A 114,442-nucleotide genomic window follows, 5' to 3' on the forward strand; every position below is an offset into this window, starting at 1 on the left:
TCCGCTCTCCGGTTCTCCGTCGCGATCGGTGCCGTCGAGGTGATGCAGTGGGCCGACATCCAGGATGACGGCTCGATCGTCGTCGTCGACGAGCCCCGTATCGGGGCTTGGTGCGTCGTCGCCCTGGACGAGCTCTCGCTGTCCGGCGCCGCACAGGTGGGTGCAGACCTCGCCCGCGCTCAGCAGTGGGTCCTGGCCGCGACAGGGCAGCCGTACGACGCCATGAAGCTGACGCTGGGCGACATCTCCCGTCTCCGTCAGCGGACCGAGCTTGCGCGTGCGGAGGTGACGGCGTGACCCCCGCGGCTGCCGCCAAGCTCGTGCCGGTGCCCCCCTGGGCGAAGCAGCCCGATTATGACCGTGTCGCGGTGCCGAACGGGAACCGCGGCGACGTGCTGGTGTTCGACCGGGCCGTGATCATCGAGGACCCGTTCGTTACGGTCGGCGTCGAGTGGCAGACCGACGTTGCCGCTGACGGGACGGTGGGCGCACCCCTCGAGTCACTGAAGGTCGTCACCGGCGACGAGACAACATTCATCGAATCGGCTCAGTTGAGTCACGTCGTCTTCGTGATCTGCCACGCAGCGATCAAGGCGGGGGTCAGGCTGTGATCCTCACACTCACCGTTCCTGAGCCCGATCCGTTCGACCGGGAGTTCGCCGAGGACTACGTCCACGTCTCGCGTGACCTCGCGAGCGGAGAGGTCGACTCGATCTACGTCGAACAGTTCGACGACCCTCACCTCAGCCGCAGCAACGCAAGGGCGGTGGGTCTCCGCCTCCTGGCTCTCGCCGACGAGTGGGACCGCGTCGAGGCGCGGCCGATGCTGCGTCGGCTCCCGGACGTTGACGAGCGCTTGCGAAACCGAGACGTCTGACCCGATACACCTGGGGCCCGTAGGGCACGACGGGCCCCAGGTCCCACGAAAGGCACACACATGACGGGACGCACCGTCGCAGACGACGAGCTCGTCTGGTGGGCGCTCACCGTGCCCATCCCAGAAACCAGCCACCGCATCGGCGAAGACCGAATGAATCGCGTGCTCGCGGCGCTCGCGATGCACGCCAACCCCGACCGGATCGCATGGCCTTCCTCGGAGAGCCTCGGCAAGAGCCTGTCTCTGAACCGTCGCACCGTGCGCAACGTCTTCGACGCCCTCGTCGAGGCGAAGTTGATCGAACGGACGCCCTCCCGTTCACGCTCCACCGCATGGCGGATTCTCGCGCCGGTGGCGCGCATCCTCGCCACTTCACGAACCGACGACATGGCGAGGATGCTCGCCACCGGACCTGTGGATAACTCCCCACGACCTGGCGAGCCAACTGGCGAGCCAACTGGCGAGCTAACTGGCGAGGATGCTCGCCACGAAGAGAAGAGAAGAGAAAAGAACAGGGATTCGGGTCGACAAGGTGTTGCGCCGATCGCGCCGCTTCACCTTCCAGCTCGGAACCTCGTGACCACCCGGCCCGGCGAGTACTGCCCACCCGACCGCCACCGCTTCCTCGCCGACGGCACCTGCATGAACTGCGAGATCAGACCCGAGAGGGGAACCGCATGAACAGCGAGACCTATGCCGACCTCGGCGGGGTGTCGGCGCGATCGACACCCCTCGTCGTGAACGGCCACCGACACCGGTACGACCCGCTCTCGGGATGGTGCGGGTGCGGCACCCGCGACGACGGCATGCTCGCCGAGGGCTCGCCGGCGTGGCACGACGCGCGAGACGGAGCGGCCGCATGATCCCCCTGGGCAAGTTTGTTCGCGAAGACACCGGCGAGGAAGACGAGATCATCCCGGTGCCTGGCCGACCCGGCGAGGTCATGCTCCGCAGCGACTTCGAGCGCGCCATGCGACAGGAGCAGGTCCGCGACCCGTACGACCGTCACGACACTGCGGTCCCCGAGTACGAAGCGCTCGGCCGTGCCATGGAAAGCACGACGCCACCGTGCGACGGCGACCTGCGCTTCCTCGGGGACGGCATCACCCACAGCGACCGCGTCGAGCTACAGGACACGTGCCTGACCCGCTGCGCCATCCGCTCGATGTGCCGGGCCTACGCAGAGAAGGCCCGACCCGCTGGCGGGATCTGGGCCGGAATGATCTGGGCCCTCAGCCCGCCCGCCTGACTCGCCGGGGTACGTCGCCAGCGCGTACCCCCTTCCCCCCTCGTAGCTCAGCGGAAGAGCGACCGGCTTCTAACCGGATGGCCGCAGGTTCGATCCCTGCCGAGGGGACAGCACGACCACCAGACCGAAAGGACACACCATGACCGACCAGGACCGCGACGACGTCGCAGCCGCGACCGGCGTCCCCGCCACCCTCCTCCGCGGCGACACCCGCGCCGAACTCGAACACCACGCATCCCAGCTCAAGGACGCCGGCTACGGCGCCGACCTCACCGCCACCCAGATCGTCGACATCGCCACAGGCCGAGCGGACCGCGACCCCAACATCGAAGCCCACATCACGCAGGCCCTCGGCCGCTGACAGACAGGACACCCCATGGCCTACCTCGCGAATGAACAGAAGCACCTCGACCTCATCGAGTGGCTCGACACCCTCGAACAGCTCGGCATCCGAACCGCCGACACCTTCCCCGCCGTCAACGCAGCGAACGAACGCGCCGACCGCATCCTCAAGATCCGGGACGAAGCACGACAGGGAACCCGCCCCCTCCGCCAGGTGCTCGCCACCATCGACCTCGACGACACCGCGGCCGTCATCGCCGCCGTCGACCGCGCAGCACACGCCAAGAACGAAGAGCACACCCAGCGCGTCGCCGACATGTACAACCAGGCCGCCGACGACACCCAAGGCGACGCCATCCGCCTCTTCCGCCGCACCGACCTCCTGAAGGTCATCCGCCCCGTCTTCGACGAGACCACCGCCCGCATCCTCACCGCCGTCGAGACCATCCCCTACGGGGTGATGAGCATCGGTGACGCCGCCCGCCTGGGCCACGGGGACCTGTACACCCAGCTCGAGCGGGACGTGCAGCGGTGGAAGGACATCAGCGAGCTGCTGACCAGCCTCAGCGCCGCCGGCGTCGTCGACCTCGACGAGCACTACCCGCTCGAGGCAATGGTCGAAGACGTGCAGGCGTACTGGGACACCGTCGCATCTTCGGGTCGGCCGATGCGAGTGGGCCGAGCCATCGCGGCCGCACGGCCCAACCTGCACATCCCTACCGAACCGCACATCGAGCGCGTCATCAGTCCCGATCAAGAGCGATGGGCGTCAGAGGACGCGAACACCGCTGAGAAGACAGCGCGAGCAGCACTCGGTCTCACCGACTACTGAGTAGCTCGCCACCATGCGTCGCGTCAACGTCACCCCAGCATCCACCTCACCGGTGCACCTCCTGGCTGACACGGGAACGAAGGACACTCGCCACGGAGTGCCCTGCGCGACAACACCGGCGCCGCGGCCACCACACCGCGGCGCCGGCCCCAACCCGGGGAGCCCCCACCCCCACCCCCAGAAGCGCGGAGAGGCGCTGGTGTCAGCAGTCTGGACGAGTCTGGGGATTTTTACCCGTACACAGCAGAAGGGCATCCACATGCACATCTTGACCCCGCGGCAGCTCGCTCGCATGAACCGCAAATGCGCCGGATGCGGCGTTGCGCTGAGTCACGGCCCGCGCGAGCGCAACCCGCGGAAATGGTGCTCGGAGGCATGCCGCGTCCGTACTTACCGATCGAAAAAAACGAACTAGGAGAAGGAACATGACCACAACCGACCGGGGCCCGATTACTGACGAACCCGACCAGGTCGTCACCAACGCCCGCGCGAGGGAGGCGTTCGAACCCGCCTTCGCGCCGACCTCCATCACGTACGACAGCGCCGGCAGGATCTTGTCCGCCACGCGGGACGGCATCACGACCACCTACACGTACAACGCCAACGGGACAGTCGCGACCGACACCCGCCTCGGCATCACCCGCACCTACACCTACGACGACGCAGGCCACCTCGTCGAGATCGGAGAGAACTGATGGACCCCGTCACCCTTGGAATGGCGAAGGCGTACACCGACCGCAAGACCCTCGGGATGGTCCTCGCGGACACCGAGACGGGTGCATTCAGCGGGAAGCCCGCCGAATGGATCGACGCGCGCGTCGACGAAGTGGGAGGCGCTCAGTTCGCGTCCCAGATCACCATCGACTCGACGACCACAGCCGTGCAGATCAACGCCTGGCTCGCGACGGCGTCCGCGCTCGGCGTGAAGCGGTCGATCGGGCAGACCACGATCACCGATCCGATCACGCTCCCCTCGAACGTGAACTGGGACGCCACCGGCACCACGCTCGTGCTCGGTGCGACCACGGCGAAGTCGATGCTGGTGAACGACTGGACCGCCGGGAACAAGAACGTCAAGGTCATCGGGCTCACCCTCGACGGCAATCGGAAGACGGAGAACGACCCGCGCCCGCCGGCGAGCTGGCACGCGATCTACCTCAAGAAGATCGACGGGCTGACCCTCGACAACGTCACCGTCTTGTGGCCGCTCGCGTTCGGCGGGCTCATCACCGACTCCCGCGATATCTACCTCACGAACTATCGCACCCACTCCGAGCACATCAACCAGGACGGCATCCACTTCTTCGACTGCGAAGACGTCACCATCGACGGCATCCACGGTGTCGCCGGTGACGACCTGCTCGGCATCTCAGCCCAGTACGCCGACGTCCGCAACTTCACCGTCGCCAACGTCATCGGCACCTCCAAGCACGCATCCCTCGTCCGGGTGAACCAGACCGACCGATCCGTCGCCGCCGGCGAGTCCCGCACGATCGAGAACCTCACCTTCACCGGCCTCATCGGCTACGACTGCGCGAATAAGGGCATCTCGTTCAACGACTTGCACTCCTCATCCACACTGCGCGGGATCCGTGTCGTCGACTCGACCTTCGTTCGCGCCGCCCGCAGCGGCGTCGACATCGTCCGCGCGCAGGACTCCGAATTCGACGTCACCCTCATCGGATGCGGCACGGGCATCGGGGTCACGTCCGGGCTCACCCTGCACCCGTTCTACGCCGTCACCCTCATCCGCTCCCGAGTGCACGCCCGCGTCATCGGCGTCACCGACGGGTACAACGGCATCCACATCGCCGGCGGCAACTCCCTCACCATCAACCCCGAGGTGCAGTACCCCACCAGCGGGTTCACCAACGCGCAAAACTGCATCTTCGTCGGCAGCATCACCGACTCCCTCATCGCCGACGGATTCACCGACGGCGGCGGCCGTGCCGTCCAGCTCGGCAGCAGCACCCTTTCCACCGTCCGGACCCGCGTCCGCGGCCTCGTCATCCGTAACAACACCGGCTTCAGCATCGCCGAAGGCACCGGCTCCGACAGCAACCTCATCGAGGGCAACCTGATCCGCAACGGCGGCATCAGCAAGGCCGGCGCCAACACCAAGATCCGCCGCAACGACGGCGTCTACGTCACCGAGAACTACGGCGTCGCCACCATCGCCAGCGGCGGCACCAGCATCACCGTCAACCACGGCATGAACGCCACCCCGACGGTGATCAACCTCACCGGCCGACACGCGGAGACCGCCGACGCGATCGTCAATACGATCAGCACCTCGCAATTCCAGATCGTCGTCCCGGGCGCCGTGACGGCGGACCGTCAGATCATGTGGGAGGCACGTGTTTGATCAGTAGGGAATGTGCAGCGGCTGGCTTTCGCGAGCTTCCAGGACTGACACCGCCCGCTCGAGCAGGTGGATCTTCTCTGCGTAACTTTGTTCCAGCAGGGCGGCTGCCTCGATGTGGGAGATGATCCCGTCGCCGGTAGAATCCGCCGGTTCATGGTCGCGCAGAGCAGCCAAGGAGGACTGCAGCGTGGTGATCGCGCCTCTGAGCTCGTCGACGCTTGGGTTCAGGGCGTAGATCTCGCACAGCGCGTAGTCGACAGCGGCCGGGCTGTCAGCGTGCGTTTCCGCGAGGATGCCTCGAATCAGGGCAGTGTTCGACGGGCGAGATTTGTGGTCGTCCATAGGCCGAAATCTAGCGCCTGCGGCCGGAACTCCGCCTCACAAACTCCGTGTGTGAAAGTCGCAATGCCGAGGGATCGACTGGGGGTCGGGGGGAGGGGGTGGGGCCCTGGTCACCGCGAAGACTGACGCCCGCCTGTGTCCCCACCGTCAGAAAGGGGGGCGGTGAATGCCTGACGGTGGGGACCAGATGACGCTAGGGCAATGTCCTCCGAATGGTGGACATGGGCGCCCCACTTGAACTCGCCACGGATCTGTGCAGTGGGCCGAGGTTTGTCCCACGGGTGAGCGTTAGCCCGTCACCGAAGCGCGCTCCAAGCTTGCGCCGCGGCCACTCTCGCGCAGCTTCGCGAGGATCTCTTTCGTCATGCCCGGGACCATCTCGCACACCATCTCCGGCGACAGGAACCGATCCCCACTGATCCACGCGCGAACCACAGCATCAGGCTATCGCTCGCGCGTCTCGACGCGGCTCGCATCCACCCACGCGTGGATTTCGGACTCGCGGTACAGCACTGTGTTCCCGCTGGGCTTGTAGTACGGAGGCGATAGCCGCTGCCGCCGGCGGGCACTGAGGACGTCGATCGTCATGCCGGGAACGAGCTCGCACACCATCGCGGGCGACAGGTACCGGTCGCCGCTGATCCACGCGCGTGCCACGTCAGTACGCCCGGCCCCGCCGACGCGATCGCGGCGGCTGCGCCCAGACGTCGATCGCCGGAGCCGGCGGTTCGGGGATTAGCGGAAGCGTAGAGTCCCGCGGTTCGGTGAACCGTGCTCCGTGCCGAGCGAGCGCGTGCAGCTCGCCGAGCGTGAGGTCGAGCATCCTCAGCACGGTCTCCATCTCTTCATCCCTGAATGGGTAGACGCCTTGCATCCGCAAACGCACGGTGGCGGTTGTGAGACCGAGCTCATCGGCCAGCGCCTTCGGGTGTATGTCTCGTCGCGCGAGCTCGGCCCTGACGGCGGCCCCGAGCACGGCGGGGGTCGGTGGGTCGGGCACCTGGGGTGCCGGCAGGGTCTCTCCCTCGAGGTATCGGCGGAGAATATCGCTGACGATCAGCTCGAGTTCTCTTCGGTCGATCGACATCATCACGCGGGCAAGGCTACGGAGATCCAGATGAGCTCCCAACCCTCCATCCATACGTCCAGGTCTTCTCGGAAGATGACGATGTCCTTGCCGTTGCGGCGCGCGGGGAATGCGTTGTCACGGATCGCAGCACGCTCCTCCCAACGCGAAGAGCGTGAAGGAATTCATCCAACACGGCCAGTCGCGACCTTGTAGACGCTCACACCGCAGTAGTCAGCCGCCTCATCACGACTGAACCCGCGCTTCCTATTGTATGGCTCACCGACGTCTCCGCTCATGGCTCGCACCGTACCCGTCGGGCACCGTGCTCGAACGCAGGACCCAACGCCTTTCCCCAGACTGGGCAGCCCGCATCTGATCCATACGGGCATTGCGGGCAGCGATCGGGGTCATTCACAGTGAACACCATGACGGGCTTTCACGACGCGCGGCGCATCTCTGACATGACCCCCGATGAGCGGCTCACCGCGGCCGCCATCATCATGCGCGACGGCATCGAAAAATCACTCTACGAGAGAGCATTGCGTGAGGCCGCCGAGCGCGACGCCATTGAGAAGCACGACGCCGAGGTAGCCCTCAGGTCCGCGGAAAGTCCGCGAAACTCCCAACAGACGACCTGATCCGGCACCACTGGACAGCGCTGAAACCGCGTAATCACGCGTTCCCCAGCAGATCTCAACATATGCCCTCAGCCCCGGTTTCGTTCGAGCTGTACTTCGGGGTCTGATCGCCCGATCATCCACGTCGACGCCCGTCCCCGCCGTTTCGCGGGGGCGGGCGTCCTCGTTTCTCCGCCGGACCGTCCGCGCCATCGCGGAGACATCCGCGCGGGGTGATGGTCAGCCATATCGCTTTCCGGACAGCGGAGCCCGGCTGCGACTCCCGCTCCGAGCCGTCAGCGGTTGAGGGCGTTCACGAGGTGAGTCGCTCGGCCCGCTTCTGCTCCTGGAACACCCGGATCGCCTCGTAACGCTCGGCGGAGCGCGCCTGCCGCTTTGCCGCCTCCACCTCGCGCACCTTCGGCGGTGCGCTCGTGACGAGGTCGTCGAGCAGGTGACGCACGGATGCCGCGATCTCGGTGACGGCGCGATCGAAGACCGCCTGATTGGCCCGCGACGGCGTCGTGGTGCCCACGATCTTGCGGACGAACTGCAGCGCGGCGTCTTGGCATTCGGCATCCGTCGCCGGGGGCGTGAAGTTGTGCAGGGGGACGATGTTGCGGCACATGCCCGACAGGGTAGGCCGATCGGCCGACGTACGCGAGGGGTGCCGAGGAGGCACCGACGCGTCGGAGTGCGTGAAGCCGAGACCGACGGCGACCTCGTCAACCGTCAGCGCGATGTCGGAGGCTGTTGCCAGGATGGATTCATGCCGGAGTCCCCCTACGCTTCTCGCCCCTGGTCGACGTCGTACGCCGAGGGAGTGCCTCTCGAGATCGATGCACCCTCGCAGACTCTTCCGGAGATGCTGGCGGCCTCGGTGCAGACGTACCGGAAGAAGGTCGCCCTGGAATTCTTCGGTGCGGCGACGACCTACGCACAGCTCGGTGATGAGGTTTCCCGCGTTGCGGAGGGACTCCGCCACCTCGGTGTGGGCGCCGGGGACCGTGTCGCGCTCGTGCTGCCCAACTGCCCGCAGCATGTCGTCGCGTTCTACGCGGTGCTCCGACTGGGCGCCATTGTGATCGAGCACAACCCGCTCTACACCGCTCGCGAACTGCGCCACCAGTTCGAAGACCACGGCGCACGCTTCGCCATCGTGTGGGACAAGAGCGCCGACACCGTCGCGGCCTTCCCGTCGGATCTCGCGCTCGAGCACATCGTGAGCGTCGACATCACGAGGGCGCTGCCGCTCGGCAAGCGTCTCGCCCTCCGCCTGCCGATCTCGAAGGCGCGCCGCGCGCGCGAGCAGCTGACCGCCGCACCGCGGTCGAAGCGGCCCATCGCGTGGGAGAGGCTGGCGACGCGCGGCCGTTTGTCGCGGAAGCACCCCGGTCCCAAGCTCGAAGACATCGCTCTCCTGCAGTACACCAGCGGGACGACGGGAACCCCGAAGGGCGCCATCCTGACCCACGCGAACCTGCGGGCGAATGCGATGCAGGGGCGAGCGTGGGTCCCCGGCCTGCGCGACGGGGAGGAGACGTTCTACGGCGTGCTGCCGCTGTTCCACGCGTACGGACTCACGCTGTGCCTGACGTTCGCCATGAGCATCGGGGCGAAGCTCGTGCTCTTTCCCAAGTACGACCTCGACCTCGTCACCGTGGCGGCCAAGAAGAGCCCGCCGACGTTCCTGCCGGCGGTGCCCCCCATCTACGACCAGCTCGCACGCGCGGCGGCCCGAGGCACGATCGATCTGACGACGGTGCGCTTCGCGATCTCGGGGGCGATGAGCCTCCCCGTCGCGACCGTCGACCGGTGGGAGCAGGCCACGGGCGGCTTGCTCGTCGAGGGCTACGGGATGACGGAGTCCTCCCCCGTCGCCCTGGGCAACCCCATCGGACCCTCCCGGCGGCCCGGCACGGTCGGGGTGCCGTTCCCCAGCACTGACATCCGTGTCGTCGATCCCGAGAACCCCGCCGTCGACCGCCCGCTCGGCGAGGCGGGAGAACTCCTCCTGCGCGGCCCCCAGGTGTTCCAGGGGTACTGGCAGCGACCGGCCGACACCGCCGACACCCTCCTCCCCGGCGGCTGGCTGCGCACCGGTGACATCGCGACCGTCTCGTCCGACGGCTTCGTCACGATCGTCGACCGCCTGAAAGAGATCATCATCACCGGCGGCTTCAACGTCGCACCCAGCGAGGTCGAAGACGTCCTCACCTCGCATCCCGACATCGAGAGCGCCGCGGTCGTGGCGCTACCCAAACGCGGCGGCGAAGAAGTCGCCGCGGCCATCGTCGTCCGTGACGGCGTCGACATCTCGCCGGAGGCCGTGCGCGACTACTGCAAGACGCGGTTGGCCGGCTACAAGGTGCCCCGCCGCATCGTCGTGGTCGACGATCTCCCGCGCTCGCTCATCGGCAAGGTGTTGCGCCGCGAGGTGCGGGAGCGTCTGATGTCGTGACGGCGATACCCGCCCTTCGGGGCCGCCGCCATGCACCGCGCGGGTGCGGAGACGGGATGCCTCGGCGCCGAGCCGACGGCATCCCCACCGGCGCCCGAAGCGTCGGTCGCAGCGCCGCTCAGCCGTAGAACAGCTTCTCGAACACGCGCCGAGACCTGCGCGTCGCGCCGAGATAGTCGTCCTCGACACGCGTGGCCGAGCGCGGCGGGTACTCGAGGATGCGGCCGATCCCGTCGAGCCGCAGACGATCCGCCGGCAGCACGTCACTCGTCTGCCCCGACAGCAGGGTGTTGGCCGAGCGCAGGCGACTCGCGAGGTGCCACGCTGCGGCGAGCTTCTGCGCCGCGTCCGCGTCGACGATCCCCGCCTCCACGGCCGCGCTCAGGGCGGCCAGGGTGGACGTCGTCCGCATGGCGGGCACCGACCGCGCGTGCTGCAACTGCAGCAACTGCACGAGCCACTCGACGTCGCTGAGCGATCCGGGGCCGAGCTTGAGGTGCCGCGCCGGGTCGGCGCCCTGCGGGAGCCGCTCGCTCTCGACGCGGGCCTTGATGCGGCGGATCTCACGGAGTCCGTTCTGATCGGCCGCCTCGGGGTAGCGCACCTCGTCGGCGAGCTCCATGAACGCGCGGATGAGCTTGACGCTGCCCGCGACGCCGCGGGCGCGCAGCAACGCCTGCGCCTCCCACGAGAGAGACCACCGCCGGTAGTACTCTCCGTACGCCTCGATCGACCGGGCGAGAGGGCCGCTTCGACCCTCCGGCCGCAGTTCGGCGTCGAGTTCCAGGGGCAGGCGGTGATCTTCTGAGTGCTCGCGGATCCCGGCCACCAGCTTGAGCGCCAGCTGGCTCGCACGCTGAGGATCGACGCCGTTCGCACGGTAGACGTACATGACGTCGGCATCCGATCCGAAGCCCATCTCCCGTCCGCCGAAGCGGCCCATCGCGATCACCGCGAAGTCGAGTTCGTCGTCTTCGGGAGGCACCACGACCCGTCGAACCGCACGCAGCGTCGCCTGGATCGTCACTTCGGTGATGGTCGACAAGGCTTCGGCGAGCTCTTCGAGCGACACGGTGCCGAGCACCGCGGCCATCGCGACGCGCAGCATCTCGCGGCGGCGCAGCGCCCGCACCGAGCGCATCGCATCCTCGATGTTCTGCCAGCGCGTCTGGATCGCCCGCGCCTCCTCCTCGAGGGCCTTGCCGGAGCGGGGCCGCAGCAGCGCGTCATCGTCGAGCCACGCGACGGACTCGGGGATCCACTCCATCAGCTCGCCGATGTACCGCGAGCCCGACAGCACGCGGGTCAGGCTCTCGGCCGCGCCCGCGGAGTCGCGCAGCATGCGCAGGAACCACGGGGTGTTGCCGAGCCGCTCGCTGATGCGCCGGAAGACGAGGAGGCCGTAGTCGGGGTCGACGCCGTCGGCGAACCACCGGATCATCACCGGCATGAGGTGGCGCTGGATCGTCGCCTTGCGGCTCAACCCGCTGGTCAGCGCCGCGATGTGGCGCAGCGCACCCGCGGGATCGCGGAAGCCGATGGCGGCGAGCCGGTCGCGCGCCTGCTCGGTCGACAGCGTCCGCTCCCCCTCGGGCAGGGCGGCGACGGCCGACAGCAGCGGACGGTAGAACAGGCGCACGTGGATGTCGCGCACCTCGCGCTTGATGCTCTCCCAGGCCTCCTGGACACCGGATGCCGAATCCGCCAGGCGTGTCGCCCGTGCGAGGACCCGCAGGTCGCTTTCTTTCTCCGGGAGGAGCGCCGTACGTCGCAGTCCGCGCAGTTGCAGCCGGTGCTCGAGCAAGCGGAGCAGTCGGTAGTTGCGCGCGAACGACTCTGCCTCGGTGCGTCCGATGTACCCCTCCGCCACGAGGGCGTCCAGGGCCTCCAGGCTGCCGCGCTGGCGGATGCGTTCGTCGGTCAGACCGTGCACGAGCTGGAGCAGCTGCACGGTGAACTCGACGTCGCGGATGCCACCGGGCCCCAGCTTCAGCTGACGATTCACCTCGCCCGCGGGGATGTGCTCGGTGACACGTTCGCGCATGCGCTGGACACCCTCGACGAAGTTCTCCCGCGCGGAGCTGTGCCAGACGAGAGGCTGCACCGCGGCGACGTACTCGGCACCGAGCTGCGGATCGCCCGCGATCGCCCGCGCCTTGAGCAGCGCCTGGAACTCCCAGCTCTTCGCCCAACGGTCGTAGTACTGCCGGTGCGAGGCGAGCGTGCGTACGAGCGCGCCCTGTTTGCCCTCGGGGCGCAGATTGGGATCGACCTCCCACAGGGGCGGTTCGATCTCGGGACCGGAGATGCCGCGCATGGTCTGCACGGCCAGGCGCGTGCCGATGTCGATGGCTCGCGCCTCCGAGACGACGTCCTCGTCGGCTGTGCCGCCGACGAAGATGACGTCGACGTCGCTCACGTAGTTGAGTTCACGGGCGCCCGTCTTGCCCATGGCGATGATGGCGAAGCGCGTCGCCTCGACCTGGGCCCGGGGGAAAGAGCCGGGTCCGGCCGCGGAGACCCGTGCTCGGGCGACGCTCAGCGATGCCTCGAGGGCGGCACCGGCGATGTCGGCGAGCGCCGCGGAGACGACGTCGATGACGGCGGCGGGGTCGTCCTGACCGAGGTCGAACGCCGCGATGCGGGCCAGCAGGCGGCGGTAGCGGACGCGGAGAGCCACCCACGCGGCATCCGAGGCGTCCGAGGCGAAGCCGTCGACGTCACCGACGGATGCCAGCAGCTCAGCGCGCATGGTCTGCTCGTCGGGCAGCGTGAGTCCCGCACCCGACAGATGGACCAACTCGCCGGGGTGCCGCAGGTAGAACTCGGCGAAACCGTCGGATGCCCCCACCAGATCCCAGAGCGCACGCCATGCTCCCGCATCGGCTGACGCCGCGCGGACGGCGGCGGCATCGCGCCGGGCCACCTGCAGCACCGCGCGCAGCGCACCGTCGGGGTCGGCGACGCGCTGCGCCACCCGCATGGCATCCGCTCGGTCGACGCCCACGGTCTCCTCGAGCTCGCCGAGCAGGGTGTCTGCTTCGGTGAGCCGCGAGAATCCGGTGCGGGCGAGAGCGGTGAGCGCCGTCGATCGATCGCTCGAGGTCATGAGCTCTCCGTCAGAGGGCTTCGAGGTTGCTCTCGAGCTCGAACGGGGTGACCTGGGCGCGGTACTGCCGCCACTCGCGACGCTTGTTGAGCAGCACGTACTTGAAGACCTGCTCCCCCAGCGTCTCGGCGACCAGCTCCGATTCCTCGAGGTATTCGAGCGCATGGTCGAGGCTGCCCGGCAGGGGCGCGTACCCCAGCGCACGACGCTCGGCGTCGGTCAGCGACCACACGTTGTCTTCGGCCTCGGCGGGCAGCTCGTACTCCTCTTCGATGCCCTTGAGGCCCGCGGCGAGCATGAGCGCGTACGACAGGTAGGGGTTGGCGGCCGAGTCGAGCGCGCGGTACTCCACGCGCGTCGACTGCCCCTTGTTGGGCTTGTAGAGCGGCACGCGCACGAGGGCGGAGCGGTTGTTGTGGCCCCAGCAGATGAAGCTGGGGGCCTCGTCGCCGCCCCACAGGCGCTTGTACGAGTTGACGAACTGGTTGGTGACGGCGGAGATCTCGTTCGCGTGGCGCAGGAGCCCGGCGATGAAGTGTCGGCCGACCTTCGACAACTGGTACTGACCGCCCTCTTCGTAGAAGGCGTTCATGTCGCCCTCGAAGAGCGAGAGGTGCGTGTGCATGCCGCTGCCGGGCTGACCACTGATGGGCTTCGGCATGAACGTGGCGTACACGCCCTGCTCGATCGCGACCTCCTTGACGACCGTGCGGAACGTCATGATGTTGTCGGCGGTCGTGAGGGCGTCGGCGTACCGCAGGTCGATCTCGTTCTGACCGGGTCCGCCTTCGTGGTGGCTGAACTCGACCGAGATGCCGAGGTCTTCGAGCATGCGCACCGACCGGCGGCGGAAGTCGTGCGCCGTGCCGCCGGGGACGTTGTCGAAGTAGCCCGCGGAATCGACCGGCTGCGGGCGTCCGTCGGGTCCGAGCTGCGAGGATTTCAGCAGGTAGAACTCGATCTCGGGGTGCGTGTAGAACGTGAATCCCGCGTCGGCGGCCTTGGCCAGCGTGCGCTTGAGCACGTGACGGGGATCGGCGACGGCCGGCTGTCCGTCGGGCGTGGTGATGTCGCAGAACATGCGCGCCGTCGGATCGATCTCGCCGCGCCACGGCAGGATCTGGAACGTCGTGGGGTCGGGGTGGGCGAGGAGGTCGGACTCGTACGACCGCGTCAGCCCCTCGATCGCCGAGCCGTCGAACCCGAGACCCTCGGTGAAGGCACCCTCGACCTCGGCCGGGGCGATCGCCACCGACTTGAGCGTGCCCACCACGTCGGTGAACCACAGGCGCACGAACTTGACGCCGCGCTCCTCGATCGTGCGCAGGACGAAATCACGCTGCTTGTCCATCGTCATCCCTCGTATCGGTGCGGTCAGCGAGCGGAGCCCGAGCCCCAGTCGTCGTTCGCTTCATCTTCGGCCCATTTCTTCGCGCGCTCCTTGAAGAGCTGCGGCGCGTTGGCCGCCTCTTCGGCGGTGTCGAAGGGGCCGGCGCGATCGACCGCGGGCGACTCGTACCCCTGCTCGACCTGGCCGGTCGCGAGGTTGTACCAGTACTTCTTGCTGTCGTCGCTCACGATGCTCCTCACGTGGGTCTCGCGTGTCGGCGTGAACCGCCGGTGCTCTCCCGATCCTACTGATGACGACCGTACGCCTGGATAGGCTGGGGGGTATGGCAACGAATGCGTCGCGTGCGGTCGGAGTGGACATCGGTGGAACCGGCATCAAGGCCGGAATCGTCGACCTGGATGCCGGCGAGCTCGTCAGCGACCGGGTGAAGGTCGCCACCCCCGCCGGCGCCGAGCCCGCCGACGTCCTCGCCGCCGTCCGCAAGGTGCTCGAGACGCTCGAGGCCCCCGCCGACCTGCCGCTGGGTGTCGCCTTCCCCGCCATCGTGAAGAGCGGCAAGACCCTGTCTGCGGCGAACGTGTCGAAGACGTGGATCGGGTTCGAGGCCGAGAAGTTCTTCGAAGACGGTCTGTCGCGCGGCATCCATTTCGCCAACGACGCCGATGTCGCCGGCATCGCCGAGGTGCGTTACGGCGCGGCTAAGGGCGTCGAGGGGCTCGTCATCCTGACGACCCTCGGCACCGGCATCGGGTCGGCCATGATCTACGACGGCGTGCTGGTTCCCAACAGCGAGCTCGGGCACCTGCAGCGCGCCGGCCACAAGAAGGATGCCGAGCACTTCGCCGCCTACTCCGCGATGGAGCGCGAGGAGCTGTCGTGGGACAAGTGGGCCAAGCGCCTGCAGTGGTACTACGACTACGTCGAGTTCCTCTTCAGCCCCGACCTGATCGTCGTCGGCGGCGGCGTGTCGAAGCACTCCGAGCACTTCTTGCCGTTGCTCAAGCTGCGTGCGCCCATCGTCCCGGCGAAGCACCGCAACAACGCGGGCATCATCGGCGCGGCGTCGCTCGCCGTTCCCGTGCCCGAGGCGCTTCCTGCGGTCAAGTGAGCGTGCGCGCGGCGTCATGACCGCGCTCACGACGCCACCGACGCCGTCCGGGTCGCGCCCGCTTCTCAAAGTGGAGGCGGAGCGCCCGTCGGGGCGAAGGCGGCGGTCGGAACAGGGTGACCGCCGCGGGCGCGGTGAGGTGTCAGGCTGACGGCTCGACGCGGCGCACGCTGACGGCGTTGCGCCACACCACCGGCGCCCAATGGCCGCCCTCGCATGCCACCTCGAGCATGACCACGCGGTCGTTGCCGCCCGTCGCCCACGCGGGCTCCCGCGTGGCGGCACGGTTCGGCCAGGTCACCCACGCCCACACCGCACGCTTCTGCGCGTACCACTCGATCGGAGCGGCGCCCCACGTCTCGGGCTGCAACGTGCACGGAGCGATGGATGCCAGCACCCGCGCGACCATCTCGTCGCTGACTCTCGTCGATCCCATGCACCGGACCCCTTCCCCGGCCGAGGTCGATGGTAGAACATATGTACGACATCGGCGGGGGGCTGGACGCGACGCGCAGACCGTCCGCCGACACGCGAAGACCCTCCCGAGGCAGGGGGCCAACGGGAGGGTCGCCTCTTGTTCGGTCCCGGCCCGGAAACGGATTGGATGCGCGCCACGGGGCGGCGCGACCGGCTGCGGTCAGGGGCGAATGGGCCGGCCTGTACGCCGGGTTCTGTCCGGGGGCGTCCCTTCGACAAGCTCAGGGGCCCCGTGGACGGTCATCTCTCTCGGCGACACGTTGCCGCGCCGCTCCAGCGGTCTACCCGGGGACTCGGCGAGCCGCGTCGTCATCCCCTGTCTGACCTTGCTCCGGACGAGGTTTACCTCGCGGGTCGTGTCACCACGACCCCGGTGGTCTCTTACACCACCCTTTCACCCTTACTCCGGCCCTCACGGGCCGGGGCGGTCTGCTCTCTGTGGCACTGTCTCGCGGATTGCTCCGGGTGGGCGTTACCCACCGTCCTGCCCTGTGGAGCCCGGACGTTCCTCGGCACGGGCGAACCCGTGACGCGACCGTCCAGCCGACCCATTCGCATCCGCCAGTCTACTCGGGCGGCGCCGATGGCATCCGTCAGCTCCTCCTGCGTCCTCACCCTTTCTCGGCGGTGTCCCCGATGCGCAGGTCGAGGGGGAAGTCGATCGGAAACGTGCCGAACAACAGCCGACCCGCGGATGCCGCGGACTCCCGCACCGCCTCGGCGACCGCTTCCGCGTAGGCGACCGGCGTGTGCACGACGATCTCGTCGTGCAGGAAGAACGCCAGGTGCGGCCTGCGTTCGAACACCGGCCCCGACGCGGGCGCCGCGCGGGTGGCATCCACCTCAGGGAGGGCGGCCAAGCGGGTCCGCAGGTCGGCGAGCCACGCGAGGGCCCACTCGGCCGCCGTGCCCTGCACGACGAAGTTGCGGGTGAACCGGCCGCGGTCACGGGCCGATCGCCTCGCGCGGGTCTCGTCGGCCCCGGATGCCGCGGCGTCGCTCGCCCGCGACTGCAGGTGCCGCCATGCCTCGCCGGCGGACGGGGACGTGCGGCCGAGCCAGGTGTGGACCACTCCCCCGTCTTCACCGGTGCGGGCCGCGTCATCGACGAGCTGCATGGCGCGGGGAAACGTGCGGCGAAGGCGAGGAAGCAGGCGGCCGCTCTCGCCGGTGGTGGCGCCGTACATCGCGCCGAGCATCGCGAGCTTGGCCTCGGCGCGACTTCCGACCGCACCGCGCTCGACGATGCCGGCGTAGAGGTCTCGACCGGATGCCGCCTCGGCGAGCGCGGTGTCGCGAGCCATCGCCGCGAGCACGCGCGGTTCGAGCTGGGCGACGTCGGCGGTGACGAGCGTCCAGCCCGGGTCGGCGCGCACGGCCGTCCGCAGCGACCGCGGAATCTGAAGCGCTCCCCCGCCTGACGATGCCCATCGGCCGGTCACGACGCCGGCGGGGACGTAGACGGGGCGGAAGCGGTCGTCACGCACCCATTCGTCGAGCCAGGCCCAGCCGTTCGCGGTGTAGAGCCGCATGAGCTTCTTGTAGGCGATGAGCGGGGCGACGGCGGGGTGGTCGTGCTCGGCGAGCTCCCATCGGCCGGTGGATTCGACCATGAGCCCCGCCCGATGAAGCGCGCGCAGAAGACGAGGCTGCGAGTCGAGCGAGGCCGTCGGGTCGCCGAGAGCGGAACGGACGGCCGTGGCGGTCTGCTCGATCCGGGTGGGCAGTCCACCGGCGCGCCGTGGACCCAGCTCGCGTTCCAGCAGAGTCTCGTGGGTGCGACGACTCCACGGCACGCCCGCGGCGTGGAGCTCGACCGCGATGAGCGCCCCCGCGGATTCCGCCGCGCACAGCAGTCGCAGTGCGCCCGGGGTCGTGGACGCCGCGATCGCCGCTGTCTGCCGGCGATACTCCTCGATCGCCGCGTCGAGGGTGTCGGGCACGCCGGGTGCCGCGTCGCCCAGGTCGAAGAGGGTGTCGCCGACTGACGGCACCGAGGGATCGGCATCCCAGTGGGTGGCGGCACGGAGGCCGTGATCGTCCGTGACCGCGTGCGCGGAACGCAAGATGCCGTGGACGAGGCGCAGGTCCCACGCGCGGGCGACGCGGATACCCGCGGCGAGCAGCGACGGGTAAGTCGCGGCGGTGTCGGCCCAGACCCACCGGGTCTCCCCCGCGTTCTCGTGTTCCGCGACGGCCGCGGCGAGGGCGTCGGGACCGATCTCGAGGGTGTCAACGGTCGCGGAATTTGGTGCCAGGCGGGCGAGGCCGAACCGCCCACCGCGCGTGCGCCCGACGGCGACCGTGTCAGTGGCCACGGCCGCCGGGGCGGATCATCGGGATTCTTCGGTGCGCACGAGGATCGCGCCGCACTCGGGGCAGAACACCACCTCGTCGGTCTGCGCCCGGCGCACCGAGGCGAGGTCGCTGGGCGGCAGCACCATGCGGCACGCTTCGCACGCACCAGCACGGAGGAGTCCGGCGCCGTTCCCCCGCGAGGCGAGGCGCTCGTACAGCGCGAGCAGGTCGGTCGGGACCGATGCGGCGACGGCGTCGCGGTCGCGGCGCGCCGCCTCCAGGCGAGCGGTGGCGTCGGCGACCGTGGTCTTGGCCTCGGCGCTGAGCTGCGCGCCCTGAGCATTGGTCTCGGCGATCAATGCCTCCTGCTCGGCGACGGCGGCATCCGCTGCCTCCAGGCGCTCCATGAGGGCGATCTCGGTGTCTTCGAGGTCGCTCTTGCGGCGCTGCAGCGAGGCGAGCTCGCTCTCGAACCCCTGCGCCTGCTTGGCGTTCGAGGAGGCCGCGAGCCGTTCGGTGTCGCGCGTGATGCGCGCGTCGACGACGGCGACGTCGGACTCGAGGCGCTTCAGCTCGGCCGTGATGTCGTCGCGCGCGTTCGCGCGGGTGCCGAGTTCTTGCGACAGGGTGCCCCGCTGGGCGAGAAGTTCGCGCACGCGCTCCGCCTGCGGAGGGTTCGCGGCGACCTTCTGGTCGCGCTGGATCCGCGCGTCGAGGTCGGCGAGGTCGAGCAGTTTGCGCTGGTCGGCGGGGTCGGCGTTCACAGGTTCCACGCTACCCCGGGGGTGGGACATCGGCGGTGCTGGGTCGCCTGGATGCCCGGACCCCCGAGGAAGGAACGTCGGCCGTGCCTGATCCATTCGCGTCCGTCCACAGCCGATGACCGGCGGCATCCTCGGAAGCGTCGTCTTCCTCCTTCTCGGCACGCTCGCCTACTCCGGTCGCTGGAAAGGCTGGATCAGCGTCCGTCACGGGTACGGCTCGACGATGGGTTTCGCCTGGCTGTGGCTCGGTCTCGCATTCGCCGCCGCCACCGTCGGTGTGCTCGCCCAGCCGTACTCGCGTCTCGCCTTCCTCATCCTGTGCGGGGTCGCGGCGGCCCTGCTCGTCGTCAGTGTCGTCGCGATGTTCTGGCTCCCGCGTTTCCTGCTCCCCGCGTGGTTCCGGGTGCTGCGCGGAGACCGGCCGGCGGCCGGGCGTTCGCGTGATGCCCGGTAGACTCGACGCATCCAGGGCCTTTAGCTCAGCTGGTAGAGCGCCACGTTTACACCGTGGATGTCGTCGGTTCGATCCCGGCAGGGCCCACCCCTCATTCGTGGTCGTCTCAGCCGAAGGCCCCACGTCGGCTGCCCACTGTCACCCATCTGGTGGGCGGTCCGCTGCAACCGCGACAGCCTCATCGTCGGTCTCGCCCACGGCGACGGCATCGAGGTCTGACGTCGACTGCCGGTCGAAGTACCGCAGTGCAAGAGCCGCACCGCCCACGAGACGCACTCGAGTGCTTTTCCCGTCTGCCCGGAGCTCGTCGACCAAGTCGCGAAGCGCCGCGACGATATCGGCGCGTTCGAGGGCCACCACGTCAGACGCTCGCGAGTGTGTCCGACCAGATCAGAACACCGCGGTCGAAGAACTCCGCGGGCACGTCATCCTGTGCCGGGAGAGGATCAGCAGCATCCAGGGCGAGCGTGCGGGGTGGGCTCAACCGCCGTGAGTCAGCGTCCACCCAGTGCGGTCGGGGCAGCCGCTCCTCGTTCAGTCGGAGGGCGACCAGCGCCGCGAGTGCCGCATCCCACGCGGGATCGCCGGTGGGTTCGGGCTCGGCGAGACAGAGCACCCCACGTACCAGTCCCTGCTCCGCCGCGAGGTCGTCGCTCAATTGAATGAAGGTCCGGAGGGCACGCTGTCGATCGCCGTTGCGAAGATGAGCTCGAAGAGCGGCCCCTGCGGAGGCGACGTCGTCGCGGCGCGTCGGCGCGGAGTAGAGCCGGTGGCCGGATGCGGCGAGAAGGCGCTCGATCGTGCTGTACTCCAATTCTCTGGCGGCTTCCGCCTTCGACACCCGGCCCTGGTCGATGCGAAGCCGCCCGGCCACCTCGCGCTGAGTCAGGTTCCGACTTCTCCGGGCCGCACGAAGGAGTGAACCGATCCTGCTCATCACACCTCCCGGATATGTATCAGGACACATAATACGCGGTGAAGACGGGGCGTGCGGTGACAGCCTTCGCGAGGACCCACCCTGAAGTCAGGATGTTCACGCTTCGCGCGATCACCAGCGCCGCGTCGCGGTCGGAGTCTCGGAGAACCGGAAGGCCGGGGTCGCGGCGGCATCCGTGCTCACACGCTCTGACGAGACCCGCGACGGCGGCGTCCCCCGCCGTTCGGCCGGTCCCGGCATCCCTCGTTCCCGGCATGCGGATGCCGCGAACCTCTCGACGTCGAACGGTCGCCGTGACCGTACGGCGAGGCGCGTCGTCACCGCGCATCCGATGTCGGCGCGACTCGCTAGGGTGGACTCTGGTTGATTGTGCGGAGCAGACAAGGGTTGCCGCACTCGTATGGCGATTCTCTGGCATGACCTGCCAGACGACGAAAGGTCTTCCGTGACTGTTCACGACCAGGATCCGTATTCGCAGGGGCCGCAGGACAGCGACCCGGAAGAGACCGGGGAGTGGCAGGAATCCCTGCGCCAACTGGTCCAGGCCAAGGGCCCCGCCCGTGCGCGCGAGATCATGCTGAGCCTGCTGAAGGGCTCGAAGGAACTGCACCTCAACGTGCCGATGGTTCCGACGACGGATTACATCAACACCATCTCGCAGAAGAACGAGCCCGAGTTCCCCGGTGATGAGGAGCTCGAGCGCCGCTACCGCAAGTGGATCCGCTGGAACGCCGCGGTCACCGTGCACCGCGCGCAGCGCCCCGGCATCGGTGTCGGCGGCCACATCTCGACCTACGCCTCGTCGGCGGCGCTGTACGAGGTCGGCTTCAACCACTTCTTCCGCGGCCTCGACGACCCCTCCGGCGGCGACCAGATCTTCATCCAGGGCCACGCCTCCCCCGGCGCCTATGCTCGCGCATTCCTCGAAGGCCGACTCACCGAGGCGCAGCTCGACGGCTTCCGCCAGGAGAAGTCCGCCGCGCCCAACGGCATCCCGTCGTACCCCCACCCCCGTCTCATGCCGGAGTTCTGGCAGTTCCCGACGGTGTCGATGGGTCTCGGTCCGATCAACGCCATCTACCAGGCGATGTCGAACAAGTACCTCGCCAACCGCGGCATCAAAGACGTCGGCGACTCGCAGGTCTGGGCCTACCTCGGCGACGGCGAGATGGACGAGGTCGAGAGCCGTGGTCAGCTGCAGGTCGCGGCCAACGAGGGTCTCGACAACCTGAACTTCATCATCAACTGCAACCTCCAGCGCCTCGACGGCCCGGTCCGCGGCAACGGCAAGATCATCCAGGAGCTCGAGAGCTTCTTCCGTGGCGCCGGCTGGAACGTCATCAAGGTCGTCTGGGGCCGCGAGTGGGACGACCTGCTCGCCCGCGACACCGAGGGTGCGCTGCTCAACCTGATGAACACCACGCCCGACGGCGACTACCAGACCTACAAGGCCGAGAACGGCGCTTACGTGCGCGAGAACTTCTTCGGCCGCGACCCCCGCGCCCTCGAGCTGGTCAAGGACTACACCGACGAGCAGGTCTGGGGTCTGAAGCGCGGTGGCCACGACTACCGCAAGGTCTACGCGGCGTTCAAGGCGGCGGCCGAGCACAAGGGCCAGCCGACCGTCATCCTCGCCAAGACCATCAAGGGCTACGGCCTCGGCCCCCACTTCGAGGGTCGCAACGCCACGCACCAGATGAAGAAGCTGACGCTCGACGACCTCAAGTCGTTCCGCGACGCGATGGAGATCCCGGTCACCGACGCGCAGCTCGAAGAGAACCCGTATCAGCCGCCGTACTACACCCCCGGTGAGAAGGACGAGACGATCCAGTACATGCTGGAGCGTCGTCGTTCGCTCGGTGGCTTCCTGCCCGAGCGCCGCACCACCCACGTCGGTCTCGATCTGCCCGGGGATGCCGCGTACGCGCTGCCCAAGAAGGGCTCGGGCACGCAGGAGATCGCCACGACCATGGCGTTCGTGCGTCTGCTGAAGGACCTGCTGCGGGTCAAGGACTTCGGTCACCGCATCGTGCCGATCATCCCCGACGAAGCCCGCACGTTCGGTATGGACGCGTACTTCCCGACGGCGAAGATCTACAACCCCAAGGGTCAGCACTACACCTCGGTCGACCGCGAACTGCTGCTCGCCTACAAGGAGAGCCCGCAGGGCCAGATCGTGCACGTCGGCATCAACGAGGCGGGCGCCCTCGCGGCATTCACCGCGGCCGGAACGGCGTACTCGACCCACGGCCAGCCGCTCATCCCGGTGTACGTCTTCTACTCGATGTTCGGCTTCCAGCGCACGGGCGACGCCCAGTGGGCGGCCGGTGACCAGATGGCGCGCGGCTTCATCATCGGCGCGACCGCCGGCCGCACGACGCTGACCGGTGAGGGTCTGCAGCACGCCGACGGCCACTCGCAGCTGCTGGCATCGACCAACCCGGCGACCGTGTCGTACGACCCGGCCTACGGCTACGAGATCTCGCACATCGTGCGCTCGGGCATCGAGCGCATGTACGGCGGCAACCACCCCGACCCCAACGTCATGTACTACATGACGGTCTACAACGAGCCGTACGTGCAGCCCGCCGAGCCCGAGGGGGTCGACGTCGACGGCATCGTCCGCGGCATCCACCACATCTCGTCGGGTGAGGGCGACGGCCCCCGCACGCAGCTGCTCGCCTCGGGCGTCGGTGTGCCGTGGGCGTTCGAGGCTCAGCGCCTGCTCAAGGACGACTGGGGCGTCGTCGCCGACGTGTGGTCGGTCACCTCGTGGAGCGAGCTGCGCCGCGACGGTCTGGCCGCCGACGAGCACAACTTCCTGCACCCCGATGAGGAGCGCCGCGTGCCCTACCTCACCGACAAGCTGAAGGAAGCCCAGGGACCGGTCATCGCCGTCAGCGACTGGATGCACGCCGTCCAGGACCAGATCCGCCAGTGGGTCCCGCAGAACTACTGGACGCTCGGCGCCGACGGCTTCGGCTTCTCCGACACCCGCGCCGCGGCCCGTCGCTTCTTCAAGATCGACGGTCCCTCGCTCGCCGTCCGCGCCCTCCAGGCGCTGGCGGAGGAGGGCAAGGTCGACCGCGCGGTCGTCGGGCAGGCCATCGAGAAGTACCGCCTGCACGACGTCAACGCCGGCACCAGCGGCAACGCGGGCGGCGAGGCCTGATCCACGTGACGGATTCCACCGTCGGACCCGGTTCCCCCTCCACGGGCGGGACCGGGTCCGACCGGTCTTCGGGCGAGAACGTGCGCGCCGAGGCGGCCGTCGAGAAGGCCGAGACGCTGGCGTGGCTCCGCCGTATCTCGGGCGACCTCGCCACCGCCACCATCCAGCGCCTCGAAGAGACCCTGCCCTGGTATGCCGAGATGCCGCCGGCGCGGCGCTCGGCCGTCGGACTCGTCGCACAGGCCGGCATCACGTCGTTCCTGCAGTGGTTCGAGGAGCCGGCATCCACCCCGGCGATCGCGGCGGACATCTTCGCCGCCGCGCCCCGTGAACTTTTGCGCAGCGTGAGCCTCACCCAGACGCTGCAGCTGGTGCGGGTGACCGTCGAGGTGATGGAGGAGCGGGTCGCCGGCCGCAGCGAGAAGGTGCGCGAGGCGATGCTGTCGTACTCGCGCGAGGTGGCGTTCGCCGCCGCCGACGTCTACGCCCGCGCGGCCGAAGCCAGAGGCCTCTGGGACGCCCGCCTCGAGGCCCTCGTCGTCGACTCGATCCTGACCGGAGAGGCCGACGACGAACTGCCCAGCCGCATCGCCGCGCTCGGGTGGCACGGGCACGGGGAGGTCTCCGTGCTCGTGGGTACCACTCCCCCGCAGCTCGACGTCGACCAGGTCCGCCGGACCGCCCGCAAGCTGGGCGTCGACGTGCTCATCGGCGTGCAGGGACTGCGCCTCGTCCTCGTCCTCGGTCGCGCCGACCTCCCCTCCCGCGGTGGAGCGGAGACCGCGGAGCTCCCCTTCACCGACATCGCCAAGCGTCTCGAGCCCAGCTTTGGGTCGGGTCACCTCGTGCTCGGACCCGCGGTCCCCGCCCTGGTCGATGCGGGCCAGAGCGCTCGTGCGGCGCTCGCGGGCTTCGCCGTCGCGCGCGCGTGGCGGCACGCCCCGCGGCCGGTCGAGGCCGACGACCTGCTGCCCGAGCGGGCCCTCGCCGGCGACCCGGTGGCCAAGCAGACCCTGGTCGAGCGGGTGTACCGCCCGCTGCACGCGCACAGTGCCGACCTCGTCGCCACGCTCTGGAGCTACCTCGACAACGGCCGGTCGCTGGAGGCGACGGCCCGCGAGCTGTACGTGCACCCGAACACCGTGCGCTACCGCCTCAAGCGGGTGTCGGAGGTCATCGGCTGGGATGCCACGGGCCCGCGCGAAGCGCTCATCCTGCAGACGGCCCTCATCCTCGGCTCGATCGGAACCGATGCCACGCGCCGGCGCGGGGTCGGAAAACGGCGGCCGCCACAGCCCCACTGATGCACGGCACGCACAAAGACACGCCGCATATCTGTGTCGATATCTCCAGAAGTGGTCGCCGGATGCCTGTCAGGATGGATTCGTGATCATCGCCGTCTTCCCGGGTCAGGGTTCGCAGACCCCGGGCTTCCTCACCCCCTGGCTCGAGTTCGACGGGGCGCGCGAGCGCCTCGAGGTCTTCTCCGAGCAGTCGGGCGTCGACCTCGTCGCCGCCGGAACCGAGTGGGATGCCGATCGCATCCGCGACACCAGCGTCGCCCAGCCCCTGATCGTTGCGGCGAGCCTGCTGTCGTGGGCCGCGCTGAACGAGCGGGCCGGTCAGCCGGTCGACGGCATCGCGGGGCACTCCGTCGGCGAGATCGCGGCCCTGGCCGCGGCCGGGGTCGTCGGCGACGACGACGCGATGCGCCTCGTGGGTCTGCGCGGACGCGCCATGGCCGAGGCGGCGGCGACCGTCGACACCGGCATGAGCGCTGTGGTCGGCGGCGATGAGACGGCCGTTCTCGAGCGCCTCGAGACTCTGGGCCTCACTCCCGCGAACTACAACGGCGGCGGCCAGATCGTCGCCGCGGGAGAACTGCCCGCCCTGGCCGAGCTCGCCGCCGAGGCGCCGCGCGGTGCGCGCGTCATCCCTCTGCAGGTCGCCGGCGCATTCCACACCCGTTTCATGGAGCCCGCCGTCGAGGTACTGCGTTCCGCCGCGACCGACGTCCGCGCCGCCGAGCCGACCACGACGTTGTGGACCAACTCCGACGGCTCCGTCGTCACCGACGGACGCCGTGCGCTCGACCTCGTCGTCGCGCAGGTCGCCTCGCCCGTCCGCTGGGACCGCTGCATGGCATCCTTCGCCGAACACGGCGTGACCGGCATCATCGAACTCTCCCCCGCGGGCGCCCTCACCGGGCTCGCCAAGCGCGCCCTGCGCGGCACGCCGACCGTGGCGGTGAAGACCCCCGACGACCTCGACGCGGCCGTCTCACTCCTGAAGGAAGACCAGGCATGAGCACCCCCACCCTCCGTCAACTGCAGGGCCCGGCCCACACGCGGATCTACTCGTACGGCGCTGCCCGCGGCGAGAACTTCGTGCCCAACGACGACCTCGTCGGGCCCATCGACTCCAGCGACGAGTGGATCCGTCAACGCACCGGCATCGTCACGCGCGTCCGCGCGAACAAAGAGACGGATGCCATCGACCTGGCCTCCGAAGCCGCCCGCGAGGCCGTCGAGAAGTCGGGCGTCGCGCCCGAAGACATCGACGCCGTGATCGTGGCGACCATCAGCAACCCGAAGCAGACGCCGTCGGCATCCGCCATCGTCGCCGACCGCATCGGCGCCAACCCCGCCGCAGCCTACGACGTCAACGCCGCGTGCGCCGGGTTCGCGTACGGCGTGGGTCAGGCCGACGCGCTCATCCGCGGCGGGCTCGCAAAGCACGTCGTCGTCGTGGGCGCCGAGAAGCTCAGCGACATCGTCGACCCGACGGACCGCAGCATCTCGTTCCTCCTGGGCGATGGTGCCGGCGCAGTCGTGGTCGGGCCCAGCGACACCCCGGGTATCGGACCCACCGTCTGGGGCTCCGACGGCTCGAAGGCCGACGCCGTGAGCATGAACGCCCCCCTCACCGACTTCCGCGACGGCACGGCACCGTGGCCGACGCTGCGCCAGGAAGGCCCGACGGTCTTCCGCTGGGCCGTGTGGGAGATGGTCAAGGTCGCACGCCAGGCGATCGAGGCCGCCGGCATCGAGCCCGCCGACCTCGCCGCCTTCGTGCCGCACCAGGCGAACATGCGCATCATCGACGAGTTCGCCAAGCAGCTGGCTCTCCCGGAGACGGTCGTCATCGGTCGCGACATCGAGACCACGGGTAACACCTCCGCGGCATCCATCCCGCTCGCCACCCACCGCCTGCTCGAGGAGCACCCCGAACTCAGCGGCGGACTCGCGCTGCAGATCGGCTTCGGCGCGGGACTCGTCTTCGGCGCGCAGGTCGTCGTCCTCCCGTGACGCACGGTCGTCGAACCCTAAACTGATCCCGGCTCGTTCGGGCCGCCCCCAAGAAACAGGAGACATCATGGCATTCACCAACGACGAGGTTCTCGCCGGCCTTGCCGAGCTCATCACCGACGAGACCGGCATCTCGGCCGACGAGGTCGCCCTCGAGAAGTCGTTCACGGACGACCTCGACATCGACTCGATTTCGATGATGACGATCGTCGTCAACGCCGAGGAGAAGTTCGGCGTCACCATCCCCGACGACGAGGTCAAGAACCTCAAGACCGTCGGCGACGCCGTGACCTTCATCACGTCGAACCAGTCCTGACACCTTCCGGTGGGGGCTTCGGCCCCCACCGGTCACGACCCATTGGCCGCACCAAGGATTCTTCGCTCATGAGCACACCCCGCATCGTCGTCACCGGTATCGGTGCCACCTCGCCCATCGGCGGCACCGCCCCCGAGAGCTGGTCGGCGCTGCTCGCCGGCACCTCGGGTGCGCGCACCCTCGAGCACGAATGGGTCGAGAAGTACAACCTGCCCGTCACTTTCGCCGCCGAAGCGGTCGTGCGGCCTGAGACGGTGCTCGATCGTCCCGTGGCCAAGCGCCTCGATCCCTCCTCGCAGCTGGCCATGGTCGCCGCGAAGGAGGCCTGGGAGGACGCGGGTGCGCCCGACGTCGATCCCGACCGACTCGGCGTCGACTTCGCCACCGGCATCGGAGGCGTCTGGACGCTGCTCGATGCCTGGGACGTCTTGCGCGAGAAGGGCCCCCGTCGCGTCATGCCGATGACGGTGCCGATGCTCATGCCCAACGCCGCAGCCGGCAACCTCTCGCTGCACTTCAACGCGCGCGCGTTCGCGCGTACCGTTGCCTCGGCGTGCGCCTCGAGCACCGAGTCGATCGTCAACGCCGTGCAGCACATCCGCGACGGACTGGCGGATGTCGTCATCGCCGGAGGAACCGAGTCGGCGATCCACCCGATCACCATCGCCTCGTTCGCGTCGATGCAGGCGCTGTCGAAGCGCAATGACAGCCCCGAGACCGCGTCGCGTCCGGGCAGCATCGACCGTGACGGCTTCGTCATGGGCGAGGGCGCCGGCGTGCTGATCCTCGAGACCGAGGAGCACGCCAAGGCGCGCGGGGCGAAGATCTACGCGTCGATCGTGGGCGGGGGCGTCACGGCCGACTCGTACCACATCACCGCCAACGACCCCGAGGGAACGGGCGCCGCCCGCGCCGTGCGCATGGCCCTCGACATGGCCGGCGCGTCTGCCGACGACGTGACGCACATCAACGCACACGCCACCTCCACGCCCGTCGGCGACCCCAACGAGTACAAGGCCCTGCACACGGTCTTCGGTGACCGGATCGACGAGATCCCCGTGTCCGCGACGAAGGCCTCCACGGGGCATCTGCTCGGCGGAACCGGTGCGCTCGAAGCCATCTTCACCGTGCTGGCGCTGCAGAACCGCGTCGCGCCGCCGACGATCAACCTCACCGAGCAGGACCCCGACGTCCCGTTCGCCCTCTCCGGGTCGCCGGTCGAGCTGGGGGCGGGCGACCAGCTCGCGATCAGCAACTCGTTCGGCTTCGGCGGTCACAACGCCGTCGTCGCGATCGCCTCGGTCTGATCCCGCACGAACGCCCCCTGGCATCCCCCCGACGAAGATCGGGGATGCCAGGGGGCGTTCGCCGTGTCGGGCGTGGGATACGCGGTCCCGGTGCCGGGGGTGGTCACCGACCTCCGATAGTGGCGCCTCCCCCGCCGACGGTTCAGCCGACCTTGTGCAGCCAGATGATCTGCTGGTCGTCGCCGGCGTGGCGGAAGGGCTCGAGCTCTTCGTCCCAGGCGGAGCCGAGAGCGACGTCGAGCTCCCGCTGCAACTCGAACGGGTCACCGGCCGCGACCTCCATCGCGTAGCGGACCCGGTCCTCGCCGATGACCACGTTGCCGGACGCATCGGTCTGGGCATAGTGGATGCCGAGCCCCGGCGTGTGCATCCAGCGTCCGCCGTCGCTGCGGGGAGTGGGATCTTCGCTCACCTCGAAGCGAAGGTGTTCCCAGCCGCGGATGGCACTCGCGAGAGCGGCGCCGGACCCGACCGGGCCCTCCCAGTAAAACTCCGCGCGGCGGCTCCCCATGAGCACGGGCTGATCGGCCCAGTCGAAGTTCACGGCGCGGCCGAGGGCGCGTCCTACCGCCCACTCGAGGTGGGGGCACAACGCGCGGGGCGCGGAGTGGATCAGGATCACTCCGCGCGAAGACGTGGTCGCCATGGTCTCTCCTTCGTCAGGTACGTCTTCCCCTACGACCTGAGATGGAGTGCGGCAGATGTTCGGTTGTCCCGGCCATTATCGCCCGCGCATAACGAAATCACAACACTGTGATTTCTCGGTGGCGGTGCGGGGCGTGCACAAGGTCAGCGATGTGCACAGGGTCAGTGGCATCCGGTCGCTCCGGACTGAGGTTGTGCGCATCGCGGAGGTTGTGGCGCGGGCGGGCGGCGAACAGAAGAGCCGAGCGGCCGAGGGCCGGTGACCAGAGGAGGCTGAGCTGTCGACGTCTCCGGGGACGGGTCCGACGGTCAGGCGAACCACAATGCCCAGTACAGGGCGAAGTTGCGGTTGCCGTACGCGGAGCAGCCGTCGCCGGTGCCCCAGCGGGCCGCGAGGGCGGCGGGGTTCGGCTGATACGGCGTGTAGTTGTACAGCGCGGCGGTCGCCTCGTTCGTGATCGTCACATCGGTGCCGCCGCACGCCGGGTCGGGCGAGTAGGCGATGTAGTGGGTGCCCGGTTGCCGCATGAAGTCCGATGCGCTGTACGACTTGAGGTCGGTGGCACCCTGGGCGACCTGGTCGGCGAAGCCCGCGGCGCCGGGATCGCACGGGGCGTCGTCGGGACAGCGGGCTCCCATCGCCGCACCGAGCTCCTCCGCACCCGGAGCGCGGGCGACGCGGCCCGAGATCAGACTCTGCTCCTTCTGCAGGGTGACCAGCAGCACCTTCGCCGAGATGCCGCACGCACGCTGCACGCGGTCGATGATCTCGGCCGCGGTGAGGTCGCCGCCGTCGAATCCCTCGCAGACGGTTTCGCCCGTCGCCTCCGAGATGACCGGCCCGCGGCTCTCGACCGGCATCCGGAGACGGGCGAGGCAGGAATCGTTGGCGCACCGCCCCACCTGCTCGTCGAGGAATCGCTGGATGTCGTCGGCGGTCATCGCATCGGCGTCGTAGAAGTCCTCGTCGGAGATGAGCGTGCCGGGGTCGAAGCCCGTCAGATCGACGCTCTCACGGCGTGCGTCGGAGTTCCACGCGGCGTTCCACCCCGAGACGAGCGAGACCAGTGGTACGACGGTCAGGACGACGAGGGTGACGAGCACGGCCGCCAGCACGCCGAAGACGATCCGGCGACGACGGAGCACGCGTGCCCGGGTCGTGCGGCGCCGCCGCGTGGGTGTTCTCGCCACCCCTCGATCGTGCCGCACCGCGCTGACCGCGCGCTGCACATCTCACGATGTGGCGCGTCGGCCAGCGCGGTCGCGGGCGAACCGATCACCGGTGGCGTGCCGCGCTCAGCTGCCGGGTTGGGCCGGCGGAGTGGGGGCGCTGCCGTCGGCGGGCGCGGAGGGGGCCGTCCCGTCAGCCGGGGGCGCGGGCGGAGTGGGAGCGGTGCCGTCGGCGGGCGGAGTGGGAGCGGTGCCGTCAGCGGGCGGAGTGGGCTTTTCGCCCTCGCCCTTCGGTCCGTGGCCGGGACCGGCGGGGCCGCCGCCGGGACCGCACTCACCGGGGCCGCCGCCCTCGCCCGGTGCGGGAGGCGTCGGCGCCGTGCCGTCGGCGGGCGGGGTGGGGGCGGTGCCGTCGGCAGGGGTTCCGGTCGGTGCGGAGCCGGGCGTGCCCGCCGAGCCCGGGGTCGGCGCGGTGCCGGGACCTGTGGACCCGCCGTCGGCGCTGGGCGCCGAGGTGGCCGCGGAGAGGGTCGATCCGCCGTTGGTCTGCGCGGCGAGGGCGGCACTTCCGCCCGTGAGACCCGCGGCCACGATGACCGCGCCGGCGATCAGCGCGGGGCGTCGCCACGACCGGCGGCGGGGCTCGGTGGCGTCGTCCAGTCGCGGCAGCGGCGTGGTGGGGTTGTCGTCGTTCATGTCATCCTCCCGGCCGGTGGCGTTCACCGGCTCTGAGACCAGACTTGGAGCCGGGACTGAAGCGAACCTGAAGTCGGATGCGGGCGGGCGTGCGCATACGCAAGCCATATCCGTCGTTCAGCAACCGCCCCTATCGTCGGCCGAATGTCCGCTGCCGCCCGCGTGCTCGTCGTCGACGATGACGAGACCATCCGCCTCGCCGTCTCGACGGCTCTGCGCGCCGAGGGATTCGTCACCGACGCCGCGGCCGACGGCGTCGATCTGGCGGAGCGTCTCGCGGCGTTCCGCCCCGACCTTGTGGTGCTGGACTGGATGATGCCGGGGCCCAGTGGCATCCGGTTACTCCCTCTCGTGCGCGGCGCGGGCGACGCCGCCGTCATCATGCTCACCGCGCGCGACGAGGTGGACGACCGCCTGCGCGGTTTCGCCGAAGGAGCCGACGACTATGTCGTGAAGCCTTTCACGATGGCCGAGCTCGTCGCGCGCGCGGGCGCCGTGCTGCGCCGTCGGGGGCGGCTCCCTCAGACGATCTCGGTCGGCGACCTCGTTGTGGACCCGGATGCCGCGACCGCCCACCGTGCGGGAGCCGCACTGGATCTGACGGCGACGGAGTTCCGGCTGCTGCACCTGCTCGCCGACGGTCGTGGCCGGACGCTGTCGAAGGCGCAGATCCTCACCCAGGTGTGGGGGTACGAGGACTACGACCCCAATCTCGTCGAGGTGCATCTCAGCGCCCTGCGACGCAAGATGGAGCAGCACGGCCCTCGCCTGATCCACACCGTGCGCGGCCTCGGCTACCGCTTGAGCGCGGCGACATGAGCTCCACACCTCCGCTGCGGTCGGGGTCGCTGCGTCGCCGCACGATCCTGGCCGTGCTTGCGCTCGTCGCGCTGCTGCTCGTGGTGCTGGCCGTGGTGGTCGACCTCGCTCTGGGCGCCCGGCTGCGGGGACAGATCGAGGAGCGGCTGCGCGACCGGGCCGCGGCGGCCGCGTCGCTCGTCGGAACCGTCGACGACGCCGACCTCGCCGAGCGCCTGTCGTTCCAGGGACTCGCGGTGCGGATCGACGGCGCGGGTGGCGACTCGGTCGTCGCGGGACCGAGTCCCGAGCAGTTGCGCGATGCTCCCCCGGGACCGGGCGGTGGACCCGGGCCGGATGAGCGATCGGCGCCGCAGCCCTCCGCCTCCAGCGACGTGCAGGTCGTGGCATCCGCGGTGTCGGGCGACGATCAGCTCGTGACGCTGCGCTCGACGCTCAGCGACGGGTCGACCCTGAGTCTCACCGCGTCCGCGGTCGGCGTCGGCGACACCCTCGTGCAGGTGCGGTGGATCATGGCTGTCGCCTCGGTCGGCGTGCTCGTGCTGGCCGCCGGGGCGGTCACGGTCGTCGTGCGCCGGAGTCTGCGGCCCCTCGACCAGGTGTCGCAGGTCGCGCGGGCCATCGGCTCCGGCGAGCGCGAACGACGTCTGCGTCCGACCCGACCCGACACCGAGATCGGACGCGTCGCCACCGCCCTCGACGACATGCTCGACGACGTCGTCGGCGCCGAGCAGGCGGCGCGCGATGCCGAGGGGCGACTACGGGCCTTCCTCTCCGACGCCGCGCACGAGCTGCGGACGCCCGTCGCCGGCATCCGTGCGGCCGCCGACACCCTCGTACGCGCCGATCTCGACGCGCCCGAGCGCGAGCTGCTTGCCGCGCACGTCGCCCGCGAGGCGACCCGGGCCTCACGCCTCGTCGACGACCTGCTGACGATGGCCCGTGTCGACCGGGGCCTCGAGCTGGACCCGGTCGATACGGACCTGCGGGCCGTGGTCGAGGCCGAGGTGCGCCGTGCACCGCTCGTGCACCCGTCGCTGCGCGTTCGTGCGGAGATCCCGGATGCCGCGGTGCCCGTGCGCATCGATGTCGACCGTATCGCTCAGGTGTTGTCGAACCTGGTGGAGAATGCCGCGCGCGCGACGGCCGGGCGGGGGTCGGTCGTGTTGTCGGTGCGGGTCGAGAGCGGCACGGCCCGCGTGGTCGTCGACGACGACGGACCGGGCGTTGCGGCCGCCGATCGTGAGCGCATCTTCGAGCGACTCGTACGGCTCGATGAGGGGCGGGCGGCCTCCGGCGGCGTGGGCCTCGGCCTGCCCATCGCTCGCGGCATCGCCCGGGCGCACGGCGGGGACGTGCGCTGCGTCCCGGCGGCGAGCGGGGCGCGGTTCGAGATGACGGTGCCGCTCAGCTGATTCGCGCGACGGCGCGGCATCCGTCGTCTTCGAGAGAGTCGGATGCCGCGTCGACGGCCCCTGCGCATGGACACGCCCCGCTGCGAGGCGGCAGTCGACGGGGGCGTGCACGGCGGACCGCTGCGGTGATCGGCGCCGCGGGCCCAAAGGGCGGTCAGGGGCGCGCGCGGACTCCGACGGGCTGGCGGGGCGGTGTGGGCGGCGGGGCGATGCCGGCGGCGGTCAGGGTGAGGCCGTCGGCGCCGCTCGCGTCGTGCATCATCTGGTCGACCAGGTTGCGGTCGATCGCCGGTTCACGGCCGCCGTAGAACTGCATGACGAGGGCGTTCGAGGCGTGGATCCACAGGCTCGCCTGGCGGACACCCTCGTTGACGGGCAGCTGGAGCATGAAGCCCTCGTTGCGTCGGAGCTTGTTCATCACGACGATGCGAAGGTGGGCGAGGATGCGGTCGTCGATGTCGAACGATGCGCGGTCTCGGTAGATGAGGCGTCCCACGGCTGGTCCTTTTCTGGCGCGCCGAAGCGTTCCGGTTGAGCAAGGGGCGGGACCACGCCGGGAAGCGAGGCAATGCGGGGACTTCAGTATTTCACTTCGCGAGACATATCGCTCGCGTTCGGCCGATATATCGCGGACCGCCCGTCGAGGCCCTCGCGTAGACGAATCAAGCGTCGGTCGACCGACCACTTGACATCCTTCGGCGGGCTGTTGCATGGTTACCTAGTCAACTAATGAACCAGTACACGGAGGTCGCATGATCGACGACGGCAGAGCGCTGTTCCTCCAGATCGCCGAGAGCGTGGAGGACCAGATCGTCGACGGTTCCCTCCTCGAAGAGACTCGCGCGCCCTCGACCAACGAGCTGGCCGCCTTCCACCGCATCAACCCCGCCACCGCAGCGAAAGGAATCGCCATGCTCGTCGATAAGGGAGTGCTCTACAAACGCCGTGGGATCGGGATGTTCGTCGCATCCGGGGCGCGCGATCAGCTGCTCGGCGAGCGGCGGTCCACTTTCGCCGACCGTTTCGTCGATCCCCTCCTCTCCGAGGCGCGCACGCTGGGACTCGGACCCGACGACCTGACCGAACTGATCCGCCAGCGCGCGGCGCTCGCCGCGTCGTCCGATCGTCCGGAGCGCTCGACCGCAGGGACCGCACGATGACCGCCGTCATCCAGGTCGAGGGTCTTCATAAGCGCTACCGCGACGCCGATGCCCTGGCCGATGTGTCGTTCTCCCTTGAGCGGAACGCGATTCACGGGCTTCTCGGCCGCAACGGCGCCGGTAAGACGACCCTGATGTCCATCCTCACCGCCCAGAATTTCGCGACCAGCGGCAGGGTCCGGGTGTTCGGCGAGGACCCCTATGAGAATCCGCGCGTGCTGTCGCGCATGTGCTTCGTGCGTGAGAGTCAGAAGTACCCCGACGACGCGAAGCCTCGCCATGCTTTCGCGGCCGCGCGCCTGTTCTTCCCGAACTGGGACGAAGCCGTCGCCGGCGAGCTGATCACGGCGTTCCAGATCCCGGTCGAACGCCCGATCAAGAAGCTCTCGCGTGGACAGCTCTCTGCGGTCGGTGTCGTCATCGGAATCGCTTCCCGTGCAGAGGTCACGTTCTTCGACGAGCCGTACCTCGGCCTCGACGCCGTCGCTCGCCAGACCTTCTACGACCGTCTGCTGCGGGACTACTCGCTGCATCCGCGAACGATCGTCCTCTCCAGCCATCTGATCGACGAGGTCGCCAATCTTCTCGAACGCGTCATCGTGCTCGACGGCGGGCGCGTGGTGATGGACGAAGACACGGATGCCGTGCGTGATCGCGCGGCGACCATCGTCGGCGACGCCGCCGCCGTCGACGCCTTCTGTGCGGATCGCGACGTGCTGCACCGTGAATCGTTGGGGCGCGTCGCGTCGGCCACGGTCCTCGGCCCCTTGGCATCCGAGGACCGCCGCGCCCTGGCGGACGCTCGCCTGGAGGTGTCCCCGGTCTCCTTGCAGGAGTACATCGTCCGATCCACCCAACGGGCGGCGCACGTGCCGGCCGGTGTCGCGCAGGAAGGAGCGCTGCGATGAACCGCGCGCTGAACGTCGTCCGGCTGCAACTGATCAATCGCCAGACCTTCGTCTGGATCCCGCTCATCATCCTGTTCGGGTCGCTCGCGATCAGCCTTCTGATCTACGGCATCATCCAGTCTTCGGGGGCTCGAGGCGTCATGATCAGCGGTGGCGTGCAGGCGCCGCTGTGGTACTTCGGCGTCATCGGCGCGCAGGCTCTGACCCGGACGTTCCCGTTCTCGCAGGCCATGAGCATCACCCGACGGGACTTCTTCATCGGGACGCTGCTGACGGCCGTCCTCACCGCGGGCCTGCTCGCGGTGGTGTTCGTCGTCGGGGGGCTCATCGAGCACGCGACGAACGGGTACGGCATGAACGGGTGGTTCTTCTACATCCCTTGGGTGTGGGAGGCCGGTCCTCTCGCTGCCGGTGTCGCCTACTTCGCCCTTGCGATGCTCGCGTTCGTCATCGGTTTCTGGGCGGCGACCGTCTTCAAACGCTTCGGGTCCTTGGCGACGGTCGTCACGCTCGTGGGGGTGGGCCTCGTGGCGGTCGCGGTGGCGTGGCTCGTCACAGCGACGCGATCGTGGCCGGCGGTCGTCGACACGGTCGTGACGCTGGGGGCGTTCGGCCTCGCCGTGTGCGGCATCCTCGTCACCCTCGTTCTCTCAACGTCGTCGTTCGCGACGTTGCGTCGCGCGGTCCCCTGACACCGGATACCGGGGCCGGGCCGCGCGTGCGGCCCGGCCCTTCGTCGTTCGGAGGGTGAAGCGACGACAGGCGTCTTGCACGCCACGGCCGCGTGGACCGAGCCGGCCCGTCAGGCACATGGCGACCGCGGGGCACGCCCGCGCGGCGGCGCGTCGGGAGCCGGGGTCGGGGCGAATCCCCAGCCACCACGGCGGCGATGTCGATATCGTCGAAGGGATCTGCGATCATCCGACCCACGAGAGAGAAAACCCGTGAGCCATCACCGCACCTCCCCCGACCAGGAGGGCCGATCTTCGAGCCCCCTCTTTCCGAGAGGGGGTGAGATCTGATGCTGGCTGCGGCCCTGACGCTCCTGGTGGGCGTCATCGTGACACTCGCGATCATCGTCGCCTGCGGCTTCTTCGTCGCGCAGGAGTTCGCGTACATGTCGGTGGACCGTTCGCGCATGGCGGCGCTGGCTGAGAAGGGCGACGCCCAGGCCAAACGCGTGCTCGCCATCACCAAGCGCACGTCGTTCATGCTGTCCGGCGCCCAACTGGGCATCACCGTGACCGGACTGCTGATCGGTTATGTGGCGGAACCGCTGATCGGCGAGTCGATCGGCACGCTGCTCGGCGGTGTGGGCATCGACCCCGCCGTGTCGATCCTCATCGGCACCGTCGGTGCGCTGCTGCTGGCGACGGTCGTGACGATGATCTTCGGCGAGCTGTACCCGAAGAACCTCGCCATCGCGAGCCCCGAGCCCCTCGCCCGTGCGCTGGCCGTGCCGACGCGCATCTACCTGATGCTCTTCGGCTGGCTCATCACCGTCTTCGACGTCGCTGCCAACGCCCTGCTGCGCCTGCTGCGTATCGAGCCGCTGGAGGACGTCGACGAGAGCGCCACCGCCCGCGATCTCGAGGCGATCATCGAGGAGTCGCGCCAGAGCGGCGACCTCCCCGACGACCTGTCGATGATCATCGACCGCATCCTCGACTTCCCGCAGCGCGACGTCGAACACGCCATGGTGCCGCGCTCCCAGATCGACTCCGTCACCCCCGACACCACCGTCGGCGAGGTGCGCGCGCTCATGGCCACCGGCCACACGCGCTACCCGGTCATCGGCGACGAGGACTCCCCCGTCGGCGTCGTCGAGCTCATCGACCTGCTCCGCGAGCAGCCCGCAGACGACGCACCCGTGGCATCCGTCATGCGTGCGGCGGTCGTCATCCCCACCTCGATGCTGCTGCCCGTCGCCCTCGACCGCATGCGCCAGTCGCGCAACGAGCTGGCCTGCGTCGTCGACGAGTACGGCAACTTCGACGGCATCCTGACCATCGAAGACCTCACCGAGGAGGTGATTGGCGAGCTCTCCGACGAGCACGACGTCGAGATCGCCGAGGCGGCGTCGGTCGGTGAGGACGCCTGGAGCGTGCCGGGCGACCTGCACCTCGACGAGCTCGAGCGTCTCATCGGGCACGATCTCGCCGAGAGCGATGTCGAGACCGTGGCGGGCCTCGTCATCGAGACGCACGGCGACCTGCCGCCGGTCGGCGCCGTCGTGCGCATCGACCTGCCCGAGCGGGCGAGCGAGACCGTGCAGGGAATCGACATGGAGCGCTGGCTGGCCGTCGAGGTCGCCGAGGTCGACCGCCACGTGCCGTCGCAGCTGCGCGTGCAGTTGCACGAGATCGATCGGGATGCCGAGCCCGCCGACGAAGCGTCCGCGTCGAACGAGGAGGTGGCCCGATGAACGGCTGGACCGTCGCCCTCGTCACGACCGCACTCATCGTCGCGAGCGCGTTCTTCGTCATCGTCGAATTCGCGTTGCTCGCTGCCCGCCGCCACCGCCTGGAGGAGGAGGCTGCGACCAGCGCCTCCGCCCGCGCGGCGCTGCGCGGTGTGAACGAGCTGACCGTCATGCTGGCGTTCGCGCAGCTCGGTATCACCGCGTGCACCTTCCTGCTCGGCGCGATCACCAAACCCGCCATCGATTACGCCCTCGCGCCGGTGTTCGAGATGTGGGGCCTGCCGTACGTGCTGGCCGACATCATCGCGTTCATGCTGGCGCTGATCGTGGTGACCTTCCTGCATCTCGTCATCGGCGAGATGGCGCCGAAGTCGTGGGCGATCGCACACCCCGAGACCGCGGCGAAGGCCACCGGCATCCTGGCCCGGGCGCTGACGTGGCCGCTGCGTCCGTTCCTGCTGTGGATCAACCACATCGCGAACCGCCTCGTGAAGGCCTCGGGCGTGGAGCCGGTCGACAAGGCCGCTGCGGGTGGGCAGGACGCCGACACGATCCGTGAGCTCGTCGCGCACTCGCGGCAGGCGGGCACGCTCGAGCAGCAGTACTCCGAGCCGATCGCGCAGGCGATCGCCCTGGGCACGCTGACCGTCGGCGACATCGTCCGAACGGATCGCTCCCCCACCGCGGTGCCGATGGATGCCACGGTCGCCGACATCCAGGCGGTCGCCGCCTCGTCGACGCACCTGCGCATCCTCGTCGGTTCGGGTGCGGCATCCCGCGTGGCGCACGTGCGCGACACGCTCGCCGTCGACCCGGCGACGCCGGCGCTCGACATCGCGCGCGAGCCCCTGCGCCTGGAGCCGGATGCCTCGGCGTACGACGCCCTCGCGCGCATGCGCCGCGGGCGCGTGCAGCTCGCGACGGTGGTCGAGGGCGAGCGCCTGCTCGGCGTCGTGACGCTCGACGACCTGCTGCGCGAGATCCTGCCCGGGCCGGGCGAGCTGGCGGCGGTTGCGGCGCGGTAGGCGCGGTTTCGGGTTCGGGGCGGGTTCTGCGCTTCGGGGCGGGTTTTCTCCGCCCCGAGCGGCGGGATCCGCCCCGAACTGTGTGGGACGGGGTGCGATGGCGCCGAACCGCGCGAGGCGGCTGCGCGATGGCCTCGAACCGCGCGAGGCGGCCACGCTGGGCCCGAACCGCGCACCGCTTCGAACCTCGGGGGCCGTGGGCCTATCGCTCGCGCACGGGGTGTCAAGCCGTCACGGGCGCGGGGCGTTGCGGCGTACCGTCGCCCGCGTTCATCTCTCCCCTCTTCGCAAGGACTCCCATGAGCAAGATCTGGTTCATCACCGGCGCATCCAAGGGCTTCGGCCGCGAGTGGGCCGAAGCGGCCCTCGAGCGCGGCGACAGCGTCGCGGGCACGGCGCGCAACCTCGACGACGTCACCGAGCTCGTCGACGCCTACCCCGACACCTTCCTTCCGCTGCAGCTCGACGTCACCGATCACGCCGCCGACACGGCCGCCGTGCAGGCGGCGCACGAGCGGTTCGGGCGTCTGGACGTCGTCGTCAACAACGCCGGATTCGGGCACTTCGGAATGGTGGAGGAACTCGCCGAGGACGAGGTGCGCGCGCAACTCGAGACGAATTTCTTCGGTGCCCTGTGGGTGACGCAGGCGGCGTTGCCGATCATGCGTGCGCAAGGATCCGGACACATCATTCAGGTCTCGAGCATCGGCGGGATCAGCGCCTTCCCGACGGTGGGCGTCTACCACGCGTCGAAGTGGGCGCTGGAGGGGCTGTCGCAGTCGCTCGCGCAGGAGGTCGCCGGCTTCGGCATCCACGTGACCCTCATCGAGCCCGGGGGCTACTCCACCGACTGGTCGGGTGCGTCGGCGAAGCGCAGCGAGGAGATCGCGGCGTACGCCGAGGTGCGCGAGCAGGCGGCGAAGCGCCCGTCGGCCGCCGACCCCGGAAAGCCCGAGGCCACGCGTTCCGCGATTCTGAAGGTCGTTGATGCCGAGAACCCGCCGCTGCGCATCTTCTTCGGCAAGGCGCCCCTGGGTATCGCCGAGAAGGACTACGCGTCGCGCCTCGAGACGTGGCGCGAGTGGCAGCCGGTGTCGGAGGAGGCGCACGGGTCCTGAGGCGACGTGTGGCATGGGGCGATGGGTCAACGCAGGTAGGAGTCGACGACGAGCGGACCGCGGATGCCGCGGAGCACGTCGATGAGCTTCGCGAGGCCTGCCGTGTTCCAGTTCGACAGTTGCAGGTCGTGGGGTCCGAGCGCTTCGAGCCGCCCGACCCGGACGCGCACGACCTCCCACCCGGCTGAGCGCAGCGTTCGATCCTTGCGTCGGTCGGCCTCCTCTCGGCGTCCGACGTGTTCGAGACCGTGGCGGCCGATCGTGTCGTACTCGACGGCGATCCGGAGCTCAGGGAAGACGATGTCGGGCCAGACTTCGAGGTGGTCGAAGAACGGGCGGGCGACCCGGACGGCGTTGAAGCCCTCGGCGAGTGCCAGCCGGTCGCGCAGGTCGGCGCGCACGCGGTCTTCGACCGCCGAGGCGGGCTTCGGCGCGCAGACCGAGACGAAGGCATCGCCGACGGCGACCGGCGGCGTCTTGCGGCAGAGCGTCGACGGCGGCCGTGGGCGGCGGGGCCGCAGCACCGCATTCGCCGTGATGGCCGGTGCCTCGACCGCCTCGCGCATCGGCAGAGCGACGACCCGTGAGGGATCGGCCAGCTCAGCGCACTCTGGACACCACGCGCTGCGCCGGCGCTCCCGGCCCGGCCGGTGCCGCTGCTCCTGAGGCGTCGCGGCGAAGCGGTGACCCGCATCGCACTGCCAGAGCAGGAGCACCTCCGCCGCGGGCGGGACCTGACTGAGGGCGATCCCCGCGTTCAGGTCGGGGTGGTACTGCCGGATCAACGCGGGGTAAGCCGCCCACGCCTCACGGTACGTGCCCACCGCATAGGGCACATCGAGCCCCTTCGACCACTGCCGTCGGGCCCACCAGGCCTGTACTCTCTCCGCCACGCGAGGGAGATTAGCGATGACCTCCGACACTGCCTGTCAGCGGAGCAGCTGCGCCCTGGGCCGCCGCCGCAGCGCGGTCTGGGTAGCCGGTCGTGGCCGGCATGAGAAGAGCCCTCCGACCAGCGTGATCCTGGTGGAGGGCATCGGTAGGGCGGGTGGGACTTGAACCCACGATCGTCGGGTTATGAGCCCGCTGCCTTGACCAGCTTGGCCACCGCCCCCAGCGACGACGAGCCTACCGGCATCCGTCCCGTCCCGCCGACAGCGATCGCGTCGCCGCCGCGTCGGGCGGTCGCGGTTCGAACTCGTCGCGATCCGCGTGAGCATGCGTGGCAGCGCGCCGCGCGGCCCCCGGAGGTCTTCGCGGAAGCCAATGAGGCCGCACGCGTTCGTCGAGGCCGCACGCGATCGGCGTCCAACGGGTGCGTCCTCGGCGAACCCCTGCGGTCTCGGCGAAACCGGCGCCTCACCGGGACATGCGCCGCATCCGCCTCGGGCCGAGCGGGTCGAGGCCCCGCAGGCGCGTCAGTGCACGCGCGGCTTCTTCGGTTTGCCGTCGGCGGTGATCTGGGGGTGGTGCTTGGTCAGCTGGATGACGCCCCATGTCGCGATCGCGCCGGCGATGACGAAGCCGATCAGCGCCCAGGCGGGGGCTGTCGACGCCTCACCGAGCACGAGCAGGCCGATCAGCACGGCGACGATCGGGTCGATCACGGTGAGGCCGGCGATGACGAGGTCGGGCGGGCCGACGGAGTACGCGGTCTGCACGAAGTACGCGCCGACGGCGACGGCGGCCAGCAGCGCCACGAGGCAGAGCAGGGTGAGCCACTCGAAGTCGCCGGCCTGCGCGCGGCTGATGACGACCTTGGCGAGGGTCGCGACGAATCCGTAGATGACGCCCGCGGCCATGATGTAGAACAGCGCCTGCGCGCGGCGGCGCACGAGCACCCAGAAGACGCCGAACACGATGACGACCACGGCCAGGATGCCGAGGATGATCAGCAGCTCCCGCTCGGTGATCAGCTTCTCGGTGGCGAAGAAGGCCGCGATGGTGACGAAGATGAAGATGCCGCCCACGCACAGCGCGATGGCGATGAGCGACTGTCGCGTCGGCTTGTGCCGCGAGACACGTGCGTTGAGGACGGTGGTGATCACCAGGGCGATCGCGCCGAGAGGCTGCACGAGGATCAGCGGGGCGACCGACAGCGCCGCCAGCTGACACACGATCGCCAGGCCCAGCATCACGGTGCCCGCCACCCACGACGGCCGGGTCAACAACGAGGTCAGCTGCGAGCGCGAGAGGCCGCCGGTGGTCTTGCCGCCCGAGAGGCGCTCGACCTTCTGCACGCCGCGGTGCTGGTACTGCGCGCCGAACGACATGAACACCGCGCCCAGCAGGGCGAGCGGGATGCCGAGCAGGATGCGCGGGTCGCGGAAGACACCGACGAGTTGGTCGATTCCATCGGTGAGGGTGGTATCGAGCGGAATCACCCCTCGACAGTAGCCGCCGCTCCCCTGGTTAGGCTGGAGACGTGGCCGTACTCCCGATCCGCATCATGGGCGACCCCGTGCTGCACGCCCCCGCCGCCCGCGTCGACGTGATCGACGACGAGGTGCGCCAGCTCGTCGCCGACATGTTCGAGACCATGGATGCCGCGCCCGGCGTCGGGCTCGCCGCTCCCCAGGTGGGCGTGGGGCTGCGCATCTTCACGTACACCTACGAGGATGACGAGGGACTGCCCTGGCGTGGTGTCGTGATCAACCCGGAGCTGTGGATCCGCCCGCTCGAGCCCGGCTACCCCGACCCCGATGACGAGAGCGAGGGGTGCCTGTCGTTCCCCGGCGAGCGTTTCCCGCTGCGTCGCTCCGAGGCGGCGTTGCTGACCGGCACCGACCTGGAGGGTCAGGCGGTCCGTATCGAGGTCACCGGCTGGCGCGCGCGCATCCTGCAGCACGAGTTCGATCATCTCGACGGCATCCTGTACGTCGACCGCCTCGATGAGGAGGACAGCCGGGTCGTCGCCAAGATCGCGAAGAAGCGCAAGTGGGGCAAGCCCGGTGCGTCGTGGATGCCGGGAGTCGACGACATCGACGCGTGAGCGCGCGTGGCGCGGGGTCGCGGCATCCTGGATCACCGCGCGCGCGAGCGCTGAGGCCGTGACGGCGGATTCGCGGCGCCGGGTCGCGGCATCCTGGATCACCGCACTCGAACGAGCGCCGAGGCGGTGAGAACGGGTCGGCGGCACCGGGTGCGCGGCATCCGGGATCAGGGTTCGATGATGTTCGGCACGAACCGGCAGAAGTAGTCGGTGATGGGGCCGTCGGACTCGCGGATGCCCACGCCGTACGCCTCGTCGTCCACGACCCATGAGCCGAGCACCGGGTGATTGCTGCCGTTCGAGCCGCGGAAGTCGGGCAGCTCGTGGTACTGCTGCCAGACGCGTTCGCGGCCGGTGCCCTCGCGGCGGTACTCCTTGCCGTTCGAGGTGACCGTGCCGTCGGCGCGGTGGACGTGGATGCCGTCGCCCTCACGGCCGAAGACCGGTTTGACGACGTAGTCCGTGAGGCCGTTCGGGCCGTCGGCGTATGCGGGGAGCAGGTTGGGGTGGCCGGGGAACAGCCGCCAGAGGGCGACGAGCAGCAGCTTGTTGGAGAGGAACATCTTCCACGCCGGCTCGTACCACCGGCCGAACAGTCCGCGCCCGGCGATGAGCAGTGCGCCGAACTCCTGGTCGCCGACGACGCGGTCGTCGCCCGAGACGAGGTCCTCCCACGGGTACAGTTTGAAGAGGTTCCGGATGACGGGGTACTGCGTGCCGGGCTCGTCGCCCGGCAGCGCGGCGATGCTGCGCGAGGATCCCCACGGCTCGGGGACGCCGACGAACTGGCGGGCGCCGTGGTGCCAGCCGATGTCCTTCATCTCGATGCCGGTGTGCTCCCACCCGGCCTCGCCGGCGAGGTCGCGCATGTCGGCGACGGTGTCCCAGTCCTCGCCGTAGATGTCGGCATCCGAGTGGGCGACGAAGAGGCGTCCGCCCTCGCCCTCTCTGAGCGAGCGGTGCAGGAGCGCGCGCCAGCGGTCGACGAGGGCTTCGTGCAGGCCGTTCCACTGGTCGGTGTCGGCGGCGACGGCGCCGGATTTGAGCCGATCCTGCAGCCAGAACCACTGCGTGACCGAGGCCTCGATGAGTCCCGTCGGGGTGTCGGCGTTGTACTCCAGCATCTTCGCGGGGCTGCCATCGCCGGCATAGGCGAGGTCGAACCGCGCGTAGACGTCGGGTTCGTCCTGCTCGAGCGACCATTGCGCGAACTCGAACGCTTTCGGGTCGAGCCCCAGATGACCGAGTTCTCCGGATGCCAGGTAGCGCGCGGCCTCGCGGCTCATGCGGTGCAGCTCTTCGGTCTGCTTCTCGAGCTGTTCCACCTCGGGCAGGGTGAAGACGTAGGCGGCGCCGTCGTTCCAGTAATCGACAGCGGTGCCGTCGTCGCGCACGGAGTGCGAGTAGATGAGGCCGGACTGCTTGATCGTGCGTTCCCAGTCGGGGCGCGGGGTCAGTTCGATGCGGCGCATCAGCTGCCGTGGCTGCCGTCGGAGCCGGAACCGCCGAAGCCGCCGCGCGAGACGCTCGCTCCGTCACCGGAGATCCCGCGCGCGGCGGTCTTGCCCGCGGGCAGGGTGTCGGTACCGCCGGTGGCCGGCTGCCCCACGGCGGGGACCGTGCGGCTGTTCGAGCCGAGCGCGTAGTAGTACCAGCCGGCGCTGCCGCCGTGGTTGTTGCAGTCGTCGTCGGGCAGGCGCTTCTCGGTGGAGTTGTCGCGGCAGATCTGCGCGTAGTCCTCCGACACGTTGCTGCCCTGCCCGCAGCCGGTGAGGGAGGCGGCGAGCGCGGCGACGACGCCGACGGTGACGGTTCGCGAGGCGCGGCGGCGCGCGACGGGATGCATGCGCCGATGCTCTCACATCGTCGTTGCCTTCTCGTTCACTCGCGCCCTTCATGGCGGTGCGGGAACGACGACCTCGCGGCGGCTGCGCTGTCGGACGAGCTGGTGGTCCCAGATCAGAACAGGAACCGCCCCCGCAGACGTCCACCACTCCATCGCTCGCTACTCGTCAGCGCGCGGCGAAGCTGTGCAGGTGGAGGTCGTCGCTCAGCGCTTCGCTCGCGAGCCGGCCGCGCACGCTGGTGCCCTGGGCGTCGAGGGGCGGGCTCACCACCGCCGCGCCGAGGCGTCCGGGAGCGGCGAGCACGATGGCGCCCGACACGCTCGATTTCGCCGGGATGCCGACCGCTCGCATCCACCGCCCCGACCCGTCGTAGACGCCGCAGGTCGCCATGACCGACACGACATCGCGGGCCACGCGCTCGGGCACCACACGTCGACCCGTGCGCGGGTTCACGCCGCCGCATGCGAGCGTCGCGCCCATGACGGCGAGGGTCTCGGCATCCACCAGGGTCGCGCAGGCGCGCGCATAGACGGCCACGGCGTCGTCGGCGCCGACCCGCATCGTCCCTTCGGCGCGCATGAGGTGCGCGAGGGCGTGATTGCGGTCGCCGAGCAGGTGCTCGTTGTGCGCGACGTCTTCGTCGACGGCGAGGTCGCGTCCGGCGAAGGCGGCGAGCCCCTCGGCGATGCGCGCGTCGCGCTCGGCCGCGTCGCATCCGCGGACGAGGGATGCCGTGAGCAGGGCGCCCGCGTTGACCATCGGGTTGGGCGGACGCCCGGTGCCGCTCTCGAGCTTGATGGCGTCGAAAGCCTCCCCCGTCGGTTCGATCCCGACCCGGTCGAGGGCGGCGCCGTCGGTGTCGAGCAGGGCGAGGGCGAAGAGGAACGGTTTGACGGCGGACTGCACGCTGAAGGCGACGTCGGCGTCGACGCTGGTGCGGGTGGTGCCGTCGGGCAGCACGAGGGCGATCGCGCACAAAGCGGGGTCGGCGGTGGCGAGCTGGGGGATGCTGTCATCGACCTCGCCTTCGCTTCCGCCGTCGTCTTCGCCGTGGTCGAGGAGGCGCGAGCGCAGCGCGTCGAGGTCGTAATGATGGGGATCGGGGGTCACTCCCCCACCTTCGTCCACCGACGCTGCCACACCGACCGGGTTGCACGGGTTGACGTCGTGCGGCAGAACCCCGCATTATGCGCGCCGCGTCTCAGCGCCGCCAGCCCCCGTGGCATCCCTTCGCCCGCGCAATAGTGTGCGTGCAGACGGCGATCCCGCGCCGTCGTCCCGCAGCATCGCGAAGGATCCGATGAGTCACGCTCCTGACCTCTCGCTGGCGCACACGGGCGACATCCTCGGGGGGCGCTACATTTTGCGCGAGCGCCTCGGTGCCGGCGGAATGGGGCGCGTCTTCCGTGCCCGCGACGAAGTGCTGGCGCGAGATGTCGCGATCAAGATCTTCCACGCTGACGGCGCCGGCGGACCCGAGCCGTTGCGGCGCATGTCGGAGGCGCGCGCACTGGCGGCCCTCGACCACCCCTCGCTGGTCACCCTCTTCGACGCGCGGCTGGTGGGCGAGGACCACGTCTACCTCGTGATGGAGCTGATCACCGGTCCATCGCTGCAGCGTCGGATCGAGCAGGAGGCCGTTCCGTCGCGGGAGCTGGCCGGCATCCTGGGCGATCTCGCCGGGGCACTCGCGGTCGTGCACGGCGCGGGGATCGTGCACCGTGACGTCAAACCCTCCAACGTGCTGCTGCGTCCGCTCCACGGGGCGCCTCGAGAGGCCGAGGCCGTGCTCGCCGACTTCGGTGTCGCCCACCTCATCGACGCCACGCGGCTGACCACCCCCGGCACCGTCATCGGCACGGCCGCGTACCTCGCGCCCGAGCAGGTGCGGGGCGAGGCGCCGCAGGCGGCGTCCGACATCTACGCTCTCGGGCTGCTGGCCATCGAGGCGCTGACGCGTCTGCACCCGTTCGGCGGCGGATCGCTGCAGGAGACCCTGCTCGCACGCCTGGCCCGTCAGCCCGACGTTCCGGGGTTGCTGAGCCCACGGTGGCGATCCCTGCTGACCGCCATGACAGCCACGGATGCCGCGGCGCGACCGTCGGCGGCAGAGGTCGCGCGGCGCGCGGAGGCGCTCGCGGAAGAGGAACCGGCGCTCGTTCCGGATGCCACGCAGTATCTCGCGGGGTGGATGATGCCGACCGCACCTATTCCCGCGTCCACGGTGGCCGCCGGGGCTCTGGACGCGGGCGCGTCGACGGCGGCCACCGGGGCCATGCCTACGGGCGGGTCGACGGTCGCCGCCGAGGCCGCACCCGCGGACGCGGGGAGGGTCACCGCGGGGGACGTGCCCATGGGCGGGTCGACGGTCGCCGACGGGGCCGTGCTCCCGGGCGGGTCGACGGCCGCCGCCGAGGCCCTTGTCACGCGGGCGTCGGAAGACACCGCGTCCGGGCAGATCGTTCTTGCGCCCGGCGATCAGGCGGCGGCGCACACTGCGGCGTCGCGTCGCGCGTCCGCCCGGCGTCCCCGTCGCCGCGGCTGGGCGTGGGTGGCCGCGAGCGCCGGCGCGGCGCTCATCGTCGGCGGACACCTCGCGGCCTTCTCGCTCGGGGCGGCGCATGATGTGACGACGGATCGCGCACCGGCGTCGACCCCCTCTCCGGCGCGCAGCGATTCGCCGCCGGTGGCCGACGACACCCCCGCCGCCACGCCCGCCCCTGTCGCGACGTCGGCACCCGTCTCGACGTCGGCACCCGTCGCATCGCCGTCGCCCGTGGTCGAGACCGACGCCACGGTACAGCCGAGCCCCGATGCGTCGACGCCGGCGCAACCAGCGCCGCCCGCGCCCGTCGTGGTCGAGTCGGTCGTCTCCCGGGCGACCGGTCCGAGCGGTGGCGGCGAGACGACCGGCGCCGCCGCGAACCCGGCGCCGCCCGTCCCCTCCGCGGAAGCGACCCGCTCTCCCGGCCGGGGAGCGCCGGAGGGCACAGGACGGCCCGACTCCCCCGGGAAGTCGGAGGACGCCGGCCCTGGCCGCGGCGTCGGCCCTTCGGGCAAGAACTGACCGCTGTCAACGGTGATGACCGACGCGGCGGCGCCGTGGTGGCATCCCGTTCATGAGCGATCCTGACCGTCTCCCCGTGCCCGACCCCGCCGCCCAGAAGACCGACCGCGACGACACCTCGATCGTGCCCGATATGGAGGCCGATCCGGTCGAGCGCGAGCGACAGCGAACCGAACAGGGCGACGGAGGCCATGACGTTCCTGCCTGAAACCGTCGGCGGTTCTCGGGGCGACGGGAGCGAAAGCCCTGTCGCCGCGGTCATCGGCGCGCAGCGGGTGAGAAGACTGGTGGCACGTCCGCCACGGTCCGATGAAGAGCTCCCCGTCGTGATCGGTCGACCCGGGAACGACGAAGGCCCGCCTCTGACGAGACGGGCCTTTCGCCTGCTCCCCGGCTTGGACTCGAACCAAGAACCTATCGGTTAACAGCCGATTGCTCTGCCAATTGAGCTACCGAGGATCGTGTCCGCCTTGCGGTGGACAACCCCACGATACTAACAGCACGCGGGGGCGCCGAGAAAATCAGGGGGCCGAAAGGCGTCGCTCGGGCGTGCCGTCGGGCGTCCACTGCACGTCCTGGTCGCCGTGGCCGAGGCCGACCGCGTGACCGGCGTGCAGCACGAGCACGTCGGCATCCAATTCCCTCGGTGCGTCGGCGTCGTTCGTGACGATCAGCGAGGCCATCCCCCGCTCATCGCGACGGCGCGTCAGCGCCTCACGGGCGGCCGCCCGCACCTCGAGGTCGAGGTTGGCGTAGAGATCGTCGGCGACGAATAGGCGCGGTTCGAGCACCAGCGCCCGGGCCAGGGCGACGCGCTGCCGCATGCCCGCGCTGAGTTCGTACGGATATTTCGGGGCCGTGCCGAGCGGCAATTCCATCTCATCGAGCAGCGTCGCCACGCGCACCGCGAGCGCCCGGGTGTTGACCCGCCGGTCGCGACTGGTGATCGGCTCCGAGATCACGTCGTGCACGGTCAGTCGCGAGGGCAGTGCGGCCCCCGCCCCCTGCGGCAGATACCCGGTGTGGAACACCCACTCGCGTCGCGCCCGGCCCGGATGCCGCGCCGAGATGCCGTGCACGCGCGCATCGCCGCCGACCACGGCGAGACCGTCGTCGGGAGCGCCGGCGAGCAGAGACACGAGGGAGGTCTTGCCGGCGCCCGTCGCCCCCCTCACCACGAGCGTGCGTCCGGGCAGCAGAGTGAACGTGATCCCGTCGATCACGCGAACGCCGTTGCGGGCGAGGGACAGATCGTCGGCGCGGAGGACGACGTCGGTGTCGAGGGTCCGGGGCATTCCTTCATCCTCGCCCACCGGTGGGACGGATGCCAGCGGCGCGCCCGGGGAGTCGGAGCGAGTGTTCACCTGACGAGCGCGCACGACACCGTCATCCGGGGCGCGATCGCGGACACGGAGCGGGGTCTCCGTGAATCTCTCGATCCGGGACCGCGGCCGGTCCACCGACCTCGCCGCACGCGGGCTCCCCGGCGTGCATTGGCGCGTCACGACGCGATGAGACGCTGCCGGTCGGCATCCAGTTCCCGCAGCCGCAGGCGCAGCCGGCGCCCTTCCTCGGAGTCGGGCGGCACGCGCTGGATCCCCCTCAGCAGCTCGTCCTTCTCGCGTTGCAGCTCGCGTACGAGCAGCCCGCGGGCGAGGTCGTTCGCCGACGCGACGGCGTCCTCCTCTGTGCGAGCGGGGAACTCCGCGGTCAACAGCTCGGCCGCGAGCGACCGGAACGGCTCGCGCACGGCCTCCACGGCCGCCACCGCCCAGCCGGGCTGCGACAGATCGGTGGATGCCAGGGAGCTGCGCACCGCCTCGAGGGCGGGGTGTCCGAAGGGCAGCTGCAGCGCGCGCAGGAACACGTCGGGGTCGATCCGGTGACCGTACTGCAGGAACGCCATCATCGCGCCGCGCTCGAGGGCGACGTCGCGGGTGTTGGGAAGGGACGCCATCGTGACCGAGACCGCGATCGGGGCGGGCTCGGCGACGCGGGCGTTCTCGCGCTGCTCAGCGCGGTCGGCTCCGCGCGCGGCGCGCTCCACCGCGGCCTGCACCTCGGGCATGTCGAGGCCCAGACGGCGGGCGAGCACGCGCACGTATCCAGGGCGAAGTGAGGGATCGCGGATGTCGGCGACGATGGGTGCCGCCGCGCGCAACGCTCCCGCGCGGCCCTCCACACTGCCCAGGTCGAAGTCTTTCAGTCGCTGGTCGATGACGAACTCGAACATGGGGTTCTTGTTCTCCATCAACGCGCGCACCGCCCCGTCGCCGCGCTGGAGCCGCAGGTCGCAAGGATCGAGTCCCTCGGGGGCGACGGCGACATAGGTCTGGGCGGCGAAGCGCTTCTCGTCGGCGAAGGCGCGCAGCGCCGCCTTCTGCCCCGCGGCATCCGGGTCGAAGGTGAAGACGACCTCGCCCGACGAGCTGTCATCGCCCATCACCCGACGGAGCACGGTGATGTGGTCGCTGCCGAACGCCGTACCGCACGAGGCGATCGCGGTGGTGACACCCGGCGAGGTGACAGGCCATCACGTCGGTGTACCCCTCGACCACGACCACCCGGTGCGAGCGCGAGATGTCGCGTTTGGCGAGGTCGAGGCCGTAGAGCACCTGCGCCTTCTTGTAGATCGGCGTCTCGGGCGTGTTGAGGTACTTCGGGCCCTGGTCGTCGTCGAAGAGCTTGCGCGCGCCGAAACCGATGACCTGACCGGTGACGTCGCGGATCGGCCACACCAGTCGCCCGCGGAAGCGGTCGTAGACGCCGCGCTGACCCTGCGACACCAGCCCCGCCTGCACGAGCTCGTCGCGGCTGAACTTCTGCGCCGACAGGTGGTCGAGCAGGTTCGACCACCCCTTCGGGGCATAGCCCACGCCGAAGTGCGCCGCCGCCCCGGCGTCGAAACCGCGCTCGCCGAGGAACCGGCGTCCGGTCTCGGCTTCGGGGCTCATCAGCTGCGCGCGGAAGTACTCCGCCGCCGCCGCGTTCGCGGCGTACAACCGCGAACGGCCGGTCGTCTCGGGGGCCGCTCCCCCGTCTTCGTAGTGCAGGGTGTAGCCGACGCGCGCGGCCATGCGTTCGACCGCCTCGGTGAACGACACGTGGTCCATCGCGCGCAGGAACGAGTACACGTCGCCCGACTCGCCGCAGCCGAAGCAGTGGTAGTACCCGACCTGGGGGCGCACGTTGAAGCTCGGCGAGCGTTCGTCGTGGAAGGGGCAGAGTCCCTTCATCGAGCCGACGCCGGCAGGCTTCAAGGCGACGCGTTCCCCGATGACGTCGGCGATGTTGACCCGCGCCTTCACCTCATCGACGTCGGCTTGGCGGATGCGGGCCATCAGGCATCCGCTCCCCGGGCGGCGCGGGCGCCGGGCGCCCACACGCCGAGCTCGGCGGCATCCACTTCTCCGACGAGCCGGCCGTGCCACGCGATGGCGAGCTGGTCGGTCAGGCTCGCGACCTGGTCGACGACCACGCGGCGCCGCGCGGTGTCGTCGGTGGCCGCGGCGAAGTCGGGGGCGTGCAGGGCGTCGAGCGCGCCCGGGTTCTCCCACAGGGCGGATGCCAGGCGCTTGAGCACGTTGCGCTGCTCGCGGTACAGCACCTTGCGGCCGTCGATCGAGACCACGGTGGCACCGATGATGCCCTTGAGCACCGCCATCTCGACTTCGACGTCGGCGGGCACGACGACGTGCGCCCGGTAGCGCGTGAGCTGATCGGTCGGGTACGCCTCGCGGGTGGCCGAGGTCGCGGCGCGCGCGAAGCGGCCGATGAGGTCGGACGTGAGGTTCTTCAGACGCGCGAGGGCGGGACGCGTGCCATCGAACGAGGGGATCCACTCCGGCATCGCCATCAGGCGCTCGAGGCCGGCGTCGAGGTCGTCGCGCACGAAGTCGTAGCCGACCCAGCGCTGGATCGCGTCGAGCAGACCCTCGCGGCCGACCCGGGATGCCAGGCGCGCGGGGTCGACGTAGCGGTTGACGACCGCGTCTTCGAAGTCGTGCACCGAGTAGGCGATGTCGTCGGAGAGGTCCATGACCTCGGCTTCGATGCAGCGCCGGCGGGCGGGGGCTTCCCCGCGCATCCAGTGGAACACCGGCTCGTCGTCGGGGTACACGCCGAACTTCAGGCGCCCGCCCGGGTCGGGGACCGGCTCATCGGCGGTCCACGGGTACTTGCACGTGGCGTCGAGGCTCGAGCGCGTCAGGTTGAGCCCGAACGGCTCGCCCTCGGCTCCGAACACCTTCGGCTCGAGGCGGGTCAGGATGCGCAGCGTCTGCGCATTGCCCTCGAAGCCGCCGATGCCCTCGGCCCACTCGTTCAGCGCCCGCTCGCCGTTGTGGCCGAACGGGGGGTGGCCCAGGTCGTGGCTGAGGCACGCGGTGTCGACGACGTCGGGTGACAGCTGAAGTGCGGTCGCCAGCTCGCGCCCCACCTGCGCGACTTCGAGCGAGTGCGTGAGGCGGTTGCGGGCGAAGTCGGCGGGGCTCGCCGGGCTGAGCACCTGGGTCTTGGCGGCGAGACGGCGAAGGGCCGCCGAGTGCAGCACGCGCGCGCGGTCGCGGGCGAAATCATCGCGCTGCGAGCGGTGCTTCTCGACGTGGAACCGCGCGGCATCCGCGTCGTCGTAACCGAGGGGGCGGGCGGCGGTCACCGCCACCTCACCCGCCACTGTGGTGCAGTTCTGCTGCGGCGAGCTCGCGGCCGGCCTCGTCGCCGATCTCGTGCGAGTCGAGCCAGCGATCGGGAAGCGCCGGACGCTTCGGGGTGCCCGCGCGACCACGCTGGCCTTCGGCCGCGGCCCCGGGGTAGGGCGCGTCGAGCTCCATCGTGGCGAGCAGCTCGTCGATCTCGTCCAGTGTCGAGGCCGTCGCCAGCGCTGCGCGTAGTTCGCCCCCGACCGGATACCCCTTGAAGTACCAGGCGACGTGCTTGCGGATGTCGCGGCATCCTCGCCCCTCGTCGTCGAAGAACTCCACGAGCAGCTCGGCGTGGCGGCGGAACGCGCGCGCAACGAAGCCGAGGGTCGCGTCGACGGGTTCGCCGTGCGCAGCACCGGGCCCGCCCAGGGCACGCGCCAGATCGCCGAAGAGCCAGGGGCGCCCGAGGCAGCCGCGACCGACGACCACGCCGTCGCAGCCGGTCTCGTCCATCATGCGCACGGCGTCGTCGGCCGACCAGATGTCGCCGTTGCCGAGCACGGGCACGCTCGTGACCGTCTCTTTCAGCTTCGCGATCGCCGACCAGTCGGCGTGGCCCGAGTAGAACTCGCTGGCCGTGCGGGCGTGCAGGGCGATGGATGCCACCCCCGCCCCCTCGGCGATACGGCCGGCCTCGAGGTAGGTGAGGTGATCGGCGTCGATGCCCTTGCGCATCTTGATGGTCAGCGGCTTGTCGCCGGCGGCGCGTACCGCTCGCTCGACGATCTCGCTGAACAGCGTCGTCTTCCAGGGAAGGGCGGCGCCGCCGCCACGGCGGGTGACCTTGGGGACTGGGCAGCCGAAGTTGAGGTCGATGTGGTCGGCGTGGTCTTCGTCGACGATCATCGTCACCGCCGCCTCGACGGTGGCCGGATCGACGCCGTAGAGCTGGATCGAGCGCGGCGTCTCCGACTCGTGGTGACGGATGAGTCGCATCGTGGTGTCGTTGCGCTCGACGAGCGCGCGCGTCGTGATCATCTCGCTGACGTACAGACCGGCACCGTACTCGCGGCACAGCCGGCGGAACGCGGTGTTCGTGATGCCGGCCATGGGCGCGAGCACGACCGGAGCGTCGAGCTCGATGTTGCCGATGCGGAGGGTCCGCGCCGGAGCCAATGCCGTGGTCATCGTTCCATTCTCCCAGACGGTAACCGACGGCGGACCTCATCCACAGGTGGTTCGCTCAGACTTTACTTCACCCACGAACGGCGAAACCGGTGTTGCGCGAAGGTGAATCGTCCCCGGTTCTCCGCCGTTCCTCTGCGGGTGTCAGCGCCGGGTGGGCTCGTGTTTTGGAGTCAGCGTGGTTCGCGGTCTCGAATTCCTCGGGTGGGACGTCGCCGAGGGTGCGGTGTAGGCGCTGGTTGTACCAGTCGACCCGGGCGAGCGTGACCCACTCAACATCGGCGAGCTGACGGAGCGGGCCGTCGAGAAATGGGGAGTCGTCGCGGATCGCTTCGTGTGAGAACAGCCCGATGGTAGGGTCCGCGAGAGCGTTGTCGTAGGCGTCGCCGGCGGATCCGATGGACGCGGCGATGCCTTCCAACGCGGGCGTCTCGGCGAAGCTGACCGAGGTGAACTGGCTGCCGGTGTCGCTGTGGTGTGCGAGTCCGTCGCCCGCGGGGCGGCTGGCCCGATCACGGCGCCAGAGCCCCATCCGCAGCGCCGTGGTGAGATCAGGAGCCCGCGCCGCATTCCGATCCGGGATCGTGGTGCGGACTCCCTGCCCGCGAACACGTCCGTTCAAGTCGAGGTGGCGCATCAGCCGGTCGACCTGCCGCGCGAAGACGTCGTGGCGTCGGCGACGGAGGAGCGCGACCATCTTCCGTCGCCCATACATCGCCTTCGCCGTCCCGAAGGTCGCCAGCAGCGCGTCGATGATGACCGCGTCCGCCAGGTCACGGTTGCTGGGGTGGGCTCGGGTCCGTGCCCGGCAGGTTTGCGCGGCGACCTGCACGCCCTGCTCGTGCAGAACCCGGCAGATCGACTCGACCGCGCGACCTCTGGCTCGTTGTTCGTCGATCAACGCGACGATCAGCGGCGTCGGGGGTCGAGTTTCCCGGCGTAGGATCCGCCGCATCCCTCAAGATCGCGTTGGCCCCACGCAGCTCCCGGCGCAACGCTCGAACTTCCTGGTTCTCCATGGAGGTCACCCGCCCCGGCCGGGCACCCTCGTCGACCTGCGCCTGACGCACCCACCGGCGCAACGACTCAGCCCCAACCCGAGGCGCTTGGAGATCGTCTCGCACGCAGCCGTGATGTTCGGGTACTCATCGAGGTGATCCGACACGAGCCGAATCGCTCGCTGCTGCTGCTGCTGCTCCTCCTCGGGAATCCTCTTCGGCATTATCAACATCTTCCTTCCAGGCCCGAAAGGAAACGGCATCAAACCGGAGACGGTTCAGGTCATGGGTTGTCCCGATCGGTATCGGTCCGCCCACCGCTTGGCCGTCGCCGGCGCGCACTGAAAGCGCTCAACAGCCCTCCGCAGCGACCAGTCGTCCTCCATGATCAAGACAGCCAGACGACGACGCCCCTCGGGCGCCATGGGCGCGTCACCGTGAGGCACGAAGACCTCCGTGGAACGAGTGTGCGGCTGTTACCCACATCGTCCCGGAGGTCTTTGCCTTACCTCGGCTGTTCACAACGTGTCGGGGAAGCACACCCGGGTCTTGCGGAAGCTTCGGATGGCTGGCACTGTCTGGGTGACTGACCGCGCCGCTGCGATACAACAACGACGCTTCCAACCGGCGCTCTTCCATCGGGAATGGAGTTCCACTGTGTACAACATGCCTCAGAAGGCTCTTGCCGCCGGAATTGCAGCAGTGCTGGCGCTCGGCATCGGTGCGGTCGCCCCGGCTCAGGCGGATACTAGGAGCTACGGGGGCGCACAAGATCGGACCATCCCGACCGCTGCCTCTCCGGGCGTGACGGACCTACCGTTGGACGCCTTCCGGAGGACGCCTTGAGTCCGGTCCCGCTGGCGGTTCACTCAGTATTGGCTGGTAACGCCTTCGGTGCAGTCGCTCCCGTGGTTCACGGCGTCGCTTGGGATCATGGTGCCGGTGTCGCTCGTGTGTATGCAGACAGGGATGCGCTCGACAGCGTGGCCGCTGCTCTCCAACCTCACTCGTCGCTCTTCGCCGTGACTCCGACACTTTTCACGAACCGGGAGCTGAGTGATGCGACCTATTTGGCCATCGAGCGATGGCGCCTCATCGCCGGCGGCAATGATTCCTTCTCGGTCATCCCGGCCCTCGATGGCAGCTCTCTTCATCTCGAGATTGAGGATGGGCCACGAGAGTCTGACCTTCTCGATCGGGCTCCCGGGCTTTCTGAGGAGTCATTCGGTAACCTCGGTGTTCCTTACGAGGTCAGCAAGTCATCTGCCGAAGCGGCAACTCGCTATCAGACGCAACCGCCTTACGCGGCCGGTAGTTCGGCGCTGTACCGAGTCTCGAATGGGGAATGGCGCAGCTGCACTAACGGCTTCTATGTGATCGACACCGGAACTCGTGCCACGTACAACCTCACTGCTGATCATTGCTCTGATGCGATCGGACAGATGTGGTGGATCGCGAACAATGAGGCAGGAGTCACCCCGTCGCTCACTGCCGGTACGCGTCTTGGCCAATCTCTCGGCCAAGCGAATGGCGGCAACAATAATACGGATCATGAACTTCTCCGGGCCTTTAATTCTCAGGAGCCGTATGTGCTGACTGGCGGCCCGGACAACCCCGGGCCCAAATCGCCGATCCGGGGCTGGACGGCGCCTGTCGTTAATGATGTCGTCTGTTACTCAGGATCGCCGTCCGGTCTTCGTTGTGGAAACATTGTGGGAGGTACCGAGATAACCACTTGTTACAATGGCATCCCATATTGCTATTACGGTTTGACGCGCACGTACCAGCAGAATGGCCTACCGGCAGCAGGTCAGGGAGACAGTGGCGGCCCGGTCATTCAAGTGTTCGCGGGTTCTGGTGGCACGGCGCGGGTTTTCGCAACCGGTGTTGTGAGCGGCATCTATGACTACGCAGGCAAGCCTTGCGCGGGCAAACAGGGCCGGTCTTGCTCTGACCTCGTGTCGTACGCACCACTCAGTCGATTCTTCCCGAACAACCAGCAGTATGGTCTCGCGATTGTCCCTTAGCCGCCGTGGGGTTCCCGGTCGAGGAGGCGCAGCTGCTCTTGGAGCAGCGTTCCTCGCCCTACATCTCACGGGCTGTGCCGGCGTCGAGGCATGCCCACCAATCGGTTTGCTCGCGACGCTTGAGGTGCAGACAGATGCGTCAGCCCATTTGCTGTCCGCGTGCGCAGACGAGTGTCCCGGTGAGGTTTCCGCAAGTGTTCAGCGTGTAGATGACACGTCTTGGATCGTGTCGTTTGACCAGGCGCAGGAGACTGTTGAACTCGTCGTTACCGATGTAGTGGGTGGGGAAGAAGTCAGTGTGGTGGTCAGGCCCGACTGGGGCGGGACTCAAGCCGCAGGTTGCGGCAATCCGGTGCATGCTGAAGTAGATATCGGCGGTCGCGGAGTCATGTGACCAGCGCTTGATCCGATAGACGGAGCGGCAGAGACTGTTCAAGAAGGACAGCGTGAGCATCCGACGTGTCTTCGTCCTTCTCTTTCCGACGCTTCCACGGCGTTGCTGACGCCCGAATAATCGTACCCACTACGAGCAGGGGCACGCTGAGCCACGGAACACACAGAACAACGAGGCCGCCCGCCAAGAGCAACCCGAGACGGTCAGCGTGACAGACGCGAAACGGTGGGCGTAGTGTCTCAGCCACCGCCACAAGCCGACCAACGGGTCCGCGGGCGGGCTCTCGGGCAATCCGGGAAGCGTAGCGTCTGGCCGGGGTCGAACCGGAGGCGGACACCGCTGTGGAGGAAGAGTCAGGCGTCGGCAGTCGCGGATGCCTTGCGGCGCTCGCCCCACACCTGACGGGCGATCTGGCTGAACGCCTCGACCGGCTGCGCTCCACTCACCCCGTACTTGCCGTCGATCACGAAGAACGGCACGCCCGTGATCCCGAACTGCTGCGCCTGCTCTTGATCGGCACGGACCGCGGCACGGTAGCGCTGCGATGCGAGCGCCTCGCGGGCGGCATCCTGGTCGAGACCGACCTCGACCGCCAGGGCGACGAGGTCGTCGTCGCGACCCACGTGCTTGCCCTCGAGGAAGTACGCCGACATGAGCACCTCGGCCAGCTCCAGCTGCTTGCCGTTCTGCTTCGCGAAGTGCAGCAGCTCGTGCGCTTTGACGGTGTTGGTGTGCTGGAGGATGTCGAAGCGGTAGGCGAGACCGGCCTCGGCGGCGACGCCGGTCACGCGATCCAGCATCTCCCGCGCCTGTTCGGGCGAGACGCCCTTGTGCTGCGAGAGGTAGTCGACCTCACCGCCGTGGAAGTCCTCGGGGGTGTCGGGCGAGAGCTCGAACGAGTGGTACTCGATCTCGACGACCGGAGCGTCGTCATCGGCAGCCGTGGCGGCCAGGCCGTTCTCGAGGTTCCGCTTGCCGATGTAGCACCAGGGGCAGGCGATGTCGCTCCACACGTCGATCTTGATGGCATCCGTCATATCGCCTGCAACCTTTCCTGTCGTCGTTCTATTCCGTTCGCGGCATCCGCTCAGGCGGGCCCGAGGGGCACCGAGGACTCCGCGGTCGGCGCGTCCACGGCCCCGCCGAACCGCCGGTCGCGCGAGAGGTACAACCCGATGGCATCCCACAGGTGGGTTCGGCGGAAGTCGGGCCACAGCGTGTCGAGGAACACCATCTCGGCGTACGCCGACTCCCAGAGCAGGAAGTTCGAGGTGCGCTGCTCGCCGCTGGAGCGCACGAAGAGGTCGACGTCGGGCATGTCGGGCTGGTAGAGGTGCTTGCGGATCAGCTTCTCGGTCACGGCCGACGGCTTCAGCTTTCCCGCGGCGATGTCGTCGCCGATGCGGCGCATGGCATCCACGATCTCCACGCGCCCGCCGTAATTGACGCACATCGTCAGGGTGAGGGTGGAGTTGCCCTCGGTGAGACGCTCGGCGTGCTGCAGTTCTTTGATGACCGAGCCCCACAGGCGCGGCTTACGGCCCGACCACCGGATGCGAACGTCCCACTCGTTCAATTGGTCGCGGCGGCGGTGCAGCACCTCGCGGTTGAAACCCATGAGAAAACGCACCTCATCGGGTGAGCGCGACCAGTTCTCGGTCGAGAAGGCGTACACCGACAGGTGCTTCACGCCCGCCTGGATCGCCCCGGCGACGACGTCGAGCAGAGCCGCCTCACCCGCGCGGTGCCCCTCGATGCGCGTGAGGCCCTGGCGGTTTGCCCAGCGGCCGTTGCCGTCCATCACGATCGCGACGTGCTCGGGCACCGACCCCATCGGGTACGCCGGTGGGTACTCCCCCGTCCAGTCGAGGGGGCGGTAGGGCACGGCGTCGCGGTGCGTGAACGGCTTCGGTGTCATCGATGCGACTCCAGGTGCGTGAGGGAACGGATGCCGCGTTCCAGGTGGAACTGCGCGTAGGCGGCCACGAGGCCCGAGGCGGCCGCGACCGTGCGGCCGGGGGCGTCGTCGATGGTCTCCCACTCCCCCGCCATGAGGGCGCGGAGCATGTCGACCGTGTCACGGGCCACCCGCGGGGAGCCCGCCGGCGCGCAGGTCGAGCAGACCACACCGCCGAGCTGGGCGAGGAAGTACGGGTGATCGCCGACCGTGCCGCACCGCGCGCACTCGGTGAGCCCGGGCGCCCACCCCGAGAGGGCCATGGCGCGCAGCAGATACGAATCGAGCACGCTGCGCTCGGAATGATCGCCGCGCGCGAGCGAGCGCAGCCCGCCGACGAGCAGCAGATACTGCTGGGGCGTGGCCTCGGCCTCGTTCAGCCGGTCAGCGGTTTCGACCATGGCGCTGGCGGTGGTGTACCGGTCGTAGTTCACGACGATGTCGGCGCCGTACGACCCCAGCGACTCGGCCTGCTGAACGATGTCGAGGTTGCGTCCCTTGAACAGCTGCACGTCGGCGACCATGAACGGCTCCAGACGCGACCCGAAGCGCGACGAGGTGCGCCGCACGCCCTTCGCGACGGCGCGGATCTTGCCGTTGCGCCGGCTGAGGAGGGTGAGGATGCGGTCCGCCTCCCCGAGTTTGTGGGTACGCAGGACCACGACTTCGTCGCGGTAGGTGGGCACAGTCCATTATCGTTCCGCGATGCCGTGAGCGGCCTGCGCGGCGCGCTCGCAGTTGCTTCGCAGTACCTCGAGCCGGGCCTCCTGCCGTAAGAGGCCCCGTCCCTGGATGACGCGGGTGCGCCCTCCCCGGGAACGCCCGCGACCACCGGAGAATGGATGCCGTGAACCCGCCCGTCTTCATCATCCCCCTGTGGGCCGACCTCACCGCCGTCGCGCTTGGCGGTGTGCAGGGCGCGCTCTTCGCCTCCGGCTTCCAGGGGCAGCGGCGCCTCGATCTGCTGGGGGTGGCGATCATCGGCATCCTGCTCGGGATGGGCGGCGGGCTCATCCGCGACCTGCTTCTGGGCCTCACCCCGGCGACGCTGCAGAACAACTGGTACCTGCTGACCGCCACCGGGGCAGCGCTGGTGGGGATGCTGCTGTCGGGGCTGTTCCAGCGCCTCAACCGTGCGATCGTCATGCTCGATGCGGTGGTGATCGGGCTGTTCGGCGCGTTCGGCACCTCCAAGGCGATCGCCCTCGGCCTGCCGCCCGTGCCCGCCGTCTTCGTCGGCATGCTGGCCGCCGTCGGCGGCAGTGTGCTGCGCGACGTGCTGATGGGTCTCCCGGTCGCCATCATGCACGTCGGTTCGCTCTACGCCGTGGCGGCGGGCGGCGGCTGCGCGGTGCTCGCCACCGTCGCCGCGTTCGGGGTGCCCCTGCCGCTCGCCGCGGTCATCGGCGTCGTGGTCACCACCGTCATCCGGGTGCTCGCGGTGCTGTTCGACCTGTCTCTGCCCGAGCAGCGCAAGCTCTATCGCCGCAAGGTCGCGGTCGAGACCACCGGCATCCCGATCATCCGCCCCGACGACGCATGACGCGTGAGGGGTCAAAAAGTGTCGCCCCGGCGGAGCCCAGGCGACACTTTCTGACCCCTCACGCGAGGAGGGCGACCTCAGCGCCGGGCGAGAACCCGGGCGTAAGCCACGGTCGTCGTCCTGACGGTGTCGGTCAGACGCCGGCCAGAGCGCCGGAACGCTCGCGCGTGCGGATCGCGCGGTTGACGCCCGACACGATCGCCTTGAGTGACGCGGTCGAGATGTCGTTGTCGATCCCGACGCCCCACAGGCGCTGGTCGTCGACCTGCAGCTCGATGTAGGCGGCCGCCTGGGCGTCGCCGCCCGAGCTGAGCGCGTGCTCGACGTAGTCGTACAGCGTGACATCGAAGCCCTGCGCGCGCACGATCTCGAGGAAGGCGGCCACGGGCCCGTTGCCGACGGCGGAGGCGCGGTGCGTCTCGTCGCCGTCACGCAGCGCGACCTCGAGCGAGACGTCGCCCGACATGTCGCTCGACGAGCGCGTGGACAGCAGCTCGAAGCGTCCCCAGCGCTCATCGTCGTTCTTCGTCGGCAGGTACTCGTCGGTGAAGATGTCCCAGATCTGGGTGCTCGACACCTCGCCGCCCTCGGCGTCCGTGCGGGCCTGCACGACACCCGAGAACTCGATCTGCAGCTTGCGGGGCAGATCGATCGCGTGGTCGGCCTTCAGCAGGTAGGCGACGCCGCCCTTACCCGACTGCGAGTTGACGCGGATGACGGCCTCGTACGAACGGCCCAGGTCCTTCGGGTCGATGGGCAGGTACGGCACGGCCCATTCGATGTCGTCGATGCCCTTGCCCTCGGCGGCAGCACGGGCCTCCATCGCCTCGAAGCCCTTCTTGATGGCATCCTGATGCGAACCGCTGAACGCGGTGAACACCAGGTCGCCGGCCCACGGGCTGCGTTCGGGGACGGGCAGCTGGTTGCAGTACTCGACGGTGCGCTTGACCTGGTCGATGTCGCTGAAGTCGATCTGCGGGTCGATGCCCTGCGTCAGCAGGTTGACGCCCAGGGCGACCAGGTCGACGTTGCCGGTGCGCTCACCGTTGCCGAACAGGCATCCCTCGATGCGGTCGGCGCCGGCCAGGTACCCCAGCTCCGCCGCGGCGACGGCGGTGCCGCGGTCGTTGTGCGGGTGCAGCGACAGGATGACGTTCTCGCGGTGGTTCAGATTGCGCGACATCCACTCGATCGAGTCGGCGTAGACGTTGGGCGTGGCCATCTCGACGGTGGCGGGCAGGTTCAGGATGACCTTGCGCTCGGGCGTCGGCTGGAAGACCTCGAGCACCTCGTTGCAGATGCGCAGGGCGAACTCAAGCTCGGTGCCGGTGTAGCTCTCGGGCGAGTACTCGTAGTACACCTCGGTCTGAGGAATGGTCGCCTCGTACTTCTTGCACAGGCGCGCGCCCTCGAGCGCGATGTCGACGATGCCCTGCTGGTCGGTGCGGAAGACGACCTCGCGCTGCAGCACGCTGGTCGAGTTGTACAGGTGCACGATCGCCTGCTTCGCGCCGGCGATGGCCTCGTACGTGCGGGCGATGAGGTGCTCACGGGCCTGCGTCAGCACCTGGATGGTCACGTCGTCGGGGATCAGGCCGTCGTCGATCAGCTGACGGACGAAGTCGAAATCGGTCTGGCTCGCCGAGGGGAAGCCGACCTCGATCTCCTTGTAGCCCATCTTCACGAGCAGGTCGAACATGACGCGCTTGCGCTCGGGGCTCATCGGATCGATGAGGGCCTGGTTCCCGTCACGCAGGTCGACGGCGCACCAGCGCGGCGCCACCTCGATGCGCTTGGAGGGCCACGTGCGATCGGGCAGGTCGACCCGGATCTGCTCGTGGAAGGGACGGTACTTGTGCACCGGAGCGGACGTGGGCTTCTGGGTGTTCTTCATGATGTGTCGCTTCTTTAGATTCGTTCGGTGGGGCCGACGACGATCTCCGCGACGAGGAAGGCCCTTAGATCGAGGACTCGTCGCGGCAGCTAAGAAGAAGCAGGCCACCGAAGCGCATCCTGCGATCGTAGCAGTCCCGCGGGAGTCGGTTCACTCCCCCGCTGTCGACGTCCCGGCGTCGGAGCCGTGAGACACGGTCCACTCGCGGGCGAGGAGGGCGTAGTCGAGCTCGTCGCTCCACCGGCCCTTGAACCACTCGTTCTCGACGAGGTGGGCTTCGAGACGCATGCCCAGGCGTTCGGCCAGGGCGCGCGATCGCCCGTTGTCGGCGTCGATCCGTGCGACCAGCCGGCGGAGCCCGTAGGTCGAGAACGCCGTGTCGACGAGCGCGCGCACCGCTTCGGTGGCGAGACCCCGACCGGCCGCGGCCGGGCTCATCACCCAGCCCATCTCCGCGGACCCGCCGCCGTCGAGGTGGAAGAGGACCACGTCGCCGATGACGGTTCCATCGCTCACGCGCTCGATCACCAGGACGATCCCGCCGCGCTCACCCTCGAGCGACGTGCGTCCGAACAGATGGCCGATGCGTCCGCGGATGTCATCCGGGGTCTGCGGATCGAACGGCAGGTACCGGCACACCTCGGCATCGCCGCGGTAGGCGGCCATCGCCTCGAGATCGCGTTCTTCGAACGGGCGCAGACGCACCCGATCGCGCGTCAGCTCGAGGGTCTCGGGCGCCGGGGGGAGGACGAACGGCGACCCGCTCACGGGACCAGAGCCACCTTGCCGCCCGGGTGCCCCGTCATGACGAACTGCACCGCCTCGACGGCATCCGCCAGGGCGAAGGTCCGGGCGACGGGCACGTCGAGGGCTCCGGATGCCGCGAGCTCCAGGATGCGGGCACGGGCGATGTCGCGGAAACGGGCGCTCTCCGGAAGGGCTCCGGCGATCCAAAGCACGCCGTCCTTCTTCGCACGCTGCGGGTCGACGATCGTCACGATGCGGTCGCGCTCGGGGACGAGGGCGAGCGAGACGTCGAACGCCTCGTCGGTTCCGACCGCGTCCCAGGCGGCCGCGATGGGCTTCCCCCCGGCGGCGTCGAGAACGCGCTCGCGCAGGCCCTCGCCGTAGGCCACCGGGATGCCGCCGTAGCGGCGCACCCGCGCGGCCGAGTCCTCGGCATCCGGACCCACCGTTCCGATCACGCGCACGCCGAGGGCGCGCGCCTGCTGCAGGAGGCTGACGCCGACAGCGCCCGAGGCCGCGTGCAGGAGCACGGTGTCGCCCTCGGCCACCCGGGTGACCTGAATCATCTCGGCCGCGGTGGTGCCGGCGAGCAGGAGGTTCGCCGCTTCCGGGTGGGAAAGGGTGGCCGGCTTCGGGAACACATCGCGGGCGGGCACGGTGAGGTGCGTGGCGTATGCGCCCTGGACGCGGAATGCCACGACCTCATCGCCGACGCTGAGCTCTCCGAGCCCGCCGACGGCGTCGGGTCCGACCGCGGTGATCTCACCCGACAGCTCGTAACCGATGGGGACCGGGTAGGTGGTTCCCGGGCGGGCGGCGGCGACGTGCTTGGCGTCCGCGGGATTGACTCCCGCGGCGTGAATGCGCACCGTCACCTCGTGCGGGCCGGGAGGGGCGAGCTCGATCTCTTCGAAGCTCCACGTCTCCACGGGCCCGGGGGCCGGGGCCGTCCACCTCATCGCCATGGTCGGGCCTTTCGCTGGTGTCGTGCGGTCGGGTCGGTGGGTCAGAAGCCGAGGCGGCCGAGCTGCTTGGGGTCGCGTTGCCATTCCTTCGCGACGCGCACGTGCAGCGACAGGTAGACGCGGCCGCCGACGAGCGGTTCGATGCCTTGGCGCGAGCGGGCGCCCACATCGGCCAGGCGCGAGCCCTTCTTGCCGATGATGATGGCCTTCTGGCTGTCGCGCTCGACCACGATGTTCGCGTACACGTCGGTCAGGTCGCTGTCCTCGCGCTTCGCGACGTCGTCGACCGTCACGGCGATGGAGTGCGGCAACTCATCGCGCACGCCGTGCAGCGCGGCCTCGCGGATGATCTCGGCGATGCGATCCTCGAGCGTCTCGTCGGTGACCACGTCGTCGGCGTACAGCGCGGGTCCCTCGGGCATGAGCGCGAGCAACTCGTCGCTCAGCACGTCGAGCTGGTCGTTCGTGTCGGCCGACAGCGGGATCACGGCCGCCCAGTCCTCGCGCAGGGAGTCGACTTCGACCAGGCGTTCGGTGATCTGGTCGCGCGTCGCGGCATCCGTCTTGGTCACCAAAGCGACCTTCTTCGCCCGCGGGTACCCCGACAGCGATTCGGCGATCCGTCGATCTCCGGGACCGACCTTCTCGGTCGCCGGGGCGCAGAACGCGATCACGTCGACGTCGCCCAGCACCTGCTCGACGAGGTCGTTAAGGCGCTGACCGAGCAGCGTGCGCGGACGATGGATGCCGGGGGTGTCTACCACCACGAGCTGACCGCCGGGACGGTTGACGATCCCACGGATCGCGCGACGGGTGGTCTGCGGTTTCTCGCTCGTGATGGCGACCTTCTCGCCGACGAGGGCGTTGGTCAGCGTGGACTTGCCGACGTTCGGCCGGCCCACGAAGGTCACGAAACCGGATCGGGTGTCGGTCATCTGTCGTTCCTTTCGCGCGACGAGGCGTCGGCCTCGGCGTCTTCGTCGGTGGGGATCTCGGCGCGCTCCACGATGACGGTGGCGATGCCGCGGTTCCGGCCGCGCGAGGCGCCACCGGTGAGGACCAGGCCGGAGTGCTCGGCGGTGGCGCCGGGCTGCGGGATGCGCCCGAGGGCCTTGCCCAGGAGACCGCCGACGGAGTCCACGTCGTCGTCGTCGAGCTCGAGGCCGAACAGGTCGCCCACCTCGTCGAGGCCCAGGCGGGCGTTGACGCGGTAGCGGCCGTCGCCCAGCTCGACGACCTCGGTGGAGGGGGCGTCGTATTCGTCGGCGATCTCCCCCACCAGCTCCTCGATGAGGTCCTCCATCGTGACCAGACCCGCGACGCCGCCGTACTCGTCGACCACGAGACAGACGTGCACGGCATCCTTCTTCATCTGCTGCAGCAGGGTCTCGGCCTTCATCGACTCGGGAACGAAGACCGCGGGCCGGGCGATGCGGCGGATGGGGGCGTCGCGCCAGCCGGCCTCGTCGCGGAAGCCGAACTGGACGAGATCCTTCAGGTACAGCATGCCGACGAAATCGTCGGCATCGTCGTCGGCGAGCGGAACCCGCGACACGCCCTTGTCGAGGAAGAGCGCGAGGGCCTCGCGGGAAGTCGCCGCGGCATCCACGCTCACCATGTCGGTGCGCGGCACCATGACCTCGCGCACGTACCGGTCGGTGAAGTCGAACACGGAGTGGATGAGCTCGCGGTCGTCTTCTTCGATGAGCTCGTTCTCGGCGGCCTCGTCGATGATGCTCAGCAGCTGCTCCTCGGACGCGAAGGACGTCGAGTGCGCGATCCCGGGCGTGACGCGATTGCCGACGGCGACGAGACCGTGCGCGAGGGGGCCGAGCAGGATGCGCATGCCGCGCACGATCGGTGCTCCACCGGTCAGCAGTCCGCGCGCGTGCTGCCGCCCGACGGACCGCGGGCTCGCTCCCACCGCGACGAAGGAGATCCCGGTCATCAGCACGGCGGCGGCGATCACGGCGAGCAGGATGTTGTCGAACATCAGCATGAACGCTGCCGCCACGAGCACCGCGGCCGTGGTCTCGGAGAGTACGCGGATGAAGGTCACGGCCGTGACGTGGGCGCTGGTGTCCTCGGCGATACGCTGCAGCGCGCCGGCATTGCGGCCGGAGACGCCGAGGTCGATCAGGTCGGCGCGGGACGTCACGCCGAGGGCCGCTTCGAAAGCCGCCATCAAGCCGCCGAAGGCGACGAGCAGGAAGGCGGCGACGAGGAGCAGCGCCTCGGTCATGCGCGGCGCTGGCGCTCGACGGCCTGGAACCCCGTGATCAGCTCGCGCTGCAGACCGAACATCTCGCGCTCCTCCTCGGGCTCGGCGTGGTCGAACCCGAGCAGGTGCAAGAGGCCGTGCGTGGTGAGCAGGATCAGCTCGTCCTGGGTGGAGTGCTTGGCGGCGACGGCCTGCGTCTCGGCGACCGCGGGGCACAGCACGATGTCACCCAGCAGACCCGCAGGGGTCGGCGAGTCCTCGGAACCGGGGCGCAGCTCGTCCATCGGGAAGCTCAGGACGTCCGTCGGGCCGGGCTCGTCCATCCACTGCACGTGGAGGGACTCCATGGCGCCCTCGTCGACCAGGACGATCGCGACATCGGCGTCGGCGCTGACGTGCAGCTCCGCCAGGTTGTACTCCATCAGTCGCAGGAGCACCTGCTCGTCGATCTGGTGGCCGGATTCGTTGTTGATCTCGATGGTCATGAACGGCTTCGTCTCGGGAGGTGATCGCGGGGACCGGCAGCGCTCTGGCCGCGTCGCTCCGCACGGGTGGCGAACTCGGATGCCTCGTCGCGCTCTCGACGCGCGGCGAGGCGCTTCTCGTCGTACTCGCTGTAGGCGTCGACGATGCGGCCGACCAGGGAGTGACGCACGACGTCGTCGCTGGTCAGGCGCGAGAAGTGGATGTCGTCGATGTCGCTCAGCACACGGGTGACCAGGCGCAGACCCGAGGCTCCCTGAGGGAGGTCGACCTGCGTGATGTCGCCGGTCACGACCATGCGCGTGCCGAAGCCGAGACGTGTGAGGAACATCTTCATCTGCTCGGGCGTGGTGTTCTGCGCCTCGTCGAGCACGACGAAGGAGTCGTTCAGCGTGCGTCCGCGCATGTAGGCGAGAGGAGCGACCTCGATCGTGCCCGTCGCCATGAGCTTCGGCACGATGTCGGGATCCATCATCTCGTTCAGCGCATCGTAGAGCGGTCGCAGGTACGGGTCGATCTTGTCGGTGAGCGTGCCGGGCAGGAAGCCGAGCCGCTCGCCCGCCTCGACGGCCGGACGCGTGAGGATGATGCGGTTGACCTCTTTGCGCTGCAGCGCCTGCACGGCCTTGGCCATGGCGAGGTATGTCTTGCCCGTACCGGCGGGGCCGATGCCGAAGACGATCGTGTTGTCGTCGATCGCGTCGACGTACTCCTTCTGCCCGGCGGTCTTCGGGCGGATGACCTTGCCGCGCGACGAGAGGATCGCCTCGCCCATGACCTCGGACGGACGCGGTCCGCCGTCGGTGCGCAGCATCCGATTGGAGCTCGTCACGTCGGAGGGGTCGAGCCCCTGGCCGGAGCGCGTCATCGACAGGAGTTCGTCGACGAGTCCGCGCGCCGCGCGGACCTTGTCGGCGGCACCCGAGAGCGTGATCTCGTTGCCCCGGACATGGACGTCGACGTCGGGGTGCTCCTTCTCGACGACGCGCAGCAGGCGGTCCTGCGGGCCGAGCAGCTGCACCATAGCCACGCCGTCGACGGCGACCTGCTCGACGACGGTCTCTTCGGGGGAATCAGCCACCCAGGCTCTTTTCGTTCAGGCCACCCGCGAGGACGTGGGCATGCACATGGAAGACGGTCTGACCGGCGCCCTCGCCGGTGTTGAAGATCAGACGGAAATCGCCGTCGGCGTGTTCGGCGGCGACGGAGTTCGCGAGGCCGACGAGCTCGGTGAGGAGATCGGGGTCGCCCGCGGCGAGTTCGACGACGTTGCGGTACTGCTCGGTTTTCGGAATGACCAGCAGGTGCACCGGCGCCTGCGGGGCGATGTCGCGGATCGCGAAGGCGTTCTCGGTCTCGGCGACGATCTCCGCGGGGATCTCGCCCTGCAGGATGCGCGTGAAGATCGACGGTTCGCTCATGGCATCCAGTCTAGTGACGGCCTCCGACACGGCGGGTCGGGCAGGTCTGCGGGGCCGCGCTCGGCGTGGGACGGGTCCGCACGCGGGTTCGGGTCGGACTACCAGCGCCCGTGCGCCGCCGAGAGCACGGCGATCGCCGCCGCACCCGCCGTCGAGGTGCGCAGCACGGTGTCGCCCAGACGGACGATCCGGGCTCCCGCGTCGGACAGCGCCGTCAGCTCCTCCGGCGCGATGCCGCCCTCGGGGCCGACCACCAGCACGACGTCGCGTCCGTCGGAGGCTTCCGCTGCGATGGTGACGAGGCGATCGGATGCCGACGGCTCCAGCACGAGCACGCTGGCCGTCCGCGCAAGCCGCACGAGATCGGCTGTCCGCACGACACCTTCCACCTCGGGGATCCACGCGCGGTGCGCCTGCTTCGCGGCCTCGCGGACGATGGTGCGCCAGCGCGCCAGACCCTTGTCGGCCTTCGCGTCCCAGCGCGACACGCTGCGCGCGGCCTGCCACGGCAGGATCGCGTCGACGCCGAGTTCGGTCGCCGCCTGCACGGCCAGCTCGTCGCGGTCACCCTTCGCGAGTGCCTGCACGAGCACGAAGCGGGGCGCGGGAGGCGCGACGTCGTCACGCGCGGTGACGGTGACATCCACCTGCTTCGGAGTGACGGCCGTCACGATCCCGGCGAGCCAGGCGCCCCGCCCGTCGCCGAGCGTGACGTGTTCGTCGACGCGCACCCGCCGCACGGCCGCGGCGTGATGCGCCTCGGCGCCGGTCAGCACGACGGCATCACCCGGTTCGGCGTGGCCGGCGTCGTCGGTGACGAAGTGTAGCGCCACGGTCAGTGCCGGAAGCGGTCGCGGAACTTGCTGAACCTGCCCTGCTGGTGCTCGGCGAGACGCGGCTTGGGAGCCTTCGTGCGCTGGGCGAACTCCTCGATGAGAGCGCGTTCCTTGTGGTCGAGTCGCGTGGGGGTGACCACGTGCACGCCGACCTTGAGGTCACCGCGCTGGCTGCCGCGCAGCGGCGTGATGCCGCGGCCCTTGATGGTCAGCACGTCGCCGGACTGCACGCCCGGACGCACCTCGAGGTCGACGCTGCCGTCGAGGGAGTCGATCGTCGTGGTGGCGCCGAGGATGGCATCCGGCATCGACACCTCGAGGGTGGCGACGAGGTCGTCGCCCTCGCGGCTGAACGCGTCGTGCGCCTCGACGGTGACCTCAAGGTACAGGTCGCCGTTCGGGCCGCCGGCGGGGCCGACCTCGCCGGAGCCGGGCAGCTGCAGGCGCAGACCCGACTCGACACCGGCGGGGATGTCGACCGAGACGGTGCGCCGCGCGCGCACACGACCCTGACCCTGGCAGGTGCCGCAGGGGTAGGGGATGGTGGTGCCGTGCCCCTGGCAGACGGTGCAGGGGGCGCTGGTGACGACATTGCCGAGCAGGCTGCGGACGGTGCGCTGCACGTGGCCCGAGCCATGGCAGATGTCGCACGTGACCTCGCTCGTACCCGGCTGCGTGCACGCGCCGTGACAGGTCTCGCAGAGGACCGCGGTGTCGACCTCGAGGTCGCGGTGGGTCCCGAAGACGACGTCGCCGAGCTGCAGCGTGACCCGCACGAGGGCGTCCTGGCCGCGCTCCCGACGTGACCGGGGTCGGGGTCCGCGACCTCCCCCGCCCTGGGCTCCGCCGAAGAACGTCTCGAAGATGTCGCTGAATCCGCCGAAGCCGCCCGCTCCCCCGCCGCCGAACGGGTTCTGGTCGCCGCCCATGTCGTAGCGGCGGCGCTGCTCGGGGTCGCTGAGCACGTCGTAGGCGTGCGTGACGAGCTTGAAACGCTCCGACGCGTCGGCGCCGGGGTTCACATCGGGGTGCAGCTGGCGGGCCAGGCGTCGGTACGCCTTCTTGATGTCGTCGGCGCTGGCGTCGCGCTCGACGCCCAGGACCTCGTAGTGGTCAGCCACAGTCGCCTTCCTGCCCGCTCGCGCGGGGTCGTTCGGGTGAAGATACGCGTCAGCGTGCGCTGTCGTCGTCTTCGAGCATGCGGGTCAGATAGTGCGCGACGGCACGGACCGCCGCGAGATTGGAGGAATAGTCCATGCGGGTGGGGCCGAGCAGGCCCACGCGCGCTCCCCCGGTGGAGCCGTCGTAGCGGCTGGCCAGCACCGAGGCCTCGACGAGCCCGAAGGGTTCGTTCTCGCGTCCGATGCTCGCGGACAGGCCCTTCTCATCGGCCACCATCTCGGTCATGAGCCGCAGCAGGGTGACCTGCTCCTCGATGGCCTCGAGCAGGGGATAGATGCTGCCGCGGAAATCCTGCTCGCGCTTGGCGAGGGTGGCGGCCCCGGCCATGACGAGGCGGTCCTGGCGGAACTCCTCGAGCTCCTCGCCCACGATCCGCAGCACGGCGTCGGCGATCGCGTCGAGGATGATCCCCGGGCGGGGACCGTCGGCGACGGCATCGGCCACGCGCTGTACGCACTCGGCGATGCCGTGGCCCACGAGGACGGCGCCGACGCGTGCGCGCAGCTGCACGACATCGGCCTCGGTGGGCTGAGCGGGGACCAGTGCGATGCGCTGCGACACCCGCCCGGTGTCGGTGACGAGGATGACGAGCACGCGGGGGCCGCCGAGCGCGACGAGTTCGACGTGCGTCACGTTGGCGCGCGCGAACGAGGGGTACTGCACGATCGCGACCTGGCCGGTGAGTTGCGTCAGGGCGCGGACGGTGCGGGCCAGAAGGTCGTCGAGGTCGCCGGCTTCGTCGAGGAAGGACGTGATCGCGCTGCGCTGGGCGCTCGAAAGCGGGCGCAGCTCGGCGAGATGGTCGACGAAGACTCGGTAGCCCTTGTCGGTGGGCACGCGTCCCGACGACGTGTGCGGGGCGACGATGAGATCTTCGTCTTCGAGCAGAGCCATGTCGTTGCGGATCGTGGCGGCGGACACGCCGAAGGCGTGCCGCTCGACGATCGCCTTACTGCCGACGGGCTCACGCGTGTCGACGTAGTCCTGCACGATCGCGCGGAGCACCTGAAGGCCGCGTTCCGACACCATGAGCTGCTCCTTCCGTCTGGCACTCGACTCGACTGAGTGCCAATTCTACGGGATCGACGCGGAGGGTTGCCGGGGACGCGCGGATGCCGAGTCGTGCCTCGAAGGCGGGGCCGCGCCCGACGCCGGGTCGCGTGACGAACGGCTCGACCGGGCGTTCCGCGCGCGCGACGGCGTACGGCGACGATCCGTCGCGGCGTCCGCGCCACGCCGACGCGTCCCCCCGGATGTCGGCCGCCGCATCACGCGGTCAGCGCCCGCACCACCGCGCCCGCGCGCGACCCCGACGCGTCCCGCGGACGGTCGCCGCCGCATCACGCGGTCAGCGCCCGCACCACCGCGTCCGCCAGGAGGCGTCCTCGGCGCGTGAGCACGATGCGCCCGCGCACGGCATCCGCCCCCTCGATGAGCCCGTCGGCGATGAGGGATGCCACGGCCTTGCGGCCTTCGCCGAGGATCTCCGACACCGCCAGGCCCTCGCGGATGCGGCTGCGCAGCAGCACCGATTCGAGCCGCCGGGCGCTCTCGTCGGGGCGTTCACGCCCGGCCGCCGGGGACTCCCCGCCGGCCAGCCGCTGCGCATAGGCGGCGGGGTGCTTCACGTTCCACCAGCGGAGGCCGGCGACGTGGCTGTGCGCGCCGGGGCCGAAGCCCCACCAGTCGGTGCCACGCCAGTAGGCGAGGTTGTGCCGCGAGCGGTGATCCGCTCCGCGCGAGAAGTTCGAGACCTCGTACCAGTCGTACCCGGCCGCCGCGAGCAGCTCGTCGGCCAGCTCGTACATGTCGGCCTGCAGATCGTCGTCCGGGAGCGCGACGGCGCCCGATCGGATCTGCCGGGCCAGCTTCGTGCCGTCCTCGACGATCAGCGCGTACGCCGACACGTGATCGGGTGCGAGCGCGATCGCCGTCTCCAGCGAGGATCGCCAGTCGTCCAGCGACTCCCCCGGCGCGCCGTAGATCAGATCCACCGACACGTCGAGCCCGGCTCGGCGGGCGGCGGCGACGGCCGTGGCGACGTTGGCGGGGTCGTGGGTGCGGTCGAGCGCGGCGAGCACGTGCGGACGCGAGGACTGCATGCCGATCGACACGCGCGTGACGCCGGCGGCGGCGAGGGTGTCCATGACGATGTCGTCGACCGTGTCGGGGTTCGCCTCCACGGTGATCTCCGCGCCCTCGGCGATGCCGAACTCGGTGCGCACCGCATCCAGCATCCTGGCCAGGTCGCCGGGCGGAAGGAGGGTGGGTGTGCCGCCCCCGAAGAAGACCGTGGATGCCGCGCGGCGTCCGCCCGCGGCATCCATCACACCGCCGGCCAGGCGCACCTCGGCCGCGAGGGTGTCGGCGAAGTCGTCCTGACGTGCCCCGCGCAGTTCGCTCGCGGTGTAGGTGTTGAAGTCGCAGTACCCGCACCGCACGCGGCAGAAGGGCACGTGCAGGTACACGCCGAAGTCGGTGGCGGGGTCGAGGACGAGGTCGCCGGGGAGTCGGCCGTCGGCCGGAGCGGGGTCGCCGAGGGGAAGCGGTCCGCCCATCAGGACGTGTACAGCGGCGAGATCGCGCGCAGATACCGCGCGAACAGCGCCTTGCGGCGGCGGCGCACGCGGCTGGTGAAGAGCTTGTACGTGGGGGCGGTCGGGCGATCGAACGCGCGCACCACGAACCAGACCTCGTCGTTGTCCCGCCATTCGAGCGAGAACAGTTCCTCGCCGCTGACGATCGAGTGCCCCACGGTGCCGAGGATGAAGCCCACGCGACGGGGCTCCTCGAACACCGAGATCACCCGAAGCTCGGCGTCGGCACGGTGTCCGTCGACCTTCCCGTGCAGGCGCACGCCGGCACCCGGGCTGACGAAGGGCGTCCCGTCGGCCGCGAAACGCTGCTCGGCCTCAAGACGACTGGGCGCGATGGGCGCACCGTCGGCGTCGAAACCCACGCCGGCATAGCCCTCGCTCGACGCAGGCCGTACGTCGGTGATGCTCAGTTCTTCACTGCGCAGCGGCGCCCAGGAGAAGAGCGATTCACCGGCCGCGACGAAACGTTCTTCGCCGCTGCCGATGCGCCAGGCATCCTCGGCGGGCACGGAGTGCTCGGGCGGGTACTGCATGAGGTCGGGCGCCTGGGTGGCGCCGACAGCCGCGTAGTCGACCGTGTCATCGGTGAAGTTCTGCCTGCGCATGGTCCACCCCTCTCGGTTCTCGTGCGTTACTTCTTGGCTTCGACGTCGCCCGACAGCGCCGCGATGAAGGCCTCTTGCGGCACCTCGACGCGACCCACCATCTTCATGCGCTTCTTGCCCTCTTTCTGCTTCTCGAGGAGCTTGCGCTTGCGGGTGATGTCACCGCCGTAGCACTTGGCGAGCACGTCCTTGCGAATGGCGCGGATGTTCTCACGCGCGATGATCCGCGCGCCGATCGCGGCCTGGATGGGCACCTCGAACTGCTGACGCGGGATGAGCTTGCGGAGCCGCTCGGTCATCATCGTGCCGTAGCTGTAGGCCTTCTCGCGGTGCACGATCGAGCTGAACGCGTCGACCTTGTCGCCCTGCAGGAGGATGTCGACCTTGACGAGGTCGGCGGTCTGCGATCCGGCCGGTTCGTAATCGAGGCTCGCGTAGCCCTGCGTGCGCGATTTCAGGTGGTCGAAGAAGTCGAACACGATCTCGCCGAGGGGCATGTTGTACCGCAGCTCGACGCGGTCCTCGCTGAGGTAGTCCATGCCGAGCAACGTGCCGCGGCGGGACTGGCAGAGCTCCATGACGGTGCCCACGTAGTCCTTCGGCAGCAGGATGCCGACCTTGACGATCGGCTCCGACACCTCGGCGACGCGCCCGTCGGGGTACTCGCTGGGGTTGGTGACCGACACGGTGTCGCCCGTGTCGGTGGTGACCTCGTACGTAACTGACGGAGCCGTGGTGATGAGGTCGAGACCGAACTCGCGCGAGAGGCGCTCGGTGATGATCTCGAGGTGCAGCAGGCCCAGGAACCCGGCGCGGAAGCCGAAGCCGAGCGCGACCGAGGTCTCGGGCTCGTACTGCAGCGAGGCGTCGGAGAGCTTGAGCTTGTCGAGCGCTTCACGCAGCTCCGCGTAGTCGCTGCCGTCGATGGGGTAGATGCCCGAGAAGACCATGGGCTTCGGGTCGGTGTACCCGGCCAGGGCTTCGGTCGCGGGCTTGCGCTGATTGGTGATGGTGTCGCCGACCTTCGACTGGCGCACATCTTTCACGCCGGTGATGAGGTAGCCCACCTCGCCGACGCCGAGACCCTTGGTGGGCACCGGCTCGGGGCTGGAGACGCCGATCTCGAGCAGCTCGTGCGTCGCGGTGGTCGACATCATCTGGATGCGCTCGCGCGGCGACAGCGATCCGTCGACCATGCGCACGTACGTCACCACACCGCGGTAGGCGTCGTAGACGGAGTCGAAGATCATGGCGCGGGCGGGCGCGTCGGCCTGGCCGACGGGGGCGGGGATCTGTTCCACGATCCGGTCGAGCAGCTCTTCGACCCCCATGCCGGTCTTGCCGCTGACGCGCAGCACGTCGGCGGGGTCGCCGCCGATGAGACCGGCGAGCTCGGCGGCGTACTTCTCGGGATCGGCGGCGGGCAGGTCGATCTTGTTGAGCACCGGGATGATCGTCAGATCGTTCTCGAGCGCGAGGTAGAGGTTGGCGAGCGTCTGCGCCTCGATGCCCTGCGCGGCGTCCACCAGCAGGATCGCGCCCTCGCACGCCGCGAGCGACCGGCTGACCTCGTACGTGAAGTCGACGTGGCCGGGCGTGTCGATCATGTTCAGCGCGAACGTTTGCTCGGGGCCCTGAGCCTGTCGAAGGGCCCACGGCATCCGGACCGCCTGCGACTTGATGGTGATGCCGCGCTCGCGCTCGATGTCCATGCGGTCGAGGTACTGCGCACGCATGTCGCGGTCGGCGACGACACCGGTGATCTGCAGCATGCGGTCGGCCAACGTCGACTTGCCGTGGTCGATGTGAGCGATGATGCAGAAGTTGCGGATCTGCTCCGGCGGGGTGGCAGACGGCTCGAGGGGCTTCAGTGCGCGCGGTGACATGTTCCGTCGATTCTACGGTGGCCCGCCGACATCGCCGTCCGTGGATGCCCGGCTCCCGGCATCCTGAGGCCGAGAACACACGACCGGCGTGGGATCACAGGCTCCGAGCGTCCGGGATCGCGTGACTCGGCACGATCGTGTGATCTCGCGTCGGGGGGCGACACTCGCGCCGGGGGACGGTCGCGCCGAGGCGGCGGTGGCGCTTCTACAGTGGATGCCATGACGGTCCAGGTCGTGCTCGTGCACGGCATCCGGACGTCGGCGACCATGTGGCGTGCGCAGCTCGCGCACCTCGCGGACCGCGGCACCCCCGCGACCGCCGTCGATCTGCCCGGACACGGCACGCGGCGCACCGAGGAGTTCACGCTCGACGAGGCGTTCGCCACGATCGACCGGGCGGTTCGGGATGCCGCGACCCGCGGCCCCGTGCTGCTCGTCGGTCATTCGATGGGCGGGCTGCTGTCGATCGAGTACGTCGGTCGAGAAGAGCCGCCACCCGTGGCGGCGTTGGTGGCCGCGTCGTGCACATCGATCCCGCGCGGCATCGGGCTGTCGGCCTACCGCTTCTTCACCCGGCGCTTCGACAGCCTCCCCGACCGCGGCCTCGGGCTGACCAACCGCGTTCTGGACCGCACCCTCCCGCCCGAGACGCGGCCGGACTTCGGGGCGGGCGGGTACGCGTTCGACGCACAGGACGCCGCGTTGGCCTCGCTGTCGGTGCTCGACCTCCTGGCATCCCTCCGCCGGATCGAGGTCCCGCTGTGGTTCGTGAACGGCCAGTGGGATCAGCTGCGCATGAATGAGAGGCTGTTCCTCTCGGTGGCCCGGGATGCGGAGCTCGTCGTCGTGCCGCGCACGACGCACCTGGTGACGGCCATGCGGCCGCGGGTCTTCAACGCGCTGCTGAACGTGGCCCTCGCAACGGTCGAAGCGTCTTCCTGATAGACTCGACTCTTGGCTTGCGTGTGGGGTTTTTCCCGACCTCCACGATCGCCGGTGCGGCGTCCCTCTACCGCTCGCCCGGCACTTCCAACATTCACTCAAACGAAAGACCGTCGACGTGGCGAACATCAAGTCGCAGATCAAGCGCAACAAGACCAACGAGAAGGCGCGCGAGCGCAACAAGGCCGTCAAGAGCGAGCTGAAGACGCACGTGCGTCGCACCCGCGAGGCCATCCTGGCCGGTGACAAGGAGGCCGCCGAGAAGGCCCTCGCCACCGCGACCAAGAAGCTCGACAAGGCCGTCAGCAAGGGCGTCATCCACTCGAACCAGGCTGCCAACCGCAAGTCGGCCATCGCGAAGCAGGTCAACGCTCTCTGAGCCGCCTCTTCTTCGACAGCCCGTCCCGCTCTGCGCGGGGCGGGCTTCGTCGTTTCCGCAGGTGCTCGGTGGGTCACCTCCGCGGGCCTCTCCGCGGGCCGAGACACGGGGGCCGGGCGCAGGGGCACGTGTGTGGCGAGCGGAGGATGAGGGGCGAGCGGAGGATGCCACGCCCCGAACCCCCTCCTCCGCTGCTCTCTGATCCTCCGCTCCTCACGCGCGGCGTGGGATGCCGCGGGTCGACCGGTGACCGGCGGCGAGTGCACGGGCATGTCTGAGGCGGTTCGTCCGGACCGCCGGATCAGTCGCCGTAGGGCGCCCGCGTGGCGATGATCGTGATCATGCGCTCGAGGGCGAACACCGCATCGCGCGACGCGCCCTTGACCTCGGCGTCGGCCCGCGCGGTGGCGTGGATGGCCATGCCGAGCGTGGTGCCGGTCCACCCGACGAGGTCGCGGCGAGCTCGGTCGACCTGCCAATCCTTCATGCCGAGCCGCTGCGCGAGCATCGACGACGACTCGCGGCTGCCGGCGACGCGCGCCATGGTGCGAAGCTTCATGGCCACCGCCGCGACGAGGGGCACGGGGTCGGCCCCGGATGCCAGCGCGTGGCGCAGCGCGAGCAGTGCGGGGCCGTACTGGCCCGCGATGGCCGTGTCGGCCACGGTGAACGCCGAGGTCTCGACGCGACCGCCGTAGTAGCGCTCGACGGTGCGTTCGTCGATGTCGCCGGGGACGTCGGCGATGAGCTGCTGGCACGCGGCGGCGAGCTCGGTGAGGTCGTCGGCGAAGGCGGAGACGAGAGAGCGCAGGGCCACCGGCGCGATGCGCTTCTGAGCGGCCTTGAACTCGCCGACGGCGAAGTCGAAGCGGTCGGAGTCGCGCTTGACGGCGGGGCACGCGATCTCGATGCCGCCGCCCTGGCCGGATCGAATTCCGTCGAGCAGCTTCTTGCCCCGGACGCTCGCGCCCGTATGGCGCAGCACCACGGTCGCGCCGTCCTGCGTCTGCGACAGGTACGACACGGCCTCGTTGAGGAAGGTGTCGCTGCACTTCTCGACGCCGCTGACACGAACCAGGCGCGGCTCGCCGAAGAGCGACGGCGAAGTGACCGCCAGCAGCGTTCCGGCCGCGTAGTCGTCCGCACGGATGTCGGTGACTTCGAGGCTCGGGTCTTCGCTCTTGAGCATGGCGCGGATGCCGGCGGTCGCACGCTCGGCGCAGACTTCTTCGGGACCGGAGATGAGCACGATCGGCGCCGGCTGGGGGCTGCGCCACGACACCTGCGGGATGGCCGACTTCGCCTTCGCGGGGGCTGCGCGTCGAGGGGCCGGGGTCACTCCCCCAGCCTACCGACCGGTTCCGACATCGACCGGGGCGGCGGACGCAGCCGCTCCGACATGCTCCCGCCAGAGGGTCAGCCGACCCTCGCCGTCGAGCCAGACGGCCAGGGCGCCGTCGCCGTCGGTGCGCCCGATGGCGGTGCCGATGGCCGTCAGCATCGCCAGCAACTTTCCGGTGGGGTGTCCGTAGCGGTTGTCGGCGCCCACGCCGATGAGACCGACGGCGGGGTGCAGCTCCCGGTACAGGTCGGCATCCTGATCGGCGCTGCCGTGGTGCGACACCTTCACCACCTGCACGCGCGGAACATCCACGCGTCGGCGCAGAGCGGCCTGCGCTTCCTGTCCGAGGTCGCCGAGCATCACGGTGCGAGGGAAGCCCGCGCCCACGACGTCGATCGCGACGCTCGCGTCGTTGCCGGGCTCGGCGCGCGGCGGCGGTCCCAGCGCCTGCCAGTGGGTCGTGCCGAGCGCACCACCCGTCCCGGTCGTGGCCTCTTCCAGATGCGCACCGCCCGCGTGCAGGCGGTCGAGCAGCCTCGCGTCGGCCGCGCCGTCGACGGGACCGTGCACCACGAGCGCGGTGCGCCCGATGACGGCGGGCGTTCCCCCGACGTGGTCGAGGTCGAAGTGGGTCAGCACGAGCAGATCGAGGCGGCCGACGCCGAAGCGGTCGAGGCAGCGCGTGAGCGCCTCGGGTTCGGGTCCGGTGTCGACCAGCGCCACCGCGCCCCCCGATCGCCAGAGGGTGGCGTCACCCTGGCCGACGTCGCACATCGCGATCTGCCACGCCGACGGAACGGTCAGCGGCCCCGCGACCGTCCGAACGGCCGTCTGCGCCAGGACGACGCCGAGGGCCACCGCGGTCGTGAGCGCGGCGACCAGGGTGGTGCGCGGCAGACGTCGCGGACGGATGACGGCGACCGCGATGGCACCGCCCAGAAGGGCCAGGAGCCCCGCCCCCGCCGGTCCATCCGGCCAGGGGAGGTTCTGTGCGCCGATACCGGCGGTCGTGTGCGCGACGGCCGCGATCCACGCGGCGGGTACCCACGCGAGGGCGGTGAGTCCGTCGCGCAGCCACGGGAACGGTGCGATGCACGCGAGCGCTCCGGCGATGGTCGCCGGCGCCGCCGCAGGGTCGGCCACCAGGTTGGCCGCGACGCCGAGCAGGGGCACGTGCGGGTCGATCAGCACGATGAGGGGTCCGCACACCACTTGGGCGGACGTGGGAACGGCGAGGGCGAGCGCGAGAGCGCGCGGCATCCATCGCTGCAGCCCGGCGGCGAGGGGGCGCGCCAGCACGAGCAGCGCGCCGGTGGCCGCCGCTGACAGCGCGAAGCCGAGCGATCGGCTCAACCACGGATCGAGCACGAGCAGCACGGTGACCGCCAGCGACAGCACCGCGACCCCGATGGCGGGCCTGCCGAGTGCGAGCGCCAGCATCGCCACGAGGGCCATCGCCGCAGCCCGGATGACGCTGGGCTCGGGGGTCACCAGGGCGACGAAGGCCGCGAGCACGATGATCGCTCCCCCGACGCGGACCGCCCGGCGTGCACCGCACAGCGCGAACAGCGCAAAGGCGGCACCGACGACGATCGCGCAGTTGGCACCGGAGACCGCGGTGAGATGCGACAGGGAGGACGCAGTCATCGCCGTCTCCGTCGCGGGGTCGAGGCTCGACGTGTCGCCGACGGCGAGCCCGGGGACCAGCCCGGCTCCCGGCTGCGGCAGGCCTCGCGTCGACGCCACGAGACCGTCGCGAACACTCTCCAACCACGCCCACACGCCGCCCGGCTCGGCGGCCGCGACCACCTCGTCGGCCCGCACCACGAGGGCCGCACGCTCGCCCGACGCCGCCGGAACGGCCCGCCCCGACAGCTGCACCGCGCTTCCCATCCCGGCGCGCGACAGCGCGGCTCTCCCCTCCGCGTCGACGAGCACCCGAGCCGGCACCGCCCCGGTGACCGTCGCATCGCCCGCCCGCACTGTCGAGGCCACCGCGTCGAACCACGCGCCCCCGTCGGCGGAGCCGTCGATGCGGCCGGTGACCGTCACGTCGAGTTCGAGGTGGCGACCCCCTTCCGCCTGCAACGCAGCGATCTGGCTTCGGACGGGGGCGAGGGATGCCACGGTCCCCGCTGCTGCCGCGCTGCACGCCAGTGCGACGGCCACCACGGCGAGCACCGGCCGCCGCCACCGCACCAGGACGGCGGTGGCGATGCACGACAGGACCCCCAGCAGGACGGCGAGCAGGATGGCATCCGGGACGCACGTCGCCAGGCCCGCGGCCGCCCAGGTCGTCGCCGCGACCGAGACCGGTCGGAGCGCCCGTCGCCGCAGAGCGCGTCGCGTGCTCATACGCGCACCAGATCGCGGAGCGCGGCGAGCATCTTCTCGCCGATCCCCGGCACCGACTGCAGGTCGTCGACGCTGGTGAACCGGCCGTTCGTCTCGCGCCACTCGATGATGCGGTCGGCCATGGCGGGACCGACGCGCGGCAAGGTGTCGAGCTGCTCGCGCGTCGCCGTGTTGAGGTCGATCAGCCCACCGGACGCGGATCCGTCGTCGCCGGCTCCCCCGGGCTCGGACGTCTCGGCCCCGACCACCGGTACGACGATCTGCTCGCCGTCGGCGACCGGCCGAGCGAGGTTCACCCCGTCGCGGTCCGCATCGTCGGCGAACCCACCGGCCTGGGCGATGGCGTCGGCCACCCGGTCGCCGGCGTCGAGGCGATAGAGCCCCGCCTCTTTAACCGCGCCGGCGACGTGGACGTACAGCCCCGCCTCCGCGAGCGGTGGGGGCACGGAGGAGGCCGTGGAGACGGGCTCCACGACCTCGGCCCCCGTCGCCCCGCGCAGCATCCCGATCCCGACGGTCACCGCGAATGCGAGGAGGACGATCACGATGACGGCCCCGATGCCCAGCCGCGCGCGGGGCGGCAGGTGCTCGCTCGCCGCGGCGGAAGGTGCAGGAGAAGTCTCGGTCACGCCTCGACGTTAGGAAGATCGGTCTCGCCCGCGGGGCCACTCGAGCCCATTCCGTGCGCGACGAGCGCGATGTGCCCGCTGGGGAGAAGACGCATGGGCGGATGGCGACGGCGGCTACGCGTCGAGCCGACGCGACGGGAGCGCGTACTCCCTCGCCGTCTGACAGCCGAGAACACCGGATGCCACGCCCTCGACCCTCCGCAGAGAGCCGGAGACGTGGCATCCGGCTTCGACGCTTACTTCGTCGAGAAGCTGACCACCTTCGGCGGGCGCACCACCGCGCGGACGATCTCACGATCGCCCAGCGCTCGGCGCACTTTCTCGTCGCCGCGGGCGAGCTTCTCGAGCTCGTCGGCGCCGATCTTGGCCGAGACCTCGAGGGTGCCGCGCACCTTGCCGTCGATCTGCACGACGGCCACGACGTTGTCTTCGACCAGCAGGGTCGGGTCGGCCTGACGCCAGGTCACCAGCCCCACGAAGCCGTCGTAGCCCAGCGTCTGCCACATCTCTTCGGCGGTGTGCGGGGCGAACAGGTCGAGGGTCATCGCGATGACCTCGGCGGCCTCGCGAACGGCCGGGTCGCTCGTACCGGCGGAGCCGTCGATGGCCTTGCGGGTGGCGTTGACCAGCTCCATCAGGCGCGCGACGACGACGTTGAACTTCGTCTGCTCGATGAGGTTCGGGGCCTCGGCCAGCAGGCGGTGCGTCGCGCGGCGGAGGGCCTTGTCGCCCTCGGCCCACACGACATCGGTCTCGCTGTCGACGTCGTGCGCGATGCGCAGGGCGCGGGCGAGGAACTTCGCCGCACCGGTCGTGGAGACGTCGTTCCAGTCCTTGTCGTCTTCCACCGGGCCGGCGAAGGCGAGCGCGACGCGCAGGGCGTCGGCGCCGTGGGCGTCGAGCTCCTCCTGGAACAGCACCAGGTTGCCCTTGCTCTTCGACATCTTCGCGCCGTCGAGGATGACCATGCCCTGGTTGATCAGGCTCGAGAAGGGTTCGGTGAACTCCACCAGGCCCATGTCGAACAACGCCTTGGTGATGAAGCGGGCGTACAGCAGGTGCAGGATCGCGTGCTCGACGCCGCCGATGTAGAAGTCGACCGGGCCCCACTTCGCCGCCTCGCGGCCCGAGAACGCCTCGGTCTCGCTCTTCGGCGACAGGAAGCGCAAGTAGTACCAGGAGCTGTCGACGAAGGTGTCCATCGTGTCGGGGTCGCGCAGCAGCGTCTGCCCCGTCTCGGGGTCGGTCACCTGCACCCACTCGGTCGCCGCGCCCAGGGGCGACGTGCCCTTGGGCTTCAGGTCGAGACCCTCGACCGACGGCAGCACGACCGGCAGCTGGTCGGCCGGGACGGGCGTGATCGACCCGTCCTCGCCGTGCAGCATCGGAATCGGCGTGCCCCAATAGCGCTGGCGCGAGATGAGCCAGTCGCGCAGGCGGTAGGTCTTGGCGGCGCGGCCGACGCCCTTGGCTTCGAGCTCCTCGATGATGCGCGCGATCGCGTGGCGCTTGGACAGACCGTTCAGCGAACCCGAGTTCGTCATGCGGCCGTCACCGGTCAGGGCGATTCCCGTCTTCGCCGGATCGAGGTCGTCGAGATCGCCGAACGGATCGATCGGCACACCGTTCTCGTCGAGCTCGATCACGGGGATGGAGCCCGTCACGGGAGCGTTGGTGTCGACGACCACCTTGACGGGCAGGTCGAACGCGCGGGCGAAGTCGAGGTCGCGCTGGTCGTGCGCGGGCACGGCCATGACGGCGCCGTGACCGTAGTCGGCCAGCACGTAGTCCGCAGCCCAGATCGGCAGCTTCTCGCCGTTGACGGGGTTGATCGCGTAGTGGCCGAGGAACACGCCGGTCTTGGGGCGGTCGGTGGCCTGACGCTCGATGTCGGTCGCGCGCTGCACCTGCGCGAGGTACGCCTCGAACGTCTCGCGCACACCCTGATCGGCGGATGCCGCCAGCTCGGCCGCGAGGTCGGACTCGGGCGCCACGACGAAGAACGTCGCCCCGTGCAGCGTGTCGGGGCGGGTGGAGAAGACCGTGATCTTCTCGTCACCGCCCTCGATCTCGAACTCGATGTCGGCGCCGACCGAGCGGCCGATCCAGTTGCGCTGCATCTGGATGACCTTGCTCGGCCAGAAGCCTTCGAGCTGGTTCAGGTCGTCGAGCAGGCGGTCGGCGTAGTCGGTGATGCGCAGGAACCACTGGGTCAGCTTCTTCTTGACCACGACGGCGCCGCTGCGCTCCGACGTGCCGTCGGGCAGCACCTGCTCGTTGGCGAGCACGGTCTGGTCGACCGGGTCCCAGTTGACCAGAGCGTCTTTGCGGTACGCCAGGCCCTTCTCGTACAGCTTCTGGAACAGCCACTGGTTCCAGCGGTAGTACTCGGGGTCGCTGGTGTGCAGCACCCGGCTCCAGTCGAACGAGACGCCGTAGTCCTTCAGGCTCGCCTTCTGCTGGGCGATGTTGGCGTAGGTCCACTCGACCGGGTCGGCACCGCGCTTGATGGCGGCGTTCTCGGCGGGCAGGCCGAACGAGTCCCACCCGATGGGGTTGAGCACGTTGTAGCCGCGGTGACGCCAGAAACGGGCCACGATGTCGGAGTAGAGGTAGTTCTCGGCGTGCCCCATGTGCAGGTCGCCCGAGGGATACGGGAACATCGCGAGCACGTACTTGCGGGGGCGGGTGTCGTCGTCGCCGCCGGCGCGGAACGGGTCTTTGTCGGCCCACGCCTGCTGCCACTTCGCCTGGATGGCGTGGGTGTCGAAGCCACCGTCGCGGGCGTCGGGTGCGGAGTTCTGAGACACGGGAAAAGCCAATCGTGTGAGTCGGGAGGCCACGAGGCCAGCGTCCAGGGTATCGGACCCGCACCTCACCACCCGGGCGGGACCTCGGCACCGAGCGCGGCGAGGGGGGCGCGCGCCTTGATGCCGACCTCCGCGACCTCGGATGCCGCGACCGACCGCCACGTGATCCCTCCCCCGGCGCCGACGTAGGCGGCATCCGGTTCCACGACGATGCTGCGGATCACCATCGCGAGATCCGCCGAGCCGTCGTCTCCGATCCAGCCGAACGCGCCCGAGTAGAGCCCGCGCGGAGCGGCTTCGAGGTGGGCCAGGATCTGCATCGCGGATTCCTTCGGCGCCCCCGTCATGCTGCCCGCGGGGAACGCGGCCTCCAGCAGCCCGCCGACGGTCGTGCCGGGCAGGAGCCGTCCCGACACCTCGCTCACGAGCTGGTGCACGTGCGGATAGCTCTCCACCTCGAGCAGGCGGTCGACGCCCACCGTCGACGGCTCGCAGACCCGCGAGAGGTCGTTGCGCATGAGGTCGACGATCATGACGTTCTCGGCGCGCTCCTTGGCATCCGATCGCAGGTCGTCGGCGAGCGCCGCGTCGCGCACCGGATCGGCCGCGCGAGGGCGGGTGCCTTTGATCGGGTGCGTGTGCACGGCACCGCCGCGCACCTCGAGGAAGCGCTCGGGCGATGCGCTCACCAGGGTCGTGTCCCCGATGCGGACGAAGCCGGCGTGGTGAGACGTCGAGCTGCGGCGAAGGCGACGGAAGACCGCGAGCGCATCCACCGCCCCGGGAACGGTGAACCGGGTCGTGAGGCACAGCTGATACGCGTCGCCCTCCCGGATGCGCTCGCGGCACGCGGCGATGAGCTCGGCGTAGCGTTCGGGGGTGACGCGGGCGGATGCCACGCCGCGGTCAACGGCGGGGGCGACGTCTCGGGGCGCGGGGGCGTCGGCGATGCGCTCGGCGAGGGCCGGGTCGCCGACGGCGTACGCCTGCCGCGACGCGTGGTCGAAGGCGAGCATCGCGTCGACGCGCAGCCATGACCCTTCGCCCTCGTACGTACGCCAGCCGACCCATCCGCCGCGGAACGGACCGCCTTCGCCTCCACGGGCACCGGATGCCGCGGCATCCTGCTGCATCGGGCGGGACGACGCGTCGAGGTGCCCCGTGCCCATCCAGCTCCACCCCGTCTGCGCGTCCACGCCCGCATCGAGCCAGAACGCCTCGGGGGCGCCGGCGAACAGGTGCAGGAACGCCGCTTCGGGGTCGACCCACGCGGCGCGGGTGAACGAGGGGGCGGAGTGCGGCACGCTCCCAGGCTAGGGGTGGCGCGCGGCTCTAGGCTGACGGGGGTGAACGAGATCCTCACGTGGCTGCTCGACGTCGTCCAGAACGTCGACCCCGTGCTGCGCACCGTCATCGCCGGCATCGCGGTCATGCTCGAGACGAGCGTGCTGGTCGGGCTGATCGTGCCCGGTGACACGATGGTGATCGTCGCGGGGACGGCCGTGGGATCGCCCCTCGAGGGCGTCGTCCTCGCCGCGGCCATCGTGGTGGGTGCACTCGTGGGCGAGAGCCTCGGCTTCTGGCTCGGCCGGTACTTCGGCCCGCGCATCCGCGCGTCGCGACTCGGTCAGAAGCTCGGTGAGCGCAACTGGGCGCGCGCCGACCGGTATCTGCGTCGCCGCGGCGGACTGGCCATCTTCCTGTCGCGATTCCTCCCCGTACTGCACTCCCTCGTCCCCCTGACCGTCGGGATGAGCGGGTACAGCTACCGGCGCTTCCTCGCCTGGACCACGCCCGCCTGCGTCATCTGGGCGGGGCTGTACGTCTCGGTGGCCGCCACCGCCGCGGGCACCTACCGCGAGCTCGCGGATCAGCTCCACTACGCGGGGTATGTCTTCGTCGGCATCCTGGTGGTCTTCCTCGTTCTGGTGTTCGTCGGCAAGAAAGTCATCGAACGCGCGGAAAGACGTCATCTGGCCGATGACGTCCAGCCCCTCGAACCCGCGGACGGCGACGTGAAAGACTGAGGCCGATGCCTCGTTCTTCTCGCGCCACTCGCGCCAAGGTGCTCTGGTTCGCCCGACTGGAGCGCCGCTTCCACCGGTGGCGTGAACGGCGTGCCCGTGCACGCGGCCTCCGCCCCGCCGTCGTCGGCTTCCCCGGCTACGGCACCCAGGAATGGGTGCGCGTCCTCGGACGCGTGCTCATCGCTCCGCCGCTCAAACGCACCTCGACCGGGGAGTTCGCGAGCCTGCGCGGCTGGCGGAGTTTCGCCGCCGTGCCCGTCGGCTTCGCGCAGGTCGAGGTCGTGATCGACGGCGTCACGCACAAGGTCTCCGCCGACCGCGGCGGCGTGATCGACGCGAAGCTCCCCGCCGGTCTCGCACCCGGGTGGCAGACGGTCACGATGTCGGTCGAGGGCAGCGAGCCCACCGAGACCCGCGTGTTCATCGTGGGCGCCGACGTGCGCTTCGGCATCGTGAGCGACATCGACGACACCGTCATGGTGACGGCCCTCCCCCGGCCTCTGCTCGCGGCCTGGAACTCGTTCGTGGTCGACGAGCACGCCCGTCAGCCGGTGCCCGGCATGGCGGTGATGCTCGAACGCATCACGCGTGAGAACCCCGGCATCCCCGTCATCTACCTCTCCACCGGGGCGTGGAACGTCGCCCCGACGCTCACGCGGTTCATGCGCCGCCACCTCTTCCCGGCAGGGTCCTTCCTGCTCACGGACTGGGGTCCCACGCACGATCGCTGGTTCCGCAGCGGCCGCGATCACAAGGAGCTGAACCTCCGCCGCATCGCCGACGAGTTCCCGCAGGTGAAGTGGCTGCTCGTCGGCGATGACGGCCAGCACGATGACGCCATCTACACCGGCTTCGCGATCGAGCGGCCGCAGAGCGTCGCCGCCGTGGCCATCCGCCGCCTCCTGCCCGCCGAGGCCGTGCTCGCCGGTGGCCGCACGGTCGTCGACGATCACTCCGCGGCCGAGGTGCCCTGGGTGACCGGGTCGGACGGGGCGGCGCTGCTCGATCGCCTGCAGGACGTCGGGGTCGTCGCGCGCGACGCCTGACCGTGGTTCGGCGCATCTCGGGCTGAGAGTGCGCGGGTCCCGGAGGTCGCGCGGGCGGTTCCGGATGCGGCGGCGGTTCCGGATGCCGCTGCGTCCCCGGATGCCGGGGGCACGGGCACTCGACCACCGCGGTGCAGCGGCCCGATGTCGGACGGTGCGCGTACGGTGGAGGCATGTGCGGTCGATTCGTCGTGGCCAACGTGGCATCCGAGCTCGTCGGGGTTCTGCGCGTCGATGTCGAGGCCGATGAGCTGCCTCCGCCGTCGTACAACATCGCCCCCACGTCGCAGGTGGGCATCGTGCTCGACTCGATCAAGAGCGAGCCGCCCGTGCGCCGGCTCGAGGTCGCGCGGTGGGGCCTGGTGCCGGGCTGGGCGAAGGACGTCAAGATCGGCGCGCGGGCGTTCAACGCGCGCTCCGAAGAGGTCGAAGACAAGCCGATGTTCCGCAACGCGCTGATCAAGCGGCGGGCCGTGATCCCGGCATCCGGGTACTACGAGTGGAAGACCACCGAGGCCGGCAAGACCCCGCACTACATCCACCCCGCCGATGGGTCGCCGCTGTTCTTCGCCGGCCTCTACGAGTGGTGGAAAGACCCTGCGCTCGCCGACGACGACCCCGCGCGGTGGGTGCTGAGCTGCACGATCCTCACGCGCGACTCGATCGGGCGGCTGGGGTCGATCCACGACCGCATGCCGCTGTTCATGGACCCCGATTTCGCCGATGCCTGGCTCGACCCGACCACCGAGAACGTCGGCGACATCCTCGACGCGGCGATCGACGCCGCGCCCGACGTCGCCGAGACACTCGACGACCACGTGGTGTCGCCCGCTGTCGGCAACGTACGCAACGACTCCCCCGACCTCATCGACGAGGTCGGGTGACGACGCTGACCGCCGGCCGGACGCTGACGCGGGCGCAGTGGACGTTGGCGGCCGCTGTGCACGCGGAGCGCGCCGACGCCCTCACTGCGGAGCATCGCGCCCGCGCGAGCCGCGCCGAGAAGCATCCGGTCGAGGACTTCCTCTTCACCTACTACTCCTACAAGCCCGCGATCCTGCGGAGGTGGCACCCCGGCCCCGGCGTCGTCCTGGAGCAGGCGGAGGAGCGCGTCGGCTGGCGGTGGTACCGCGCCGACGGCGATGACGTTCACGTGGATGCCGGGCGCTTCCGGACCGAGCGCGGTTCGCTGTACCGGGGGGTGCTGAACCTGCTGCGGGCCACGCTCGGGCGTCCGGCGCAGTTCGGCTGCTTCGGACTGCACGAGTGGGCGATGGCCTACCGCGCCGACGAGGTGCGCCATGCGGTGCCGCTGCGCCTCGGCCGGTCCGGCACCGACGCCGTCGTCGAGGCGCACGACCTCAAGTGCACGCACTTCGACGCGTTCCGGTTCTTCACACCCGAGGCCGTGCCCCGCAACCGGCGACCGCTCTCCCGCGACAGCCAGGTCGAGAACGAGCAGCCGGGGTGCCTGCACGCCGGCATGGATGTCTACAAGTGGGCGGTGAAGCTCGGGCCTCTGGTCCCCGGGCCGCTGCTGCTCGACGCGTTCGAACTCGCGCGAGACATCCGGACGCTCGACATGGAGGCGTCTCCGTACGATCTGTCGGCCTGGGGCTATCGCGCGGTCCCGATCGAGACCGCCGAGGGTAAAGCGGAATACGTCACCCGCCAGCGGGCGCTCAGCGAGCGCGGACAGGTGCTCCGTCGAGCCGTGGTCGACGCCGTCGCAACCGAGGACGACACGCCCGGCGCGGCTGATTTTTCGCCCGCACGATTCGTGTTGTAAGCTCATGGAGTTGCCTCAAACGGGGCAGACAAAAGAAAACGGGCCTGTGGCGCAGCTGGTAGCGCACCTGCATGGCATGCAGGGGGTCAGGGGTTCGAGTCCCCTCAGGTCCACCCAGAGAGAAAGCCTCCGCTTCGGCGGAGGCTTTCGTCGTTTCGAGATCGCGGCGGTCCCGGTCCCTTCGCCGGGCTCCCGGTCCCTTCGACAGGCTCAGGGACCTCACGGCGCGCCGCGTCAGGGCTCCCGGCGCACCGAGAGGTCGAGCCGCCGGGGCGTTCGACGCCGCGCGGGCGTGGGTGACATGGCATCCCTCCCCCGTCATGCCCGAAGGCGCGGACGCCCCTCGACGCTAGAGGGACGTCCGCGCGGGCGGGGTCAGCGCGAGGCGACCGGCACGCGGGTCTTCGCGCTCTGCGCCTCGCGCATGACGAGTTCGTCGTCGAGCCAGTTCGGCGCCTTGTTGCGCAGGGCGAAGATGTACACGGCGAGCGAGGCCGCGATGATCACGGTCACGTAGACGATGAACAGCGGCACCTGTTCGGCGCTCTGCGCGCCGGCGTACAGCAGGGGCGCCGTGCCGCCGAAGAGGGAGTTCGCGAGCGCGTAGCCGAGGCCCACACCGAGAGCGCGCACGTGCGTCGGGAACAGCTGCGCCTTCACGAGCGCGTTGATGGAGGTGTACCCGGTCAGGATGACGAAACCGCCCAGCAGGATGGCGAAGGCCGCGAACTCGTTCGTCTGCTGCGGCAGCATCGTGATGAGGAACCACGTGTACAGCACGCCGCCGACCCCGAAGAACACCAGCAGGGTCTTGCGCCCGACCTTGTCGCTGAGCCAGCCGCCCAGGGGCTGCATGAGCATGAGCGCCGTGAGCGCGATCAGGTTGATGACGGTGCCGGTGACGACGTCGCCGCCCGAGAAGGCCGTCTTGACGATGTTCGGACCGGTGACGGAGTAGGTGTAGAACGCCACCGTGCCACCCGCCGTGACGGCGAAGCACAGCAGCAGCGGACGCCAGTTGTTCACGAACAGGTCGCGCAGCGAGCCGGAGTCCTTCGAACGGCCCGATTTCGTCTCGTCGATCACGCTCATCTCAAGCGACTCGTCCATGGTGCGTCGCATCCAGAACACGGCGACCGCGGCGACGCCGCCGATGGCGAAGGCGACGCGCCAGCCCCACGACGTGATCGCCTCTTCGGGCAGCGTGAGAACCATGATCAGCAGCGTCGTCTGCGCCAGGACGTGGCCACCGACGAGGGTGACGTAGTGGAACGACGACAGGAAGCCGCGGCGACCCGGCATGGCCGCCTCCGACATGTACGTGGCGCTGGTGCCGTACTCGCCGCCGGTGGCGAATCCCTGCAGGAGACGGGCGAAGACGAGGATGACGACGGCCCCGGCGCCGATCATCTGCGCCGTGGGCGCGAAGGCGATGATCAGGGAGCACAGCGCCATGAGCGAGACCGAGACGGTCAGAGACAGACGGCGACCGTGGCGATCCGCGAAACGCCCGAAGAACCACGAGCCGATGGGGCGCATGAGGAAGGTGACTGCGAAGATCGCCCACACGTAGATGGTCGAATTCTTGTCGTCGGCGCTGAAGAACTGCGACTCGAAGTAGACCGCGAAGACGGAGTAGACGTAGACGTCGTACCACTCGACGAGGTTGCCCGCCGAGCCCTTCAGCGTGTTCGAGATCGATCGCCGCATGCTCGTGGGGATCGTTGTCGTCGTTGACATCATGATTCCGATCTGTCGAAGAAGTGTCGTGGTCTGCACCGCTGCCGCTTCGCATCCCGGCGGCATCGCGGGGTCGGTGTCATCCTGCCCCGCATCCGCCCCGACCCGGCGCGATCCTTACATCCGCCTTACATTGCCCTCCGTCTCGTCCTCGGACGCGGGAGGAACGGATGCCTACGATGAACTCATGCACGTACTCGTGGCCGAGGACGACGGCTCCGTCGCCGGCGCTCTCGTCTCGGCGCTCCAGCGCGCCGGACACGCGTGCACCCGCGTCGCCCGCGGCAGCGACGTCCTGCTGCGACACCACGACGCGCAGGTGGTGCTGCTCGACCTCGGACTGGAAGACATGGACGGTCTCGACGCCCTGCGGCAGCTGCGGGCGGTGAGTCAGGTTCCGGTGATCGTCGTCACGGCCCGCGGGGACGAACGCTCCACTGTGCGCGCACTGTCGCTCGGCGCCGACGACTACCTCGTCAAGCCGGTCCGCCTGCATGAGCTGCTGGCGCGCCTGCTCGCGGTCACCCGGCGGTACACCCCACCGGAGCACCGCACACGACTGCACGTGGGGTCCCTCGACATCGACCTCGATGCCCGACGCGTCCGGGCGGTCGACCGTGAGGTGGCGCTCACGCCGAACGAGTTCGGCATCCTGTTCTCGCTCGCTCGGCGCGCGGGGCAGATCGTCAGCCGTCAGCAGGTGCTCGACGAGGTGTGGGGCGATGCGTACGCGACCTCGTCGCGCTCGTTCGACGTGCATCTGGGACAGCTCCGTCAGAAGCTGCCCGAGGTGACGATCACGACGGTCCGCGGCGTCGGCTATCGACTCGAGGATGCCGGGTGAGACTCCGCGTCCTGCTCCCTCTCCTCGTCTTCGGCTTGATCGCGGTGATCGCGGTGCTCATCCCCGCCGCGCAGTCGATCGCCGACTCCCGGACGCAGCAGATCGCCCTTCAACGCACCGCGGCGCTCGATCACGTGGTGCAGCGTGCGAGAACCGCCCTCGTGCAGGATGATGGCGACGGGCTGCAGGGATACGTGGAACGCTTCCACGCGGTCTACGGCGAGTCGGTGCTCGTGCTCGACGCGGACGGGGATGCCGTGGCGTCCGCCGGCGACCTCTTGCGCGACGCGCGCGTCGACGAGCTCGTCACCGCGGCCTCCCGCGCCCTGCCGCAGCTCTCGCTCCCTCGCGTCTCGCCATGGGGACCGAGCACCTCCCTGGTGGCCGTTCCTGTGATCGCCGCGGGCGACCTGTCGGCGGGCGTGGTCGTGCTCGCCGTCGACCTGCGCGACGGACAGGCGGACGTGTCCCGCGCGTGGGCGGTGATCGTGATGGTCGGGGTGCTGCTGTTGAGTGCGCTGATGGCGGCGTCTGTGCTGTGGACGCGCTGGATCCTCCGCCCGGTGCGCGCGCTCGACGCCGCCGTCGCCGACGTCACCGCCCACCGCGACCCCCCACCGCTGCGCCCCTCGGGACCGCCGGAGCTGCGGCATCTGAGCCGCGCGTTCGTCGCCATGGCGGACGAGGTCGAGACGAGTCTGGAGCAGCAGCGCGGCTTCGTCGCCGACGCCTCGCATCAGCTGCGCACGCCGCTCGCGGCGATCCGGCTGCGCGTGGATGCTCTGGCGCGCGACGGAGAGACCGCCGACGATCTCGCCGCGGTCGACGACGACCTCGACCGTCTGGAGTACACCGTGAATCGGATGCTGACCCTCGCGAACGCGGAGCACCGTGCGTCGGCGCAGTCGCAGGGTCGCGACGACGCCCGCGACGAGGGCGCTCCGCGGGAGTGCACGGTCACCGCGGCCGAGCTCGCGGCGCGTCACCAGGACCGTCTGCGGTCCGCCGGGCAGACCCTCGTGGCCGTGCCGGGCGCAGCCGTGACGATCCCCTGCGGGCGCGCCGACCTCGACGAGATGGTGGATGTGCTGCTCGACAATGCGGCCAAGTACGCCGGCCCCGCGGCGGAGGTGCGTGTGACCCTCGCGCAGGATGCCACCGGCATCCGGCTCCTGGTCGAAGACTCCGGGACGCGATTGACGGACAGAGACCTCGCCCACATGGGCACCCGCTTCTGGCGTGCCGGCCGCGAGGCGACGCCCTCCGGGACGGGGCTCGGCCTTGCGATCGTCGCGCAGCTGATGCGCGCCGCGGGCGGGCGGCTCGACCTCGCACGCTCTGCTCTCGGCGGACTCGCGGCCCGACTGGTGTGGGAGCGACCGTGACGTCGCTCACTCGGCGCGGGTTCCTCTGGGCGGGCATGGCCGCGGGAGCGCTCGGTCTCGCCGGCTGCTCCCCCGCTCCGCCTCGCAGGCTGATCCTCGGGTGCGGCGAGCCCGGCGGCAGCTATCTGCAGTTCGGCGAGCTGCTCAGCTCGGTGGCCCGCGATGCTGGCGGGGTCGAGATCACCGCCCTCGCGACCGAGGGCAGCGTCGAGAACATCGCTCTCCTCGGCGCCGGGAGGGTCGACCTCGCGCTCTCGCTCGCCGACTCCGCCGCGGTGGCGGCGACGCGCGACGACCTCGTCGCCATCGGACGGGTGTATCAGAACTACCTGCAGTGCATCGTGCGCTCGGCCAGCGGTCTCACCTCGCTGGCCGACCTGGCGGGGCGAGTCGTCTCGCTGGGCGCGCCCGGATCGGGGGCTGCGGCCACGGCGAGTCGGCTTCTGGATGCCGGGGGCCTGTCGACTGCAGCGACACCTCCGGTCACGATCGAACGGACATTCCGCGAGGCGGTCGTCGAGCTGGAGCAGGGCCGCATCGACGCGGTGTTCTGGTCGGGAGGGATCCCCACGCCCCAGATCGCGGAGCTCGCCGCCCGGACCTCGATCAGGGTCCTCGACACCACGTCGGCCCTCCCCGAGCTGCTGACGGGCTACCCCGGCGCGTACGCGGCCACCACCATCCCGGCGGGGGTGTACGGCGCCGACTCCCCCGTTCCCGCCATCGGAGTCGCCAACCTGCTCCTGGCGTCCTCCGATCTCGACGACGACCTCGCGCGGCGCCTGGTGGACGTGCTCATCGATGACGCCGCCCGTCTCGTGCCGGCCGGCTCCCTCGGCATCCAGTACCTGACCCCGGCGAGTCTGATCGACACGGTTCCCGTGCCGCTGCACCCGGCCGCCGAGCGGCGCTACCGCGAGCGCTACGGCTGACGACCTCGCCGGGAGACGGCGAACGCCCCCGGCCGACAAGGCCGAGGGCGTACGAGACGGACGATCAGTCGGTCGTCGCGGGCGTGGGGATCTCCAGCGGAACGACGGGGCAGTCCTTCCACAGGCGCTCCAGACCGTAGTAGACGCGCTCCTCCTCGTGGAACACGTGGACGACGAGGTCGCCGAAGTCGAGGAGCACCCACCGGGACTCCTGTCGCCCCTCGCGCCGCAGGCGCTTGTGACCCGCCTCGAGCAGCTTCTCCTCGACTTCGTCGGCGATCGCGGCGACGTTGCGTTCGTTGCGACCCGTGACGAGGAGGAACACGTCGACGAGAGGGAGGGGCTCCGACACATCGAGGGCGATGAGATCGTCGCCACCCTTGGCGTCGGCGGCGAGAGCGGCGATCTGCGCCATCTCTTTGCCGTTGGTGCTGGTGGTCATCGGAAAACTCCTGTCGTGAAGGCGAGGCCGAGGGTCACGGCCACCCCCAACGCGAGAACGCCCGTGGTGATGATGAGGGCGATGAGGAGCTTGCTCCCCTTCTCGGGTGCCGGGGGGCGGATGATCTCGCCGGGTTGCTTGACGGTGCTGATCGCGGCGCTCGCGGCGATCGGTGTGGGCGACGAAGCAGCGGGAAGCTCTCCGTCGAGGAGGACCGCGTCGACATCGCGGCCATCGGTGGTACCGGGGGCGTGACCGACCGAGCCGAGGCCGGCCGGCAGATCGAAGGTACCCGTGATCATGATCTCGCCGGTGGCGTTGACGGGACCCACCAGGGGGGCGCCCGTGGGGGTCTGCGAGAGGATGAGGGAGTTGGGCGTCGTGACCGCTCCCGTCGCGCCGGTGTTGCGCGCGAGCAGCTGATCGAACGACGGCGGGAGCGCGACGCCGGGAGTGGGACCGTCGAGCAGCTCGGAGCCGAGGGCGGGATTGACCACCGACGGGGCGGGCGCCTCGGTCGGCGGGTTCTCCTCGGCGGCCGCGGGGCGGAAGATGGCCGGCTGCACGTCGTCGTCGACGGGTGCCGCCGAGCCGCTGCGGGGCTGCGCGACGTCGAGGTCGGGGCTGATGACCGGAACCGACGCCGTCCGGATCTTCTCCTGCGCGCGCACCTGCCGGCGCGTGAGGCCGGCGACACCGAGGTCGGGGGCGGCGTCGCCGTAGGAGCTGGCGGCGGCGGGCGACGAGGTCGTCCGATCCTCCTCGGCCGGACGCTCCTCCGCCGCCGGGGCGGCCTGCTCATCGGCGGGCGCGGGGGCGACCGGGGCCGGGAACTCCTCCGCGGGCGCGTTCTCCTCCGCGGCGGCCGGCAGCGCCTCGATGAGCGCGGGGGCCTGCGACTCGGACGAGGCGGAGACCTCGGCTTCCGGCGCCGGGGCCGTGGCATCCGGTGTCTCGATCTGCGGCGTGATGATCGGCGTGGCGCCGGTCTGACGCAGCTCGCGCAACTGACGGCGGGTCAGCGGGGGCGTCGCGGGGGTGTCGGACGTGCTCATGCTGTGCTCCGGTAGAGATGGTGCTTCGCGATGTACTGCACGACGCCGTCGGGCACGAGGTACCACACCGGGTGTCCTCGGCGCACGCGGGCGCGGCAGTCTGTGGACGAGATCGACAGGGCGGGGATCTCCAGTTGACTCACGTTCTCGGACGGGAGTCCTTCGGTGTTCAAGACGTGGCCGGGACGCGAGACGGCGACGAAGTGCGCCAGATCCCACAGCTGCTGATGGTTGCGCCAGCTGAGGATCTGCGCGACCGCGTCGGCCCCGGTGATGAAGAACAGCTCGGCGCCCGGGCGCTGCTGCTGCAGATCGCGCAGCGTGTCGATCGTGTAGGTCGGGCCCTCGCGGTCGATGTCGACCCGACTGACGGTGAACTGCGGATTGGATGCCGTGGCGATCACCGTCATGAGATAGCGGTGCTCGCTCTCGGTGACGTCGTCTTTCTGCCACGGTCGACCCGTGGGAACGAAGACGACCTCGTCGAGGTCGAACGACTGAGCGACTTCGGACGCGGCGACCAGGTGACCGTGATGGATGGGATCGAACGTCCCACCCATGACCCCGATACGAGGGGCGCGCGTCACCGACATACGGTCGGCCTCAGTGGCCGTGCGCCTCGGGGACGGGCGTGCCGTGCTTCTGAGCGTAGGCCTCGGCCTTGTGGGCGTGACGGTTGGCCACGTTGCGATACGACAGCGTGACCAGGCTCAGCAGGACGAAGACCACGAACGCCACCGCACCGATCCAGAAAGTCTCGGCCTGCACGTTGCCGCCGTGGTGACCGCCCTCTTCAGCAGCGTGGGCGAGAAGCGTGGCGAAAGTCATCAGTACTCCGTTCGAGTGGTCTGCGCGGCGCGCAGTGCCATTTTAGGCGGTCAGGCGCGGACCTGGCCGTCACCGCGCCCGAGCCACTTGGTGCTCGTCAGCTCGGCGAGCCCCATGGGTCCGCGTGCGTGCAGTTTCTGCGTCGAGATGCCGACCTCGGCTCCGAAGCCGAACTCGCCGCCGTCGGTGAACCGCGTCGACGCGTTGACGAGGACGACGGCGGAGTCGACCTCGGCCAGGAAGCGGTCGGCCGCGGCCTGATCGGCCGTGATGATCGACTCGGTGTGGTGCGTCGAGTATCGGCGGATGTGCGCGAGGGCGTCGTCGAGGTCGTCGACCACGCGCACCGCAAGATCGAGCGTGCCGTACTCGCGTGACCAGTCGTCGTCGGTCGCGGCCACGACGCGCTCGTCGTGAGCGCGGGTCGCCTCATCGCCGTGCACGGTGACACCGGCGTCGGAGAGGGATGCCAGGAGCTCCGGCAGCAGACGGTCGGCGGCCCCGCGATGCACGAGGACGGTCTCGACGGCGTTGCAGACGCTCGGGCGCTGCACCTTGGCGTTGAGCACGATGTCGCGCGCCCAGTCGTCACGCGCGCTGGCGTCGAGGTACACGTGCACCACGCCCGCGCCGGTCTCGATGACCGGAACGGTGGACTCGGTGACGACGGTCTCGATCAGCGACGCGCTCCCGCGCGGCACGAGCACATCGACGAGGCCGCGCGCGTTCATCAGCGCGCGAGCACCGTCGCGGCCGAAGTCGTCGACGCTCTGCACCGCCTCCGGCGACACGCCCTGAGCCTGCAGGGCGTCGCGCATGACCGAGACGAGCACGGCGTTCGTGCTCTGGGCCGCCGACCCGCCGCGCAGGACCACGGCGTTGCCGGAGCGGAGGGCGAGCGAGGCGATGTCGACCGTCACGTTGGGCCGCGCTTCGTAGATGGATCCGACGACGCCGAACGGGACCGCGACCTTCGTCAGCGACAGGCCGTTGGGCAGCGTGCGCTCGTCGAGCACGCGGCCGACGGGGTCGGGCAGCGCGGCGACGGCGCGCACGGCCGCCGCCAGCGCGGTCACGCGAGTGGCGTCGAGGCGCAGACGATCGAGGAGGGCCTCTCCGATGGCATCCGCCCGTCCGCGTTCGAGGTCGACGGCGTTGGCGGCGACGATCTCGTCGGACGCCGCCACGAGCGCATCGGCCACGGCGACCAGCAGAGCCGTCTTCTGCGCGGCGTCGAGCAGAGCGATCTCACGCGCCGCGTCTTTCGCCAGGCGCAGGCGCTCATCGACGGAGGAGGCGATCACGGTCATGCGCTCAGTGTACCGGCGCCCTCACAGCGCCCACGGGTCCGGTCGCGAGGGTGACGGGGTCGGGGTTGGGAGCGAACCACGTGCCGATGGCCTCACCGGCCAGGGCGGATGCCACGAGATCGGCGCTCGTGACGAGCACGCCCACGCCGGCGGTCGACGCGAGCCTCGCCGCGGAGGCCTTGGTGGCCGCTCCCCCGGTGCCGACGCCGTTCACGACGCCCGCCCCGAACTCGAACTCGGACAGGTCGTGTCCCCACTCGACGTCGGTGATCGGGCGGGCGCCCGGCTCGCTCGGCGGGCGGGTGAAGAGGGTCTCGATGTCGCTGAGCAGCACGAGCGCGTCGGCCCCGATGAGCTGCGCCACGAGAGCGGCCAGCCGATCGTTGTCGCCGAAGCGGATCTCGTGCGTGGCGACGGTGTCGTTCTCGTTGACGATGGGGAGGATGCCGAGCCCCAGCAGCCGCTCCATGGCGCGGCGGGCATTGGAGCGGTGCGTGGCGTTCTCGAGATCGCCGGCGGTCAGCAGCACCTGACCGGCGAGCAGCCCGAAACGGTCGAGCGAGGTCTGGTAGCGCCACATCAGCACGTTCTGTCCGACGGCGGCCGCTGCCTGCTGCGTGGCCAGGTCGTTCGGGCGTCCGCCGAGGTCGAGCAGCGGCAGAGCGGTCGCGATGGCGCCGGACGACACCAGCACCACCTCGGTGCCGCCATTGTGCGCGTGCGAGAGCGCCTCGACGATCGTGTCGATCCGGTGTGCGCCCTCACCGCTGATCGAGGACGAACCGACCTTGACCACCACGCGGGCGGCGCCGGGGATGTCGGCGCGGGTGTGCGCCGTCACCGCGCGTCGTCCTCGTCGCCGAGGACGGAGGAGTCCCCGTCGGGATCGATCCCCGCGGCGCGCGCCGCGCGGCGTTCGGCCTCGAGCTCGGCGCGGGCGTCGGCCTTGGCATCCATGCGCTCGTGATAGCGCTCGCGACGCTCCGACGTCGTGCGGCGCGAGTTCTGGATGAGTCGCGGGTCGGTACCGCGGGGGGCGGTCATCAGCTCGGCAGCCGACGAGAGCGTCGGCTCCCCAGTCGAAGACGATGCCGTCGCCGGGGCCGATCACCACGGTGGCGCCGGCGACCGCACCGGCGCGGAACAGGCCGTCTTCGACGCCGAGGCGCGCAAGACGGTCGGCGAGGTAGCCCACGGCCTCCTCGTTCTGGAAGTCTGTCTGCTGCACCCATTTGACGGGCTTGTCGCCGAGGATGCGGTAGACGGGCCCGTAGGTGCCGCCCTCGACCTTGATCTCAAAGTCCTTCTCTGCACCCTTGGGGCGGATGACGATGCGCTCGGTCGGCTTCTCGTCGAGCGTCGACAGGCGGTGCTGCTCGACCACGTCGGCCAGCGCGAAGGTCAGCTCGCGCAGTCCGCTGCGGCTCACCGTGGAGATCTCGAAGACGCGGAAACCGCGCGCCTCGAGGTCGGGCCGCACGAAATCGGCGAGCTCGCGGGCCTCGGGGACGTCGATCTTGTTCAGCGCGACGATCTGCGGCCGTTCCAGCAGGGGGGTCTGCCCCTCCGGCACCGGGTAGGCACCGAGCTCCGCGAGGATGACGTCGAGATCACTCAGCGGGTCGCGGCCCGGGTCGAGCGTGGCGCAGTCCAGCACGTGGACGAGGGCGGTGCAGCGCTCGACGTGACGGAGGAACTCCAGGCCCAGCCCCTTGCCTTCGCTCGCGCCTTCGATGAGGCCCGGCACGTCCGCGATGGTGAAGCGCACGTCGCCTGACTGCACGACCCCCAGGTTGGGATGCAGGGTGGTGAAGGGGTAGTCCGCGATCTTGGGGCGCGCCGCGGAGACGGCCGCGATCAAGCTCGACTTGCCGGCCGAGGGGAAGCCCACGAGCGCCACGTCGGCGACCGTCTTGAGCTCAAGGACGACGTCGCCCTCCCAACCCGGCGTCCCCAGGAGCGCGAAACCGGGAGCCTTGCGCTTGGGCGAGGCGAGGGCGGCGTTGCCCAGACCGCCCAGGCCGCCCGGGGCGGCCACGAAGCGCATGCCGGGGGTGAGCATGTCGACGAGCACGGTTCCGTCGGGGTCCTTCACGACGGTGCCGATCGGGACGGGAAGCTCCTGATCCTCTCCCACCGCACCGGAGCGGTGGTCGCCCATCCCGAAACCGCCGTTGCCGGCGGAGCGGTGCGGCGAGTGGTGGTACGACAGCAGGGTCGTGACCTGAGGGTCGGCGACGAGCACGACGTCGCCGCCACTGCCCCCGTTGCCGCCGTCGGGACCGGCCAGCGGTTTGAACTTCTCGCGGCGCACCGAGACGCAGCCATTGCCGCCCTTGCCCGCGCGCAGGTGCAGGGTGACGCGGTCGACGAAGGTGACCATGGCGGGTCCTTCCGGATGGGGCCGGCGAAGCCGACGGGAGAATGCGAAGAGGGGGTGGGCTGCGCCCACCCCCTCGAGCGCCGAAGCGCGGGAATTACTCCGCTGCGGCGGTGACGATGTTGACGACCTTGCGGCCGCCCTTGGCGCCGAACTGGACCGCACCGGGAGCCAGGGCGAACAGCGTGTCGTCGCCACCACGGCCGACGTTGGCGCCGGGGTGGAAGTGGGTGCCGCGCTGACGGACGATGATCTCGCCGGCGAGGACGACCTGACCACCGAAGCGCTTCACGCCGAGGCGCTGTGCGTTGGAGTCACGACCGTTACGGGTGGAGCTTGCGCCCTTTTTGTGTGCCATCTCTGCGTCTCCTGGCTCTTACTTGATGCCGGTGATCTTGACGCGCGTGAGGTCCTGACGGTGGCCCTGGCGCTTCTTGTAGCCGGTCTTGTTCTTGAACTTCTGGATCACGATCTTCGGACCGCGCTCCTCGCCGAGCACCTCGGCCGTGACCGAGACGTTCGCGAGCTTGTCGGCGTCGGTCGTGACCGCGTCGCCGTCGACGAACAGGACGGCGGGCAGCTGGATGCTCTCGCCGACCTTCGCCTTCTGGCGGTCGAGCACGACGACCGTGCCGACCTGGACCTTCTCCTGGCGGCCGCCGGCGCGCACAACTGCGTAAACCACTTCACACCTGTTTCGTTCGGGAGCGCGGGGCTCCGGTTGTCTGATGACGTTGGGAGGGTCTGATGACCCAAGTCTCGGTACGATCCGGCCGACGAAAGTCAGCGGGGTCTCGCCCCCGAAGGGCGGACGCGACGCACCAAGGGTCAAGTTTAGCTCACCGGGCGGCATCCGGCAAAAGCATCCGACCCGCGTGTCGAGCATAGGATCATCCGATGGCGATCCTCATCGACGACCCGCAGTGGCCGGCGCACGGCCGACTCTGGGCGCACCTTGTGAGCGACAGCAGCCTCGACGAGCTGCACGCCTTCGCCGCCTCCGCCGGCATCCCCCGCCGCGCCTTCGATCGCGACCACTACGACGTGCCCGACGAACGGCACGCGCATCTCGTCGCCGCCGGCGCCGAGCACGTCGGCGGCAAGGAGCTGGTGCGGCGTCTGCGCGCTTCGGGGCTCCGCGTCACCGCGCGCGAGCGTCGCGCCGGCGCCTGAGCACCGCGGTGTCGGCGGCGCGTCAGCGCGAGCGAGCGCCGCACCTGAGCACCGTGCGGCCGGCTGCGCGTCACCGCATGTGAGCGTCGCGCCGGCGGCTGAGCACCGCGCGGCGCCGGGATCGCCGCCCGTCGGGGGACGGAGGGCGGATCCCGGTGCTCCGCTCGGGGTCAGGCGTCGGTGGGCGGCTGGGCGTTGACCGGGGTGCCGGTGAGGGCGGCCGTGGTGACACGGCGACGCGAGCGGCCCTGACCGGGTGCCTTGGGCTCCGGAAGCGCCTCGAGCACGGATTCGAGCAGCGCGTCCTTCTCGGTGCGCGGCGCCCGGGGCTCGCGCTTCTTGCGAGGACGCTTCTCGCGCGCCGGTGCCGGTGCCTCGGCCTCGGGCTTCGCCTCCAGCACGGCCTCGACGGATGCCACCACCGCGGCCTCGACGACGGCGGGGTCGTCGAGGGTCGGCTTGACCGTGGATGCCGCGATCTGCGCGAGCGCGGACTTGACGCCCTCGGTGATCACGTGCGTGCCGCCGTTGGCCGCCGACGAGCCGTTCTGAGCGGTGTGGGCCGCCGACGCGGGAGCCGCGTTCGACGCGCCGCCGTTGCTGCCGCGACCACGCCGGTTCGATGACCCGCCGTTGCCGTTGCCATTGCCGTTCGTGGCGCCGGTCCGGTGCTTGACGACGGGGTCGTGGTGCACGATCACACCGCGACCCGCACAGACCTCGCATGCCTCGCTGAAGGTCTCGAGCAGGCCGAGGCCGAGCTTCTTGCGGGTCATCTGCACGAGGCCGAGCGAGGTGACCTCGGCGACCTGGTGCTTCGTGCGGTCGCGGCTGAGGCACTCGATGAGGCGGCGCAGCACGAGGTCGCGGTTTGTCTCGAGCACCATGTCGATGAAGTCGACGACGATGATGCCGCCGATGTCGCGCAGGCGCAGCTGGCGCACGATCTCTTCCGCCGCCTCGAGGTTGTTCTTCGTGACGGTCTCTTCGAGGTTGCCGCCCGAACCGACGAACTTGCCGGTGTTGACGTCGACGACGGTCATGGCCTCGGTGCGGTCGATCACGAGCGACCCGCCGGAGGGCAGCCAGACCTTGCGGTCGAGCGCCTTCTCGATCTGCTCGGTCACGCGGAACGCATCGAAGGGGTCCTGCTCGCCCTCGTACTTCTCCACGCGCTCCAGCAGGTCGGGGGCGACGCCCTGGAGGTAGTTCGAGATGGTCTGCAGTGCCTCATCGCCCTGGATGAGCATGCGGGTGAAGTCCTCGTTGAAGACGTCGCGCACGATCTTCACGAGCAGGTCGGGCTCGGAGTGCAGCAGGGACGGCGCCTGGATCGTCTTCACCTGGCTCGACACGTGCTCCCACTGCGAGGTGAGGCGCTGCACGTCGAGGGTCAGCTGCTCTTCGGTGGCGCCCTCGGCGGCGGTGCGCACGATGACGCCCGACGACTCGGGGAGCACCTCTTTGAGGATCTTCTTCAGACGCGCACGTTCGGTGTCGGGGAGCTTGCGCGAGATGCCGTTCATCGTGCCGTTGGGCACGTAGACGAGATAGCGGCCGGGGAGCGAGATCTGGCTCGTGAGTCGCGCGCCCTTGTGTCCGACGGGGTCTTTGGTGACCTGCACGAGCACGCGGTCGCCCGACTTCAGGGCCAGCTCGATGCGCCGCGGCTGATTGTTGGTCTCGACGCCGTCCCAGTCGACCTCGCCGGAGTACAGCACCGCGTTGCGTCCGCGGCCGATGTCGACGAACGCGGCCTCCATGCTCGGCAGCACGTTCTGCACACGACCGAGGTAGACGTTTCCGATGAGGGAGGCGTCCTGGTTGCGGGCGACGTAGTGCTCGACCAGCACGTTGTCTTCCAGCACGGCGATCTGGATGCGGCCCGCCTTGGACCGCACGACCATGACGCGGTCGACGGCCTCGCGACGGGCGAGGAACTCCGCCTCGGTGACGACGGGGCGGCGGCGGCCGGCCTCGCGGCCGTCGCGGCGGCGCTGCTTCTTGGCTTCCAGGCGCGTGGAGCCCTTGATGCGCTGCGGCTCGGTGACGACCTCGACGACGCGCTGGCGCACGGGCGCGACCGGGGCGTCGTTCTGCTCGGCGGGGGTCGCGTCGGATCCGCCGCGGCGACGGTTGCGACGGCGGGCGCCGGCCGCGCCCCGTTCGACGGGGCCGTCGTCGTCGCGGTCGTCGCGGTCGTCGTACGACTCGCGCGCGGGCAACGGCGGCAGCTCGGGCGCGTAGAAGTGCAGCGCGGTCGACACGGCCGACACGAAGTTCTCGGGCAGCAGGCCCAGCGAGACGGCGGTCGGACGGGCGGGCTTCTCCGGCTCGGCGGGTGCTGCGGGCTCTGCCGCCGCCTCGGGCTCGGGAGCAGCCTCGGGCTCGGAAGCGGCCTCGGGCTCAGGCTCGGAAGCCGCCTCGGGCTGGGAAGCCCCCTCGTGCTCAGGAGCGGATTCCGGGACGACAGCTGCATCGGCGTCTGCGGCGACGGGCGAGGCGGCGTCTGCCGGCTCATCCGCCGTGTCCCCGGCCTCGGCCGTTCCATCCGAGTCGGCCGGGGCGGTGGCGTCGTCGGCGCCGGATGCCACAGGAGCGGCCTCGCCCTCGTGGGCGGGCTCCCCGACGACTTCGGCATCCGACGACGCCGGTGCGCTCTCCGCCGTCGCCTCCGCGTCGTCGACCGTCAGCACCGCGGGCGCATCGGTGTCGTCCGCGGCGGCCAGTTCGGCATCCTGGACCGCGGCCTCTTCCTCATCGACGGCGGGGACGTCGGCCTCGACCGGCGACTCGGCCGCGTCGATCGACGTCTCCGACGACGGCGTCTCGGGAGTGTCGCCCGGCGTCTCTTCGGCGGGGATCTGTTCGTCTGTCACATCGGCCATGTCGGGGTTTCTCCCTGGCCGGGCGACACCGCGCGTCGCCCGACGAAATCTCATGCGGCGCCGCACCCGGCGGGCCGCGAACTCATTCGGTCTGCAGCAGGCCTGCGGCTCGTGCTGCGAAGGGCGGTCGTCGCCCGAAGTCTTCTGGGTGATGTTCCTGCGGCGCGGCCGCGGTCACATCAGCCTTCATTATCGCACGGACCGGCGTCGCGGCCAGCGGATGCGTCCGTTCGCCCTCCGCGGAACCGGTCTGCTCGGTGTGCACCGGCCGCGCACCGACAGGGATGCCGGGTGTTCAGCGCGCGGAAAAGTGGGCGGTGGCACAATCGCGACATGAGCGAACACGTCACCGCCCGCCGCCCGACCGTCGTGGCGGTCTGGCTCGTCTTCGCCGGCATCGTCGGCTGGTGGGCGGCGTTCTCGCTGACGATGGAACGCTTCCACCAGCTGCAGAACCCGGGTCAAGCGGCATCCTGCGACTTCAGCGTGCTCGTGCAGTGTTCGACGAATCTCCAGTCGTCGCAGGGTGCGGTCTTCGGCTTCCCCAACCCGATCATCGGACTCGCCGCATGGGTCGCCCCGGTCGTGGTGGGCATGGCGCTGCTGGCGGGCGCGCGGTTCGCGCGGTGGTTCTGGGCGTTGTTCTGGCTCGGGTTCGCCTTCGCCCTGACGTTCGTGATCTGGCTCATCGCGCAGAGTCTGTTCGTGCTGGCGACCCTGTGCCCCTGGTGCATGGTGACGTGGTCGGTCGTGATCCCGTCGTTCTTCGTGGTGACGCTGCATGTTCTGCGCGAGGGTGTCATCCCCTCGGTGCGGGTCCGAGAGGTGGCGGACCGCCTCTTCGTGTGGGTGCCGCTGATGACGATCGTCGCGTTCGCCGTCGTCGCGGTGCTGGCGCAGGTGCGCCTGAACGTTCTCGCGCAGTTCTGATCCCGCGGGTTCGACGGCCGAGGTCCCTGGGCTTGTCGAAGAGACCGTTCGCGCGCGTCGGGTCCGAATTCGGCGGTCTGCGCGCGCTCCGCCCGCCCCGGGTGCGACTGCCCTGACCGACTTCGTGCCCTCAGCGCCTGCGACGTCGGACGCCGTGCATGACCTCAGCGATGTGCATGAGCTCCGCCCGACGGCCCCGGATTGCCACTGACCTCAGGCGCATCACTGACTTCATGCCCTCAGCCCCCGCGACGTCAGACGCCGTGCACTACCTCAGCGATGTGCATGAGCTCCGCCCGACGGCCCCGGATGCCACTGACCTGAGACGCATCACTGACTTCGTGCCCTCAGCGGCCCCGCGACGTCGGACGCCGTGCACAACCTCAGCGATGTGCATAAGCTCCGCCCGACGGCCCCGGATGCCGCTGACCTGACGCGCATCGCTGACTTTGTGCGCAGGGCTTCAGCGGTTCCCGCCATCCCCGCCCGCGGATACCAGGGACCTGGCGCAGATGGACGATCCCGCGCCGGAGGTCTCCACGCCGGGCGAGTCCGCGTGTCATCTCACAGGTTCACTGACTCTCAGCCCGAAACCGTGGGCGCTCCTCACCTCGCGCACATCGCAGACCCCGCGCCCGCCGGTCGCCCTGCGCACCGACGAAGGCCGCCACCCTCACGGGGTGACGGCCTTCACGGCATCCGGAATCAGGCGAACCAGATCGCCAGCTCGCGCTCGGCGGACTCGACGCTGTCGCTGCCGTGGACGAGGTTCTGCTGCACCTTCAGGCCCCAGTCGCGGCCGAAGTCGCCGCGGATCGTGCCGGGGGCGGCGGTGGTGGGGTCGGTCGTCCCAGCCAGTGCGCGGAAGCCCTCGATGACGCGGTTACCGGCGAGGCGGATCGCGACGGAGGGGCCCGAGAGCATGAACTCGAGGAGCGGTTCGTAGAACGGCTTTCCCTCGTGCTCGGCGTAGTGCTGCGCCAGGGTCTCGCGGTCGGGCTCGACGAGGCGGATGTCGACGAGGGCGTAGCCCTTCGCCTCGATGCGCGCCAGGATCGCACCGGTCAGTCCGCGGGCGACGCCGTCGGGCTTGACCAGGACGAGGGTCTCTTCGGTGGCCATGGGTCATTCTCCGTTCGAGAGGTCGGGGTCGGCGGCGAACCGGGCGTTGCGTCGGTCGAGCGCCGCTCCCTTGATCGTCGCATACGCCCACATGCCGCCGAAAATGACGGCCACGACGGCGAGGGCGGGAACGAGCAACCCGCCGAGGAGCAGGACGACCTGCAGCGCCCAGCCGGTAATAATCGCCCACCGGTGGCGCAGCAGTCCCGACACCGCGACCATCGCGACCGCCATCACGACACCGCCGACGATCCCCCACCACGGCTCGATGCCGAACGGCAGCGCCTTGAGGCCGTACACGACGAGCCCGCCGAGGAAGACGACGATCGACTCGAAGCCGAGCACGACGGCGCCGAGCGACTCCAACGCTCCGCGCTGACGACGGCGGCGTGGAACCCGGGGCTCGCGCGGACTCACGCCTGCCACCCGGCCTTCCAGTCCTCGAGCTCCGACAGGCGCAACGCCTCTCCGGCGAGTACGACGCTGCCGGCGACGACCACGGCGCGCCGGTCGGACTCGGCCGCCCACGCGCGGGCCGCGTCGGCTGCGTCTTCGAGCGTCGGGTGCACGGTGACGGGCAGATCCGCGGCCTCGGCCACGTCGGCGATCGCGTCGGGATCGGTGGCGCGGTCGCTGTCGGGTGCGGTGGCGAACACCCGCGCGACGGCGGGGACGAGCGCCGACATGATGCCGGCGGCATCCTTCCCGTCGAGGATGCCGATCACGGCGCCCCACTCGTCGATGTCGAAGGCCTCGTCGAGAGCGGCGACCAGCGCGCGGGCGCCGTGCGGGTTGTGTGCGGCGTCGACGAGCACGGTCGGAGCGGTGCCGACGAGCTGCAGGCGACCGGGCGAGGTGGCGGTGCCGAGGCCGTCGGCCACCACGTCGGCGGCGAGGGGCTGCGTCCCCCCGCCGATGAGCGATTCGACGGCGGCGACGGCGAGGGCGGCGTTGTGTCCCTGGTGGGCGCCGTACTGCGGCAGGTAGAGCTCCGCGTACGTTCCCGCGACGCCCCGGATGGTGAGCTGCTGCCCACCCACCGCGAGGGTCTGCGCCTCGAGACCGAACGCGGAGCCTTCCACCGCGATCGTCGCGTCCTCCTTCTCGGCGCGGGCGCGGATGACGCGGAGGGCCTCCTCCGGCTGCGCGGCCGACACGACGGCGGCGCCCGGCTTGATGATCCCGGCCTTGACCGTGGCGATCTCGGCGACCGTCGAGCCCAGCCTGTCGACGTGGTCGATGTCGATGGGGGTGAACACGGCGACGTCGCCGTCGGCGGTGTTCGTGGAGTCCCACTCCCCGCCCATGCCGACCTCGAGCACGAGCACGTCGATCGGCGCGTCCGCGCACGCGACGAAGGCGAGGACCGTCAGTAGCTCGAAGAACGTGAGCGGAGCGTCTCCGGATGCCGCGAGTTCAGCATCCACCATGTCGACGAACGGCTGGATCTCGTCCCACGCGTCGGCGATCGCGGCATCCGACACGGGCTCTCCGTCGATGAGGATGCGCTCCGTGAACCGCTCGAGGTGGGGGCTGGTGAACAGCCCCGTCCGAAGCCCCATCGCGCGCAGCAGGCTCTCGATCATGCGGCTCGTCGAGGTCTTGCCGTTCGTTCCGGTGACGTGGATCACGCGGTACGTGCGCTGCGGGTCGGCGAGCAGCTCGAGCACGCGGCGCGTGCGCTCGACGCGCGGCTGGACCCACTGCTCGCCCTGGCGTTCGAGCAGCGCGCTGTAAACGGCGTCGGCTCTCGTACGGTCGCTCATGCGGTGCCTCCGATGCGGGCGACGGCGACGGTGACCGCTCCGACGTTCGCGTAGGTCTTGGCGGCGATCTGCGTCTCGTACTCGGCGGGCAGGGCCGCGCCGCGCTCGATGAGTCGGCCCTGCGGACCGGCCAGCACGACCGCCTCCGCCAAGGTCTCGGATGCCACGCCCGCGACCTCGAACGCCTGGGCCACGGCCTGCGCGTCGGCGTCTTCGACGAACGTCAGCGACAGGAAGATGCGGTCGCTCACGTCGAAGCCGGCGGCCTTGCGGGTGTCCTGGATGCCGCGGACCATGTCGCGCGCCAGGCCCTCGGCCTCGAGTTCGGGCGTGGTGACGGTGTCGAGCAGCACGAAGCCGCCGCTCGACAGCACGGCCAGCGCCTCGCCTTCGGGGCGACCGGCGGTCTCGACGACGAGGTCGTACTCGGCGGGCTCCAGCGGGATGCCACCGGCGACGACGCGACCGTCGACCTCGCTCCAATCGCCCTCACGGGCGGCCTTGATGGCCTGCTGCACCTGCTTGCCCAGGCGCGGGCCCGCGGCGCGGGCGTTCACCGAGAGGCGGTGGGTGATGCCGTACTCCCCCGCCGTGCCGTCCTGCAGAGCCACCTGCTCGATCGTCTTGACGTTGAGCTCCTCGCGCAGGATGTCGTCGAACTGCGCCAGGCCCGCGGCGTCCGGGGTCACCACCGTCAGACGCGGCAGCGGCAGGCGCACGCGCTTTCCCTCTTTCTTGCGCAGGGCGTTGGCGACGCTCGAGACGTCACGGACCGTGTCCATCGCGGTACGGATGTCTTCGGCAGCCGGGAACACCGAGGCGTCGGGCCAGTCCTCGAGGTGCACGCTGCGACCGCCCGTGAGGCCCTGCCACACGCGCTCGGAGACGAGCGGGATGAGCGGGGCGGCGACGCGGGTGAGCGTCTCGAGCACGGTGTAGAGCGTGTCGAAGGCCTCGCGGCTGGTGGGATCGTCGGTCACGCCCACCCAGAAGCGGTCGCGCGAACGGCGGATGTACCAGTTGGTCAGCACCTCGGCGAAGTCGCGCAGGCGCTCGGCCGCGGTCGTGGAGTCGAGGCCCTCGAGGTCGGCGGCGACGCCCTTCACGAGGTCACCCGTCAGCGCGAGGATGTACCGGTCGAGCACATCGGTGGAGTCGGTGCGCCATTCGGCGACATAGCCGTCCGGGCCGGAGGCTTCGACAGGCTCAGCCACCGGCGCTGCGGAGGTCCCTGAGCTCGTCGAAGGGACCGGGACCCCCGGGAGCCCGGGGCCGGAGGCTTCGACAGGCTCAGCCACCGGCGCGGGCTCAGCCGCCGGCGCTGATGCGTTCGCGTAGGTCGCGAAGAAGTACCACGCGTTCCACAGCGGCAGCAGGAACTCGCGCACGCCGGAGCGGATGCCCTCTTCGGTCACGACGAGGTTCCCACCCCGTAGAACGCTCGAAGACATGAGGAACCACCGCATGGCATCCGAACCGTCGCGGTCGAACACCTCACGCACGTCGGGGTAGTTGCGCAGCGACTTCGACATCTTCTGGCCGTCGTTGCCGAGCACGATGCCGTGGCACGACACGCCGGTGAAAGCGGGGCGGTCGAACAGCGCGGTCGAAAGGACGTGCATGACGTAGAACCAGCCGCGGGTCTGTCCGATGTACTCGACGATGAAGTCGGCGGGCGCGTGCTCGTCGAACCACTCGTGGTTCTCGAACGGGTAGTGCACCTGCGCGAACGGCATCGAGCCGGAGTCGAACCACACGTCGAGCACGTCCTCGATGCGGCGCATCGTGGACTGGCCCGTCGGGTCGTCGGGGTTGGGGCGCGTGAGGTCGTCGATGTAGGGGCGGTGCAGGTCGACCTCGCCGTCGGCGTTCACCGGGAGGCGGCCGAAGTCGGCCTCCATCTCGGCGAGCGAGCCGTACACGTCGACGCGCGGGTAGTTCGGGTCGTCGCTCTTCCAGACCGGGATCGGCGAACCCCAGTAGCGGTTGCGGCTGATCGACCAGTCGCGCGCGCCCTCGAGCCACTTGCCGAACTGGCCCTCCTTGACGTTCTCGGGCACCCAGGTGATCTGCTGGTTGTTCGCCAGCAGGTCGTCCTTGATGTCGGTCACGCGCACGAACCAGCTCGACACGGCCTTGTAGATGAGGGGGTTCCGGCAGCGCCAGCAGTGCGGATACGAGTGCTCGTACGACGCCTCGCGCAGCAGCCGGCCCTCCTGCTTCAGCAGGCGGATGAGGGGGCGGTTGGCATCCAGCCACAGCTCCCCCGCGACGTCGGTCACGGCCGACAGGAACCGACCGCCGTCGTCGAGCGAGATGATCGTCGGCAGTCCCGCGGCATCCGCGAGGCGCTTGTCGTCTTCACCGTAGGCCGGGGCCTGGTGCACGATGCCGGTGCCGTCCGAGACCGTGACGTAGTCGTCGACGAGGATCTTCCAGGCGTTGCCCGTCCCCCACGTGTCGGCGTCGGCGTAGTAGTCGAAGAGGCGGTCGTACGACACGCCCTCGAGCTCGGCGCCCAGGATCGTCGTCTGCACGGCCGCGCGGGCGGCATCCGCACTCTCGTACCCCAGGTCCTTGGCGTAGTTCGGCAGCAGGTCTTCCGCCAGCAGATAGCGGTGCGCGACGGCCTCGAACGCCTCGTCGGGCGTGCCGTCGGGCGTGGTGTGCACGTCGGCGGCGCCGTTCGGGCCGCCCTCGATCACGGCGTACCGGATGCCGGGACCCACCGCGAGAGCGAGGTTCGTCGGCAGCGTCCACGGGGTCGTCGTCCAGGCCAACGCCCGGACGCCGGTGAGGCCGAGCGCCTCGGCCTTCGCGCCGACGAGCGGGAAGGTGACGGTGACCGAGGGGTCTTGTCGCATCTTGTAGACGTCGTCGTCCATGCGCAGCTCGTGCGTCGACAGAGGCGTCTCATCGCGCCAGCAGTACGGCAGCACGCGGTAGCCCTCGTACGCGAGGCCCTTGTCGTGCAGGGTCTTGAACGCCCACAGCACGCTCTCCATGTAGGTCGTGTCGAGCGTCTTGTAGCCGCGCTCGAAGTCGACCCAGCGGGCCTGACGCGTGACGTAGTCCTGCCACTCGCGCGTGTACTCGAGCACCGACTCGCGGGCCTTGGCGTTGAAGGTCGCAACCCCCATGCGCTCGATCTCGTCCTTCTCGGTGATCCCGAGCTGCTTCATCGCCTCGAGCTCGGCCGGCAGGCCGTGGGTGTCCCAGCCGAAGACGCGGTCGACCTTCTTGCCCCGCATGGTCTGGAAGCGCGGGAACACGTCCTTGGCATAGCCGGTGAGGAGGTGGCCGTAGTGCGGCAGGCCGTTCGCGAACGGCGGGCCGTCGTAGAACACCCATTCCTCGGCGCCCTCGCGGTTCGCGATCGATGCGCGGAAGGTGTCGTCTTCGGCCCAGAACGCGAGCGTGTCGTTCTCGATCTGGGGGAACCGGGGGCTGGGGACGACGGATGCCGTGGACGCGGCGCCCTGCGCGGACGCCGAGGTCGCGGCATCCGGGGTCGCGTTCGACGCATCGGCGGCGGGGCCGAAGGATGAGGGGCGAGGGTAGGTCATGTCACTCCGCGGGTCGAGGTCTGCTCGCCGGGACGATCCATGCGGACCGCGGTACCACCCTGCATTGCGCCGGACCCTTCGACGAGCTCAGGGGCCGATGCCGCTCTCACTGCGGCTGTGACGGGCCTGACCCGCGCGGTTCTACTTGTCCGGTCCCTGAGCGTGTCGAAGGGCCGGACGTTCTTCCGCGAGCTCCCCGGTGATGGCCGGATCGGTGCTGATGACTCGATTCTACGCCGTCCCGTCGACACGGCGGCTGCCATGTCGACGGGACGGCGGGAATGCGGGGCCGGGCGCGGAGGTTTCTGGACTCGTGCCAAGATCGACTCCCGTGACTTCCGCTCCCCCCGCTTCCCGGTCGACCCCGACTGCGCCCGCACGCCGCGTCGCGTGGGCGTCGATGATCGGCACCTCGCTCGAATCCTTCGACTTCTACGTCTATGCCTACTTCGCCGCGTTCTTCGTCGGCCCCCTGTTCTTCGAACCACTCGGAGAGGTCGGCTCGACCCTGGCGTCGTTCTCGACCATCGCTCTCGCCTTCGTCGTCCGCCCGATCGGAGCGGTCATCTTCGGGCACATGGGCGACCGGCTGGGTCGCCGCGCGACGCTGCTGTGGACGGTGGCCATCATGGGCGTCGCCACCGGCCTGATCGGGGTGCTGCCCACCTATGCGCAGGCCGGCTGGTTCGGGGCCGCGCTACTGCTCGTCCTGCGCATCGCCCAGGGTCTGTCGCTGGGTGGCGAGTGGGGCGGTTCGATCCTGCTGGCGACGGAGCACTCCAGCCCCGTCAAGCGCGCGTTCTACGCCGCGATCCCCCAGCTCGGCTCGCCCGTCGGCTCGATCCTGTCCGCCGCCGTCTTCATCGCGATGACGGCGATCCTGCCGGCCGACCAGCTCGCCGAGTGGGGCTGGCGCATCCCGTTCCTGCTCGCGCTCCCGCTTCTGCTCGTCTCCTTGTACCTGCGGTGGTCCATCGACGAGACGCCCGTCTTCGAAGACGTCGTCGCCTCCGGTCGCCGTGACCGCCTGCCCGTGCTGGCGATGTTCTGCGCCCGTCCGGTCGCGGTCGTCCTCGCCATCGGTGCGGCGCTTCTCGGCATCGGGTCGTACTCGCTGATGAACACCTACACGATCAACTATGGCGTGGCGCAACTCGGGTTCAGCTTCCAGGACCTCCTGGTCGCGACGACGATCGGTGCCCTGCTCCAGCTGGTCACGGTTCCGCTCTTCGGCGCGTGGGCCAGTCGGATCGGCTCGGCGAAGGTCGTCGCGTGGGGCGCCCTGGGCACCCTGCTCATCACGTTCCCGATGTACTACTTGCTGCAGTTCGCGACCTTCCCGATCCTCGTCGCGACGATGATCGTCGGCGGCATCCTCCCGACGATGTCGTGGGCCGCACTCGGCGGTCTGATGAGCGACCTCTTCCCGGACCACTTCCGCTGCTCCGCGCTGTCGCTGTCGTACGCCTTCGCCGCGACCATCTCGGGCTTCGTCCCGCTGGTGACCGCGGCCCTGGGCACGGCGACGGCCTTCGCGTGGTGGCATCCGGGTGTCGTGCTCGCCGCGCTGTCGGCGGTGACGCTCGTGGCCGCATGGGCGGCGTCGCGCCGCCGTGCCGAGGTCGCCGGAGCGTAAGCGGGGGCCCCACGCGCCGGGCGAAGCCTCAGCTCACTCATGTGCACCCGTTCCGTCGCAATACGGCGATGACGACGGAGTGGCTGCGAATCGCCGAGGTCGCGCACCCCCCGCCGACGCCGCGCCGCCCCTCCCGGTATCGTGGATGCCATACCCATCAGGCACGCTCACACAGTGCCGCCCATATCGCTCGAGGAGTACCCCCATGGCCACAATTCCCGATAAGCCCGCCCTGGAAGGCCTCGAGCAGAAGTGGGATGCCGCGTGGAACGAGCGCGGCACGTACGTGTTCGACCGCCTCCGCGCCGCCGAGGCCGGCCGTCAGGGCGTCTACTCGGTGGACACGCCGCCGCCGACGGCATCCGGGAGCCTGCACATCGGTCACGTGTTCTCGTTCACCCACACCGACGTGAAGGTGCGCTTCGAGCGCATGCGCGGCAAGACGGTCTTCTACCCGATGGGCTGGGATGACAACGGCCTGCCCACCGAGCGCCGCGTGCAGAACTACTACGGCGTGCGCTGCGACCCCTCGCTCCCCTACGACCCCGACTTCACCCCGCCGTTCGCGGGCGGTGACAACAAGAGCAGCAAGGCCGCCGACCAGGTGCCCATCAGCCGCCGCAACTTCATCGAGCTGTGCGAGCGGCTGACGATCGAAGACGAGAAGCAGTTCGAAGAGCTGTTCCGCGAGCTGGGGCTCAGCGTCGACTGGACGCAGACGTACCGCACCATCTCCGACGACTCGATCCGCACGAGCCAGCTGGCGTTCCTGCGCAACATCGAGCGCGGCGAGGCCTACCAGGCGCTCGCGCCGACGCTGTGGGACGTGGACTTCCGCTCGGCGATCGCGCAGGCCGAGCTCGAAGACCGCGACCAGCCCGCCGCCTACCACCGCGTCGGCTTCGCGAAGACCGACGGTTCGGGCGACGTGTTCATCGAGACGACCCGCCCCGAGCTGCTGCCGGCGTGCGTGGCCCTGGTCGCCAACCCCGACGACGAGCGCTACCAGCCGCTGTTCGGCTCGACCGTGCGCACGCCCCTCTTCGACGTCGAGGTGCCGGTGCTCGCCCACCCGCTCGCGCAGAAGGACAAGGGGTCGGGCATCGCCATGATCTGCACCTTCGGCGACGTGACCGACATCATCTGGTGGCGCGAGCTGGACCTTCCCAACCGCACGATCATCGGCAAGGACGGCCGCATCGTCGCCGACGCCCCCGATGTGATCGTGACGGATGCCGCGAAGGCGGCGTACGTCGAGCTCGCGGGCAAGACGGTGTTCAGCGCCAAGAAGCGCATCGTCGAGCTCCTGCAGGAGTCCGGCGCCATGGAGGGCGCCCCCAAGCCCTTCACCCACCCCGTGAAGTTCTTCGAGAAGGGCGACCGGCCGCTCGAGATCGTGTCGACGCGCCAGTGGTACATCCGCAACGGCGCACGGGATGCCGAGCTTCGCGAGCGCCTGATCTCGCTCGGTCGCGAGATGTCATGGCATCCGGATTTCATGCG

At 69.9% G+C, this 114,442-nt stretch carries 108 protein-coding genes, 5 tRNA genes, 1 other RNA gene and 3 pseudogenes (2 of these 117 running past the window's edge); 49 read left to right on the forward strand and 68 right to left on the reverse strand.

The features are described from left to right. The 11 genes from QE392_RS11665 to QE392_RS11715 all read left to right on the forward strand — a co-directional run. A protein-coding gene (locus QE392_RS11665; protein WP_307451861.1) for a hypothetical protein crosses the window boundary here: on the forward strand, positions 1-297 show its 3' portion. The gene continues 141 nt to the left of window position 1, outside the view; 297 of the gene's 438 nt are visible here — the last part of the coding sequence; its start codon lies beyond the left edge, outside the window; its stop codon occupies positions 295-297. Next, complete coding sequence (locus tag QE392_RS11670) at positions 294-611, forward strand: hypothetical protein (RefSeq protein WP_307451863.1); 318 nt, start codon at positions 294-296, stop codon at positions 609-611. Before QE392_RS11665 ends, QE392_RS11670 begins: the two co-directional genes overlap by 4 nt. Continuing rightward, positions 608-877, forward strand: a complete 270-nt coding sequence (locus tag QE392_RS11675; RefSeq protein ID WP_307451864.1) for a hypothetical protein — start codon at positions 608-610, stop codon at positions 875-877. Before QE392_RS11670 ends, QE392_RS11675 begins: the two co-directional genes overlap by 4 nt. A gap of 60 nt (positions 878-937) precedes the next feature. Next, on the forward strand, positions 938-1,558 hold the full coding sequence (locus tag QE392_RS11680) for a helix-turn-helix domain-containing protein (RefSeq protein ID WP_307451867.1): 621 nt from the start codon (positions 938-940) through the stop codon (positions 1,556-1,558). Then, a complete protein-coding gene (locus QE392_RS11685) occupies positions 1,555-1,740 on the forward strand; it encodes a hypothetical protein (protein WP_307451869.1) in 186 nt (61 codons plus the stop codon). The genes QE392_RS11680 and QE392_RS11685 overlap by 4 nt, the downstream gene beginning before the upstream one ends. Next, positions 1,737-2,126, forward strand: coding sequence for a hypothetical protein (locus QE392_RS11690; protein ID WP_307451871.1), 390 nt, complete (start codon positions 1,737-1,739; stop codon positions 2,124-2,126). The genes QE392_RS11685 and QE392_RS11690 overlap by 4 nt, the downstream gene beginning before the upstream one ends. Positions 2,127-2,162: 36 nt before the next feature. Continuing rightward, positions 2,163-2,234 (forward strand) — tRNA-Arg (locus QE392_RS11695). Between the two features lie 31 nt (positions 2,235-2,265). Further along, on the forward strand, positions 2,266-2,487 hold the full coding sequence (locus QE392_RS11700) for a hypothetical protein (protein WP_307451873.1): 222 nt from the start codon (positions 2,266-2,268) through the stop codon (positions 2,485-2,487). Positions 2,488-2,502: 15 nt separating this feature from the next. Beyond that, positions 2,503-3,300, forward strand: coding sequence for a hypothetical protein (locus tag QE392_RS11705; protein WP_307451875.1), 798 nt, complete (start codon positions 2,503-2,505; stop codon positions 3,298-3,300). A gap of 425 nt (positions 3,301-3,725) precedes the next feature. After that, entirely contained in the window at positions 3,726-3,995 is a 270-nt protein-coding gene (locus QE392_RS11710; protein ID WP_307451877.1) for a hypothetical protein, read from the forward strand. Next, complete coding sequence (locus tag QE392_RS11715) at positions 3,995-5,665, forward strand: hypothetical protein (RefSeq protein ID WP_307451879.1); 1,671 nt, start codon at positions 3,995-3,997, stop codon at positions 5,663-5,665. The genes QE392_RS11710 and QE392_RS11715 overlap by 1 nt, the downstream gene beginning before the upstream one ends. On the opposite strand, the gene QE392_RS11720 is transcribed toward QE392_RS11715, so the two are convergent. The 3 genes from QE392_RS11720 to QE392_RS11730 form a co-directional block, all read right to left on the reverse strand. Next, positions 5,666-6,007, reverse strand: coding sequence for a hypothetical protein (locus tag QE392_RS11720; protein WP_307451881.1), 342 nt, complete (start codon positions 6,005-6,007; stop codon positions 5,666-5,668). A 444-nt stretch (positions 6,008-6,451) separates the two neighbouring features. Beyond that, complete coding sequence (locus QE392_RS11725) at positions 6,452-6,664, reverse strand: helix-turn-helix transcriptional regulator (RefSeq protein ID WP_307451883.1); 213 nt, start codon at positions 6,662-6,664, stop codon at positions 6,452-6,454. 1 nt (position 6,665) lies between these two features. Further along, positions 6,666-7,100: a hypothetical protein gene (locus QE392_RS11730; RefSeq protein WP_307451885.1), complete on the reverse strand. Its 435-nt coding sequence runs from the start codon at positions 7,098-7,100 to the stop codon at positions 6,666-6,668. Between the two features lie 401 nt (positions 7,101-7,501). On the opposite strand from QE392_RS11730, the gene QE392_RS11735 reads away from it, so the two are divergent. Continuing rightward, entirely contained in the window at positions 7,502-7,714 is a 213-nt protein-coding gene (locus tag QE392_RS11735; RefSeq protein ID WP_307451887.1) for a hypothetical protein, read from the forward strand. A 292-nt stretch (positions 7,715-8,006) separates the two neighbouring features. Here the strand turns inward: QE392_RS11735 and QE392_RS11740 are convergent, their stop codons facing one another. Further along, on the reverse strand, positions 8,007-8,321 hold the full coding sequence (locus QE392_RS11740; protein ID WP_307451889.1) for a DUF2277 domain-containing protein: 315 nt from the start codon (positions 8,319-8,321) through the stop codon (positions 8,007-8,009). Positions 8,322-8,462: 141 nt separating this feature from the next. Between QE392_RS11740 and QE392_RS11745 the strand changes: the two genes are divergently transcribed. Then, positions 8,463-10,154: a long-chain-fatty-acid--CoA ligase gene (locus QE392_RS11745; protein ID WP_307451891.1), complete on the forward strand. Its 1,692-nt coding sequence runs from the start codon at positions 8,463-8,465 to the stop codon at positions 10,152-10,154. A 118-nt stretch (positions 10,155-10,272) separates the two neighbouring features. Here QE392_RS11745 and QE392_RS11750 read toward each other — a convergent pair whose 3' ends face one another. The 3 genes from QE392_RS11750 to QE392_RS11760 are packed head-to-tail and all read right to left on the reverse strand — an operon-like array spanning position 10,273 to position 14,841. Then, positions 10,273-13,263: a bifunctional [glutamine synthetase] adenylyltransferase/[glutamine synthetase]-adenylyl-L-tyrosine phosphorylase gene (locus tag QE392_RS11750; protein ID WP_307451893.1), complete on the reverse strand. Its 2,991-nt coding sequence runs from the start codon at positions 13,261-13,263 to the stop codon at positions 10,273-10,275. Between the two features lie 10 nt (positions 13,264-13,273). Continuing rightward, on the reverse strand, positions 13,274-14,614 hold the full coding sequence (gene glnA, locus QE392_RS11755; RefSeq protein ID WP_307451895.1) for a type I glutamate--ammonia ligase: 1,341 nt from the start codon (positions 14,612-14,614) through the stop codon (positions 13,274-13,276). A 23-nt stretch (positions 14,615-14,637) separates the two neighbouring features. Further along, the gene (locus tag QE392_RS11760) at positions 14,638-14,841 is read right to left on the reverse strand and encodes an SPOR domain-containing protein (RefSeq protein ID WP_307451898.1); all 204 of its coding nucleotides are present in this window, start codon (positions 14,839-14,841) and stop codon (positions 14,638-14,640) included. A gap of 95 nt (positions 14,842-14,936) precedes the next feature. Here QE392_RS11760 and ppgK point away from each other — a divergent pair, with 95 nt between their 5' ends. Continuing rightward, positions 14,937-15,722 carry a polyphosphate--glucose phosphotransferase gene (gene ppgK / locus QE392_RS11765; protein ID WP_307451899.1) on the forward strand — a complete coding sequence of 262 codons (786 nt, stop codon included), beginning with the start codon at positions 14,937-14,939 and terminating at the stop codon, positions 15,720-15,722. Between the two features lie 142 nt (positions 15,723-15,864). On the opposite strand, the gene QE392_RS11770 is transcribed toward ppgK, so the two are convergent. The 4 genes from QE392_RS11770 to QE392_RS11785 form a co-directional block, all read right to left on the reverse strand. After that, a complete protein-coding gene (locus tag QE392_RS11770) occupies positions 15,865-16,158 on the reverse strand; it encodes a hypothetical protein (RefSeq protein WP_307451901.1) in 294 nt (97 codons plus the stop codon). Positions 16,159-16,366: 208 nt separating this feature from the next. After that, positions 16,367-16,750, reverse strand: an RNA gene (rnpB, locus tag QE392_RS11775) — RNase P RNA component class A. A gap of 60 nt (positions 16,751-16,810) precedes the next feature. Continuing rightward, positions 16,811-18,517 (reverse strand): bifunctional 3'-5' exonuclease/DNA polymerase, encoded by a 1,707-nt coding sequence (locus QE392_RS11780; protein WP_307451903.1) that lies wholly within the window; start codon positions 18,515-18,517, stop codon positions 16,811-16,813. Between the two features lie 15 nt (positions 18,518-18,532). Then, on the reverse strand, positions 18,533-19,261 hold the full coding sequence (locus QE392_RS11785) for a zinc ribbon domain-containing protein (RefSeq protein WP_307451905.1): 729 nt from the start codon (positions 19,259-19,261) through the stop codon (positions 18,533-18,535). Between the two features lie 115 nt (positions 19,262-19,376). On the opposite strand from QE392_RS11785, the gene QE392_RS11790 reads away from it, so the two are divergent. Both QE392_RS11790 and QE392_RS11795 read left to right on the forward strand, forming a co-directional pair. Beyond that, a complete protein-coding gene (locus tag QE392_RS11790) occupies positions 19,377-19,715 on the forward strand; it encodes a hypothetical protein (protein ID WP_307451907.1) in 339 nt (112 codons plus the stop codon). A 14-nt stretch (positions 19,716-19,729) separates the two neighbouring features. Further along, positions 19,730-19,802, forward strand: a tRNA-Val gene (locus QE392_RS11795). Positions 19,803-19,853: 51 nt separating this feature from the next. Here QE392_RS11795 and QE392_RS11800 read toward each other — a convergent pair. Together QE392_RS11800 and QE392_RS11805 are read right to left on the reverse strand one after the other, a co-directional pair. Further along, positions 19,854-20,075, reverse strand: a complete 222-nt coding sequence (locus QE392_RS11800; protein ID WP_307451909.1) for a hypothetical protein — start codon at positions 20,073-20,075, stop codon at positions 19,854-19,856. Position 20,076: 1 nt separating this feature from the next. Continuing rightward, the gene (locus tag QE392_RS11805; protein WP_373426462.1) at positions 20,077-20,682 is read right to left on the reverse strand and encodes a helix-turn-helix domain-containing protein; all 606 of its coding nucleotides are present in this window, start codon (positions 20,680-20,682) and stop codon (positions 20,077-20,079) included. A gap of 415 nt (positions 20,683-21,097) precedes the next feature. On the opposite strand from QE392_RS11805, the gene aceE reads away from it, so the two are divergent. The 6 genes from aceE to QE392_RS11835 all read left to right on the forward strand — a co-directional run bounded on the left by aceE (position 21,098) and on the right by QE392_RS11835 (position 28,755). Beyond that, positions 21,098-23,824, forward strand: a complete 2,727-nt coding sequence (aceE, locus tag QE392_RS11810; RefSeq protein WP_307451913.1) for a pyruvate dehydrogenase (acetyl-transferring), homodimeric type — start codon at positions 21,098-21,100, stop codon at positions 23,822-23,824. Between the two features lie 80 nt (positions 23,825-23,904). Then, complete coding sequence (locus QE392_RS11815) at positions 23,905-25,128, forward strand: PucR family transcriptional regulator (protein WP_307454129.1); 1,224 nt, start codon at positions 23,905-23,907, stop codon at positions 25,126-25,128. Between the two features lie 82 nt (positions 25,129-25,210). After that, positions 25,211-26,131 carry an ACP S-malonyltransferase gene (locus QE392_RS11820; RefSeq protein WP_307451915.1) on the forward strand — a complete coding sequence of 307 codons (921 nt, stop codon included), beginning with the start codon at positions 25,211-25,213 and terminating at the stop codon, positions 26,129-26,131. Then, positions 26,128-27,132 (forward strand): beta-ketoacyl-ACP synthase III, encoded by a 1,005-nt coding sequence (locus tag QE392_RS11825; RefSeq protein ID WP_307451918.1) that lies wholly within the window; start codon positions 26,128-26,130, stop codon positions 27,130-27,132. The genes QE392_RS11820 and QE392_RS11825 overlap by 4 nt, the downstream gene beginning before the upstream one ends. A gap of 67 nt (positions 27,133-27,199) precedes the next feature. Beyond that, complete coding sequence (locus QE392_RS11830; protein WP_022880558.1) at positions 27,200-27,448, forward strand: acyl carrier protein; 249 nt, start codon at positions 27,200-27,202, stop codon at positions 27,446-27,448. 68 nt (positions 27,449-27,516) lie between these two features. After that, entirely contained in the window at positions 27,517-28,755 is a 1,239-nt protein-coding gene (locus QE392_RS11835) for a beta-ketoacyl-[acyl-carrier-protein] synthase family protein (RefSeq protein WP_307451920.1), read from the forward strand. 142 nt (positions 28,756-28,897) lie between these two features. Here QE392_RS11835 and QE392_RS11840 read toward each other — a convergent pair whose 3' ends face one another. The 3 genes from QE392_RS11840 to QE392_RS11850 all read right to left on the reverse strand — a co-directional run bounded on the left by QE392_RS11840 (position 28,898) and on the right by QE392_RS11850 (position 31,266). After that, a complete protein-coding gene (locus QE392_RS11840) occupies positions 28,898-29,401 on the reverse strand; it encodes a DUF3145 domain-containing protein (RefSeq protein WP_307451922.1) in 504 nt (167 codons plus the stop codon). A gap of 308 nt (positions 29,402-29,709) precedes the next feature. Next, positions 29,710-30,591 (reverse strand): hypothetical protein, encoded by an 882-nt coding sequence (locus QE392_RS11845; protein ID WP_307451924.1) that lies wholly within the window; start codon positions 30,589-30,591, stop codon positions 29,710-29,712. Positions 30,592-30,696: 105 nt separating this feature from the next. Then, positions 30,697-31,266, reverse strand: coding sequence for a hypothetical protein (locus tag QE392_RS11850; RefSeq protein ID WP_307451926.1), 570 nt, complete (start codon positions 31,264-31,266; stop codon positions 30,697-30,699). 144 nt (positions 31,267-31,410) lie between these two features. Between QE392_RS11850 and QE392_RS11855 the strand changes: the two genes are divergently transcribed. Next, positions 31,411-32,085: a response regulator transcription factor gene (locus QE392_RS11855; protein WP_307451928.1), complete on the forward strand. Its 675-nt coding sequence runs from the start codon at positions 31,411-31,413 to the stop codon at positions 32,083-32,085. Further along, positions 32,082-33,500 (forward strand): sensor histidine kinase, encoded by a 1,419-nt coding sequence (locus tag QE392_RS11860; protein WP_307451930.1) that lies wholly within the window; start codon positions 32,082-32,084, stop codon positions 33,498-33,500. Before QE392_RS11855 ends, QE392_RS11860 begins: the two co-directional genes overlap by 4 nt. A 154-nt stretch (positions 33,501-33,654) precedes the next feature. On the opposite strand, the gene QE392_RS11865 is transcribed toward QE392_RS11860, so the two are convergent. Next, positions 33,655-33,996 (reverse strand): DUF7882 family protein, encoded by a 342-nt coding sequence (locus tag QE392_RS11865; RefSeq protein WP_307451932.1) that lies wholly within the window; start codon positions 33,994-33,996, stop codon positions 33,655-33,657. A gap of 256 nt (positions 33,997-34,252) precedes the next feature. On the opposite strand from QE392_RS11865, the gene QE392_RS11870 reads away from it, so the two are divergent. From QE392_RS11870 to QE392_RS11895, 6 genes are all read left to right on the forward strand, one after another. Beyond that, on the forward strand, positions 34,253-34,660 hold the full coding sequence (locus tag QE392_RS11870; protein ID WP_307451935.1) for a GntR family transcriptional regulator: 408 nt from the start codon (positions 34,253-34,255) through the stop codon (positions 34,658-34,660). Further along, the gene (locus tag QE392_RS11875) at positions 34,657-35,568 is read left to right on the forward strand and encodes an ABC transporter ATP-binding protein (protein WP_307451937.1); all 912 of its coding nucleotides are present in this window, start codon (positions 34,657-34,659) and stop codon (positions 35,566-35,568) included. The genes QE392_RS11870 and QE392_RS11875 overlap by 4 nt, the downstream gene beginning before the upstream one ends. Next, the gene (locus tag QE392_RS11880; RefSeq protein ID WP_307451939.1) at positions 35,565-36,260 is read left to right on the forward strand and encodes a hypothetical protein; all 696 of its coding nucleotides are present in this window, start codon (positions 35,565-35,567) and stop codon (positions 36,258-36,260) included. Before QE392_RS11875 ends, QE392_RS11880 begins: the two co-directional genes overlap by 4 nt. Before the next feature lie 329 nt (positions 36,261-36,589). Then, entirely contained in the window at positions 36,590-37,993 is a 1,404-nt protein-coding gene (locus tag QE392_RS11885) for a hemolysin family protein (protein ID WP_307451941.1), read from the forward strand. Continuing rightward, on the forward strand, positions 37,990-39,015 hold the full coding sequence (locus QE392_RS11890; protein WP_307451943.1) for a CNNM domain-containing protein: 1,026 nt from the start codon (positions 37,990-37,992) through the stop codon (positions 39,013-39,015). Before QE392_RS11885 ends, QE392_RS11890 begins: the two co-directional genes overlap by 4 nt. A 299-nt stretch (positions 39,016-39,314) precedes the next feature. Then, positions 39,315-40,133, forward strand: coding sequence for an SDR family oxidoreductase (locus QE392_RS11895; protein WP_307451945.1), 819 nt, complete (start codon positions 39,315-39,317; stop codon positions 40,131-40,133). A gap of 26 nt (positions 40,134-40,159) precedes the next feature. On the opposite strand, the gene QE392_RS11900 is transcribed toward QE392_RS11895, so the two are convergent. From QE392_RS11900 to QE392_RS11910, 3 genes are all read right to left on the reverse strand, one after another. Beyond that, positions 40,160-41,026, reverse strand: coding sequence for a zinc-ribbon domain-containing protein (locus QE392_RS11900; RefSeq protein ID WP_307451947.1), 867 nt, complete (start codon positions 41,024-41,026; stop codon positions 40,160-40,162). 147 nt (positions 41,027-41,173) lie between these two features. Further along, positions 41,174-41,247 (reverse strand) — tRNA-Ile (locus tag QE392_RS11905). A gap of 304 nt (positions 41,248-41,551) precedes the next feature. Further along, complete coding sequence (locus QE392_RS11910) at positions 41,552-42,517, reverse strand: DMT family transporter (protein WP_307451949.1); 966 nt, start codon at positions 42,515-42,517, stop codon at positions 41,552-41,554. Positions 42,518-42,558: 41 nt separating this feature from the next. Here QE392_RS11910 and def point away from each other — a divergent pair, with 41 nt between their 5' ends. Beyond that, positions 42,559-43,125, forward strand: coding sequence for a peptide deformylase (gene def, locus QE392_RS11915; RefSeq protein WP_307451951.1), 567 nt, complete (start codon positions 42,559-42,561; stop codon positions 43,123-43,125). A 167-nt stretch (positions 43,126-43,292) separates the two neighbouring features. On the opposite strand, the gene QE392_RS11920 is transcribed toward def, so the two are convergent. The 3 genes from QE392_RS11920 to glsA all read right to left on the reverse strand — a co-directional run bounded on the left by QE392_RS11920 (position 43,293) and on the right by glsA (position 46,082). Further along, positions 43,293-44,597, reverse strand: a complete 1,305-nt coding sequence (locus QE392_RS11920; RefSeq protein ID WP_307451954.1) for a glutathionylspermidine synthase family protein — start codon at positions 44,595-44,597, stop codon at positions 43,293-43,295. Next, positions 44,597-44,971 (reverse strand): tRNA-dihydrouridine synthase, encoded by a 375-nt coding sequence (locus QE392_RS11925; protein ID WP_307330163.1) that lies wholly within the window; start codon positions 44,969-44,971, stop codon positions 44,597-44,599. Before QE392_RS11925 ends, QE392_RS11920 begins: the two co-directional genes overlap by 1 nt. Positions 44,972-45,137: 166 nt before the next feature. Beyond that, entirely contained in the window at positions 45,138-46,082 is a 945-nt protein-coding gene (glsA, locus tag QE392_RS11930; protein ID WP_307451956.1) for a glutaminase A, read from the reverse strand. Between the two features lie 190 nt (positions 46,083-46,272). Between glsA and QE392_RS11935 the strand changes: the two genes are divergently transcribed. Next, positions 46,273-48,039 carry a protein kinase domain-containing protein gene (locus QE392_RS11935; protein ID WP_307451958.1) on the forward strand — a complete coding sequence of 589 codons (1,767 nt, stop codon included), beginning with the start codon at positions 46,273-46,275 and terminating at the stop codon, positions 48,037-48,039. 52 nt (positions 48,040-48,091) lie between these two features. Then, positions 48,092-48,247, forward strand: a complete 156-nt coding sequence (locus QE392_RS11940; protein WP_307451960.1) for a hypothetical protein — start codon at positions 48,092-48,094, stop codon at positions 48,245-48,247. Positions 48,248-48,425: 178 nt separating this feature from the next. Here QE392_RS11940 and QE392_RS11945 read toward each other — a convergent pair. The 7 genes and pseudogenes from QE392_RS11945 to QE392_RS11975 form a co-directional block, all read right to left on the reverse strand. Further along, positions 48,426-48,498: transfer RNA gene (locus QE392_RS11945), tRNA-Asn, on the reverse strand. A 62-nt stretch (positions 48,499-48,560) separates the two neighbouring features. Further along, complete coding sequence (locus QE392_RS11950; RefSeq protein ID WP_307451962.1) at positions 48,561-49,334, reverse strand: ATP-binding cassette domain-containing protein; 774 nt, start codon at positions 49,332-49,334, stop codon at positions 48,561-48,563. Between the two features lie 206 nt (positions 49,335-49,540). Further along, positions 49,541-51,380 (reverse strand): annotated as a pseudogene (gene dnaG, locus QE392_RS11955) (DNA primase). Then, positions 51,380-52,702, reverse strand: a complete 1,323-nt coding sequence (locus QE392_RS11960) for a deoxyguanosinetriphosphate triphosphohydrolase (protein WP_373426463.1) — start codon at positions 52,700-52,702, stop codon at positions 51,380-51,382. Before QE392_RS11960 ends, dnaG begins: the two are co-directional and overlap by 1 nt. A 1-nt stretch (position 52,703) precedes the next feature. After that, entirely contained in the window at positions 52,704-53,870 is a 1,167-nt protein-coding gene (dusB, locus tag QE392_RS11965; protein WP_307451964.1) for a tRNA dihydrouridine synthase DusB, read from the reverse strand. Positions 53,871-53,937: 67 nt separating this feature from the next. Continuing rightward, entirely contained in the window at positions 53,938-54,699 is a 762-nt protein-coding gene (locus QE392_RS17560) for a hypothetical protein (RefSeq protein ID WP_373426464.1), read from the reverse strand. A 447-nt stretch (positions 54,700-55,146) separates the two neighbouring features. After that, positions 55,147-55,311 (reverse strand): annotated as a pseudogene (locus QE392_RS11975) (helix-turn-helix domain-containing protein); the annotation flags it as partial. Between the two features lie 537 nt (positions 55,312-55,848). On the opposite strand from QE392_RS11975, the gene QE392_RS11980 reads away from it, so the two are divergent. Continuing rightward, the gene (locus QE392_RS11980; RefSeq protein ID WP_307451967.1) at positions 55,849-56,892 is read left to right on the forward strand and encodes a hypothetical protein; all 1,044 of its coding nucleotides are present in this window, start codon (positions 55,849-55,851) and stop codon (positions 56,890-56,892) included. 139 nt (positions 56,893-57,031) lie between these two features. On the opposite strand, the gene QE392_RS11985 is transcribed toward QE392_RS11980, so the two are convergent. The 4 genes from QE392_RS11985 to recO form a co-directional block, all read right to left on the reverse strand. Beyond that, on the reverse strand, positions 57,032-57,346 hold the full coding sequence (locus QE392_RS11985; protein ID WP_307330192.1) for a hypothetical protein: 315 nt from the start codon (positions 57,344-57,346) through the stop codon (positions 57,032-57,034). Positions 57,347-57,639: 293 nt separating this feature from the next. Next, positions 57,640-58,323 carry a DsbA family oxidoreductase gene (locus QE392_RS11990; protein ID WP_307451969.1) on the reverse strand — a complete coding sequence of 228 codons (684 nt, stop codon included), beginning with the start codon at positions 58,321-58,323 and terminating at the stop codon, positions 57,640-57,642. A gap of 50 nt (positions 58,324-58,373) precedes the next feature. Continuing rightward, entirely contained in the window at positions 58,374-59,204 is an 831-nt protein-coding gene (locus tag QE392_RS11995; protein WP_307451971.1) for an isoprenyl transferase, read from the reverse strand. Continuing rightward, entirely contained in the window at positions 59,201-59,929 is a 729-nt protein-coding gene (gene recO, locus QE392_RS12000; protein WP_307330198.1) for a DNA repair protein RecO, read from the reverse strand. The genes QE392_RS11995 and recO overlap by 4 nt, the downstream gene beginning before the upstream one ends. 161 nt (positions 59,930-60,090) lie before the next feature. Here recO and QE392_RS12005 point away from each other — a divergent pair, with 161 nt between their 5' ends. Continuing rightward, positions 60,091-60,786, forward strand: a complete 696-nt coding sequence (locus QE392_RS12005) for a trimeric intracellular cation channel family protein (protein ID WP_307451973.1) — start codon at positions 60,091-60,093, stop codon at positions 60,784-60,786. A 133-nt stretch (positions 60,787-60,919) separates the two neighbouring features. On the opposite strand, the gene leuA is transcribed toward QE392_RS12005, so the two are convergent. The 14 genes from leuA to lepA all read right to left on the reverse strand — a co-directional run bounded on the left by leuA (position 60,920) and on the right by lepA (position 75,623). Then, positions 60,920-62,680, reverse strand: a complete 1,761-nt coding sequence (gene leuA / locus QE392_RS12010) for a 2-isopropylmalate synthase (RefSeq protein ID WP_307451975.1) — start codon at positions 62,678-62,680, stop codon at positions 60,920-60,922. Between the two features lie 150 nt (positions 62,681-62,830). Further along, entirely contained in the window at positions 62,831-63,448 is a 618-nt protein-coding gene (locus QE392_RS12015; RefSeq protein WP_307451978.1) for a GNAT family N-acetyltransferase, read from the reverse strand. Continuing rightward, positions 63,445-64,392, reverse strand: a complete 948-nt coding sequence (locus tag QE392_RS12020) for a quinone oxidoreductase family protein (protein WP_307451980.1) — start codon at positions 64,390-64,392, stop codon at positions 63,445-63,447. The genes QE392_RS12015 and QE392_RS12020 overlap by 4 nt, the downstream gene beginning before the upstream one ends. A gap of 41 nt (positions 64,393-64,433) precedes the next feature. Further along, complete coding sequence (era, locus tag QE392_RS12025) at positions 64,434-65,327, reverse strand: GTPase Era (RefSeq protein ID WP_307451981.1); 894 nt, start codon at positions 65,325-65,327, stop codon at positions 64,434-64,436. After that, positions 65,324-66,634 (reverse strand): hemolysin family protein, encoded by a 1,311-nt coding sequence (locus tag QE392_RS12030; RefSeq protein ID WP_307451983.1) that lies wholly within the window; start codon positions 66,632-66,634, stop codon positions 65,324-65,326. Before QE392_RS12030 ends, era begins: the two co-directional genes overlap by 4 nt. Next, a complete protein-coding gene (gene ybeY, locus QE392_RS12035; RefSeq protein WP_307451985.1) occupies positions 66,631-67,098 on the reverse strand; it encodes an rRNA maturation RNase YbeY in 468 nt (155 codons plus the stop codon). The genes QE392_RS12030 and ybeY overlap by 4 nt, the downstream gene beginning before the upstream one ends. After that, the gene (locus QE392_RS12040) at positions 67,095-68,120 is read right to left on the reverse strand and encodes a PhoH family protein (protein WP_307454130.1); all 1,026 of its coding nucleotides are present in this window, start codon (positions 68,118-68,120) and stop codon (positions 67,095-67,097) included. Before QE392_RS12040 ends, ybeY begins: the two co-directional genes overlap by 4 nt. Before the next feature lie 49 nt (positions 68,121-68,169). Next, positions 68,170-68,517 carry an HIT domain-containing protein gene (locus QE392_RS12045; protein ID WP_307451987.1) on the reverse strand — a complete coding sequence of 116 codons (348 nt, stop codon included), beginning with the start codon at positions 68,515-68,517 and terminating at the stop codon, positions 68,170-68,172. A gap of 98 nt (positions 68,518-68,615) precedes the next feature. Then, positions 68,616-69,350, reverse strand: coding sequence for a 16S rRNA (uracil(1498)-N(3))-methyltransferase (locus QE392_RS12050; protein WP_307451988.1), 735 nt, complete (start codon positions 69,348-69,350; stop codon positions 68,616-68,618). Positions 69,351-69,352: 2 nt separating this feature from the next. Beyond that, on the reverse strand, positions 69,353-70,474 hold the full coding sequence (gene dnaJ, locus QE392_RS12055; protein ID WP_307451989.1) for a molecular chaperone DnaJ: 1,122 nt from the start codon (positions 70,472-70,474) through the stop codon (positions 69,353-69,355). A 49-nt stretch (positions 70,475-70,523) separates the two neighbouring features. Further along, positions 70,524-71,564 carry a heat-inducible transcriptional repressor HrcA gene (gene hrcA, locus QE392_RS12060; RefSeq protein WP_307451991.1) on the reverse strand — a complete coding sequence of 347 codons (1,041 nt, stop codon included), beginning with the start codon at positions 71,562-71,564 and terminating at the stop codon, positions 70,524-70,526. A 311-nt stretch (positions 71,565-71,875) separates the two neighbouring features. After that, positions 71,876-73,093, reverse strand: coding sequence for a radical SAM family heme chaperone HemW (hemW, locus tag QE392_RS12065; protein ID WP_307451993.1), 1,218 nt, complete (start codon positions 73,091-73,093; stop codon positions 71,876-71,878). Beyond that, the gene (locus QE392_RS12070) at positions 73,093-73,737 is read right to left on the reverse strand and encodes a DUF1990 family protein (RefSeq protein WP_307451995.1); all 645 of its coding nucleotides are present in this window, start codon (positions 73,735-73,737) and stop codon (positions 73,093-73,095) included. The genes hemW and QE392_RS12070 overlap by 1 nt, the downstream gene beginning before the upstream one ends. A 26-nt stretch (positions 73,738-73,763) precedes the next feature. After that, a complete protein-coding gene (gene lepA / locus QE392_RS12075; RefSeq protein WP_307451997.1) occupies positions 73,764-75,623 on the reverse strand; it encodes a translation elongation factor 4 in 1,860 nt (619 codons plus the stop codon). A 219-nt stretch (positions 75,624-75,842) separates the two neighbouring features. Here lepA and QE392_RS12080 point away from each other — a divergent pair, with 219 nt between their 5' ends. Then, a complete protein-coding gene (locus QE392_RS12080) occupies positions 75,843-76,565 on the forward strand; it encodes an alpha/beta fold hydrolase (RefSeq protein ID WP_307451999.1) in 723 nt (240 codons plus the stop codon). A gap of 118 nt (positions 76,566-76,683) precedes the next feature. Continuing rightward, on the forward strand, positions 76,684-76,944 hold the full coding sequence (rpsT, locus tag QE392_RS12085) for a 30S ribosomal protein S20 (protein WP_307452002.1): 261 nt from the start codon (positions 76,684-76,686) through the stop codon (positions 76,942-76,944). A gap of 301 nt (positions 76,945-77,245) precedes the next feature. Here the strand turns inward: rpsT and holA are convergent, their stop codons facing one another. The 5 genes from holA to QE392_RS12110 all read right to left on the reverse strand — a co-directional run bounded on the left by holA (position 77,246) and on the right by QE392_RS12110 (position 85,384). Then, positions 77,246-78,283, reverse strand: a complete 1,038-nt coding sequence (holA, locus tag QE392_RS12090; RefSeq protein ID WP_307452004.1) for a DNA polymerase III subunit delta — start codon at positions 78,281-78,283, stop codon at positions 77,246-77,248. 9 nt (positions 78,284-78,292) lie between these two features. Then, a complete protein-coding gene (locus QE392_RS12095) occupies positions 78,293-80,641 on the reverse strand; it encodes a ComEC/Rec2 family competence protein (protein ID WP_307452007.1) in 2,349 nt (782 codons plus the stop codon). After that, positions 80,638-81,270 (reverse strand): helix-hairpin-helix domain-containing protein, encoded by a 633-nt coding sequence (locus tag QE392_RS12100; protein WP_307452009.1) that lies wholly within the window; start codon positions 81,268-81,270, stop codon positions 80,638-80,640. Before QE392_RS12100 ends, QE392_RS12095 begins: the two co-directional genes overlap by 4 nt. A 236-nt stretch (positions 81,271-81,506) precedes the next feature. Further along, positions 81,507-84,080 (reverse strand): leucine--tRNA ligase, encoded by a 2,574-nt coding sequence (gene leuS / locus QE392_RS12105; protein WP_307452011.1) that lies wholly within the window; start codon positions 84,078-84,080, stop codon positions 81,507-81,509. Positions 84,081-84,145: 65 nt separating this feature from the next. Then, positions 84,146-85,384: an anthranilate synthase component I family protein gene (locus tag QE392_RS12110; protein ID WP_307452013.1), complete on the reverse strand. Its 1,239-nt coding sequence runs from the start codon at positions 85,382-85,384 to the stop codon at positions 84,146-84,148. Between the two features lie 42 nt (positions 85,385-85,426). Here QE392_RS12110 and QE392_RS12115 point away from each other — a divergent pair, with 42 nt between their 5' ends. From QE392_RS12115 to QE392_RS12135, 5 genes are all read left to right on the forward strand, one after another. Then, complete coding sequence (locus tag QE392_RS12115) at positions 85,427-86,107, forward strand: DedA family protein (protein WP_307452015.1); 681 nt, start codon at positions 85,427-85,429, stop codon at positions 86,105-86,107. Positions 86,108-86,112: 5 nt separating this feature from the next. Continuing rightward, complete coding sequence (locus tag QE392_RS12120; protein WP_307452018.1) at positions 86,113-87,153, forward strand: App1 family protein; 1,041 nt, start codon at positions 86,113-86,115, stop codon at positions 87,151-87,153. Positions 87,154-87,326: 173 nt separating this feature from the next. Further along, positions 87,327-88,037 (forward strand): SOS response-associated peptidase, encoded by a 711-nt coding sequence (locus QE392_RS12125; RefSeq protein ID WP_307452021.1) that lies wholly within the window; start codon positions 87,327-87,329, stop codon positions 88,035-88,037. Further along, positions 88,034-88,942, forward strand: a complete 909-nt coding sequence (locus QE392_RS12130) for a 3-methyladenine DNA glycosylase (protein ID WP_373426466.1) — start codon at positions 88,034-88,036, stop codon at positions 88,940-88,942. Before QE392_RS12125 ends, QE392_RS12130 begins: the two co-directional genes overlap by 4 nt. A gap of 40 nt (positions 88,943-88,982) precedes the next feature. Beyond that, positions 88,983-89,055, forward strand: a tRNA-Ala gene (locus QE392_RS12135). Positions 89,056-89,317: 262 nt separating this feature from the next. On the opposite strand, the gene QE392_RS12140 is transcribed toward QE392_RS12135, so the two are convergent. After that, positions 89,318-90,682, reverse strand: coding sequence for an MFS transporter (locus QE392_RS12140; RefSeq protein WP_307452023.1), 1,365 nt, complete (start codon positions 90,680-90,682; stop codon positions 89,318-89,320). 187 nt (positions 90,683-90,869) lie between these two features. Between QE392_RS12140 and QE392_RS12145 the strand changes: the two genes are divergently transcribed. From QE392_RS12145 to QE392_RS12155, 3 genes are read left to right on the forward strand one after another with little or no spacing between them, the layout of a single operon-like run. Next, positions 90,870-91,526, forward strand: coding sequence for a response regulator transcription factor (locus QE392_RS12145; RefSeq protein ID WP_307452024.1), 657 nt, complete (start codon positions 90,870-90,872; stop codon positions 91,524-91,526). Next, entirely contained in the window at positions 91,523-92,911 is a 1,389-nt protein-coding gene (locus tag QE392_RS12150; protein WP_307452026.1) for a sensor histidine kinase, read from the forward strand. The genes QE392_RS12145 and QE392_RS12150 overlap by 4 nt, the downstream gene beginning before the upstream one ends. After that, positions 92,908-93,843, forward strand: coding sequence for a TAXI family TRAP transporter solute-binding subunit (locus tag QE392_RS12155; RefSeq protein ID WP_307452028.1), 936 nt, complete (start codon positions 92,908-92,910; stop codon positions 93,841-93,843). The genes QE392_RS12150 and QE392_RS12155 overlap by 4 nt, the downstream gene beginning before the upstream one ends. A gap of 64 nt (positions 93,844-93,907) precedes the next feature. On the opposite strand, the gene rsfS is transcribed toward QE392_RS12155, so the two are convergent. The 9 genes and pseudogenes from rsfS to rplU all read right to left on the reverse strand — a co-directional run bounded on the left by rsfS (position 93,908) and on the right by rplU (position 100,543). Next, complete coding sequence (gene rsfS, locus QE392_RS12160; protein WP_307452031.1) at positions 93,908-94,285, reverse strand: ribosome silencing factor; 378 nt, start codon at positions 94,283-94,285, stop codon at positions 93,908-93,910. Then, positions 94,282-95,340 (reverse strand): hypothetical protein, encoded by a 1,059-nt coding sequence (locus QE392_RS12165; RefSeq protein WP_307452033.1) that lies wholly within the window; start codon positions 95,338-95,340, stop codon positions 94,282-94,284. The genes rsfS and QE392_RS12165 overlap by 4 nt, the downstream gene beginning before the upstream one ends. Continuing rightward, entirely contained in the window at positions 95,337-95,933 is a 597-nt protein-coding gene (gene nadD / locus QE392_RS12170) for a nicotinate-nucleotide adenylyltransferase (protein WP_307452035.1), read from the reverse strand. Before nadD ends, QE392_RS12165 begins: the two co-directional genes overlap by 4 nt. A gap of 10 nt (positions 95,934-95,943) precedes the next feature. Further along, positions 95,944-96,168, reverse strand: coding sequence for a hypothetical protein (locus QE392_RS12175; RefSeq protein WP_307452038.1), 225 nt, complete (start codon positions 96,166-96,168; stop codon positions 95,944-95,946). A 50-nt stretch (positions 96,169-96,218) separates the two neighbouring features. Continuing rightward, complete coding sequence (locus QE392_RS12180) at positions 96,219-97,478, reverse strand: glutamate-5-semialdehyde dehydrogenase (protein WP_307452041.1); 1,260 nt, start codon at positions 97,476-97,478, stop codon at positions 96,219-96,221. A 4-nt stretch (positions 97,479-97,482) separates the two neighbouring features. Next, on the reverse strand, positions 97,483-98,319 hold the full coding sequence (proB, locus tag QE392_RS12185; protein WP_307452044.1) for a glutamate 5-kinase: 837 nt from the start codon (positions 98,317-98,319) through the stop codon (positions 97,483-97,485). Then, positions 98,316-99,861: pseudogene (obgE, locus tag QE392_RS12190) on the reverse strand (GTPase ObgE). Before obgE ends, proB begins: the two are co-directional and overlap by 4 nt. A 94-nt stretch (positions 99,862-99,955) precedes the next feature. Beyond that, positions 99,956-100,216 (reverse strand): 50S ribosomal protein L27, encoded by a 261-nt coding sequence (rpmA, locus tag QE392_RS12195; RefSeq protein WP_055836932.1) that lies wholly within the window; start codon positions 100,214-100,216, stop codon positions 99,956-99,958. 18 nt (positions 100,217-100,234) lie between these two features. Next, positions 100,235-100,543: a 50S ribosomal protein L21 gene (gene rplU, locus QE392_RS12200; protein ID WP_307452046.1), complete on the reverse strand. Its 309-nt coding sequence runs from the start codon at positions 100,541-100,543 to the stop codon at positions 100,235-100,237. 212 nt (positions 100,544-100,755) lie between these two features. Between rplU and QE392_RS12205 the strand changes: the two genes are divergently transcribed. Next, positions 100,756-101,031 carry a DUF4031 domain-containing protein gene (locus tag QE392_RS12205; RefSeq protein WP_307452049.1) on the forward strand — a complete coding sequence of 92 codons (276 nt, stop codon included), beginning with the start codon at positions 100,756-100,758 and terminating at the stop codon, positions 101,029-101,031. A 170-nt stretch (positions 101,032-101,201) separates the two neighbouring features. Here the strand turns inward: QE392_RS12205 and QE392_RS12210 are convergent, their stop codons facing one another. Beyond that, the gene (locus QE392_RS12210) at positions 101,202-103,625 is read right to left on the reverse strand and encodes an Rne/Rng family ribonuclease (protein WP_373426501.1); all 2,424 of its coding nucleotides are present in this window, start codon (positions 103,623-103,625) and stop codon (positions 101,202-101,204) included. A 627-nt stretch (positions 103,626-104,252) separates the two neighbouring features. Between QE392_RS12210 and QE392_RS12215 the strand changes: the two genes are divergently transcribed. Continuing rightward, positions 104,253-104,849, forward strand: coding sequence for a vitamin K epoxide reductase family protein (locus QE392_RS12215; RefSeq protein WP_307452057.1), 597 nt, complete (start codon positions 104,253-104,255; stop codon positions 104,847-104,849). Positions 104,850-105,554: 705 nt separating this feature from the next. Here QE392_RS12215 and ndk read toward each other — a convergent pair. The 4 genes from ndk to ileS are packed head-to-tail and all read right to left on the reverse strand — an operon-like array spanning position 105,555 to position 111,303. After that, positions 105,555-105,971, reverse strand: coding sequence for a nucleoside-diphosphate kinase (ndk, locus tag QE392_RS12220; protein WP_307452059.1), 417 nt, complete (start codon positions 105,969-105,971; stop codon positions 105,555-105,557). Between the two features lie 3 nt (positions 105,972-105,974). Continuing rightward, positions 105,975-106,337, reverse strand: coding sequence for a DUF4233 domain-containing protein (locus tag QE392_RS12225; protein WP_307452062.1), 363 nt, complete (start codon positions 106,335-106,337; stop codon positions 105,975-105,977). Between the two features lie 47 nt (positions 106,338-106,384). Further along, complete coding sequence (locus QE392_RS12230; RefSeq protein ID WP_307452065.1) at positions 106,385-107,737, reverse strand: bifunctional folylpolyglutamate synthase/dihydrofolate synthase; 1,353 nt, start codon at positions 107,735-107,737, stop codon at positions 106,385-106,387. After that, positions 107,734-111,303 carry an isoleucine--tRNA ligase gene (gene ileS, locus QE392_RS12235; protein ID WP_307452068.1) on the reverse strand — a complete coding sequence of 1,190 codons (3,570 nt, stop codon included), beginning with the start codon at positions 111,301-111,303 and terminating at the stop codon, positions 107,734-107,736. The genes QE392_RS12230 and ileS overlap by 4 nt, the downstream gene beginning before the upstream one ends. Positions 111,304-111,634: 331 nt before the next feature. Between ileS and QE392_RS12240 the strand changes: the two genes are divergently transcribed. Together QE392_RS12240 and valS are read left to right on the forward strand one after the other, a co-directional pair. Further along, positions 111,635-112,939: an MFS transporter gene (locus QE392_RS12240; RefSeq protein ID WP_307452071.1), complete on the forward strand. Its 1,305-nt coding sequence runs from the start codon at positions 111,635-111,637 to the stop codon at positions 112,937-112,939. 205 nt (positions 112,940-113,144) lie between these two features. Beyond that, positions 113,145-114,442, forward strand: the 5' portion of a protein-coding gene (gene valS / locus QE392_RS12245; RefSeq protein ID WP_307452074.1) for a valine--tRNA ligase. 1,270 nt of this gene lie beyond the right edge of the window; the window shows 1,298 of its 2,568 coding nt (coding positions 1-1,298); its start codon is at positions 113,145-113,147; its stop codon lies beyond the right edge, outside the window.

This window comes from Microbacterium proteolyticum, from assembly GCF_030818075.1.
GTDB classification, from domain to species: domain Bacteria; phylum Actinomycetota; class Actinomycetes; order Actinomycetales; family Microbacteriaceae; genus Microbacterium; species Microbacterium proteolyticum_A.

Coding starts and splice junctions, on each gene's coding strand:
- QE392_RS11680 (WP_307451867.1), top strand. CDS start 938: ATGACGGGACGCACCGTCGCAGACGACGAGCTCGTCTGGTGGGCGCTC.
- QE392_RS11885 (WP_307451941.1), top strand. CDS start 36,590: ATGCTGGCTGCGGCCCTGACGCTCCTGGTGGGCGTCATCGTGACACTC.
- ybeY (WP_307451985.1), bottom strand. CDS start 67,098: ATGACCATCGAGATCAACAACGAATCCGGCCACCAGATCGACGAGCAG.
- QE392_RS11770 (WP_307451901.1), bottom strand. CDS start 16,158: ATGGGATCGACGAGAGTCAGCGACGAGATGGTCGCGCGGGTGCTGGCA.
- QE392_RS11715 (WP_307451879.1), top strand. CDS start 3,995: ATGGACCCCGTCACCCTTGGAATGGCGAAGGCGTACACCGACCGCAAG.
- QE392_RS12165 (WP_307452033.1), bottom strand. CDS start 95,340: ATGAGCACGTCCGACACCCCCGCGACGCCCCCGCTGACCCGCCGTCAG.
- QE392_RS11875 (WP_307451937.1), top strand. CDS start 34,657: ATGACCGCCGTCATCCAGGTCGAGGGTCTTCATAAGCGCTACCGCGAC.
- QE392_RS11825 (WP_307451918.1), top strand. CDS start 26,128: ATGAGCACCCCCACCCTCCGTCAACTGCAGGGCCCGGCCCACACGCGG.
- QE392_RS11705 (WP_307451875.1), top strand. CDS start 2,503: ATGGCCTACCTCGCGAATGAACAGAAGCACCTCGACCTCATCGAGTGG.
- QE392_RS11895 (WP_307451945.1), top strand. CDS start 39,315: ATGAGCAAGATCTGGTTCATCACCGGCGCATCCAAGGGCTTCGGCCGC.
- QE392_RS11805 (WP_373426462.1), bottom strand. CDS start 20,682: ATGTGTCCTGATACATATCCGGGAGGTGTGATGAGCAGGATCGGTTCA.
- era (WP_307451981.1), bottom strand. CDS start 65,327: ATGACCGACACCCGATCCGGTTTCGTGACCTTCGTGGGCCGGCCGAAC.
- QE392_RS12125 (WP_307452021.1), top strand. CDS start 87,327: ATGTGCGGTCGATTCGTCGTGGCCAACGTGGCATCCGAGCTCGTCGGG.
- QE392_RS12175 (WP_307452038.1), bottom strand. CDS start 96,168: ATGACTTTCGCCACGCTTCTCGCCCACGCTGCTGAAGAGGGCGGTCAC.
- QE392_RS11985 (WP_307330192.1), bottom strand. CDS start 57,346: ATGCTCACGCTGTCCTTCTTGAACAGTCTCTGCCGCTCCGTCTATCGG.
- QE392_RS12080 (WP_307451999.1), top strand. CDS start 75,843: ATGACGGTCCAGGTCGTGCTCGTGCACGGCATCCGGACGTCGGCGACC.
- QE392_RS11920 (WP_307451954.1), bottom strand. CDS start 44,597: ATGCGCCGCATCGAACTGACCCCGCGCCCCGACTGGGAACGCACGATC.
- QE392_RS11995 (WP_307451971.1), bottom strand. CDS start 59,204: ATGACACCGAAGCCGTTCACGCACCGCGACGCCGTGCCCTACCGCCCC.
- QE392_RS11830 (WP_022880558.1), top strand. CDS start 27,200: ATGGCATTCACCAACGACGAGGTTCTCGCCGGCCTTGCCGAGCTCATC.
- QE392_RS11840 (WP_307451922.1), bottom strand. CDS start 29,401: ATGGCGACCACGTCTTCGCGCGGAGTGATCCTGATCCACTCCGCGCCC.
- QE392_RS11855 (WP_307451928.1), top strand. CDS start 31,411: ATGTCCGCTGCCGCCCGCGTGCTCGTCGTCGACGATGACGAGACCATC.
- QE392_RS11950 (WP_307451962.1), bottom strand. CDS start 49,334: ATGCCCCGGACCCTCGACACCGACGTCGTCCTCCGCGCCGACGATCTG.
- QE392_RS12180 (WP_307452041.1), bottom strand. CDS start 97,478: ATGACCGTGATCGCCTCCTCCGTCGATGAGCGCCTGCGCCTGGCGAAA.
- QE392_RS12045 (WP_307451987.1), bottom strand. CDS start 68,517: ATGAGCGAACCGTCGATCTTCACGCGCATCCTGCAGGGCGAGATCCCC.
- QE392_RS11735 (WP_307451887.1), top strand. CDS start 7,502: ATGACGGGCTTTCACGACGCGCGGCGCATCTCTGACATGACCCCCGAT.
- QE392_RS11720 (WP_307451881.1), bottom strand. CDS start 6,007: ATGGACGACCACAAATCTCGCCCGTCGAACACTGCCCTGATTCGAGGC.
- QE392_RS11710 (WP_307451877.1), top strand. CDS start 3,726: ATGACCACAACCGACCGGGGCCCGATTACTGACGAACCCGACCAGGTC.
- QE392_RS12040 (WP_307454130.1), bottom strand. CDS start 68,120: ATGGTGCAGCTGCTCGGCCCGCAGGACCGCCTGCTGCGCGTCGTCGAG.
- leuA (WP_307451975.1), bottom strand. CDS start 62,680: ATGAAGAACACCCAGAAGCCCACGTCCGCTCCGGTGCACAAGTACCGT.
- QE392_RS12030 (WP_307451983.1), bottom strand. CDS start 66,634: ATGACCGAGGCGCTGCTCCTCGTCGCCGCCTTCCTGCTCGTCGCCTTC.
- lepA (WP_307451997.1), bottom strand. CDS start 75,623: ATGTCACCGCGCGCACTGAAGCCCCTCGAGCCGTCTGCCACCCCGCCG.
- ppgK (WP_307451899.1), top strand. CDS start 14,937: ATGGCAACGAATGCGTCGCGTGCGGTCGGAGTGGACATCGGTGGAACC.
- QE392_RS12215 (WP_307452057.1), top strand. CDS start 104,253: ATGAGCGAACACGTCACCGCCCGCCGCCCGACCGTCGTGGCGGTCTGG.
- QE392_RS11685 (WP_307451869.1), top strand. CDS start 1,555: ATGAACAGCGAGACCTATGCCGACCTCGGCGGGGTGTCGGCGCGATCG.
- QE392_RS12070 (WP_307451995.1), bottom strand. CDS start 73,737: ATGCGCAGGCAGAACTTCACCGATGACACGGTCGACTACGCGGCTGTC.
- QE392_RS11850 (WP_307451926.1), bottom strand. CDS start 31,266: ATGAACGACGACAACCCCACCACGCCGCTGCCGCGACTGGACGACGCC.
- ndk (WP_307452059.1), bottom strand. CDS start 105,971: ATGGCCACCGAAGAGACCCTCGTCCTGGTCAAGCCCGACGGCGTCGCC.
- QE392_RS11925 (WP_307330163.1), bottom strand. CDS start 44,971: ATGCATCCCGTCGCGCGCCGCCGCGCCTCGCGAACCGTCACCGTCGGC.
- QE392_RS11860 (WP_307451930.1), top strand. CDS start 32,082: ATGAGCTCCACACCTCCGCTGCGGTCGGGGTCGCTGCGTCGCCGCACG.
- QE392_RS11700 (WP_307451873.1), top strand. CDS start 2,266: ATGACCGACCAGGACCGCGACGACGTCGCAGCCGCGACCGGCGTCCCC.
- dusB (WP_307451964.1), bottom strand. CDS start 53,870: ATGACCACGGCATTGGCTCCGGCGCGGACCCTCCGCATCGGCAACATC.
- QE392_RS11990 (WP_307451969.1), bottom strand. CDS start 58,323: ATGACGGATGCCATCAAGATCGACGTGTGGAGCGACATCGCCTGCCCC.
- QE392_RS12095 (WP_307452007.1), bottom strand. CDS start 80,641: ATGAGCACGCGACGCGCTCTGCGGCGACGGGCGCTCCGACCGGTCTCG.
- QE392_RS12120 (WP_307452018.1), top strand. CDS start 86,113: ATGCCTCGTTCTTCTCGCGCCACTCGCGCCAAGGTGCTCTGGTTCGCC.
- QE392_RS11740 (WP_307451889.1), bottom strand. CDS start 8,321: ATGTGCCGCAACATCGTCCCCCTGCACAACTTCACGCCCCCGGCGACG.
- QE392_RS12145 (WP_307452024.1), top strand. CDS start 90,870: ATGCACGTACTCGTGGCCGAGGACGACGGCTCCGTCGCCGGCGCTCTC.
- QE392_RS11745 (WP_307451891.1), top strand. CDS start 8,463: ATGCCGGAGTCCCCCTACGCTTCTCGCCCCTGGTCGACGTCGTACGCC.
- nadD (WP_307452035.1), bottom strand. CDS start 95,933: ATGTCGGTGACGCGCGCCCCTCGTATCGGGGTCATGGGTGGGACGTTC.
- QE392_RS11935 (WP_307451958.1), top strand. CDS start 46,273: ATGAGTCACGCTCCTGACCTCTCGCTGGCGCACACGGGCGACATCCTC.
- QE392_RS12205 (WP_307452049.1), top strand. CDS start 100,756: ATGGCGATCCTCATCGACGACCCGCAGTGGCCGGCGCACGGCCGACTC.
- rpmA (WP_055836932.1), bottom strand. CDS start 100,216: ATGGCACACAAAAAGGGCGCAAGCTCCACCCGTAACGGTCGTGACTCC.
- QE392_RS12020 (WP_307451980.1), bottom strand. CDS start 64,392: ATGGCGATGAGGTGGACGGCCCCGGCCCCCGGGCCCGTGGAGACGTGG.
- hrcA (WP_307451991.1), bottom strand. CDS start 71,564: ATGGTGTCGGAACGCGGCCTTCAGGTGCTCCGCGCGATCGTGCAGGAC.
- QE392_RS11940 (WP_307451960.1), top strand. CDS start 48,092: ATGAGCGATCCTGACCGTCTCCCCGTGCCCGACCCCGCCGCCCAGAAG.
- QE392_RS12230 (WP_307452065.1), bottom strand. CDS start 107,737: ATGAGCGACCGTACGAGAGCCGACGCCGTTTACAGCGCGCTGCTCGAA.
- QE392_RS11690 (WP_307451871.1), top strand. CDS start 1,737: ATGATCCCCCTGGGCAAGTTTGTTCGCGAAGACACCGGCGAGGAAGAC.
- QE392_RS11880 (WP_307451939.1), top strand. CDS start 35,565: ATGAACCGCGCGCTGAACGTCGTCCGGCTGCAACTGATCAATCGCCAG.
- QE392_RS11790 (WP_307451907.1), top strand. CDS start 19,377: ATGACCGGCGGCATCCTCGGAAGCGTCGTCTTCCTCCTTCTCGGCACG.
- hemW (WP_307451993.1), bottom strand. CDS start 73,093: ATGGGCGGACCGCTTCCCCTCGGCGACCCCGCTCCGGCCGACGGCCGA.
- QE392_RS12140 (WP_307452023.1), bottom strand. CDS start 90,682: ATGTCAACGACGACAACGATCCCCACGAGCATGCGGCGATCGATCTCG.
- glnA (WP_307451895.1), bottom strand. CDS start 14,614: ATGGACAAGCAGCGTGATTTCGTCCTGCGCACGATCGAGGAGCGCGGC.
- QE392_RS11870 (WP_307451935.1), top strand. CDS start 34,253: ATGATCGACGACGGCAGAGCGCTGTTCCTCCAGATCGCCGAGAGCGTG.
- QE392_RS11750 (WP_307451893.1), bottom strand. CDS start 13,263: ATGACCTCGAGCGATCGATCGACGGCGCTCACCGCTCTCGCCCGCACC.
- rsfS (WP_307452031.1), bottom strand. CDS start 94,285: ATGACCACCAGCACCAACGGCAAAGAGATGGCGCAGATCGCCGCTCTC.
- QE392_RS11890 (WP_307451943.1), top strand. CDS start 37,990: ATGAACGGCTGGACCGTCGCCCTCGTCACGACCGCACTCATCGTCGCG.
- ileS (WP_307452068.1), bottom strand. CDS start 111,303: ATGACCTACCCTCGCCCCTCATCCTTCGGCCCCGCCGCCGATGCGTCG.
- QE392_RS11835 (WP_307451920.1), top strand. CDS start 27,517: ATGAGCACACCCCGCATCGTCGTCACCGGTATCGGTGCCACCTCGCCC.